We start from the raw sequence: 115,343 nt of genomic DNA on the forward strand, positions 1-115,343 counted from the left end.
GCGATCGCCTCCGTGGCCGTGGCCCGCTCGGTCACGGGCGGGGCGACCCGGATGGCCGACACGGCGGCGAGCACGATGACCACGCTCGGCGGCCAGGCCGCCGGAGCGTTCGGGCGGGCCGTCGAGGCCACCTCCACCACCGTCGACGCGGCGATCGGCGCGGCGGCCGACACGGCGAGCACGGTGGCGACGGCGACGAGCTCGGCCTTCGCCTCGGCGGCAGGGACGACCGCCGGCGCGTTCGGGGCGTTCGCGCGCCGGGCAACCGACGCGGCCGTCGACGGGGCGCGGATCGCCTCCGCCACGGCGCTCGAGCTCGGTGGTCTCGGGGCCAGGGCCGTCGGCGAGACGGTCGGGGCGACCGAGCGCACGATCCTCGGCACGCTCGGCGCCAGGTAGCACCGGACGGCCCGCCCGCCCGCGTCCACCGGAGACCGGCCGGAGCGGGTCCGCCCGGATCAGGCGGTGGTGAGCGCCAGCTCCAGGGAGTCGACCCGCTCCGCGACGACGACGCTCTCCCCCAGCGCGGACGCGACCGCGCCGGCCACGTGCTGCACCTGCTCGCGGGTGAGCCCCGGGACGACGCCCAGCACGACCTTGACCTCGGCCCGCGCGCCGGGCTCGACCGCGGCGTGCCGGACGCCCGGCACCGCCAGCACGGTGGAGCGGACGGCCTCGACCACACCGGCGTCCTCGACGGCCGGCACCCACTCCTCGCCGCGCGCGAGCGCCCAGACCGCCGGTCGGGGCACCAGGACGGGGGACGGCGAGCCGGCGTCGATCACGAGCACGCCGCCCGCCTCGTCGACGGCCGCCATCGCGGCCCGGACGGCCGTGTGCGGCGTGGGGCGGGCGTCCCGGCGCCACCGGCCCAGCGCGGCCACCGAGCTGAACACGGGCAGCGCCTCGCGACCGTCGGGCGTGCGGACCGTCACCATCGACGCGGAGGCCCGGCGCTCGCCGTCGTGGCAGCTCGCGGCCTCCTCCTGCGCGCCGGGAGCCGCTGCCTCCAGCGCCGTCGCGTCCCCGTCGGCCGAGCCGCCGGTGTCGTCCAGCACGACGAGACCGGCGGACCGGCGCCGCTCGCGATGACCGGTGAGCCGCTCGCGCACGTCGGCGTCGTGGTCGCTCTCCTCGTGCGCGACGACCGGCACGAGCACCCGCGCCGAGGCGAGGGCCGCGACGACGGCGCGCAGCCGCTCGGCGCCGGTCAGGGCCAAGGCGGCGGCGAGCTCGGCCGGGCAGGACCCGTCGTCGCCGGCGAACGGCGAGACCGGCGGCAGCTCCTTGCCGCGCTCCTGACCCGTCCGGGGCAGGAAGTCAGCGAGCGGCATCGTCGGCCCCCACGGGTCCCTCGGCGACCTCGATCGCCTCCTCGATCGTGAACGCCCCGGCGTACAGCGCCGTCCCGACGATCGCGCCCTCGACGCCGATCGGGACGAGCGTGCGGATCTGGCGCAGGTCCTCCAGCGTCGAGACGCCGCCGGAGGCGACGACCGGGGAGTCCGTGCGCTCGCAGACGTAGCGCAGGAGGTCGAGGTTCGGTCCGCGCAGCGTGCCGTCCTTCGTCACGTCGGTGACGACGTAGCGCGCGCACCCGGCGGCCTCGAGCTGGCCCAGCACGTCGTCCAGCTCCCCGCCCTCGCGGGTCCAGCCGCGCGCGGCGAGCCGCGTGCCGCGGACGTCGAGCCCGATGGCGATGCGGTCGCCGAACTCGCCGATGACGCGGGCGGTCCACTCCGGGTCCTCGAGCGCGGCCGTCCCGATGTTGACCCGGCGCACGCCCGTCCCGAGCGCCCGGCGCAGCGAGGCGTCGTCCCGGATGCCGCCCGAGAGCTCCACCTGGATGCGGTCGGAGAGCCGCTCGACGATCGTGGCGAGGAGCTCGTGGTTCGACCCGCGGCCGAAGGCGGCGTCGAGGTCGACGAGGTGCAGCCACGGCGCGCCGGCGTCGACCCAGCGCAGGGCGGCCTCGTACGGGTCGCCGTAGTCCCCCCCGCTGCCGGCGACGCCCTGGACGAGCTGGACGGCTCGCCCCTCGGTGACGTCGACGGCCGGGAGCAGCTCGAGAACCGGCGCTGGCGTGGTCATGCGGTGGACATCCTTCGTCGTCGTGGTCGTGGTGGTACTGCGTGGTCGGGGCGCGGTCGCGCTCCGGTCAGGGGAGGAGCCCCTCGACCCAGTTGCGCAGGAGGCGGGCCCCCGCGTCACCGGACTTCTCGGGGTGGAACTGCGTCGCGGCGAGCGGTCCGTTCTCGACCGCGGCGACGAACCGGCTGGAGCGTCCGGGAACGCCGTGCTCGGCCCAGGTGACCAGCGGGAGCCGCAGCGGCGACTCGCCCTGCGCGGCGAACGCGGCCGCGGGGTCGGTCTGCACGCCGTAGGAGTGCACGAAGTAGAACCGCTCGTCCTCGATCCCCCGGAACAGGCGCGAGTCCGGCGCGGCCTCGACGGTCGACCAGCCCATGTGCGGCACGATCGGCGCGTCGAGCAGCTCGACCACGCCCGGCCACTGCGCGAGGCCGTCGCTCTGCTCGCCGTGCTCGACCCCGGACACGAACATCACCTGCATGCCGACGCAGATCCCGAGGACCGGGCGGCCGCCGGCAAGCCGGCGCTCGATCATCCGCGGGCCGCCGACCGCGGCCAGCTGCTCCATGACGGCGGCGAACGCGCCGACCCCCGGCACGACGAGGCCGTCGGCCCGCGCGACGAGCTCGGGGTCCGCCGTCAGGGTGACGTCGGCGCCGGCGCGCTCCAGCGCGCGCACGGCCGAGTGCGTGTTGCCCGAGCCGTAGTCGAGAACGACGACGCCGGGGCGGGCGCGGCTCACGCCTCCTCCTCGCCGCGACGGCGCCGACCGAAGAACGAGCGGCCGGGGCGCGGGGAGCCGGACGAGCCGAGGTCGGTCGAGCTGATGTAGCCGGCGACCTCGGGCGCCTGGACCACCCCGATGAGGAGGCGCTCGGCCACCGCGTCGGCGCCGGCCAGCACGAGCCCCGGCGGGGGCTCCTGGACGATCTGGCCGCCGCGGTAGGCGCGGGCGCGGACCTGGCCGGTGATCTCGCCGTCGACGTCGTTGACGCGGGCCGCGAGCAGCACCGTCTCGGCGCGCGTCGCGACCGAGAGCGCGGCGCCCAGCGCCTCGGCCTCGACCGGGATGCCGCTGAGGGCCTCGGCCGGGCCGACGTCCGCCGCGTCCTGCTCGACGTAGCGCACGGCGATCGCTCCGCGGGTCGAGGGGACGACGGCGGCGTCGATCCCCGCGAGCGCCATGAGGCCGGCGAGCACCTTCGCCTGCTTGACGCGGGTGAGGACGACGGCGGTCGTCCGCACGACCGGCTCGGCGTCAGCGGCCGGGTCGGCCGGGTCGCCGTCCGCGGCGGCGGCCGCGCTCCCGGGTGCCGGGTCGACCGGGTCGGCGGTTGCGCTCCCGGGTGCCGGGTCGGGCGTACCGGTCGGTCGGGCGGCGTCGCCCCCGTCACCGTCGGTCTCGTCGGCGAACAGCGCGGAGAGGTCGTCCGGCACGACGATGTCGTCCGGCCACCCCGGGAGCTCCGGCAGGTCGCCGGAGCCCGTGGGGTCGTCGGGGGGTGATGCTGTCATGCGGGTCCTTGCCGGGTCGTCAGTCGCTGTCAGCGAGGGCGAGCAGCTCGCGGGCCACCGAGGCGATGCCGTCGTGGTCCCACTGCGCGGCGCGCTCCTGCGCGGCCAGCAGACCGGAGGTGTGCACGTCCTCGAAGTCGCCGTACGGGAAAGAGTAGGCGGCCTTCGTCTCCGGGTCCGCCCCGGGGTCGATCCCGAGGTGCCACCGGCCATAGGCAGCGTAGCCGTGCCGCTCGATGAAGGCATCAGCCGTCGCGGCGTCCGGGTTCACCGCGCGCCAGTCGTCACGGTCGCGGACGACGCGGCCCGCCTCGATGAGCCCGCGGGCGTGCTCGACGCCCGCCTCGTTCACTGTGATGTCGCTCATCCCGTCACCGTACGCCCGTCAGAGACGCCCCGCGGGGGCCGTGGCACGCGTCCCGCGCGCCGCCGGTCGCTACAGGGCGCCCTTGGTCGAGGGCACGCCGACGACGCGCTCGTCGGGCGCGACGGCGGCGCGCAGCGCGCGGGCGAGCGCCTTGAACTGGGCCTCGACGATGTGGTGGGGGTCGCGGCCGGCCAGCACCCGCACGTGGAGGCAGATGCCGGCGTGCAGGGCGAGCGACTCCAGGACGTGCCGCGTGAGCGAGCCCGTGAAGTGACCGCCGATGAGGTGGTACTCCTGCCCCTCCGGCTCGCCGGAGTGGACGCAGTAGGGCCGGCCCGAGATGTCGACGACGGCCTGGGCGAGCGCCTCGTCGAGCGGCACGAGCGCGTCGCCGAAGCGCGCGATGCCCTGCTTGTCACCGAGCGCGAGCCGCAGCGCGTCGCCGAGCACGATCGCGGTGTCCTCGACGGTGTGGTGGACGTCGATGTGCGTGTCGCCGCTCGCGCGCACGCGCAGGTCGAACCGCGCGTGCGTCCCGAGCGCCGTGAGCATGTGGTCCCAGAACCCGACCGTCGTCTCGATGTCGCACTGACCGGTGCCGTCGAGATCGAGCTCGACGAGCACGGTCGACTCGCGCGTCACCCGCTCCACCCGCGCGACGCGGTGCGCGCGACCGTCGACGACGGCCTCCCGCGCGACTCCGGCCTCGATGGCCTCGACGGCCCGTCCGTCCTGCTCGCTCATGCGCCCAGCACCTCCACCAGGGCCGCCTTGAAGGCGGCCGTCTCCTCGGGCGTCCCGACGGACACCCGTAGCCAGCCGTCCGGACCGCTCTGCCGGATGAGCACTCCCAGCTCCAGCAGCCGCGTCCACACGGCGTCCCTGTCCGCGAACCTACCGAACAGGACGAAGTTCGCGTCGCTCGGCACGGCGTCGAGGCCCTGCTCGGCGAACCAGTCGACGAGCGCGTCACGCTCCGCGCGGAGCCCCGCGACCTGGCCCATGAGCTCGTCGGTGTGCGCCAGCGCGGCCAGCGCGACGGCCTGCGTCACCGCGCTCAGGTGATAGGGCAGGCGCACGATCCGGAGGGCGTCGACGAGGGCCGGGGCCGCCGCGAGGTAGCCGAGCCGGGCGCCGGCCATCCCGAAGGCCTTCGACATCGTGCGCGTGACCGCCAGGTGCGGGTTGTCGGCCAGGAGCGTGAGCGCGCTCGGCGTGCCCTCCCGCCGGAACTCGGCGTACGCCTCGTCGATGACGACGACGGTGGACGTCGCCGGGAGGTCCGCGGCGTCGGTGGCACCGGCCGTCCCGTCGAGCGGGCCGGAGGTGCGCGCGACGTCGAGGATCCGCCGGACGGTCTCCAGCGGGAGCGCCGTTCCGGTCGGGTTGTTCGGGCTCGGCAGGAGGACGACGGAGGGGCGCACCCGCGCGATCAGCTCGCAGGCGTGGTCGGCGTCGAGCGTGAAGTCCTCCGCGCGCCGGCCGGCGACCCACGCCGTGCTCGTGTCGCGCGCGTACTCGGGGTACATCGAGTAGGTCGGCGCGAAGCTGAGCGCGGTGCGGCCGGGGCCGCCGAAGGCCTGGAGCAGGTGGAGCATCACCTCGTTGGAGCCGTTGGCCGCCCAGAGGTGGTCGGCGTCGAGGCCGGTGACGCCCGCCTCGCGCTCGAGGTAGACCGCGAGCGCCGAGCGCAGCGCCCGGAACTCGCGGTCGGGGTAGCGGTTGAGCCCCCGGGCCGCCTCGGTGACGGCGGCCGCGACCGAGGCGACGACGGCGTCGCTCGGCGGGTAGGGGTTCTCGTTGACGTTGAGCTGCACCGGGACGTCGAGCTGCGGGGCGCCGTAGGGCTCCTCGCCCACGATCTCGGGACGCAGCGGCAGGCTCGCGGCGGGGACGGTCTCGGGCTGCGTGCTCACGGTCGGACAGTCTAGGCGGGGACGATCCCCGGGCCGCGCGCTGTCCGCAGGGCGTCACGACGGCGCCCGACGGGGCGTCGTCCACGGCCCGGGCGACATCGGCGCCGTCGTGTCGGAGGTGCCCCGTACGGTCGTGTCATGACGAGAACGACGACGAACGCTGCGGCCCCCGGCCCGACCGACTCCACCGGCGGCGCGCGTCCCGACGCGGGCGTGGGAGACGACGGACTGCGCGAGCGGGCCGAGGCCGCGCTCCGGGCGCTGGTCGGACGCGACGACGCCCGCCTGCGGGAGGACCAGTGGCGCGCGATCGAGGCACTCGTGGCCGGGCACCGGCGTGCGCTCGTCGTCCAGCGCACCGGATGGGGCAAGTCGGCCGTCTACTTCGTGGCGACCGCCCTGCTGCGCCGGGCGGGGGCCGGTCCCACCGTCATCGTCTCCCCGCTGCTCGCGCTCATGCGGGACCAGGTCGCCGCCGCGTCGCGCGCCGGCATCCGCGCCGTCACGATCAACTCCGCCAACGTGACCGAGTGGGACGGGATCCACGACGCGATCGCCGCCGGCGAGGTCGACGTCCTGCTGTGCTCGCCCGAGCGGCTGAACAACCCGGCCTTCCGGACCGAGGTCCTCCCCCGGCTCGCCGCGGACGCCGGGCTGGTCGTGGTGGACGAGGCGCACTGCGTCTCCGACTGGGGGCACGACTTCCGTCCCGACTACCGGCGCATCCGCACGCTGCTCGCCCAGCTCCCGCAGGGGACGCCCGTGCTCGCGACGACGGCCACCGCCAACGAGCGCGTCAGCCACGACGTGGCGGAGCAGCTCGCGAGCGGGCTGGGCCCGGGCGCGACGGGCGAGGGGCCGGGTGGCCCAGGTGGCCCAGGTGGCCCGGTCGGCGGCACGGACGAGAACACGGCGGGCAGTCGGCGGGAGGCGGAGGTGCTGGTGCTGCGCGGCTCGCTCGACCGCGAGTCGCTGCGCCTGGGCGTCCTCCCGCGGGCCGACTCCGCCGTGCGCGTGGCGTGGCTGCGCTCCTACCTGGCGGCGACGCCCGGGTCGGGCATCGTGTACTGCCTCACGGTCGCGGCGGCCGAGGAGGTGGCGAGCCAGCTCCGGGCCGCCGGGCTCGAGGTCGCCGCCTACACCGGCCGGACGGACCCGGCCGAGCGGGAGCAGCTCGAGGCCGACCTGCTGCACAACCGGGTCAAGGCGCTCGTGGCGACGTCGGCGCTCGGGATGGGCTTCGACAAGGGCGACCTCGCGTTCGTCGTGCACCTCGGGGCGCCCTCCTCCCCCATCGCGTACTACCAGCAGATCGGCCGCGCCGGCCGCGCGGTCGAGCGGGCCGACGTCATCCTCGCCCCGGGTCCCGAGGACCGGGCGATCTGGGAGTACTTCGGCTCCCTCGCCTTCCCGCCGGAGGACACCGTGCGCGGTGTGCTCGCCGCACTGGATGCCGCGCCGGACCAGGTGGCCTCGACGGCCCGGCTGGAGACGGAGACCGATCTGCGTCGCACGCGCCTGGAGATGGTGCTCTCGGTGCTCGACGTCGACGACGCGGTGGAGAAGGTTCGCGGAGGCTGGCGCGCGACCGGTCGGCCGTGGGTCTACGACGCCGACCGGTACGCGCGGGTGGCCGCGGCCCGCGTGGCCGAGCAGCGGGCGATGCTGGCCTACGAGGCGCTCGGCTCGCGGGGCGGCGGTGACCGGAGCTCACCGGAGACCGCCGGAGGCCACGGCACGATCGAGGGGACGGGCACGAGCGGGAACGTGGCACCGGGCGGTGCCGCGCACTCGGGCGCGGACGCGTGCCGGCTAGCGTTCCTGCGCGCGCAGCTCGACGACCCCGATCTGACGCCCGGCTGGCGGTGCGGGCGCTGCGACCTGTGCGCCGGTCCCTGGTTCCCGGCGCCGCCGACGGGCGAGGAGGTCGAGGAGACGCGGGTCGCGATGGCCAGGGCCGGGGTCGAGCTGACGCCGCGGCGGCAGTGGCCGACCGGGATGTCGACGCTGGGGCTGGACCTCGCGGGCCGGATCGACGCGGACGAACGGGCCGAGACGGGGTGCGCGGTGGCCCGGCTCGACGGCCTCGGGCTCTCGGGGGCCGTGCGGGACGCCGTGGGACCAGCGGCCGGCGACGGTGACGTCCCGGCCGGGCTCCGGCCGGCGGTACGGGCGGTCGTCGAGGGGCTCGTCGCGCAGGGGGTCCGGATCGACGGCGTGGTGTCGGTCGCCTCGACGACGCGACCGCGGCTGGTCGAGCACCTGGCCAGGGGCGCCGCCGGGATCCTCGGGGTGCCCGTCGTCGGGCAGGTGGTCCCGCGGGAGGAGCTGCCGCCCGGCCGGCACGACGTGAACTCGGCGCAGCGACTCGCCTCGGTGGCGCGCCGGTTGGAGCTGGGTCTTGCGGACGCCGCGCTGCACGGGCTGCCGGGGCGGACCGTCCTGCTCGTCGACGACTACACGGACTCGGGGTGGACGCTCGCCGTCGCCGCCCGGCTGCTGCGCCGTGCCGGGGCCGCCGGCGTCGTCCCGTTCGTCCTCGGGGTGCGGTGACGCTCGAGCGCGGCGCCGTCGGCAGCGCGTGACCGCCGGCGACGGTCGGGCGCCGCCGGCGGCGTCAGGCCTCAGCGGTCCTGGGCGTACGGGACGTTCTGGACGCCCTCGGGGAGGTCGAGCGAGGACGGCGGCGTCGGCATGGGCGCCGGGGCCGCTGGCTGGGCCGGCGTGGGCTGGGCCGGCGTCGTCGGGTACTGGGGCGCCGCGGCCGTCCCCGTCGTGCCGACGCCGACGCTCGCCAGGAACGTCTGAGCGGGGATCGACCCGTCCTGGGCCGGGGTGAGGATCCACACGACCAGGTACACCGCAAGGGGCAGCCCGGCGAAGATCATGAGCGCGACGACGATGAGCCGCACCAGGTTCGCCTCGATGCCGAGGGTGCGGGCGATGCCCGCGCACACGCCGCCGAGGACGGGCTTGGGGCCGCGGCGGAAGCCGGTGGAACGAATGGCGTTGAAGATGCTGTCCATGGCTACGACGCTACGGCCAGCTCCGCCCCGCGGCCATCAGGTACTCCCCTGACTCGACCCTGATCTTCGGCCCCACACCGGATGATCCTGGTTCGCTGGGAGTCGGCGCCTGGAGCGTGCGCTGCCCACCGACCGCCCACCGTGGGCACCACGTCACCGGACGCGGCTCAGCGCGAGACGACGTACCGCCGCTCAATCCCCGTCGTGGCGCGACCCCACTCGCTCGCGGCGGCCCGGACGGTGTGCGCCTCGAACGCCTCGGCGTCGACGAACAGCTCCTCCACGAGCCAGACCAGCGGGTCGGCGGTCGCGCGGACCTCGAAGCTCACGCAACCCGGCTCGGCGCGGGTCAGCTCGAGGTGGTGAGGCAGCCCGTCCCGCACGGCAGCCGCCTCGACCTCGTCCCGGCACACGAGGCGGCCGCTCAGGAGCACGGCGGGCACGTGGTCAGGCCTCCCGGGGCAGGCGCGCCTGGGCCGCCTCGCCGTGGGCCGGCAGGTCCTCGGCGGCCGACAGCGCGACCAGCGGCGCGGTGACCTCGGCCAGCGCGTCGCGCGTGTACTCGATGACCTGGACCGACTTCATGAAGCTCATGACGCCGAGACCCGAGGAGAAGTGCGCGCACCCACCCGTCGGCAGGACGTGGTTCGACCCCGCGACGTAGTCGCCGAGCGACACCGGCGAGTAGGGGCCGACGAAGATCGCCCCGGCCGAGCGCACGCGCTCGGCGAGCGCCGCGGCATCGGCCGTCTGGATCTCCAGGTGCTCAGCCGCGTAGGCGTCGACGACGGCCAGGCCCTGCTCGACGTCGTCCACGAGCACGATCGCCGACTGCGGACCGCCGAGGGCGGCGCGCACCCGGTCGGAGTGCTTCGTCGCGGCCACGCGCTCGACGAGCCGCTCCTCCACCGCGGCCGCGAGCGCCTCGGAGTTGGTCACCAGCACGGACGCCGCGTTCGGGTCGTGCTCGGCCTGGGACACGAGGTCGGCGGCGACGTGGTCCGCGTCGGCGGTGGCGTCGGCGAGGATCGCGATCTCCGTGGGACCGGCCTCCGCGTCGATGCCGACGACCCCCCGGACGGCGCGCTTGGCCGCGGCGACGTAGACGTTGCCCGGGCCGGTGATGACGTCGACCGGTGCGCACAGCTCGCCGGCACCGTCCGCCGCGTCCTCACCGGCGACGCCGTACGCGAACATGGCGATCGCCTGGGCACCGCCGACCGCGTAGACCTCGTCCACGCCGAGCAGCGCGCACGCGGCCAGCACGGTCGGGTCGGGCAGGCCGTCGTTGTCCTTCTGCGGCGGGCTCGCGACGGCGAGGCCCTCGACGCCCGCGACCTGGGCCGCGACGACGTTCATGACGACGCTCGACGGGTACAGCGCGAGCCCGCCCGGGGCGTACAGCCCGACGCGGCGCACCGGCACCCAGCGCTGACGCACCTGCGCCCCCGGACCGAGGTCGACCGAGCGCTCCTGCGGGAGCTGCGCCGTGTGTCCGGCGCGCACGCGGGTGATCGCCAGCTCCAGCGCCGCGCGCAGCTCCGGGTCGAGGGACGCGAGCGCGTCGGCCAGCGCCTCGGGCGGCACGCGCAGGTGCTCGGGGCGGACGCCGTCGAACCGCTCGGCGAGGTCGCGCAGCTCCGCGGCACCGCGCTCGCGGACGGCGGCGATGATCGGCTCGACGGCGCCGGTGGCCGTCTCGACGTCCAGCTCCGCGCGCGGGACGGCCCGGCGCAGCTGCGCCGAGGTGAGCGTGCGGCCGCGAAGATCGATTCGGGAGATCACGGATCAGCAGTCTAGCGGCGGGGCCGCGCGCGGATCGGGTCGTCTCAGCCCCGCCCGGGGCCGTCCCGCGGCTTCGTCGGGCCGAGCCGGCCGGACCGCCAGAATGGAGCGATGAGAATCGTGGTCGCGGGCGGCTCGGGCGCGCTCGGCCGGGCGCTGTGCGGGGACCTCGCGGCGCGCGGTCACGACGTCGTCGTCCTCACCCGGAGCCCGTCGCGGGACCTGCCGCACCGGCAGGTGGTCTGGGACGGGCGCACGGTCGGCCCCTGGGCCGCGGAGCTCGAGGCCGAGCCCGCGGCCGGCGGCGACCCGGCGTCGGACGTCGCGGTCGTCAACCTCGCCGGGCGCCTCGTCGACGCCCGGCCGACCGCACGGAACATCGCCGACCTGCGCGGCTCGCGCGTCGACGCCACCCGCGCCCTCGTCGCGGCGAGCACCGGGGCCGGACGGCCGGTCGCCCGGTGGCTGCAGGCCAGCACGACCGCCATCTGGTCGGACGCCGGCGAGCGCCGGCTCGACGAGCGCTCACCCCTGCCGGAGCCCGGGCTGGCGCAGATGACCGGGGTCGCGCGCCCCTGGGAGGCGAGCGTCGAGGGCGCCGCGACCCAGCACCTGGTCGTCCTGCGCACGTCGATCGTCCTCGCCCCCGGGACACCCGCGCTCGACCGGCTCCTGCTCCTGAGCCGGCTCGGGCTCGGCGGCCCGGTCGGGTCGGGCCGGCAGTGGTTCTCCTGGATCCACCTGGACGACTGGCTCGCCGTCGCACGCTCGGCGCTCGGCCTCGGCCCGGTCGAGCTGCCGGACGGCGTCGTCGTCGCGGCGGCCCCGCACCCGGTGCGCAATGCCGAGCTCATGGCCGGCCTGCGTCGCGTCGTCGGTCGCCGGGTCGGCCTCCCGACGCCGTCGTGGCTGCTGCGGCTCGGCGCGCTCGCGCTGCGCACGGACCCCGAGCTCGCCCTGACGGGCCGCAGCTGCACGTCGGCGGTGCTGGCGGCGGCGGGATTCCGATTCCGGTTCGACCACCTCGACGAGGCCCTCGCGGACGTCGTCGGCCCGGCCGCCTGAGACACCGACCGCGCGCCGGAGGGGACGCGCCCCACCCCGCGTCGACGGACCCCGGCTCAGCCGAGCGGACGCAGCGACGCGAGCCACGCGTCGACCGCCCGCTGCCCGGACAGCCGCAGCCAGTGCGGGTCCGCCGCCCGCAGGGCCATCAGCTCCCGCTGGGCCGGGTGCTGCCGCCAGGCGAACAGCATGACGTTGTCGTCGGTGCTCCGGCTCAGCCACGTCGCCGGCCGCTCGCGGTTGCCGTGCCACAGCTCCTCGCGCGTGACCCCGCGCCGCAGCGTGCGAGCGACCACCCGCGCCATCGTCCGGACGCGCGAGTGGTCGAGCCAGACGACGAGGTCGGCTCCCCCGGGCGTCCCCGGATCGAGCAGCCCACCGAGCCGCGTGCTCCAGTTGCCGTCGGCCACCCAGCCCTCCGGGTGCGCGGCGGCGAACTCGGTCACCAGCCGTCGGGCGTCCGCCAGGTCGCGGAAGGTCCACTCCCGGTCCCAGAACGTCGCGTCGAGCTCGAGGTGGGCCACCCCGAGGCGGCGCGCCGCCTCGCGCGCGAGGGTCGTCTTGCCCGAGCCCGAGGCCCCGACGATCCGGATCCTCCGCGGCCGGTCGGGTGAGCCGCGACGCGCGTCACCCGCGTCGCCCGTCCCGTCGTCGACGCCCTCGTCCGTCCCAGCCACGCGTGCGAGCGTAGACGAGGAGGAGGCCTCGTCGCCGGGGCAACGCCCGGGGACTGGGAGAATGACCCCATGACGCAGGAGCACGCGACGACCACCGAGGTGCCGATCCGGGACGAGACCATCCGGCTCGGCCAGCTCCTCAAGCTCGCCGGCGTCGTCGACGACGGCACGGACGCCAAGTTCCTGCTCGCCGACGAGGCCGTCCGCGTCAACGGCGAGGTGGACGAGCGGCGCGGGCGCCAGGTCCGCCGCGGCGACACCGTCGAGGTGAGCCTGCCGCGCGGGGTCGTCGTCGTCCGCGTCACCGGGGGCTGAGGCCCGGCCCGCGGGCGTCACCGGCGCGCTGGCCGCGCGACCGGCGCGCTAGCCGACGGCGAGGCAGTTCGGCCCGAGCAGGGCCTTGAGGTCCCCGAACAGCGCCGACGACCGCTCGACCCGGAACGGGTCGAGCCGCATGACGGTCGTCCCCTGCGGCTGGGCGACGTGCAGCCGCACCTCGCTCGTGCCCGGGTGCGAGCGCAGCACCTCCTCGAGCTGGCGCAGCACCGGCTCGATGCACCGGGCGTGCGGGATGCGCAGCGCGACGGGCGCGCCGTCGACGGCCGTGAGGTCCGGGATCGACACCTCCGTCGCCATGAGCGACATCGAGTCGTCCCGCCGACGCACCTTGCCCTTGACGACGACGACGGCGTCCTCGCTCAGGGAGGGCGAGTACGCGAGGTAGGTCTCCCCGAAGAACATGATCTCGATCGAGCCCTCGAGGTCCTCGAGCGAGATGATCGACCACGGGTTGCCGTTCTTCGAGACCTTCGACGCCACCGACGTGATGAGGCCGGCCACCGTCACCGTCGAGTTGTCGGGGCGGTGCTCGTCCGCCAGCAGCGTCGCGATCGAGACGTCGGCGGCCTGGGTGAGGATCGGCTCGACGCCGGCGAGCGGGTGGTCGGAGACGTAGAGGCCGAGCATCTGACGCTCGAAGGCGAGCTTCTGCTTCTTGTCCCACTCCGGCAGGTCCGGGACGGCGACGGAGAACGCGGACGCGGCCGGGTTCTCCCCGGCGCCGTCGCCCCCGAAGAAGTCGGAGAAGAGGTCGAACTGACCCTTCGCCTCCTCGCGCTTGACGCCGATGACGGAGTCGACGGCCTGCTCGTGGACGAGCAGGAGCGCGCGGCGGCTGTGGCCGAGCGAGTCGAACGCGCCCGCCTTGATGAGCGACTCGATGGTCCGCTTGTTGCAGACGACGGCCGGCACCTTGTCGAGGAAGTCCGTGAAGGAGGTGAAGGCGCCCTTCTCCTCGCGGGCGGTCGCGATGGCGTCGACGACGTTCTGACCGACGTTGCGCACGGCGGCGAGGCCGAACCGGATGTCCTCGCCGACCGGGGTGAACGTGCCGGCCGAGGCGTTGACGTCCGGCGGGAGCACCGTGATCCCGAGGTGGCGGCACTCGTTGAGGTAGATCGCCGACTTGTCCTTGTCGTCCCGGGTGGACGTGAGGAGCGCCGCCATGTACTCGGTCGGGTAGTTCGCCTTGAGGTAGGCGGTCCAGTAGGAGACCAGCCCGTACGCAGCGGAGTGGGCCTTGTTGAAGGCGTAGTCGGAGAACGGGACGAGGATGTCCCAGAGCGTCTTGATGGCCCGGTCGGAGTAGCCGTTCCTCTTCATGCCGTTGGAGAACGGCACGTACTCCTTGTCGAGGATCTCCTTCTTCTTCTTGCCCATCGCGCGCCGCAGGAGGTCGGCCTCGCCGAGCGTGTAGCCGGCGAGCTTCTGCGCGATGGCCATCACCTGCTCCTGGTAGACGATGAGGCCGAAGGTGGGGCCGAGGATGTCCTCGAGCGGCTCGGCCAGCTCGGGGTGGATCGGCTCGATGTCCTGCATGCCGTTCTTGCGCAGGGCGTAGTTCGTGTGCGAGTTCGCGCCCATCGGGCCCGGGCGGTACAGGGCGCCGACGGCCGAGATGTCCTCGAAGTTGTCCGGGCGCATCTGGCGCAGCAGCGTCCGCATCCCGCCGCCGTCGAGCTGGAACACGCCGAGCGTGTCGCCGCGGCCGAGCAGGGCGTACGTCGGCGCGTCGTCGAGCGGCACCTCCTCGATGACGACCGGCTCCTTGCCGTTGACGCCGATGTTCTCCAGCGCGTCCTCGAGGATCGTGAGGTTGCGCAGGCCGAGGAAGTCCATCTTGACCAGGCCGAGGTCCTCCCCCGCGGGGAAGTCGATCTGGGTGATGATCGCGCCGTCGGACTCGCGCCGCATGATCGGGATGACGTCGAGCAGCGGGTCGGAGGAGATGATGATGCCGGCGGCGTGCACGCCCCACTGGCGCTTGAGCCCCTCGATGCCCTTCGCGGCGTCCGTCACCTTGCGGGCGTCCGGGTCGGCCTCGTAGAGCGCACGGAACTCGCCGGCCTCGGCGTAGCGCTTGTCCTTGGCGTCGAACATCCCGGTGAGCGAGATGTCCTTGCCCATGACGGCCGGCGGCATCGCCTTGGTCAGCCGGTCGCCCATCGCGAACGGGTAGCCGAGCACGCGGCCCGCGTCCTTGAGCGCCTGCTTCGCCTTGATCGTGCCGTAGGTGACGATCGACGCGACGTTCTCCTCGCCGTACTTCTCCGTCACGTACCGGATGACCTCGCCGCGACGACGCTCGTCGAAGTCGATGTCGAAGTCCGGGAGGCTCATCCGCTCCGGGTTGAGGAAGCGCTCGAAGATGAGACCGTTGGCGAGCGGGTCGAGCTCGGTGATGCCCATCGCGTAGGCCGCCATCGAGCCCGCGCCCGAGCCGCGGCCCGGCCCGACGCGGATGCCGTTGCGCTTGGCCCAGTTGATGAAGTCCGCGACGACGAGGTAGTACCCCGCGTACCCCTTCGACGTGATGACCTCGATCTCGTAGGCCGCCTGCGTCCGCACGTCGTCCGGGACGCTCTCGCCGAACCGGTGGACGAGCCCGCGCTCGACCTCCTTGACGAACAGGGAGATCTCGTCCTCGCCCGGCGGCACCGGGAAGTGGGGCATGTAGCGCCCGACCTGCTCGGTGAACTCGACGTTGCACCGCTCGGCGATCTCCAGCGTGTTGTCGCACGCCTGCGGCAGCTCCTTGAACAGCCGGCGCATCTCGGCGCTCGACCGGACGAAGTAGCCGTTGCCGGACAGCGCGAACCGGCTGCCACCCTGCTCGTAGGTCGGCTCCGACATGAGCGAGCCCGACTGGATGCACAGCAGCAGCTCGTGGGCCGCGTGATCGGCCTCGCGGACGAAGTGGAGGTCGTTCGTCGCCACGAGCGGGGCGCCGATGTGGTCGGCGAGCTCGAGGAGCTGGCTGGCCACGCGCGTCTCCAGCTCGAGCGAGTGGTCCATCAGCTCGATGTAGAAGTTCTCTCGGCCGAAGACGTCCTGCAGCTCGCCCGCCGCGCGCACCGCCTCGTCCCACTGGCCCAGCCGGAGTCGCGTCTGGATCTCCCCCGACGGGCAGCCGGAGAACGCGATGACGCCCGGCGCGTAGCGCTGGAGCAGCTCGCGGTCCATCCGGGGCTTGAAGTAGTAGCCCTCGAGGCTGGCCAGGGACCCCATCCGGAACAGGTTGTGCATCCCGGCCGTGGTCTCGCTCAGCAGGGTGAGGTGCGTGTACGCGCCACCGCCCGAGACGTCGTCGTCCTTCTGGTGCGGCTCGCCCCACCGCACGCGCGTGCGGTCCTGGCGGGCCGTGCCCGGCGTGACGTAGGCCTCCAGCCCTACGATCGGCTTGATGCCCTCGGCGCGCGCCCGCTTCCAGAAGTCGTAGGCGCCGAACAGGTAGCCGTGGTCGGTGATGGCGACGGCCTGCTGCTCCTGCGCCTTGACCTCGCTGATGAGGTCGGGGATGCGCGCGGCGCCGTCGAGCATCGAGTAGTCGGAGTGGACGTGGAGGTGGACGAAGTCTTTTCCTGGGGTGCCCACGCTGTCCGACATGCCCTCGATCCTACGTCGGCGCCGGGGTGCTGAGCCGGCTCGCCCGGGGTCCGGAAGGCCCCCGGGACGCGGCTGATAGGTTCGATGGAGGACGGCCGCCGGCGACCCGCCCGGCCCCACCGAGAGCGAGGTTCCGCGATGTCGACCGAGCCCGAGTCCCTCTTCCGGGACGGCAGCGGTTACTCCGACGGCCCGCGCGACTTCCAGCGGACCAAGACGTTCCGCCGCCGCGCCACGCCGGAGGAGGACAGCGCCGCGATCGCCCGGTCGTTCGCGCTCCTCGGCCGGCTCCAGCACGAGGTGCGGCCCGCGCTGAACGCCGAGGACGAGCCCGCGACCTCGCTGGAGGAGTCGATCGGCTGGAACGTCGACCCCGTGACGGGTCGGCCCCGGTCGGTCTGACGGCGGCCGCCCGGCGCCGTCCCCTCACGCGGAGCGCAGCAGCACGCGCCGCCAGACCGCGGCGTTCTCCTCGACGTACGCCGACACGCGGGCCCAGTGCTCGCCGTGCCCCTCGCGGTGCATCCTCGCCCACGGCTCCCAGCCCGACACGGCCGCTGCCGCGAGGTGGTCCCGCATCGCCGCCGGCCGACGTACCAGCGCCGTCGTCAGGGCGGCTCGCAGGGTCGGCCCCGGGTCGTAGCCGTCGACGAGCGCGGCGAGCCGCTCCGCCGACACGCCCGGCGCGAGGTCCGGGTCGTCGAGCGCGAACGTCTGCGCGGCGTAGGCCAGGTCCCAGGACCGCGTGCTCGGCCCGGCGCCGTCCCAGTCGATGAACACCCACCGTCGCCCGACGACGAGGTTCCACGGCGCGAGGTCGTGGTGGCACGGGAGTCGCGCCCCGTCGTCGTCATCGGGCGGCGGCAGGAGGACCGGCCACGGGTCGAGGTCGGCCTCCGGGTCGAGCGCGGCCGCCGCGTCGTGCAGTCGACGCACCAGCGCGCCCACCCGCCGCAGCCCGGCCGCTGTCAGGGGTGGGCCGCCCAGCGCGACCGGTCCGGGGACGTGCTCCAGCACCTGCCGGCCGCGCTCGTCGCGGCCGCGCGGTTCCGGGACGTCGAGACCAGCGTCCCGCAGCGCGGACAGCAGGGCGTGGACGCGGGGCGTCGTCGGCAGCCACGGCTTGCGGACCGTGTCCCCGACGCGCACGACGCCGACGGCGGCGTTCCCGCCCGTCAGGGGAGTCTCCTCGGTGCCGGTCATGCCATGACGTCGCCGTCTGGGTCAGGTCGCGCGGAGCACGTCGAGCGCGTGAGCGAGGTCCGCGGGGTACTCCGACTCCACGACGACGCGCTCACCCGTCACCGGGTGGTCGAACCCCAGCCGCACGGCGTGCAGCCACTGGCGCTCAAGGCCCACGCGTCGGGCCAGCGCCGGGTCGGCGCCGTAGGTGAGGTCGCCGACGCACGGGTGGCGCAGCGCCGAGGTGTGCACGCGGATCTGGTGCGTCCGCCCCGTCTCGAGGTGGATCTCGAGCAGCGACGCGGCCGGCATCGCCTCGATGGTCTCGTAGTGCGTCACCGACGGCTTGCCCGAGCCGACGACGGCGAACTTCCAGTCGTGCTTCGGGTGGCGCGCGATCGGCGCGTCGATCGTCCCGGCGGCGGGGTCCGGGTGGCCCTGGACCAGCGCGTGGTAGACCTTCTCGACCGTGCGCTCCTTGAACGCGCGCTTGAGCGCGGAGTACGCGACCTCGCTCTTCGCGACGACCATGAGCCCCGACGTGCCGACGTCCAGCCGGTGCACGATCCCCTGGCGCTCGCTGGCGCCCGACGTCGCGATCCGCACCGCGGCCGCCGCGAGACCGCCCGGGACGGTCGGCCCCGTCCAGCCAGGCGAGGGGTGCGCCGCGACGCCGACGGGCTTGTCGACCACGACGACGTCGTCGTCCTCGAACAGGATCCGCATGCCGTCGACGAGCACCGGCTCGGCCACGACCTGCGCCGGCGGCTCCGGACGGGTGACGACGAGCCAGCCGGCCCGCAGGCGGTCGGACTTCCCGAGCGTCACGCCGTCGAGCGCGGCGCCGCCCTCCTCGACGAGCTGGGCCGCGCGGGAGCGGGACAGGCCCATGAGCCGGGAGAGCGCCACGTCGACCCGCTCGCCGACCAGCCCGTCCGGCACGGGCAGCTCCAGATCGCTCACGGGGTGACGTCGTCCTCGGCGGTCTCGGCGACGGGCCTCTCTGCGGCGGCCCCAGCGGCGGCCGCGGCGTCGGGGTCGCTCTCCGCGGCGGCGGGTTCCGCCGCGAGCGGCTCCTCGCCGGCGTCCTCGGCGGTCTCGGCGACGGGCTCCGCCGCGGGCTCCTCGGCGGCCACCAGCGCGGGCGCGGCGCCGTCCCAGGTCGACCCGAACAGCGAGAGCAGGACCATGCCGATCGCGGCCCCGACGATCGCGATGTCGGCGACGTTCCCGATGAAGACGCCGTAGTCGATGAAGTCCACGACGTGCCCGATCCCGAACCCGGGGTCGCGCGCGAGGCGGTCGACGAGGTTGCCCATCGCTCCCCCGAGGATCGCGCCGAGCGCGACCGCCCACCAGGGCGAGGCGACGCGGCGTGCGAGCACGATCACCACGGAGCTGACGACGGCCATGACGACCGTGAACACCCACGTGACGCCCGTCCCGAACGAGAACGCGGCGCCGGGGTTGAAGATGAGCTGCCAGCCGAGGAGGTCGCCCAGCACGGGGACGCGGACGCCCGGCGTCAGGGTGAGCAGCGCGACGGCCTTGGTGAGCTGGTCCAGCAGCAGGACGACGATCGCGGTGACGGCGAGCCGCCCGACCTGGCTGCGGCGCGGGACCACCGCGGCGGGCCCGGACGGGACGGCGGGGGCGGCGACGGTGTCGGTCTCCGCGTCGGCGGCGGTGGCCGGGCTGGTCTCGGTGCTCATCGGGACCATTCTCGCCCATCGGGACCGGGCGCCAGCACCGGGCGTCGCGGGTCGGTCCCGGAGCGCGGGTCGGCCGTCATCGACGCGGGGCGGGGACGCCGACGGCCCGGGGCGCGCTGGGCGTCCCGGGCCGTCGGTGGTGGTTCAGTGCCGCGTCAGAGCTGCGGCGTGCCGCCGTCGAGGCCGACGACGCTCGCCTGCGCGTCGAGCTGCTCGACCAGGCTGCCGAGGTAGCCCTTGAGACGGAGGCGGTAGTCGCGCTCGAAGGCGCGCAGCTGGCTGATCTTCGACTCGAGCGTCGCCTGCTCGCTCTCGAGCTGCTTGAGCGTGCGCTGACGCTGGCCCTCGGCCTCGGTCACGAGCTTCTCGGCCTCGGCGCGGGCCTCGCCCACGATCCGGTCGCCCTCGACCTGGCCGTTGCGGACGTACTCGTCGTGCAGGCGCTGCGCGAGCTGGAGCATGCCCGTGGCGGACTCGGGCTCCGTGCCGCTCGGCGCCGCGTACGCGGGGGCCGGTGCCTGGGGCTGAGCCGGCGCCTCCTCGACGACCTCGGCGACCGCGGCCACCTCGGGCTCGGGGGCCTCCTCCTCGACGGGTGCGACGACGGCCGTGGTCTCGACCACGCCCTCGCCACCCTCGAGCTCGGCGACCTTCGTCTTGAGCTCGGCGTTCTCGGTCTGCAGGACCCGGAGGGTGTTGACGATCTCGTCGAGGAAGTCGTCCACCTCGTCCTGGTCGTAGCCCTCGCGGAACTTGGTCGTCTGGAAGGTCTTCTTCAGAACGTCGTCTGCGGTCAGCAGAGTCATGTCGTCACCCCAATAGGTTCGTGACGCACGCAGGCGCACATGCGTCGATCGCGGTCAACGGTAGCGGATCATCTGGTGCTGCACCTCGTCGAGACGCGGCGTGGCGCAGCAAGTGGTGCACGGGAACGTGCACGGAGCGATACGGCGAGCAGCAACCCCGGACCCCCTCATGCGGCGTTCGCCCCCAGGACCATCAGGAGGACCCAGGTGACGAGCATGACGATGAGGAAGGCGACGTCGAAGGCCATCGGACCCACGCGCAGCGGCGGGATCCTGCGGCGCAGCGCCAGCAGCGGCGGGTCCGTCACGGTGTAGACGGCCTCGGCGGCGACGAGCGCGATCCCGCGCGGGCGCCACGACCGGGCGGCCATCTGCACGACGTCGAAGACCACCCGGACGAGCAGCGAGACGAAGAACAGCAGCACCACGACGTAGGCGACGGTGGCGACGTAACTCACGACGTCACCGTACCTGCCGGACGCCCGTCGGCGCCCATCGGCCTCGTGCCGCCCACGCCTCGTCAGCTCTGGTTGAACAGCCCGGAGCCGCTCTGGGCGCCGGAGCTCAGGCCCTCGGCCTGGATCTCGATCGACGCGGGCGAGAGCAGGAACACCTTCGCCGTGACGCGCTCGATCGTGCCGTGCAGGCCGAACGCGAGACCGGCGGAGAAGTCGACCAGGCGCTTGGCCTCGGCGTCGGACATCTCGGTGAGGTTCATGATGACGGGCGTCCCGGAGCGGAACGACTCACCGATGACCTTGGCGTCGTTGTACGTGCGCGGGTGCACGGTCGCGATGCGACGCAGGTCGCCGGGCGCGGCGGAGCGCGCGGAGCTGATCGGCGTCACGGGAGCGCGGTGGCTCGACACCTCGCGGGCGAGGGGAAGGTCCTCGACGTCGGCCATCTCGTACGACTCCTCCGTGTCCGTCACGTAGTCGAGCTCGTGGTCGACGTCCGGCTCGGACAGGCCGAGGTACTCCATCGTCTTGCGCAGGGCTCCCATGGGTCACTCCTTCTTGCGGTCTCCCGCGCTGCGGCGCGAGCCCTTCGGTGTTCTTACGCGGGACGCTATCCGCCGCGCGCCGCCTTCCCGGGGACGCCGTCCGGCGTGTCGCGCGCGGGCCGGGGGTTCAGCCGTCGAGGAGGACGACGCCGCAGGCGCGCCCGCCGGGCTGCAGCCGGCGGTGGGAGAACAGCCAGGGCGTCTCCTGCGTGCACAGCCCGAGGTCGAGGGTGCGGACGTCGGCGGCGCGGAGCTGGGCCGTGACGCCGGCGGGCAGGTCGAGCGACGGGGTCCCCCGACGGGTGGTCGCCCACGTCTCGGGGACGACGGCCGACACCTCGGCGCGCATCGCCTCGGGCACCTCGTAGCAGCGTCCGCAGATCGCCGGGCCGACGACGGCGCTCACCCGCGCGGCGCCCAGCGCGCGAAGGGCCGCCACCGCGCGCGGGACGACCCCGAGCGCGACGCCCCGCCGGCCGCTGTGGACGGCGCCGACCGCGCGCGGGACGCCGGCGTCGTCGTGACCGGCGAGGAGCACGGGGACGCAGTCGGCGGCCAGCGCGGCGAGCGCGCGGCCGCCGGTCGTCGTGACGAGCGCGTCGAGCCGCGGGTCGCCGTCGAGGAGGTCGATGTCGGACGCGCCGTCAGCTCGCCCGTCGACCGCCGGCGGCACCGGCCGGACCTCGCCGGCGCCGTCGACGATGCCGACGGTGCTGCCGTGCACCGCGCGGATCCAGGTCACCGGGGCGTGGACCAGGTCGGCGACGGCGGCGCGGTTGGCCGCGACGGCCGCGGGGTCGTCACCGACGCCCGCACCGAGGTTCAGCCCGTCGCGCGGTGGCAGGCTGACGCCGCCGCGGCGCGTGGTGAACCATGCTCGGACACCGGGGCCGAGCCCCGGCGCCGGGAGCACCTCGAGCCCGGGCCGGCCCGGCTCGGCCGCCCGGGTCACCGCGATGTCCCTACTTGAGGAAGTCCGGCACGTCGAGCTCCTCGCTCGGGCGCGGGCGCTCGACCACGACCGGCGGGACCTCGACCGGCTCGTGCCGCTCGGCGGCGGCCGGCGGCACGTCGAGCCCGACGACGTCGTCCTCGGCTGGGTCCTCGACGGCCGCGGGGACGGCGACGGGCGCGGCGGGCGGCGGGGTGGTCGCGGGACGCGCGACGTCGCCCGGACGGCGACGCGGCTCGGCGGCGGCCGCCGGGGCGGGCGTCGCGTGACGCGCGAGCGGCGCACCGTCGAAGCCGGCGGCGATGACGGTGACGCGCACCTCGTCGCCCAGCGTGTCGTCGATGACGGTGCCGAAGATGATGTTGGCCTCGGGGTGCGCGGCCTCCTGGACGAGGCGCGCGGCCTCGGTGATCTCGAACATCCCGAGGTCGCTGCCGCCCTGGATCGACAGCAGGACGCCGTGGGCGCCGTCGATGCTGGCCTCGAGCAGCGGCGAGGAGATCGCGAGCTCGGCGGCCTGGAGGGCGCGGTCCTCGCCGACGGCCGAGCCGATGCCCATGAGCGCGCTGCCGGCGCCCTGCATGACGGACTTGACGTCGGCGAAGTCGAGGTTGATGAGGCCCGGCGTCGTGATGAGGTCCGTGATCCCCTGGACACCGGAGAGCAGCACCTGGTCGGCGCTCTTGAACGCGTCCAGCACCGAGACGTTCCGGTCGCTGATCGACAGCAGCCGGTCGTTCGGGATGACGATGAGCGTGTCGACCTCGGAGCGCAGCGCCTCGATGCCGGAGTCGGCCTGGGTGGAGCGGCGACGGCCCTCGAACGTGAACGGGCGCGTCACGACACCGATGGTGAGAGCGCCGAGCTGACGGGCGATCCGCGCGACGACGGGTGCGCCGCCGGTCCCCGTCCCGCCACCCTCGCCGGCCGTGACGAAGACCATGTCGGCCCCGCGCAGGACCTCCTCGATCTCCTCGGCGTGGTCCTCGGCCGCGCGCTTGCCGACCTCGGGGTCGGCCCCGGCGCCGAGCCCGCGCGTGAGCTCGCGGCCGACGTCGAGCTTGACGTCGGCGTCGCTCATGAGGAGCGCCTGGGCGTCGGTGTTGATCGCGATGAACTCGACCCCCTTGAGGCCGGCGTCGATCATGCGGTTGACGGCGTTGACACCGCCACCACCGATCCCCACGACCTTGATGACCGCGAGGTAGTTCTGCGGTGTCGTCACGTTCGACCCTCTTCTCCGCGCCCGTCCGGAACGCCCGATACGAACCCTCACCCTCTAGTTGAGGGTAAGACTTATGTCACTTTCTGACGTCGATGACGCTAGGTGGATCGACTGCCGCGGGCAACGACCGCGCCGGGTGTGTCGCCACCCGAAGATGCCGAGCCGTCTCGCGGGCGTGGGACGACACGTCAGGAGGTCGTCGGCGCCTCGGGCGCGCTCACGTCGTAGCGGGTGGCCGGCACCTGGAGCAGCGTGAGCAGGACGCGCGCCTTGAGGTCGCTCTCCGCGGCGCTCCCCCACCCGACGCTCGACCCCGAGTGCAGCCGCAGCTCGATCGCGTCGGGCGAGGTCGCCCCGGCGTCGCGGACCTGCTCCCGCAGCTCGGGCGGGAGCTGGTCGAGCACGGAGAGCACCGCGAGCACGGTGTCCTGCGCGCCGTCCTGCGTCATGTCGACCGTGAGGAGCGGCAGGTCGCCGGGGGCGGCGTCCGGCGCGACGGACGCGACGACGACCCCGTCGGGTCCGACGAGGTCGAGCAGCTCGGACTCGCCGCCGTCGGCGGCCGCGGCGACGGCGACCGGCTCGCGCGGGGTCAGCGTGGCCGTGACGCCGCCGGGCCAGTCGCGCGTGACGACGGCGTCCGCGACGTCCGGACGCTCCTCGAGCCGCGCCGCGATGCCGGCGGTGTCGAGACGGACGAGCGGGGTCCCCACGGCCTCCTCGACGACGGCGACCGCCGCGTCGCGGTCGAGGTAGGCCCCCTCCCCCGCGATGACGATCCGGTCGCTGCGCAGGGCGAGCAGCGAGCTGAAGCCGACCGCCCAGACGGCCCCGACCAGCAGGAGGAGCACGCCGACGCCGATGCCGATCCGCGTCCAGAGCACCCGGCTCCTGGCCCGCCGACGCTCCGCGAGCCGGTCGTCGAGCTGGCTGACGGGCGCGCGGCCGGGGAGCGCGGCACGCGGCGCGCGGTCCGGGCGCCCCGGTGCGACCTCGGGCTGCTCCCGCGGCGCGTCGTCGTCGGGCACCGGCTCGTCCCAGTCGGCGTGCAGGTCAGCGAGCTCGTCGGCGGGGATGACGAGGTCGGCGCCGCGCGGCGCGCGCGGGTCGGGCGGTCGTTGGGCACCGGTCCGCGTCGGGCCGGTCCGCGGGGCGCGCGGTGCGCTCGGCTGCCTCACTCCGCCCCGCCCGCCCGGGCCGCGAGGCGCTCGAGCACGACGGGCGCGAGCAGGGTCACGTCACCCGACCCGACGGTCATGACGAGATCCCCCGGTCCCGCGAGGTCGGCCGCGCGACGCGCCGCGTCCAGCCGGTCGGGCACGAGCAGGAAGGGCATCGCGCCGCGCTCCGCACGCTCCGCCGGCTCCGCGTCCGTGATGAGCGCGCTCGTGACACCGTCGATCGGTGCCTCGCGCGAGCCGAAGACGTCCGTGACGACGACGGCGTCGGCCCCGTCGAGCGCGTCGGCGAACTCCTCGGCGAAGTCCCGGGTCCGGGTGAACAGCGCGGGCTGGAACAGGACGACGAGGCGTCCGTCCCCCACGGCGAGCCGCCCGGCGCGCACCGCGTTCTCGACCTTGCGGGGGTTGTGCGCGTAGTCGTCGACGACGCGGACGCCGTCGGCCTCGCCCACCGTCTCGAACCGGCGACCGGCCCCCCGGAACGCGGTCAGGGCCTCGGCGACGGCCAGCGCCGAGGCCGGTGAGCCGTCCGTCGCCTCGAGCGCCGCGGCCCACGCGGCCGCCGCGTCGAGGATGGTGTGCAGGCCCGGCGCCGCGACGTCGATCCGGACGGGGTCGAGGACGGCGACCCCGTCCCGGTGCAGCGTGAGCGTGGCGCCGGCGGACGCGCCCGTGAGCGCGAGGTCCGTGAGCAGCACGTGCTCGGTGCCGGCGACCCCGAGGTCGGGCGCGGCCTCCTGGCCGTAGGTGCGCACGCGGACGCCCTCGCCGGCCGCCGTGCGGGCGACGCGCAGCGAGCCCTCGTCGCCGGCGAACGCCACGAGCAGCCCGCCCGGGACGATCCGACGGGTGAACTCCTCGAACGCGGCGAGGATCTGCGGGAGCCCCCCGGTGTAGTGCGCGAGATGGTCGGCCTCGACGTTCGTCACGATCGCGACGCTCGGCGCGTAGTTGAGGAAGGACTCGTCCGACTCGTCGGCCTCGGCGACGAACGGACCGGTCCCGACGCGCGAGCCGGAGCCCCAGCCGAGCACCGTGCCGCCGATGGCGGCGCCCGGGTCGGCTCCGGCACCGTCGTGGAGCGCGACGGCGAGCATCGCCGAGACGGTCGTCTTCCCGTGCGTTCCCGCGACGGCGTAGAACGACCGGCCGGCCGCGAGCCGCGCCATCGCCACCGATCGGTGGACGACCTCGATCCCGAGCTCGCGCGCCCGGACGACCTCGACGTTGGTCCCGGGGATCGCGGTCGAGACGACCACGACGTCGGCGCCGTCCACCTGCTCGGCCGCGTGACCGATGTCGACGCGGGCACCGCGCTCGCGCAGCCGCAGCGTCTCCTCGCCCTCGACCTGGTCGGAGCCGGTGACGCGGTGGCCCTGCTCGAGGGCGATCTCGGCGAGCACGCTCATGCCGTGGCCGCCGATCGCGACGAAGTGCCAGCGCTGCGCCGGGTCCTGCTGCGTTGGGCTCACGGCCGGTCCTCCACTCGTCATGCCGTTCGCCCCGCCACGCGCGTCACGAGGTCGGCGAGGCGGCTCGCCCCGTCGACGACGCCGACACCGCGGGCGGAGCTCGCCATCGCGGCGAGGCCCGCGGGGTCGAGCAGCAGCGGCAGCACGACGTCCCGCACGCGGTCGCCCGTGAGGTCGGCGTCGGCGACCACGCGGGCCCCGCCCGCCGCCTCGAGCCCGGCGACGTTGAGCCGCTGCTCCCCGTTGCCGAACGCGAGCGGCACGTACACGCCGGGCAGGCCGAGCGCGGCCTGCTCGCACACCGTCCCGGCGCCCGAGCGGCCGAGCACGAGGTCGGCGACGGCATACGCCGAGGCCATGTCGTCGAGGTACTCGACCAGGTGGTAGCCGGGGCCGGCGGCCGCGGCCGCGTCGGCGACGCCCGCCGCCTTGCCCCGGCCGGCCGAGTGGAGCACCTGGACGCCGGCGGCCGTGAGGTCGCTCGCGGCGTCGGCCATCGCCTCGTTGATCCGCTGGGCGCCGAGCGAGCCGCCGGTCACGAGGAGCACCGGCCGGTCCGGGTCGAGCCCGAGCCGCGTCGCCGCCTCGACGCGTCGGGCGGCGCGACCGGCCGCGTCGAGCGACGCGAGCTCGGCGATGTCCGGGCGCAGCGGCAGACCGGTGTGGACCGTGACCCCGCGGCGCGCCGCCAGCGCCGTCTCGGCGAACGTGAGCGCGACGGCCGCCGCGCGCCGGGCGCCCTGGCGGTTGGCCAGGCCGGGGCGGACGTTCTGCTCGTGGATGACGACGGGGACGCCGGCCGAGCGCGCCGCCCGGTAGGCGGGCGGTGAGACGTAGCCGCCGAAGCCGACGACGACGTCCGCGTCCAGCCGCGCCAGCTCCCGGCGGGCGAGCGCCGTGGCGCGCCGGTAGTCGCGCGGGAAGCGCAGCGCCGCCGCGTTCGGCCGGCGCGGGAACGGGACGCGCGGGATGACGGCGAGCTCGTAGCCGCGCTGCGGGACGAGCCGGGACTCCAACCCCTCCGCCGTGCCGAGCACGAGCACGTCGGCGCCGCCGGGACGCGCGGTCAGCTCGTCCGCGAGGGCGAGCAGCGGGTTGACGTGGCCCGCCGTCCCGCCACCGGCGAGGAGCACGCGCAGCCGGGGCGCGGCCGGGCCGGGGGCGGTCGTCATCGCCGGCCTCCGGTCAGTCCGGCCGCGAGCACGCCGAACGAGCGTCGCACGGCCCCGCGCCGGGCGCGCAGCGCCTCGGGCGCCCCCGGTTCGGTCCGCGCGAACGCCAGCACGATGCCGAGCGCGATGAGCGTCGCGATGAGCGAGGAGCCGCCGGCCGAGACGAGCGGGAGCGGCACCCCGATGACGGGGAAGACGGCCGTCACCACGCCGATGTTGACGACGGCCTGGGCCAGCAGCCACGCCGCGATGCCGCCCGTCGTGATCTTGACGAAGGGGTCGGGGTGTCGCAGGATCACGCGCGCCAGCCCGACCGCGAGCGCGGCGAACAGCGCGAGCACGAGCAGCGTCCCCATGAGACCGAGCTCCTCGCCGATGATGGCGAAGATGAAGTCGTTCTGCGCGGCCGGGAGGTAGAGCCACTTGGAGCGCGAGCCGCCGAGGCCGACCCCGCTGATCCCGCCCGTCCCGAGCGCCTGGAGCGAGTGACCGATCTGCCAGGCGAGCTGGTCGCTCAGCTCGCCGATCCCGAGCATCGCCTTGATCCGGGCCATCCGGGTCTCCCCCGTGGTGGCGAACATCGCCGCGACCGACGCCGCCCCGACCGCCAGCATGACGAAGACCCGCATCGGGACGCCGGCCACCCACAGCGCGCCGAACATGAGCGCGCCCATGATGAGGACCGTGCCGAGGTCGTACGTGACGTAGAGCTGTGCGCCGAGCAGGACGAACCCGCCGAGCAGCGGGAGCGCGAGCCGCTTGAGCTGCCCGAGGTCGCGCTGGCGCTGCGAGAGCACGAGGCCGAGCCAGAGCGCGAGCGCGAGCTTGACGAACTCGGCCGGCTGAATCCGGATACCCGCCGCGAGCGTGATCCAGCTCGTGTTGCCTCCGGAGCTCTCGCCCATGAGCTTGGTCGCCGCCGTCAGGCCGATGGCCGCGACGTAGGCGGGCCACGCGAACGCGCGGATCACCCGGACGGGCAGCCGGCTCATGAGCACGGCCAGCGGCAGTGCGATGAGCGCGAACTTGGCCTGGTCGAGGAACTGCTTGAGCGGGCTCACCCCGCCCGTCGCCTTGAGCGAGTAGACGGTCGAGCTGGACAGCACGAACACGAGGCCGAGCGCGAGCAGGACGAGCGTGACCGACGCGATGAGGTAGTAGGAGGCCACCGGGGACTCCCACGCGGTCCGGACGGCGGCGCGCGTGGCGCTCTCCCGGCGGGGTGCGCCCGAGCGGGCCGTGCGCGCGGGGGCCGGCTCCCGCGCGCCGACGGCGGTCACTGCTCCCCCGCGGCCCTCGGGGTCAGCTCACGAACGGCGCGGGCGAACGTGTCGCCCCGGTGGCCGTAGTTGCGGAACTGGTCCCAGGAGGCCCCGGCCGGTGCGAGCAGCACGGTGTCGCCCGGCTGGGCGAGCCTCCGGGCAGCGGTCACGGCAGCTGTCATCACCTGGTCAGTGTCCCCGTCGGGCACCCGGATCACGGGGAGGTGGCTCGCGTGTCGCTCCAACGGGTCGACCCAGGGGGCCGGGTCCTTCCCGATGAGGACGACGCCGCGCATGGCGCGCGCGTGGTCGCGGACGAGGTCGGCGAGGTCGGCGCCCTTGGCGTCGCCGCCCGCGATCCACACGGCCGTCCCGTCGGCGACGGCGCGCAGAGCGGCCGCGGCCGCGTGCGCGTTCGTCGCCTTCGAGTCGTTGACGTAGGTCACGCCGTCGACGACCCCCACGACCGCGCTGCGGTGCGCGTCGAGCCGGAACGAGCGCAGGCCGTCGGCCACGGCCTCCGCGTCGACGCCGGCCGAGCGCGCCAGGGCGGCCGCGGCCATCGCGTTGGTCACGAGGTGCGGCGCCAGGGTGACGCCGGCGGGACCGGGGGTCCCCAGGTGCTCGAGGTCGGAGCGCTCGAACAGGGCGACGCCCTCGGTGTGCCGCCGCACGTGGAACGCGCGGTCGACGACGGTGCCCTCGACGATGCCGATCTGCGCGACCGACGGCACGCCGACCGTGAGCCCGACGGCACGGGCGCCCTCGACGACGTCGGCCTCCTCGACCAGCTCGCGCGCGCCGTCCTCCCAGGTCGGGTAGACGCACGCGTCCCGGACGCCGCGGTAGACCCGCGCCTTGGCGGCGCGGTAGCGCTCCATCGTGCCGAAGTGGTCGAGGTGATCGTCCGCGACGTTGAGGCAGACGGAGGCCTGCGGACGCGGGGACGAGGTGTCGTTGAGCTGGAGGGCGGCGATCTCGATCGGCCACGCCTGCGGGGCGCGGAGCACGCCCGCCTCGTCGGCGATCCCGTCCAGCGCGACACCGGGCAGCGTCACGCCGAGGTTGCCCAGCGGCGGGGCGTGCAGCCCGCCGGCGCGCAGGAGCTCCGACGTCATCTGCGTCGTGGTCGTCTTCCCGTTCGTCCCGGTGACGAACAGCCACGGCGCGTCGTCGAGTCGGATCAGCCACGCCAGGTCGAACTCGGTCATGAGCCGAAGACCGAGCGCGAGCGGCGTGGCGACGAGCGGGGAGTGCAGCGGGATGCCCGGGGAGACGAGGACGAGCCGGGGGTCGGCGGCCAGCCCGCGCGCGACGAGGTCGGCCTCGCTCTCCCCGGCGCGCGGGACGAGGACCCGCACGCGCGGCAGGTCGCTCGCGGCCCGCTCGGCGACGGCGGGCCGGGAGTCGAGCGCGACGACGTCGGCGCCCAGCTCGGCGAGCACGCGCGCCGCGTCGGCGCCCGACAGACCGAGACCGACGACGAGGACGCGCGCACCGGCGAACCGGGCGCGTCGGGCGTCGACGTCGGCCGGCGACACGACGTCGGCGGTGAGGTCCTGCGTCATCCGATCGGCTCCGATGCGATCCACTGCGCGTAGAAGATCGCCAGACCGATCGCGGCGAACACCGCGGCGATGAGCCAGAACCGGATGACGATCGTGATCTCCTGCCACCCCGCGAGCTCGAAGTGGTGGTGCAGCGGCGCCATCCGGAACACGCGTTTGCCGCCCGAGATCTTGAAGAACCCGATCTGGATGACGCTCGAGGCGACGATGACGACGAACATGCCGCCGATGATGACGGCGAGCAGCTCGGTCCGGGTGAGGATCGACAGGCCGGCGAGCGCGCCACCGAGGGCGAGCGAGCCGGTGTCCCCCATGAAGATCTTCGCCGGGCTCGCGTTCCACCACAGGAAGCCGAGGCAGGCGCCGACGATGGCCGCGGTGATGATCGCGAGGTCGAGCGGGTCGCGCGTCGTGTAGCAGCGCGCGCTGCCCGCGAGGAGGTTGTGGCAGTCCTGGTTGAACTGCCACATCGTGATGAGGACGTAGGCGCCGAACGCGAAGATGCTGACGCCCGTGCAGAGGCCGTCGAGACCGTCGGTGAGGTTGACCGCGTTCGACCAGGCCGTGATGAGGAAGTTCGCCCAGACCATGAACAGCAGCACGCCGATCGCCGTGCCGAACAGGGCGAGGCTCAGGCCGGTGTCCCGCAGGAACGAGATGCCCATCGTGGCCGGCGTGATGCCGTCCTTGTTGGGGAACTGCAGGACGAGGAAGCTGAAGACGATGCCGACGCCGCCCTGGCCGATGATCTTCGCGATCGGTGAGAGCCCGAGCGAGCGCTGCCGGGAGATCTTCGTGAAGTCGTCGGCGAAGCCGACGAGGCCGAGGCCGACGATGAGGAAGAGCAGCAGCAGGCCGCTCACGCTCATCGGCGCGACGCCGTCGTTGCGCAGGAACGAGACCACGTTCGCCACGGCGTAGCCCAGCAGCGTCGCCACGATGATGACGACGCCGCCCATCGTGGGGGTGCCGCGCTTGACGTGGTGCGACGTCGGGCCGTCCTGCCGGATGAACTGGCCGTACTGCTTGCGCACGAGGAAGCGGATGAACAGCGGGGTGCCGAACAGCGAGACGGCCAGCGCCACCCCACCCGAGACCATGACGGGAATCACTGAGGCACCTCCGGCTCGTGGCCTGTCTTGCTGGTCGGCCCGCTGGCCGCCACGATGTCGTCGGCGAGCCGGTACAGCTCCGCGCCGTTGGACGACTTGACGAGCAGGACGTCCCCCGGCTGCCGGTTGGCCTCCCACCAGGCGAGCGCATCGTCCGGCGTCTCGACGAACGCCGCCTCCTCGCCGAACGAGCCCTCGAGGAGCGCGCCGGTGAACATGGCGCGCGCCGGGGTCCCGACGACGAGCAGGCGGTCGACGTCGAGCCGGACGGCGAGCCGGCCGACCGCGTCGTGGGCCAGGAGGGAGTCCGGGCCGAGCTCGCGCATCTCGCCGAGGATCGCGACCGTCCGCCGGCCCCGGCCGAGTGCGACGAGCGCCTTGAGGGCCGCGCGCATCGAGTCGGGGTTGGCGTTGTAGGAGTCGTCGATCAGGGTGACGCCGTCACCCAGCTCGCTGACGGCCATCCGGTGCGGGCTCGCGGCGCCGGCGGAGCTCAGGCCGGTGGCGACGTCGGCCAGGCCGAGACCGCTGGCCAGCGCGACCGCGGCCGCGGCGAGCGCGTTGGTGAGGTGGTGCTCCCCCACGAGACGCAGCGCCACGGGAGCGCGCTCGGCGCCGCTGACGAGCGTGAACGCGACGCGCGCCTGCGTCACCACGATGTCGTCGGCGCGCACGTCGGCATCCGCCGCGCGACCGAACGTGAGGATGCGCCGGCCGGGCGCGACGCCCTCGGCCATGGCGCGCACGCGCTGGTCGTCCGCGTTCAGGACGGCGGTGCCGCCCTCGGGAAGGGCCGCGAGGATGCTCGCCTTCTCCGCCGCGACGCCGTCGACGCCGCCCATCCCGGCGAGGTGGGCGTTGCCGACCACGAGGACGCACGCGACGTCCGGCGGCGCGATCCGAGTGAGGTAGTCGATGTTCCCGGGCGCGTCGGCGCCCATCTCGAGGACCAGGTCCGTCGTCGACTCGTCGCACCGCAGCACCGTGACGGGCAGGCCGACCTCGTTGTTGAACGAGCGCACCGGCGCCACGGTCGGCCCCTGCGCGGAGAACAGGTGGGCGAGCAGGTCCTTCGTCGTCGTCTTGCCGACCGAGCCGGTCACGGCGACGACGTGCGGTCGCGGCTCCCGCGCGGAGCGCGAGCGCAGCCGGGCGAGGACGCCCCGAGCCAGGTCGCCGAGGGCGGCCGTCGTGTCGGGCACGACGAGGAACGGGAGGGCCGCGTCGCCGCCGTCGCCCCCCGGCTCGTGGTCGGCGAGCACGAGCACGGCGCCCCGCTCGACCGCGCCCGCGGCGTGCGCGTGACCGTCGAGCCGCTCCCCGCGGATCGCGACGAAGAGGCTGCCCGGACCCGCCTCGCGGGAGTCGGTGACGACGGAGGTGACGACGGTGTCGGTCGAGGCCGACCCAGCGAGCCGACCCCCGACGAGCTGCGCGGCCTCGCCGGCCGTGAGCGCGATCACCGATCGCCCGCCACGGGCACACCCGCGGCGCGTGCCACCTCGCGGTACACGTCACGGTCGTTGTAACGGTGGAACACCCCTGCGATCTCCTGCGTCGGTTCGTGGCCCTTGCCGGTGACGATCACGGTATCGCCTTCGCCCGCCATCCCCACGGCCCGGCGCAGCGCGTCGGCGCGCGACGTCGTCACCTCGACGACGTCCGCGAGGTCCGGGCGCACCTGCCGCGCGCCCTCGAGGATCGCGGCGCGGATCGCGCCGGGCTCCTCCGAGCGCGGGTTCTCGTCCGTGACGACGACGACGTCGGCCAGCCGCGCGGCGATCTCGCCGAGCATGGGCCGCTTGCCCTGGTCGCGGTCACCGTCCGAGCCGAGCACGGCGACGAGCCGCCCCGGCGTGATCGGGCGGACGGCCTCGAGCGCGTAGACGAGCGCGTCGGGCGTGTGCGCGTAGTCGACGATGCACAGCGGAAGGCCGTGGCCGCGCTCGACGACGCGCTCCATCCGCCCGGGGATGGCCGAGGCGCTCGCGACGGCGTCGATCGCGACGTCGACGGCGACGCCGGAGGCGACCGCCGTCGCGATCGCGGTGGCCGCGTTGGTCACGTTGACGAGGCCGGGCAGCGGGCTGTGCGCCTCGTGCACCGCGCCGTCGGGACCGCGCAGCTGGAAGGTCGAGCCGACACCGTCGAGGCCGATGTCGGCCTGGAGCACGCGCCAGTCGGCCGCGACGGCCGCCTCCGAGGCGTCGCCGACGTGCGTCGAGACGGTCGTCACCGGGATGGGCGAGGTCCGGGCGAGCCGCGCGCCCCACTCGTCGTCGACCACGACGACGCCCCGCGCCGCCTGGGCGGGGTCGAAGATGCTCGCCTTCGCCGCGAAGTACTCCTCCATCGTGTGGTGGAAGTCGAGGTGGTCGCGCTGGAGGTTGGTGAAGACGACGACGTCGAACCGCACCCCCGACAGCCGGTGCAGCGCGATCCCCTGCGACGACGCCTCGGTCACGAGGGCGGCGACGCCGCCCTCGCGGGCCGCGGCGAGGACGCGGTGCAGCGCGGGCGCCTCCAGCGTGGTCCGCGGGCTCTCCAGGCTCACCTCGCCGAGCCGGATCTCGACGGTGCCGAGCAGCGCGACGGGGCCGAGCCCGGCCCGCAGGGCGGCGTCGACGAAGTAGGTCGTCGTCGTCTTGCCGTTGGTGCCGGTGACGGCGACGGTGACGAGGTCGTCCGAGGGGGCACCGTAGACGACGTCGGCCAGCAGGCCGGCAACGCGCCGCGGGTCCGCCGTCAGCAGGACCGGGACGTCGAGACCCCCGACGTGCTCGAGGCCGGCCTCGTCGGTGACGACGGCCACGGCCCCGGCCTCGACGGCCGCGGCGGCGAACCGCGCGCCGTGGGCCCGGAAGCCCGGGACGCCGACGAACAGGTCACCCGGCACGGCCTCGTCGGAGGCGACCGTGACGCCCGTGACGGTGACGTCACCGAGCGCCGCGGACGCTGCCGAGCCGTCGACGACTCCGGCCGCGGGGGCCGGCGCGAGACCCAGCTCGACGGCCAGGTGCGCCAGCGACACGGGCACGGTCGCGCTCGGCTGGAGCTGCTTCACGGGTGATGTCACGATGGGCCAATCTACCCGGGCCGGCTAGCCGACCGTGGGCGGCTCCTCGCCCGGGTAGGACGGGAAGAGCGTCGCCTTCTCGCCCGTCGGCGGGATGCCGAGGGTCTGGAGCGCGAACGACGCGACGTCGTGGAACACGGGGGCCGCGATGGTGCCGCCGAAGAAGCCGTGCTGCGGCTTGAACAGGATGACGCCGACCGCGATCCGGGGGGCGTCCGCCGGCACGACGCCGACGAACGACGCGGCCGTCGCGGTGACGCCGCCCTGCCCGTCGGCGACCTGCGCCGTCCCGGTCTTGCCGGCGACGCGGTAGCCGTCGATCGCGGCCCGGTTGCCCGTCGCGCCGTCCTCGCTCGTCACGGACTCGAGCATGCGGATCATGTCGCTCGCGGTCTCGGGCGAGACCACCCGCACCTCCTCGCCCGAGGCGGACGGGGTGAACCGCCCGTCGTCGTCGCTGGTCCCGTCGACCAGGTGGAGCGGGGTGCGCACGCCGCCGTTCGCGAGCGTCGCGATGACGTTGGTGTTCTGCAGGAGGTTCACCTGGACGTGCTGGCCGAACATGGTGGTGAAGCGCGAGCGGCCGTCCCACTTGGTCGGGTCGAGCGCGATCCCCGCGGTCTCGCCGGCGAGCTCGACGCCCGTCGGAGCCCCCCAGCCGAAGGAGTCCATGTAGTCGACGCGGGTCTGGTCGGACATGAGCTGCCCGATCTGGATGGTGCCGGTGTTGGAGGAGTCAGCGAGGATCCCCGTGACGGTCAGCCGCTCCGTCTCGTGCTCGGTGTGGTCCTTGAACGTCTGCGAGCTGTTCGGCGGGGTGTAGGTGTAGGGAACCTCGAACTCCGACGTCGGCGTGACGAGACCCTCCTCCATCGCGGCGGCGACAGTGAGGATCTTGCCGGTCGAGCCGGGCTCGTACGGGCTCTGCAGCGAGTTGAGCCGGCCGTAGCCGCTCGGGTCGTTGGGGTCCACCATGCCGGACTCGGCCCAGGACAGGATGCGGCCCGTCCCGACCTCGATGACGACGACGGCACCCCACTCCGACACGGTCTCGGCGACCTTGGCGTCGATGATCTCCTGGCTGCGCTGCTGCAGGTCCGAGTCGATCGTCAGGTGCACGGTGTCGCCGTTGTCGGCCGGCGTGACGGTCTGGCCGGCGCCGGGGATCATGACGCCGCCGACCCCGATCTCGCCCGTGCGCAGGCCGTCGGTGCCGCCGAGCAGGTCGTCGAACCGGTACTCGATGCCGGCGGCGCCCTCGCCGTCGCTCTTGACCCAGCCGACGAGGCTGCCGGCGGTGACGCCCGCCGGGTAGACGCGCATCTCCTCGAGGTTGCTCGTGAGCCCGTTGACGCCGAGGTCGAGGAGCTGGTTGCGGACCTCGGGCGTGACGTTGCGCGCGATGATGAGGCCGCCGTTCGACCCGGTGAGCTGGGCGCCCAGCTCGTGCGCGTCGACCCCGAGGAGCGGCGCCATGAGCTCGGCCGCGGCCGACGCACCCCGCCCGAGCACGGTCTTGCCGTCCTCCGCGTAGTAGACGAAGGCCGGGATCTGGTGCTGGTCGACCTGGATGTCGTAGGTCATGACCGAGGTGGCGAGGACCGCCCCGTCGGCGTCGACGATGTCGCCGCGCTGCGCGTGGATCGGGTACTCGCGCATCCGGCTGCTCGACGCCGCCTCCGCGAGCCCCGGCCCCTGGACGACCTGGACCTGGACGAGCCGCACGGCGAACAGGACGAGGGCGACCAGGACGACGCCGATCATGATCCGGGTGCGGCGCGAGGAGGGGCCGACGCGCCAGGCGCGGGGAGCGCTCCCGCCGGGGCCGCCTGAGCCGCCGGACCCCGAGCCCGCCGTGACGGCCGCGGCGCGGGGCGTCGGGGCCGCCGCGCGCGGGGCGGTCCGGGGGGTGCGGGTCCTGGCCCCGGCCTGGACGCGGGGGTCGCGGGCCTCCCGGGGCTGGCGGGTCTTCGCGTCCGCCTGGGTCCGCCCGCGCGTCGCCGTCATGGACGACGATGCTGCCCGCCGGGAGTCCCGCCGGGCCGCAGACACGCCGCGCGTGCGATCAGCGGGTGCCACGCCGAGCCCTCAGCTGCCGCCGATGAGCGTGCCGTCGGACAGGCGGATGTAGATGACGCCGTCGCTCGGGACGAGCCCGAGCTCCTGCGCCTTCGCCATCACCTGGGCCGGGGCGCTGGCCTGGTCGACCTGCGTCGAGAGGGCCTCGAGCTGCTGCTGCGCGTTGGTCAGCTCGACGGTGCGGTTGCGGATCGCGTAGGACGTCGCGGCCATCGACGTCTGCAGCGACAGCGCGCCGAGCATCGCGACGAGAAGGATCGCCACGAGCAGGCCGATGTACGGAACGCGGGAGGCCTCGGGACGGTGGAGCGCGACGACGCGCAGCTGTGGCCGGGCGGGTGCCGGGGCCGGACGCGGGGAGGGCCGCGGCGCGAGACGGGCGGGGGCTGCGCTCATGAGGTCCTCCAGGCGGCGTCGAGCATGTGGTCGGGGGTCGGTCGGGTTCGGGTGGCGGCCCGCAGGCGGACCGACGCGGCGCGCGGGTTGGTGGCCTGCTCCACGTCGTCGGCCTTCTCGGCGCCGCGGACGACGAGCTCGAGGTAGGGCCGGTGGGTCTCGGGCTCGATCGGCCACTCGCGCGGGGCGCTCGAGGTCGCGCCGCGGGCGAGGGCCCGCTTGACCAGTCGGTCCTCGAGCGAGTGGTAGCTCTCGACGACGATCCGGCCGCCGACCGCGAGCACCTCGATCGCGCGGGGCAGCGCGTCCGCGAGGATGTCGAGCTCGCCGTTGACGGCGATCCGCAGGGCCTGGAACGTGCGCTTCGCCGGGTGTCCCCCGGTCTTCTGCGACGCCCGCGGCACGCTGCGCTGGACCAGCTCGGCGAGCTGGGTCGAGGTCGCCAGCGGCGTCGTCGCGCGCTCGCGGACGATCGCGGACGCGATGCGGTGGGCGAACCGCTCCTCGCCGTACTCGCGCAGGATCCGGGCGAGCTCGCGCTCGTCGTCCTCGGCCAGCAGGTCGGCCGCGGTGGGGCCGGTGGAGGCGTCCATCCGCATGTCGAGCGGCGCGGGGCGGGAGTAGGAGAAGCCACGCTCGGCGTCGTCGAGCTGGAGCGAGCTGACGCCGAGGTCGAGCAGCACCCCCTGCACCGGGTGGCCGACGACGTCCGCCACGACCTCGTCGATCTCGTCGTACGTCGCGTGGACGGCGCGGAAGCGCTCCCCGAACCGCGCCAGTCGACGCGAGGCGAGGTCGATCGCCTGGAGGTCGCGGTCGATGCCGATGACGCTCGCGTTCGGGCAGGCCTCCAGGACCGCCTCGGAGTGGCCGCCCATGCCGAGCGTGCCGTCGACGAGGACCGAGCCGGGCTCCCGCAGCGCGGGGGCGAGAAGCTCGACGCATCGGTCGCGCAGGACGGGGACGTGGAGATCGGCCGCGTCTCGTCGGGGGGAGGTGCCCTGCTGCGGCGATGCGTTCGGCTCGGTCATGTCACCTCCTCGCGGCGATCGGGTCCGGGTGTGGCCGGGTGGACGGGTGGCGCGGGTGCGCCGGGCTGACTGGTGGGGCTGGTGCGGTGGATGGCGACCTGTCGGGCCAGGACTCCCCCCGAGGGCGCTTCTGGCGCCGGGGAAGTGCGTCAGAGGCGTCGGTGGGAGACCTCGCGCGACAGATACGGGTCAGAAGTCGGGCATCACCTCCGGCGCCGCGTCGTCGAACGCGGCGGAGGCGCCCTCGAGGTAGGCGTCCCAGGCCGTCGCGTCCCAGATCTCGACCTTGTTGCCGGTCCCGACCACGGCGAGCTCGCGCTCGAGCGAGGCCCAGGTCCGCAGGATCGGCGGGATCGTCACGCGGCCCTGCTTGTCCGGGATCTCGTCGTGCGCGCCAGAGAGCAGGACGCGGTTGAAGTCGCGCGACTGCTTCGAGGTGAGCGGGGCCGCCTTGAGCTGGGCCTGGAGCGTCGAGAACTCGGAGATCGGGAAGACGAAGAGGCACTTCTCGTGGCCGCGGGTCATGACGAGACCCGGCGCGAGCTCCTCGCGGAACTTGGCAGGAAGGATGAGCCGCCCCTTGTCGTCGAGCTTGGGCGTGAAGGTGCCGATGAGCACGCGTCTCACCTCCCGCCCTGTCCCGCCTGGTTCCTCCACATTACTCCACAACCCTCCACTTTGACCACGCCATCAGGGCGCGACGCGCCGCAAGAGGTGCGTTGTCGCAGGTCAGATGCCGTGGAGGAGAGTGGAGCGCGCGGCCCGCGACCGGGCGGAGAGGGGGCGCCGACGGCGGCTCACGGGTGCGGTTCAGGGCGCGGGCAGGCTCGCGCCGGCGCGAGGAAGCCCCGGAACGGTGCGGATCACGCGGGGACGGCCGCGGACGGGGAGCGGAGTGGAGGGCGTCCGGGGAGCGGAGTGGAGGACGCTCGCGGGAGCCGAGTGGAGAACGTCCGGGGAGCCGAGTGGAGGGCGTCCGGGGAGCGACGTGGCGGGCGCGGGCAGGCGCCGGGCTCGACGGCGCGGCTCAGCGAGGACGGGCCGGACGGGGAGGCCCTCCGGCGTCAGCCACCGGATCGCGAACGCGGGGGCAGCGCGCGGGAGGGCGAGAGAAGAGGGACGGGAGGAAGCAGACCGGCCGGCGGCGCGGGTGGTGACTCAGCGCTCGCCGCGCCGGCGGTCCCACCGCTCGTCGAGACGCGACATGAAGGGCGACGGGCCCTGGCTGCGCGGGCCGGCCGGCTTGGCGCCGCCGCTGCCGCCGGGCGGAACGCCCTCGGTGGCCTTGCCGCGCGACATCGACAGGAGGACGCCGCCGAACATGACGAGGAAGCCGATGATGCCGAGCCAGGACAGTCCCTGAGCCAGCCCGACCACGATGACGCCGAGGCCGAGGGCCGCGACGACGACACCCAGCAGCACCCGCGACGCGGCGCGGGGACCGACGGCCGGAGCCGAGCCGGTGAAGGTCTCGGCCAGCTTCGGGTCGTCGGAGCTGAGCTGCTGCTCCATCTGCGCCAGCACGCGCTGCTCGTACTCCGACAGGGGCATGGTGTCCTCCTCGAACGACCTCGACACTCCTAGGATAAGCGCCCATCGCCGTCCGCGACAGCCGCCGATCGACCGGGCACGACGGGCGGACGGACCCGGCGGTCCGACGTCGACGCCGGGGCGGCGTCCGCGGCCGGGTCGGCGGCCCGCGCGGGCAGGAGCGAGGCCGCCGTCGAGGCGCGCGAGCCGAACCGGCGGCCGACGTCGTCGAGCGCCGTCTCGATCGCCCGGTGCGCCCCGTCGTCCCCGCCGAGCAGGGGCTGGACGGGCGTCGACGCGGCGGGCGTGACGTCGTCGGCCCGCACGCCGATGAGCCGGACGCCGATCGGCGGCAGCTCGAGCGCCGCGAGCAGCCCGCGAGCCGACCGGTACAGCTCGGCCGCGACATCGGTCGGCACCTCGAGCCGGCGCGAGCGGGTCAGCGTCGTGAAGTCGGCGTGCCGGACCTTGATCGTGACGCCGCGCGCGAGCATCCCGCCGGCGCGCAGCCGCCGCGCGACGGCGTGGCTCTGCGCGAGGACGGTCCGCGCGAGCTCGTCCCGGTCGTGGACGTCGGTCGGGAAGGTGTGCTCGTGCGAGACCGACTTCTCGACGCGGGTCGGCGTCACGGGCCGGGCGTCACGGGCCCACGCCAGCTCGTGCAGGTGGTGGGCCGAGGCCGCGCCGACCTTCGCCGCGAGCGTGCGGAGCGGGATGGCGGCCAGCTCACCGACCGTGCGCACCCCGAGCTCGGCGAGCCGCTCCCCCGTCGCCTCACCGACCCCCCAGATGACGGAGACGGGCAGCGGGTGGAGGAACGCGGTCGACGCCTCGGGCGGCACGACGAGCATCCCGTCCGGCTTCGCCCGCTGGGAGGCGATCTTGGCGAGCGACATGGTCGCCGCGGCACCGACCGACGCCGGCAGTCCCAGCTCCTCCCGGATCCGGTTCCGGATCGCGGCGCCGATCGTGGCGGGCGAGCCGAGGAGCCGCCGGGCACCGGCCACGTCGAGGAACGCCTCGTCGACCGAGACCTGCTGCACCAGCGGCGTCACGTCCGCGAGGATCGCCATGACCCGGTGCGACACGACGCGGTAGCGCTCGTGGTCCGGCGGGACCACCACGACGGACGGCAGGCGCGCCAGGGCCGAGGCCATCGGCATGCCGGAGCGGATCCCGAACGCCCGCGCCTCGTAGGTCGCCGCGAGCACGACGCCGCGCTCCCGGCCGCCGACGACCAGCGGCTGCCCGCGCAGCCCCGGGCGCTCGGCCAGCTCGACCGAGGCGAAGAAGGCGTCCATGTCGACGTGCAGGATGCTGGCGCCGGTGTCGTCGCCGGGCAGCACGCGCGCGCCCTCGACGTCCTCCGGTCGCTCCATCCGTCCAGTATCGAACACATGTACGGGTGAGGCAAGCGGCGTACGATCGCTGCCATGCGTGGGGATCAGCGGCGCCGCGGTTCGGTCGGCGGCTCGACCCAGGATCTCCCGCTCTCGACCCTCGTCGCGATCGACACCGGGACGGTCGAGCTCGAGCCGGACCCCGACCGGCCGGGTGGGCTCATGGTCTACGTCAACGGCGTCGAGTCCTCCTACATCGATCTGGACGACCCGCACCACCTCGAGTTCGAGTACATGCAGCAGATGCGGCTCGCGCTCGGGGACCTCGCCGAGCCCGGCTCGACCGCGCGCGTCCTCCACCTCGGCGGCGCCGCGTGCGCCTTCGCCCGTGCGCTCGCCGAGGCGGCCCCTGGCAGTCGGCACGTCGTGGTGGAGCTCGACGGCCGGATGGCCGAGCTGGCGCGGGAGTGGTTCGCGCTCCCCCGGGCCCCGCGGCTGCGGGTCCGCGTCGGCGAGGCGCGCGCCAGCCTGGCGACGATGCGACCCGGCTCGTTCGACGCCGTGGTCCGGGACGCGTTCGCCGGCGCCCGCGTGCCGACCCACCTGACGACGGCGCAGTTCCTCACCGCCGCAGCCGACGTCCTGCGCCCGGGCGGCCTCTACCTCGGCAACCTGGTCGACACGCCCCCGCTGCCCGTCGCCCGGCGCGAGGTCGCCACCGCGCGAGCGGTCTTCCCGCACGTCGCGCTCGCCGTCGAGCCGCCGATCCTCAAGGGCCGACGGTTCGGCAACCTCGTCGTCCTCGCCGGCGACACGGAGCTCGACGCGGGGCTGGCCCGGCGGCTGCTCGGGCTGCCGGCGCCGGTCCGGCTGGTCACGGGGCGGGAGCTCGACGACTTCGTCGGAACGCACGCACCGCTGGACGACGCCGAGCTGGACGCGGACGACCCCTGGGTGCGCGCCTCGCGCGCCGCCGCCGCGAGCGCGAGCACGGACGAGGGGCCCGCCGCAGGCCCGAGCGTCGACGAGCCGACGCCCGCGGGTCACTGACCCGGCCCATTCCTGCGCGCCGCCCGCCGTCCGCCACCCGCCCGGGAACGTCGACCGGCATCTGGCCGGTCACCCGCCCCGCGGAACCTTCTCCCGACGCTGGGACTCGCGGGTCGGGACATTCCGGGAATGCCATCCGGAAACGACGAAGGCCGCCTCCCCGGAGGGAAGCGGCCTTCGCCAGAAGAAGGCGTCGCGTCAGATGGCGCGAACGTTGACGGCCTGCGGGCCCTTGTCGCCCTCGGTGATGTCGAACTCGACCTTCTGGTCGGCGTCGAGGGTGCGGAAGCCGTCACCCGTGATGGCCTTGTAGTGGACGAAGATGTCCGGGCCACCGGTCTCCGGGGCGATGAAGCCCCAGCCCTTGTCAGGGTTGAACCACTTCACGGTTCCCTGCGTCATGCGTTGTCCTTCCGGAGGAATCACGGCCGGCGACCTTGTGTCCCCGACCACGTGCAGCAGTGATCCCACGCCAGACGAAGATCATCGAACATGCGAGAAACCTGGTGCAACGGCCCTATTCTGCCAGAGCGAGGCGCCCGTGCGCCACCACATTCCGCCGATGGAGCTCAGGCCTCGTGGGGGCCGCCGAGCGAGCCGTCCCCGTCGTCGTCCGAGTCCTCCCCCGCCTGCGCGGCGAGGAACGCCTCGAACTGGGCGCCGATCTCGTCGGCGCTCGGGACGTGCGTCCCGGCGAGCAGGCTCTTCCCGGCCGCCTCGACGTAGGCGTCGTACTGCTGCTCCAGCGCGCTGACGAGCGACGCGACCTCGGGGGCCTCGGCCACCTGGCGGTCGATCTCGACGCGCATGGTGCCGGCGGCCCGGTCGAGGGCTCCGGTGTCGAGCGGGAGCTCCGTCACGCGGGCGAGGCGCCGCAGCAGCTCCGCGGCGGCCGCGGGGTACTCGGTCTGCGCGAGGTAGTGCGGGACGTGGACGGCGAAGCCCATGGCGTCGTGACCGTGCTCGCCCAGGCGCAGCTCGAGCAGGGACGCGGCCGTCCCCGGCACCTGCACGGTCCCGAACAGCTCCGGGGCCGGCTCGACGAGGTCCTCCCGGGTCGCGTGCTCGGTGACCGAGACGGGCCGCGTGTGCGGCACCCCCATCGGGATGCCCTGGAGCGCGACGGTCGTGCGCACGCCGAGCCGCTCGACGATCTCCCGCACCGCCGTGGAGAAGGTCTCCCAGCGCAGGTCCGGCTCGACGCCGTGCAGCAGGAGCATGCCGCCGTCGGCGGTCGCGACGTAGTCGAGCGCGAGCTGCGGCGTCGCGTAGTCGGTGTACGCCGTGCGGTCGAACGTGACGACGGGCCGGCGCGAGCGGTAGTCGAGCAGCTCCTCGACGTCGAACGTCGCCACGCGTCGCGTCGGATGGGCGGCCAGGAGGTGGCCGGCGACGAGCGCGCCGGCGTGGCCGGCGTCGATGGCTCCCCGCATCGCGTGCACGAGGACGGGCGCCTCGACCTCGTCGAGCGTCGTCGGGAGCGTGAGGCCGGCGTCCTCGGACTCCTCGTTCACGACGGCGGGGACGCCGTGGTGCGTCGGGAGCTGAGGGGTGCCCGCCGGGGTGCCGGCGGGCAGGTTCCAGGTGAACAGGGCGGACGGTTCCATGACGCCTCCCGGTGTCGTGGTCGGGTGCTGGGCACCCGCGTCCTCGCCGACGGGGTCGGTCGAGGGGCGGACGAGTTCTGTCGTGGTCAACGCATCGGGGGCACCCGCCATTCCCGCGTGCGCTCCCGCTCGCGCGGAGGGCCGCGGCCGTCCGCGTGAGCGCGGACGAGGGGTGTCCGGGTGCCATAATGGACGGCCGGTCCACCCGGCGGCGAGGAGGCGTGCGTGACCGATCCCGAGCACGATGACACCGCGCTGGGCGCACAGCTCGCCCTCGAGCAGGGTGTCGTCGACGAGGTGTACGGCCGGTTGGACGACCTGCGCGGCCAGGCCGCGTCGAGCCTCGCGCAGGTGCGCGCGACGCGGGCCGAGGGCACCCACCAGGCGCGGTCCGAGCGCGACTCGTTCGCCGCGATGTACGCGGACCGGCTCGCCACCTACGACGCCGTCGAGCACAAGCTCGTCTTCGGGCGCCTCGACCTGGCGCCCGGGTCGACGGACGCGGCGGACGGCGACGACGCGTCGCGCGGACCGCGTTACGTCGGCCGCGTCGGCCTCTCGGACACCGAGCACACGCCGATCCTCACGGACTGGCGTGCGCCGGCGGCCCGCCCGTTCTACCAGGCGACGGCCGCGCACCCGGCCGGCGTCGTGCGCCGGCGGCACCTGACCACGCGGGATCGCCGCGTCGTCGGGATCGAGGACGACGTGCTGGACGCCGAGGCGCTCGACCCGGAGCACCGCAGCTCGCTGGCGGGCGAGGGTGCGCTCATGGCGGCGCTGGGCGAGCACCGCACCGGCCGGATGCAGGACATCGTCGCGACGATCCAGGCCGAACAGGACGAGATCATCCGGTCCGACGTCGAGGGCGTCCTGGTGGTCCAGGGCGGGCCGGGGACGGGCAAGACCGCCGTCGCGCTGCACCGCGCCGCCTACCTGCTCTACGCGCACCGCGAGCGGATGTCGCGCTCCGGCGTGCTGCTCGTCGGACCGTCCGACGCGTTCCTGCGCTACATCGAGAAGGTCCTCCCCGCGCTCGGTGAGACCGGCGTGGTGTCGACGACGATGTCGACGCTCCTGCCCGGCATCACGGCCACGGGGACGGAGTCCGACGCCGTCGCCCGGATCAAGGGACGACGCGGGTGGGGCGCGATCATCGCGCGCGCCGTGGCGGCGCGGCAGCGCGTGCCGGCGGAGCCGGTGCGGTTCCGGCTCGGCTCGGTCGACCTCGAGATCCGGCCCGACGACGTGGCCGCCGCCCGGACGCGGGCCCGGCGAGCGCACCAGTCGCACAACGCGGCGCGCGTGGTGTTCGTCCGGACGATGCTCCAGACGCTCGCGAAGCAGTACGCGCAGGAGACGGGCGCCGACCTCGCGGCCGAGGACGTCGCGGAGGTGGTCGAGGACCTGCGCAGCCACCGGGACGTGCGCGTCGCGCTCAACCTCGCCTGGTTCCCGCTCAGCGCGCAGGGCCTCGTCCGCGACCTGCTGACCAAGCCGCACCGGCTCGCCGAGGCCGCGCCCGGCATGTCGGCGCGCGACCGGCACCTGCTCCAGCGCGACGCCGACCACCCGTGGACGGTCGCCGACGTGCCGCTGCTGGACGAGGCGTGGGAGCTGATCGGCGACCCGATCGACCCCGAGCGTCAGGCAGCCGAGGTCGCGGCGGCACAGCAGGCGCGGGAGGAGCTCGAGTACGCCCGCTCGACGCTCGCGTCCTACCAGCCGGGCGGCAGCGGTCTGCCCGAGGTCACGGCCGAGCAGCTCGCCTCGCGCATGGCGGAGTCCGGCCCGCTCATGACGACGGCCGAGCGCGCGGCCGCCGACCGGTCGTGGACCTACGGTCACGTCGTGGTCGACGAGGCGCAGGAGCTGTCGCCGATGGCGTGGCGCAGCCTGCTGCGCCGGTGCCCGAGCCGGTCGTTCACCGTGGTGGGCGACACGGGCCAGACGTCGAGCGGCGCCGGCGCGCGCCGGTGGGCCGACGTGTTCGACGACCTCGACCGGTCCTGGCGACTCGCCCAGCTCACCATCAACTACCGCACGCCGCGCACCGTGATGGACGCCGCGACGGACGTGCTCCACGAGAGCCTGCGGCGCGAGGGGCTGCACCCGGACGTGGCGCCCGTGACCTCCGCCCGCGACGTCCCGGGCTCGCTGCGGATCGGGCGCGACCTGCCGAGCGCGGTGCGCGAGTCGCTCGAGCTGGGTGGGACGACGTGCGTCATCGCGCCGATCGACCAGGTGGACCGACTGCGGGCCGAGCTCGACGCGCCCGGCGTCGACCTCACCCGGCAGCTCGTCGTGCTCGATCCCGTCGAGGCGAAGGGGCTGGAGTTCGACGCGGTCGTGGCGATCGACGTCGCGCACCTCGGCCCGGGCGACGCCTACGTCGCGATGACCCGCACGACGCGCCGGCTCACGCTGCTCGGCGCGCTGCCCGACGGGCTCGACGTGCGCGACCTGCCGCACGACTGAGCGCCGCGGCCGGGACCTCCAGGGCGCCCGGGATCTCGTCGTGAGACGGATTTGGGTGCCTCCGCGCGGGAGGGGAGAATGGCCGGGTGCCACGCGCCCTCCTTCTCGAGAACATCCACCCGCTCGCCACGGACATCCTGACCGAGGCCGGCTACGACGTCGAGAACCGCAGGGGTGCTCTCGACGAGGAGGAGCTGATCGAGGCGCTCGACGGCGTCTCGCTGCTCGGGATCCGGTCGAAGACGCAGGTGAGCTCCGAGGTGCTGGCGCGCTCCGAGCTCGACGCCGTCGGCGCCTTCTGCATCGGGACGAACCAGATCGACCTCGCGGCCGCCGCCGAGCGCGGCGTCGCGGCGTTCAACGCGCCGTTCTCGAACACGCGCTCCGTCGTGGAGCTCGTGCTCGCCGAGATCATCGCGCTCAGCCGCCGGCTCACGGTGCAGAACTCCTCGCTCCACAAGGGCGTCTGGAACAAGTCGGCCGACGGCGCGCACGAGGTCCGCGGACGCACGCTCGGGATCGTTGGCTACGGCAACATCGGCACGCAGCTCTCGGTGGTCGCCGAGGCGCTCGGCATGAGCGTGATCTTCTACGACACCGCGGAGAAGCTCGCCCTGGGCAACGCCAAGCGGGTCGGCTCGCTCGACGACCTGCTGGGGCAGGCGGACGTCGTGACGCTGCACGTCGACGGCCGCCCCGGCAACGCCGGGATGTTCGGCGCCGCGCAGTTCGCCGCGATGCGTCCGGGCGCGCTGTTCCTCAACCTGTCCCGCGGCTTCCTCGTCGACTACGACGCGCTGCGCGAGCGCATCCTCGACCGCTCGCTCTCGGGTGCGGCCGTCGACGTGTTCCCGACCGAGCCGAAGTCGAAGGGTGACTCCTTCGACAGCGCGCTGCGCGGGCTCGACAACGTCATCCTCACGCCGCACGTCGGCGGCTCGACCGAGGAGGCGCAGCACGACATCGGCATCTTCGTGGCGAACAAGCTGCGCGACTACCAGGCGACCGGGGCGACGAACCTCTCCGTCAACCTGCCCGGTCTCGTGCTCGAGGCCCCGCGGCCGGGGGCGCACCGCGTGACGCTGCTGCACCGCAACGTCCCCGGCGTCATGGCTCAGCTCAACGAGGACCTCTCGCGCAGCGGCGCGAACGTCGAGTACCAGGTGCTCGGGACGCGCGGCCAGTTCGGCTACGCCGTCACCGACGTCGGCGGGGGCCTGTCCGCCGACTTGCTGAGCGAGCTCGAGGCGCTCCCGACGACGATCCGCGCGCGCGTCATCGAGATCGGCTGAGGCTCGGAGTTCAGTCCGCTTGGGCTGGGCGTTCGGGCCGCTGGGTCTCGGCGCTCTGGGAGCTGAGCCTCGGCGCTCGGGCGACGGAGCCGAGACGTTCGGGCGGTTGCGGCTGGGAGCTCAGGCGACGGGGTCGACGACCGCGACCTCGTCCGCCGACTCACCGAGCCGGTCGGCGCGCAGGCCGCTGATGGCGGCCTCGAAGTCCTCGAGCGTCGTGAAGCTCTGGTAGACCGAGGCGAAGCGCAGGTAGGCGATCTCGTCCAGCTCGCGCAGCGGCCCGAGGATCGCGAGACCGACGTCGTGCGCGTCGATCTCGGCCGACCCGGTGGCCCGCACCGTCTCCTCCACGCGCTGGGCGAGCAGGGCGAGCGAGTCGTCCGAGACCGGGCGTCCCTGGCAGGCCTTGCGGACACCCGCGACGACCTTGTCCCGGGAGAACGGCTCGACCACGCCGGAGCGCTTCACGACCGAGAGGCTCGTGGTCTCCACGGTGGTGAACCGGCGGCCGCACTCCGGGCACTGGCGCCGACGCCGGATCGAGGAGCCGTCCTCGCTCGTGCGTGAGTCGACGACTCGGGAGTCGGTGTGTCGGCAGTACGGGCAGTGCACCGCGAGAGTCCCTCCGATGGCGACCCCGCCCGAGGGCCGAGCGGGATGACCATTCTTCCACGGAGGACCCGGCGCGTCGGCGCCGTCCGCGACGAGCTCGGTCTAGAGGCCGTCCGCGGGGACGAGCAGCTCCTGCCCGACCTGGAGCTGCGAGCTCGTGAGCCCGTTCAGCTCCTCGAGGGCGGCGACGACATCACGCACGTCCCGCTCCCCCGCGATCCCGCTGGCGATGCTCCACAAGCTCTCGCCGGGGGCGACGTACACGGTCTCGTACGAGACGGGATCCACGGTCGACGTCGCGACCGCGCGCTCGGCCGACAGGGCGATGCCGAAGCCGAGGAGCGCGGCAAGCGTCACGACCACGATGCGCCCGCGACGGGTCAGCCGCATCCGGACCGACCCGTTCGCCGGCTCCGACACGCGGCGCACGGTCCCGCGAGTCATCGCCGGACGGTTCATCACCATGGTGCTCATCTCGACACTCCTTCGAACTAGTGTGCGTCGTACGTCTGTTCGACACAGTAACCCATCGGCCCCGCGTTGTCGACACTCCGTTCGAACACGTGTCGCACGATCCGGTGTTCGATCGCCTACGCTTGACCTAGGCAGCAGCACACCATCGAGGTCTGACATCTATCCGTCGGGCGGTCGCCGGGGCAGCCGCCGCGGACGCTCGGACCGGACCGGGCGAGGAGGAGGAGACGGAACGATGGCACGAGACCCTCGGGTGCTCACCGTGCGGCAGCGCGCGGTGCTCGACGTGATCCGCCGCAGCATCACCGAGCGCGGTTACCCGCCGAGCATGCGCGAGATCGGCGAGGAGGTCGGGCTCGCCTCCCCCTCGAGCGTCAAGCACCAGCTCCAGCAGCTCGAGGACAAGGGGTACCTGCGTCGCGACCCGATGCGTCCGCGCGCCATGGAGGTCGTCGCCGAGGCGCCCATGGTGTCGGCGGTCCCCGGGCTCACGCCCCGCACCGACGCCGAGACCGCCGCCCAGGTCGCCCGCGCCGGGACGCCGCTGCGGCCGGCCGGGTTCACGCCCGACGCCGACGAGACCGGCGGCGACGTCGCCGCCGAGGCCGTCCGCCCCATCCTGCTGCCGGAGCCGCCGAACGCGGCGACCTCCTACGTCCCCCTCGTCGGCCGCATCGCTGCGGGCGGCCCGATCCTCGCGGAGCAGAGCGTCGAGGACGTGTTCGCGCTCCCGCGGCGGATCGTCGGCGACGGCGAGCTCTTCCTCCTCGAGGTCGTCGGTGAGTCGATGATCGAGGCTGCGATCTGCGACGGCGACTGGGTCGTCGTGCGTCAGCAGAACGTCGCCGAGAACGGCGAGATCGTCGCCGCGATGATCGACGGGGAGGCGACGGTCAAGACGTTCCGCCGCGGCCCCGACGGCGTGTGGCTCCTGCCCGCCAACTCCGCCTTCTCCCCCATCGACGGCACGCACGCCCAGATCCTCGGCCGCGTCGTCGCGGTCCTGCGTCGCGTCTAGCCGACCTGCTCCGGCCCGAGCCGGGCCGCGGGTGGTCGGCGCGGCTCCCGTGGCCATGTCCGGGCCGCATCGGCGCGGTCACCCGGCCGTGGCCACCACCGGACCGCTTCACCAACACCAGCCGGACCGAGCGTGGCCAGGGCGATCACCGTGGCTACGTCCGGGCCGTATCGGCGCGGTCACCCGGCTCACAGGTGGCCACGGTCCTGAACTTGTGGCGGCGGCAGCGATCCGGCCCTCCGGGGGGGGCATCGCGGTCGCGGTGGCCACCACCGGACCGCTTCACCAACACCAGCCGGACCAGCGGTGGTCAGCGCGGCCCCCGTGGCTACGTCCGGGCCGTATCGGCGGGGTCACCCGGTTCACAGGTGGCCACGGCCTAGCTCCAGTGGCGGCGGCAGCGGTTCGACCCTTCGGGGGGTCATGGCGGTCGCGGTGGCCACCACCGGACCGCCTCACCGACACCAGCCGGACCAGCGGTGGTCAGCGCGGCCCCCGTGGCCACGTCCGGGCCGCATCGACCCAGTCACCCGGTTCACGGGTGGCCACGGCCGCAGCAGTCGTCAGCAGGCGCATCCAGCGATCGCGGGTTCCAGTCGCGCGCCCGCCGGCCGGACCGCGCCGACCGACCGGATGCCAGCTAGAAGCCGAGGCTGCGGGCCGCCTCGCGCAGCGCGACCGCGCTCGCGTGGAGACGCTGCAGCTCGAACGAGCTCATCGGGATCCCGAGCCGCTCGACGGCCCCGCGCGCGTCGACGATCGTCGGCATCGACAGGCAGACGTCCCGGATGCCCAGGAGGTCGTCGTTGACGAGCGTCGAGACCGGCAGCACCCGGTGCTCGTTGCGCAGCACGGCCTCGATGATCCGCGTGACGGCGAGGCCGACGGCGTAGTTCGTCGCGCCCTTGCCCTCGATGATCTCGTAGGCGGCGTGGACGGTGTCGTACCCGATGCGCTCGCGCACGCTGTCCGTGAACAGCGGCCGACCGTCCGGCCCGAGCCACTCCAGCAGGGGCACGCCGCCGATGCTCGCGGAGCTCCAGATCGGGACCTCGCTGTCGCCGTGCTCGCCGAGCACGTACGCGTGCACGTTTTGCACCGCGACGCCGCACTCGCGCGAGATCTGGTAGCGCAGCCGGGAGGAGTCAAGGACGGTGCCGGAGCCGAAGATCTGGTGCGTCGGCAGGCCGGTGACCTTCTGGGCGGCGTACGTGACCACGTCGACCGGGTTGGTCACCATCATGTGGACGGCGTCCGGCGCGATGTCGACCAGCGTCGGCATCACCTTCTGCACGAGCCCGACCGTCTTGGCGGCCAGCTCCATCCGACTCTGGCCGGGATCCTGCTTCGCGCCGGCCGTGAAGACCACGATGTCCGCGTTGCGGCAGATCTCGATGTCGTCGCTGCCCTCGATCGTCGCCTGGTGCATGAACTCGGTGCCGTGGCCGATGTCGGCCGCCTCGGCGGTCACCTTGGCCCGGTTGACGTCGTAGAGGACGACGCGGCGCGCGGCGCCGCGGACGAGCGCGGCGTAGGCGAGAGTGGCGCCGACCGAGCCGGCTCCCACGATCGCGACGGTCTGGTACGGACGGGGCTCGATGCTCACTCCTCGATCCTAGAGGGCAGCACCGCCAGCCGCGCCAGAGCCGACCGCACGACGGTCGGGTCCGTGGTCGGCCACATCGGCGGGAGCGAGGCCCGCAGGAACGAGCCGTAGCGAGCCGTGGCGAGACGCGAGTCGAGCACCGCCACGACGCCGCGGTCCTGCGTCGAGCGCACGAGCCGCCCGACGCCCTGCGCCAGCAGCAGCGCCGCGTGCGGCACCGAGACGGACATGAACTCGTTGCGCCCGCGGCTGCGCGCCACGTCGCCGAGGGCCTGGATGACGGGGTCGTCCGGGCGCGGGAACGGGATGCGGTCGATGACGACGAGCCGGCTGGTCGCCCCCGGGACGTCGACGCCCTGCCAGAGCGAGAGCGTCCCGAACAGCGACACCTCGTGCCCCTCGCGGAAGGCGGCGACGAGCGCCGGAAGCGAGTCGTCGCCCTGGCACAGCACCGGTAGCCCGCTCGCCGCCCTGACCCACTCGGCGGCCACCTCGGCGGCGTGGCGCGAGGAGAACAGCCCGAGGACGCCGCCGCGCGAGGCGACGACGAGCTCGGTCAGCTCCGCGAGCATCTCCTCGCCGGGGGTGCGCCCCGGCGGCGGGAGGTGGGCGGCGACGTATCGGATCGCCTGGCTCGCGTAGTCGAACGGCGCGGGCACCTCCAGCGCGCGGTAGGTGTCGTCGCCGAACAGCCCCACCTCGCCGGCGGTCGTCGCGAACGACCCGCCGATCCGCAGCGTCGCCGACGTCAGGACGGCGGCGCGCTCGGCGAACAGGTTCTCGGCCAGCAGGCCGGCGACCTCCAGCGGCGCGATCCGCAGGCGTCGCGTGCCGTCGCGGTACTCCTCGCACCACAGCACGTCGCGCCGGTTCGCGACCGAGTCCGACAGCAGCCGGTCGGTGATCTCCAGGGCGATGGTGAGGGCGGAGCGCGCCATGACCAGACCGCCGTCGGGCGGCCCGCTCCCCTGGCCGGGCCCGGGCTTGGTGGCGGTGAGTCCCTCGCGGCAGGCCGCGCCGAGGAGCGTGACGATCTCCGCCAGCTCCGGGGTGAGCCCGTCGGGCAGCCGGCCAGGCGAGGTTCCGGTGAGGCCGACGGCCAGGCGCTCGATCGCCTCGTCGAGCTCCGGCAGGACGACGCCGCCGTGCCGGCGGACCAGCGACGCCGTGCGCAGGAGCGCCCCGACGGACAGCTCCGCCGTCGCGGCGGCTCGGGAGCGCGCGACGAGCTCGTGCGCTTCGTCGACGATGAGCGCGTCGTGCTCGGGCAGCACGCCGGGCGAGCCCGACGCGGCGATCCCGACCATCGCGTGGTTGGTCACGACGAGGTCGGCCTCGTGCGCCGCGACCTTCGCCCGCTCGGGGAAGCACTCGGCGAGCATGGGGCAGCGCGCTCCGAGGCAGTCCATCTTCGTCACCGACACCTGTCGCCACGCCCGGTCAGTCACGCCCGGCACGAGATCGTCGCGATCCCCGGTCGAGGTCTCCTCGGCCCAGGTCCGCAGCCGGACGACCTGGTCGCCGAGCGTCTCGTCGACGTCGCCGGCCGGGTGCTCGACCGGTGCCGGCAGGTCGAACAGCCCGCCGCCCGACTCCTCGGGGTAGCCGCCGGCAATCTTCTGCCGGCACAGGTAGTTGTGCCAGCCCTTGAGGACGGCGGCCTCGACGGGGCGCGGCAGCAGCGGCTCGAGCGCGTCGGCGACGAGCGGGAGGTCCTTGACGAGGATCTGCCGCTGCAGCGCGAGCGTCGCCGTCGAGACGACGACGCGCTCGCCGCGGGTCACCGCGCCCAGCACGGCGGGGACGAGGTAGGCGAACGACTTGCCCGTTCCGGTGCCGGCCTCGACGAGGAGTGGGACGCCGTCCTCCAGCGCGGTCGCCACCTCGCGCGCCATGGCGTGCTGTCCCTCGCGCCGCGCCCCGCCGAGGGCGGCGACGACGGCGTCCAGGGCCGCGTCGACCTGCCCCACGTCCGTCACCACCCGGTCAGCACCCGTCACGCGGTCAGTCGGCGCCGCGGACGTCGCCGTCGGCGGCCGACGCGTCGGCCTCCGCGGCGGCACCGGCGACGCCCGACACCCGCGCGACGGTCTGGATCGCGGCCGCCAGCGCGGCGTCGACCCGGGCGCGCAGGCGCGTGCCGTGCTCGAGGTGGTCGACGGCCAGCACCTCGCCCGTCGCGTGCGCCTGGCTGACGAGGTCGCCGCGCGTGTAGGGCACGACGACGTCGAGCTCGACCGCCGGTCGCGGCAGGAGCTCGGCGATGAGCTCGCGCAGCTCCTCGACGCCCTCACCGGTGAAGGCCGATACCGCGACGGTGTGCTCGGCGACGCCGGAGAGCCGGGCCAGGGCCTCGGGCGAGGCCAGGTCGGCCTTGTTGAGCACGAGCACCTCGGGGACCGAGCCGAGGTCGATGTCCGCGAGCACCTCGCGGACCGCGGCGATCTGGCTCTCGGGGTCGGGGTGCGCCGCATCGACGACGTGGAGCAGCAGGTGCGCGTCGTCGACCTCCTCGAGCGTCGAGCGGAACGCCTCGACGAGCTGGTGCGGCAGGGAGCGGACGAAGCCCACCGTGTCCGCGATCGTGTAGGTGCGCCCGTCCGGCGTCTCGGCTCGCCGGACCGTCGGGTCGAGCGTCGCGAACAGCGCGTTCTCGACGAGCACGCCAGCACCGGTGAGGCGGTTGAGCAGCGAGGACTTGCCGGCGTTGGTGTAGCCGGCGATCGCGACCTGCGGGATGGGTGAGGACAGGCGCTGGGCGCGCTTCGCCTCGCGGGCCGGGGTCATCGCCTTAAGCTCACGGCGCAGCTTCGCCATCCGGTTGCGGATGCGGCGACGGTCCAGCTCGATCTTCGTCTCACCGGGACCGCGCGAGCCCATGCCGGCGCCCGCGCCGCCCACCTGACCACCCGCCTGGCGGGACATCGACTCGCCCCAGCCGCGCAGGCGCGGCAGGAGGTACTCGAGCTGGGCGAGCTCGACCTGGGCCTTGCCCTCCCGGGACTTGGCGTGCTGGGCGAAGATGTCGAGGATGAGCGCGGTCCGGTCGACGACCTTGACCTTGACCACGTCCTCCAGCGCACGCCGCTGCGACGGAGCCAGCTCGCCGTCCACGACGACCGTGTCGGCGCCGGTGTCGGCCACGATGCCGGCGAGCTCCTGAGCTTTGCCCGTCCCGAGGTAGGTGCCGGGGTCGGGCAGCCGACGCCGCTGGAGCAGCCCGTCGAGCACCTGCGAGCCGGCCGTCTCGGCGAGCGCCGCCAGCTCGCGCAGCGAGATCTCCGCGCTCTCGGCGTCCGAGGCGTAGAGCCCGACGAGCACGACGCGCTCGAGGCGCAGCCGGCGGTACTCGACCTCGGTGACGTCGTCGAGCTCGGTGGACAGACCGGCGACGCGCCGCAGCGCCGAGCGCTCCTCGAGATCGAGCTGGTCCCCGTCGGCCTCGCTGTGCGACGCGTCCTCCATGAGGGCCGTCCCCGATCGAGCGAGGATGCGCTCGACGACGCGCCGGGCCTCCTGGGTCGCGCGCTCGTCGGCCTCCCGGGTCTCGGTCGGGCGGCCGGGGTCATCGGAGTACTGGGTCACGGTCCTCACTTCGTCGATCGGTGTGGGGCCGCGGATCGGGGACGTTCCCGGTGCCGCGGCGGTCCCACCATCGTCCCACGGGGGCCGGTCCGCTCCCAGGGAATTCTCGGTCAGCGAAGCCGGTTGGTGACGGCCGCGCATCTCACCCGACGGTGGACAGCTCTCGACGCCGACCCCGCAGTGGCGACGGGGTTCAGGCCGGCCGAGACGGGGTCTCCTTGCCGGCCCCGCCGATCCGGAGCATCCCGATCGCGAGCCCGATCCCCATGAAGACGATGCCGATCGTGTTGTGCTGGACGAGGGCGCGCCACGGGGCCGGCGTCGAGACGACGTCGAGCACCCGCTGGATGAACGCCGGGTCGAACGGACCGGTGTAGCGCCCGCCCGCGACCGTCCAGATGTCGCTGGCCATCGCCCCGACGAGCGCGAGCACCGCGGCCAGGAGCGAGATCACCACGAGGTAGAGCTTGGCGCCACCGCCCGGCTGACGCCGCGCGCCCCAGACGTAGAGCTGGAGCGCGATGGCGGGGATGAAGAAGGCGAGGAAGCCGACGACGACCCCCATCCGCCACACGAGCACCCAGGCCGCGACCGCGAGCGGGATGGTGAGGAGCGCCAGGAGGGCGCCGACGAGGGGACGGCCGCGGGGGGCGAGCGGCGCGTTCGAGCCGGGGGCCGTCACCCCGTACGGCGTCGCGCCGGGAATCGTGACACCGGGAACGGACGGGGGCGCGGGGACCGACACCCCGTAGCTCGGCTGCGACGGCGTCGTCGGCGCCCCGTACGAGGGGCCGGGCACCCCGTAGGAGGGACCGGGCGCGCCGTACGGCGCGGCGGGCGGCGCGGCCCCGTACGGAGCCGCCGGCCGGCCCGGCGCCGCCGGCGGGGCCGGGTACGGCGAGGGCTGCGCTCCGGGGGCTGGCGGCGGGGCCCCGGCCCCGCTCGGCGGAGTCCATCCCTGCGGCTGCTCGGTCACGTCGTCTCCCTGCTCTCGCGTGTGAGTGCCTAGGCTATCGGCGTGCACAGCGAACCCGAGCACTACTTCACCGCCCGGCCGGCCACACCCGAGGAGCTGCGCACCATCGACGTCCGGCTCGGCGGTCGCGATCTCGTCCTGCACACCGCCCCGGGCATCTTCTCCGCCGACCATCTCGACCACGCGACGAAGGTCCTCCTCGACACCGTCCCCACCCCGCCGCCGGACGGGACGTTCCTCGATCTCGGCTGCGGCTGGGGTCCGATCGCGCTGGCGCTCGGGCTGGCCTCGCCCGGAGCACGGGTCGTCGCGGTCGACGTCAACGAGCGCGCGCTCGCGCTCACGGCCGCCAACGCGGCGACCGCCGGCCTCACGAACGTCTCGGCGTCGCTGCCGGACGAGGTGGACGAGGACGAGCGGTTCGACCTCGTCTGGTCCAACCCGCCGATCCGGATCGGCAAGGAGGCGCTGCACCGGCTCCTGGCGCACTGGCTGCCACGGCTCACGCCGGACGGCGTCGCCTACCTCGTCGTGGGCAAGAACCTCGGCGCCGACTCGCTCGCCGCGTGGCTGTCGACCGAGCTGGGCGCACCGACCGACCGCCTGGCCAGCGTCAAGGGCTTCCGCGTCCTGGAGGTCCGTCGTCCGACCGCCGGCGACTGACCGGCGTCAGCCGAGCGTGACGGTTCCGACGAGCTCGGCCGGGCCGGTCAGCTCGACCTCGTCGTCCGCGGCGACGGCGACGCCGAGCGTCCCGCCCGGGACGTGGACGATCCAGCGGTCCGGTGCCCCCAGGCCCGCCCAGACGCGCGCCGCGACGGCGGCGGCGCAGGCGCCCGTCCCGCAGGACAGCGTCTCGCCGACGCCCCGCTCGTGCACCCGCATCCGCAGGACGCCGACCACCTCGCCGCCTGGACTCCCGTCACCGAGGCTCCCGTCGACGGCACCCTCGGCCGCGGCGGTCCCCGCGGGCGTCTCGCCGAGCACCTGGACGATCTCGACGTTCGTCCCCTCGTCCGGAACCGGCACGACCCGCGGGGCGCGCGTCAGGTCCGCGCCCGCGAGCTCCTCCGGCGTCGCGACCGCGATGACGACGTGCGGGTTCGGCATCGTGACGGACAGGCCCGGCCGCGCCCCGTCGAGGCCCGCGACCTCGACGACGGCGTCGCTGCCCCGGACGACCGCCTCGGCGCCGCCGGGCAGGCCGAACCGGCCCATCGCGACGGTGAGCCGGTCACCGTCGGCCAGCCGCACCCCGAGGACGCCGGCGCGGGTCCCCACCCGCAGCGTCTCCCCCGGCGCGAGCGTCGCGAGCCCCTCCGCGAGCAGGTACCGGACGAACACGCGCAGCCCGTTCCCGCACATCTGGGCGATCGAGCCGTCGGCGTTGCGGTAGTCCATGAACCACTCGGCGTCGCCATCGACCGTACCGCCGGAGGCGTCGGCCGCGAGCACCCGGTCCACGTCGGGATCGACGGCCCGCAGCGCCGCGGTCCGCACGGCCCGGACGACCCCGTCGGCCCCGATCCCGAACCGGCGATCGGCCACGGCGGCCACGGCGGAGGCGTCCAGCGCGAGCGCGGCGTCGGCGTCGGTGAGCAGCAGGAAGTCGTTGCCCGTGCCGTGACCCTTCGTCAGGGCCGGCCAGCCCGCCCACCGGGACGTCTCGCGTGCGTTCACGCGTCGAGGGTACGCGGCCGGGCCGATGGCGCCGGTGCGGTCAGCGCAGCCCAGGCCGCGAGCGCCTCCTCGACCTGGGTCTCCAGCCCGGCCTGGCCGTCGAGCCACACGATCCGGGGGTCGCGGCCGAACCAGCCGGTCTGCCGCCGCGCGACCTGGCGCGTCGCGATCGCCGTCGCCTCGATCGCCGCGGCGACGTCGAGCTCGCCGTCCAGGACCGCGAGCGCCTGCGCGTACCCGACGGCCCGGCTCGCCGTCACACCGGCCTCGAGCCCCGCCGCGCGCAGCCGCGCCGTCTCCTCGACGAGCCCCTCGGCGAACATCCGCGCGGCGCGGGCGGCGATCCGCTCGACCAGCACCTCCCGCGGAACACCGAGGGCGACCTGGAGCGCGGGGCGGGCGTAGGCGTACTGCGGCAGCGTCGCGGTGTACGGGCGGCCGGTCAGCTCGATCACCTCGAGCGCGCGGACGAGCCGCCGCGTGTTGCGCGAGCCGATCCGCTCGGCGGCCGCCGGGTCGAGCCGAACGAGTCGCTCGTGCAGCAGGCCGGGGCCCTCCTCGGCGCCGATCGCCTCCCAGCGCGCCCGCACGTCGGGGTCGGTGGCCGGGAAGTCGAGCACGTCGAGGACCGAGCGGAGGTAGAGGCCCGACCCGCCGGCGAGCACCGGGACGTTCCCGCGACGCCCGATCGCCGCCAGGGTCTCGGCGGCCGCGGTCTGGTACCAGGCGACCGAGGCGTCCTCGCGCACGTCGAGCACGTCGAGCAGGTGGTGCGGGACGCCGCCGCGCTCCTCGGGCGGGGTCTTGGCGGTCCCGATGTCCATCCCCCGGTAGACCTGCATGGCGTCGGCGTTGACGAGCTCGCCGCCGAGCCGCCGCGCGAGCTCGATCGCGAGCCGGCTCTTGCCGCTCGCCGTCGGCCCGACGACGGCGAGGACGGGCGGGGTGGTGGGCACGGTCCCCGAGCCTACCGAGGCTCCCCGGCCGGGTCGTCGCCCTGCGACCCGAGCGTCACGACGACGGGCAGGTGGTCCGAGAGCTGCCGCCCCCGGCGGCCGCGCAGGTCGCCGACGTCGGCGACCACCTCGACGTCGCGCACCGTCAGCCCGCGGACCAGGACGCCGTCGATCCGGGCGCGCGGCGTCCGGCCGGGACCGGCCGGGTAGGTCGGCGCGATCCCGACTTCGTCGAGGACGCCGGCCAGCGCCGCCCGGGCCGGGTCGCCGGGCCGGGCGTTGAGGTCGCCGGCCACGAGCCACCGCTGCTCGCCGTCGTGCCGGCCGAGGATCCGGGCGACGTTGCGCTCGCGCGCGGCCGCGTCGACGTCGAGATGGACGACGACGACGCGGGTGGTCAGGGGTCCGGGCTCCCCCGGCGCGCTCGTCGCGACGCGGGCGGACACCCACGCGCGCGGGTACGCCCACCACCAGCGGGAGCGACGACGCGGCTCGCGGTGGCTCTCGGCGTCGCCCGTCACCACGCCTGGCGCGACCAGCAGCGCGACGCCGGCCGCGCGACGCACGAGTCGAAGGCCGGCGGCCCGGGCGAGCCGTCGGGTGCGCCACCCGGCGAGCGGCCCGCGGGGGCACTCCTGCAGGCAGGCGACGTCGGGACGGGCGCGGCGCAGCTCCGCCGCGACGGCCGCCGTCCCGGCCCGCAGCCCCCAGACGTTCCACGTCACCACCCGCACTCCTCGAGTCTGCCCGACCTAGACTCGTGGGGTGGAGCGACCCTGGCAGCGATGGTGGCGAGGCGCTCGCGGCGCACGCCCCGGCGACCCGCCGCGCGACGCCCCACGCGAGCGCGCCGAGCCCGACGACGCGCCGGCGCCCGACGAGCGTCCGGCGGACCGCCCGCACCCGTCGCCCCAGGCGCGTCCGGCGCCGCAGCCACTCTCGGCGGAGGACGCCGACGCGACCGGTGACGCCGGCCAGCTCACCGATGCGACCCGCCCCCGCGCCGTGACGCACGAGCGTCTGGTCGCGGCCATGCGACGTCACGGCTACCACTACCTCGTCGACGAGCGCGGCGACCTGTGCGGGCTGTGGGGGTACCGGTTCTTCTCCTTCCACCTCGTTCGCGGCGCGATCCTCCAAGTGCGCGCCCGCTGGACGCGACAGGGCGACATCGAGCGGCTGTGGGAGCTGCTCGGGATCTGCGAGGGGTGGAACCGGCGCAACCCCTACCCCAAGTGCTACGTCCGCGTGCTCGACGACGGCCGCGTCCACGTCCTCACCGAGACCGCCGTGCCCGTCGCGGCCGGGCTCACCGACGCCCAGCTCGACCATCACCTCCAGGTGGGGCTGGCGGCCGGTACGGCGGTGTTCGACGACCTCGACCGGCGCTATCCCGACCCGGTCGCGTCGGGACCGGCGGCATGAGCACGCCGGACCAGCCCGGCGGCCGGCCGCGCGGCGGCAGCGGGACCAGCGGGAACGGCGGCGGGTCGCGCCGCGCCGGTCGCGGGTCCCGCGGGCCTGCCGGCCGGGGATCGGCGGTCGAGGACGTGACCCCGGAGCGCATCCGGGTGGCCGTCTCGACGCGCGGCGAGCTCGTGCGCGAGACCGAGGACGGTGCGACGGGTCGCAACGGCGGCTGGGCCTACGAGGCCTCGCTCGTCGGCACCGACGTCGTCGTGCGGCTCGCCTGGCCGCGGCTGCTGCCGCACGAGTCCCGGCGCGGGCTCCTGCAGCTGCTCAACGACTGGAACCGCGACCGCATCCTGCCGACCCTGCGGCTCTCGGAGCACACCGAGGGGCTGGGCGTCGTCGCGACGTTCACGGTCTCGGCCGTGCCCGGGATGACCCGGGAGCAGCTCGCCGAGGTGGTGGAGGTCGGCGTCGTGGCCGGCGCGGGGGCGCTCACCGCCCTCTCCTCGTCCGTCCCGCCCGCCACGCGGCCCGAGGACGACGCCGCCGACTGACGCGGCGACCGATCGACGCGTCCGCCGGACGTGAACGTGCCGCCGGACGCGGACGCTCAGCGCACGCGCAGCGTCGGCAGCCCGAGCGTGACCGGCCCGGCCGGCGCCGCGCTGCCCGCACCGCTCCCGTCACCGGCGCCGTGCGACGCGCCGCAGGAGTCCCCGCCCTCGCGGCGGGCCTGCCACGCGTCGCCGGAGCGGGTGCGCCGGACGGACGTCACCGCGCCGTCCGACATGAGGTGGTGCGGCGCCGCCCCGGTGATCCGGACCGTCACCATGTCGCCCGGGCGGGGGCGCTCGTCCTCGGGCAGGTCGCCGAGCCCGACGTGGACGAGCCGGTTGTCCGGCGCGCGACCCGAGATGCGCCCGGACGCGGCGTCCTTGCGGCCGTCGGTCTCGGCGACGAGGACCTCGAGCTCGCGGCCGACCTGCGCGGCGTTCTCCTCCGCGCTGATCCGCTCCTGGAGCGCGATGAGCCGCCCGTACCGCTCGGCGACGACCTCGGGCGGCACCTGGTCGGGCAGGTCGGACGCGGGCGTGCCCGGGCGCGGGGAGTACTGGAAGGTGAAGGCGGCGGAGAACCGGGACGCCTCGACCACGTCGAGCGTGTGCTGGAAGTCCTCCTCGGTCTCACCGGGGAAGCCGACGATGATGTCGGTCGTGATCGCGGCGTCGGGGATCGAGGCGCGGACGCGATCGAGGATGCCGAGGAACCGGGCGCTGCGGTAGCTGCGGCGCATCGAGCGCAGGACGGCGTCGGACCCCGACTGGAGCGGCATGTGGAGGCTCGGCATGACGGCTGGGGTCTCGGCCATCGCGGCGATGACGTCGTCGGTGAAGGCGGCCGGGTGCGGGCTGGTGAACCTGATCCGCTCGAGACCGTCGATCCGGCCGCACGCCCGCAGCAGGCGGGCGAACGCGTCACGCTCCCCGAACGAGACACCGTAGGAGTTGACGTTCTGGCCCAGGAGTGTCACCTCGATGGCGCCGTCGCGGACGACCTGCTCGACCTCGGCGAGGATCTCCCCCGGCCGCCGGTCCCGCTCCTTGCCCCGCAGGTGCGGGACGATGCAGAAGGTGCACGTGTTGTTGCAGCCGACCGAGATCGAGACCCAGGCGGCGTAGACGCTCTCCCGGCGTGTCGGCAGCGTCGAGGGGAAGACCTGGAGCGACTCGTGGATCTCGACCTGCGCCTCGGCGTTGTGCCGGGCACGCTCGAGCAGGACGGGCAGGGCGTCGATGTTGTGCGTGCCGAACACGACGTCGACCCACGGCGCGCGCTTGATGATGCCCTCGCGGTCCTGCTGCGCCATGCAGCCGCCGACGGCGATCTGCAGGCCGGGCCGCTCGCGCTTGACGCCGGCGAGCCGACCGAGGTTGCCGTAGAGGCGGGTGGCCGCGTTCTCGCGGACCGCGCACGTGTTGATGACGACGACGTCGGCGCTCTCGGCGTCGGCGGCGACGTCGCTGCCCGCGCCGTCGGGGAACGCCGGGACCATGCCGGCGGCCTCGAGGAGGCCGGCCATGCGCTCGGAGTCGTGCACGTTCATCTGGCACCCGAGGGTGCGGATGACGTACGTGCGGGGCTCGGCGGCAAGGGCGGTCACGGGCCCAGATTCTACGGGCGTTGCACATTCGTTACCTCCATGCCGTCGTGAGCCGCGCCCATCTCGGGTTACCGTGCCCGGATGACGACCGAGCAGCCGACACCCGTTGCCGCCACCACCGACGCCGCGGCTCCCGGCGGACGCGCCGCGACCGGGACGCCCCTCGTCCACCTCGCCGGGGTGAACAAGCACTTCGGGGCGCTCCACGTGCTCAACGACATCGACCTCGACGTCGCGCGCGGTGAGGTCGTCGTCGTCATCGGCCCCTCGGGCTCGGGCAAGTCGACGCTGTGCCGCGCCATCAACCGGCTCGAGACGATCGACTCGGGCGTCATCGAGCTCGACGGCGAGCCGCTGCCGGCCGAGGGCAAGGCGCTCGCGCGGCTGCGCTCCGACGTCGGGATGGTCTTCCAGTCCTTCAACCTGTTCGCGCACAAGACGATCCTCGAGAACGTGACGCTCGGCCCGATCAAGGTGCGCCGGGTGAAGCCGCAGCAGGCCAAGGAGGAGGCGATGGCGCTCCTGGAGCGCGTCGGCGTCGCCAACCAGGCCGAGAAGATGCCCGCGCAGCTCTCCGGCGGTCAGCAGCAGCGCGTCGCCATCGCGCGGGCGCTCGCGATGAAGCCGAAGGTCATCCTGTTCGACGAGCCGACCTCGGCCCTCGACCCGGAGATGGTCAACGAGGTGCTCGACGTCATGATCTCCCTCGCCCGGGAGGGGATGACGATGATCGTCGTGACCCACGAGATGGGGTTCGCCCGCAAGGCGGCGGACCGCGTGGTGTTCATGTCGGACGGGCAGATCGTCGAGCAGGCCGACCCGGAGACGTTCTTCACCAACCCGCAGTCCGCCCGCGCCCGCGACTTCCTCGGCAAGATCCTCTCCCACTGACCGCCGAAACCACGACGCAACCTCGACGCAACCCGCAGGGGAAAGGAGCCGACGCAGACTGACACCACGACCTCCGGGCCGGCCCACCGGCCCGGTCGGCGGGTCATCGACCCGCACCGGCTGCGGGAACTTCCGGCAGCCACGGGGCCTAGCCCCCACCTCGCACACGAAGGAGCACAACGATGCGCAAGACTCGCGTGACGATCGCCGCACTCATCGCCGCGGCCGCGCTGGCCCTCGGGGCCTGCGCCAGCGACGGGGACGGAGGCGGCGGACAGTCCTCGGACGAGGCAACGGAGAGCACCGACACGGGCGGAGGCGCCGAGGAGACCCCGACCGACGACGCGGCCGGCGGCGGGAGCGCCGACGTCCTGTGCTCGGACGGCGGGACGGTCAAGATCGGCATCAAGTTCGACCAGCCGGGCCTCGGGTTCCAGGAGGGCTCCGACTACACCGGGTTCGACGTCGACGTCGCCCGCTACATCGCCGACCAGCTCGGGTGCGGTGACATCGAGTTCATCTCCTCCCCGTCCGCCCAGCGCGAGAACATGCTGCAGACCGGACAGGTCGACATGATCGTCGCGACGTACTCGATCACGGACGCCCGCAAGGAGGTCGTGGACTTCGCCGGACCGTACTTCGTCGCGGGGCAGGACCTGCTAGTCGCCGCCGACGACGACTCGATCAACGGCCCCGACGACCTCACCGGCAAGAACCTCTGCTCGGTGACCGGCTCGACGTCGGCCGAGCGGGTCAAGTCGGACTTCAACACCGAGGTCAACCTCGTCGAGCAGCCCGGCTACGCCGACTGCCTCACCTTCCTCGGCGGCAACGTCGACGCCGTGACGACGGACGACATCATCCTCGCCGGGCTCGCGGCCACGCCCGCGAACAAGGGCAAGTTCCGCGTCGTCGGCAACCCGTTCTCGGAGGAGAACTACGGGGTCGGCCTCCCCAAGGGCTCCACGGCCACGTGCGAGGCGATCAACGAGGCCATCACGTCGATGATCGACTCGGGCGAGTGGGAGAAGGCGGTGTCCTCGAACACCGACGGCACGGGCTACACGCCCAACGCCGACCTCAACCCGCCGACGCCCGCGGCCTGCAGCTGACCGACGCTCGTCCCGACCCCGGGTCGGCTCGCCCCGCGTGAGCCGGCTCGGGGTCCGTCAGCGACGACCGCGGTCGCGGCCGTCCCGTCCGACGGCGAGAGGAGCTTCCTGCCGTGAACCTGTTCGAACAGGCGTGGTACCTCATCACCACGTACAACGTGCCGGGGTCGTTCTGGGTCAACATCCAGCTCACGTTCTGGGCCGGCCTCGGCGCGCTGGTCATCGGGACCGTCATGGGCCTGATGCGCGTGGCACCGGTGTCGTCGCTCCAGTGGCTCGGCACCTCCTACGTCACGGTGTTCCGGAACATGCCGCTCACCGTCATCATGCTGCTGGGCATCCAGGCGATCTGGGGGCAGCTCAAGATCACGCTCGCGAGCGACTTCTACCTGAACTTCTTCGTCTACGCCGCCCTGGGGCTCGCGCTCTACCACGCGGCCTTCGTGTGCGAGGCGGTGCGCTCGGGGATCAACACCGTGCCGCTCGGGCAGGCGGAGGCGGCACGGGCGATCGGCCTGTCGTTCCTCCCCGCCGCCCGGATCGTGCTGCTGCCGCAGGCGTTCCGCGGGGCGATCGCCCCGCTCGGCAACGTCCTCATCGCCCTCATCAAGAACTCGACCGTCGCGGCCGCCGCGTCGGTGGCGACGGAGACCTCCAGCGTCATGAAGACGATGATCGACCAGAACGGGAACTCGGTGGTCCTCATCTTCCTGCTGTTCGCCATCGGCTACGTCATCCTGGTCGTCCCCGTCGGCGTCGTCACGACGGCCCTGTCCAGGCGTCTGGCGGTGGCCCGATGAGCGCGTCCGTCCTGTTCGACTCCCCCGGGCCGCGGGGGCGTCGCACCATCGCGATCCTCAACGGGGTCGGCGTCCTCCTCGCCCTCGTCGTCGTGGGCCTCGCGCTGTGGAAGTTCGGCCAGGAGGGCCAGCTCGAGGCGTCGCGGTGGACGTCGCTGCTCACCTCCAACGCGTGGACCAACTACTTCCTGCCCGGGCTGCGCTCCACGCTCCTCGCCGCGCTCTTCGCCGTCGTGCTCGCGCTCGCCTTCGGGCTGGCGTTCGGGCTCGGACGTCTCGCGCCGTACCGGGTGGTCCGGATGTTCGCGGGGGCGGTCGTGGAGTTCTTCCGCGCCGTGCCGGTCCTCATCATGATGATCGCGCTGTGGCTGGGCCTCGGGTACGCCAAGGTGTCGTTCATCCCGTCCACGCGGGTGCCGCTGGTCGCCGTCGTCGTCGCGCTCATGCTCTACAACGGGTCGATCATCGCGGAGCTGGTCCGCTCGGGCGTGCACGGGCTGCCGCGAGGACAGCGCGAGGCCGCGGCCTCGATCGGGATGACGCACAACCAGTCGCTCGCATACGTGCAGCTCCCGCAGGCGCTGCTGGCGATGCTGCCGTCGCTCGTGTCCCAGTTCGTCATCATCCTCAAGGACTCGGCGCTCGGGTACATCATCACGTTCAACGAGTTCCTGCAGCTCTCGCGGCAGTTCGGCGCGGCGAACGGCAACATGCTCCAGGCGCTCGTGCTGTGCGCCGTGGTGTTCATCGTCATCAACTGGCTGCTGACGAAGCTCGCCGACTGGGTGGCGCGACGCCTGTCGAGCCACACCTCGGGGCGGACGGCGCCCAGGACACCGCTGCCGGTCCAGCGGGCCGCCGACGAGGCCGCCGGCCCCTGAGCCCGGTGGCGACGGCTCCGACATCGGGGTGGATCGAGTCGCGATTGGCGATCCGGTCCACCCCACTGTCGGAGGGCGCACGAGTGGGCGGACTCGCCGTCGGCCACCGAGCCCAGCCGGCGCCGGGCTACTCCTCCTCGCCGAGGATCTCCGTCACGATCCGGTAGGCGGCTCCCGGCGCATGGCCCTTGCGGGCGAGCATCCCGACGAGCCGACGCACCCGGACCTCGTGCGGCAGGTGCGCGGACGACGGGGCTCGACGGCGGACGAGGTCGCGCGCGGCGGCGTCCTCGTCGTCCCGGTCGATCTCCTCCAGCGCCCGTTCGGCGACCTCGCGGTCGATGCCCCGGCGCGCCAGCTCCTGCGCGAGCGCCCGACGGGCCAGCCCGCGCTCCGTGTGCCGGGTGCGCACGAGCATCGCCGCGTACTCGGCGTCGTCGACCAGCCCGACCTCCTGGTACCGGTCGAGCACGCGCTCGGCGACGTCCTCGGGGACGCCCTTGCGGGCCATCGCCTCGGCGAGCTGGTGGCGCGAGCGCGGCGAGGAGGTGAGCAGTCGCAGCGCGATGGTACGGGCGACCTGCTCGGGATCGGGCTCGGCGTCGACCGCCGCGGCCCCCGTCTCGGGGGGCTCCTGGACCCAGCCGGGGGCTCGCCGCGGCCTGCGCGCGCGGCGAGCTCCCCGGTCCGTGGTCCGACCCGTGCGGTCCCCGGGGCTCGCGGGCTCCTCCCCCGCCATCGTCAGAAGTCGACGGGGGTGTCCTCGAGCTCGGACGCGTCGTCCGGAACCTTGACCCCGATGCCGAGCTTCGTCTTGATCTTCGTCTCGATCTCGTTCGCGAGCTCGGGGTTGTCGATGAGGAACTTGCGGGCGTTCTCCTTGCCCTGTCCGAGCTGGTCGCCCTCGTAGGTGTACCAGGCGCCGGACTTGCGGACGATGCCCTCCTCGACCCCGAGGTCGATGAGGCCGCCCTCGCGGGAGATGCCGTGGCCGTAGAGGATGTCGAACTCCGCCTGCTTGAAGGGCGGCGCCATCTTGTTCTTGACGACCTTGACGCGGGTGCGGTTCCCGACGGGCTCGCTGCCCTCCTTGAGGGTCTCGATCCGGCGCACGTCCAGACGCACCGAGGCGTAGAACTTGAGCGCCTTGCCGCCCGTGGTGGTCTCGGGCGAGCCGAAGAAGACGCCGATCTTCTCGCGGAGCTGGTTGATGAAGATCGCGGTGGTGCCGGACGCGGACAGCGCGCCCGTCAGCTTGCGCAGCGCCTGCGACATGAGTCGTGCCTGGAGGCCGACGTGGCTGTCCCCCATCTCGCCCTCGATCTCGGCCTTCGGCACGAGCGCCGCGACGGAGTCGATGACGATGATGTCGAGCGCGCCGGAGCGGATGAGGGAGTCGGCGATCTCGAGCGCCTGCTCACCCGTGTCCGGCTGGGACACGTACAGCACGTCCGTGTCGACGCCGAGCTTGCGGGCGTACTCCGGGTCGAGCGCGTGCTCGGCGTCGATGAACGCCGCGATCCCGCCCAGCTTCTGCGCGTTGGCGACGGCGTGGAGCGCCACCGTGGTCTTGCCGGAGCTCTCCGGGCCGTAGACCTCGATGATCCGGCCGCGCGGGAGACCGCCGATGCCGAGTGCGACGTCGAGCGCGATCGAGCTGGTCGGGATGACCGCGACGGGCGGGCGGGTGTCCTCGCCGAGACGCATGACGGAGCCCTTGCCGAAGCTCCGCTCGATCTGGCCGAGCGCCGCCTCGAGCGCCTTGAGCTTGTCGGGCTGGCCGCCCTTGCCGACGGCCGGACGGCCCTGACCTGCGGCCTGACGGCCCTGCTGAACTGCCATTCGTCTCTCCTGACGCTCGGGCCCTCGACGGGCCGTGACTCTCCTGGCCTCGGCCAGTGCCTCCCTCACCGGGAGGCCTGGAGGTGACGTTATGCCCGGCCACTGACATCGAGCGGCGGCGTTCCCCGATCCGTGGGGAGCGCGACCTCTCGGTCACCCGTGGACAACTCTAGGTCGTACGGGTGTTCGATCACAACGAGGCGCGCACGGCGTGTCGCGGTGCGTGTCGAGCGCGTCTCCACGCGACGGGCCGGCCGTCCGGCGCGAGGACCGGCGCACCACCCGGCGCGCGCCAACCGGCGTGCCCCACGCCCCCGCCGCGCACCACGATCCTGGGCGCACCGGCTGGGCGCACCGGCCGGGACCGCAGCCGGCGTCAGCGCCGCCGACCCGGCTTGGCCGCGCGGTGCAGCCACCGGACGGCGTCCGGCTGGTCGGTCGCGTCGCACAGCGCCTCCCACACCTCGCGCGGCGGGACGCCGGCGTCGAGCGCCTGCTGTGCCGTCCGCCCGTCGAGCGCGGACACGACGAGGTCGCCCGCCAGGCTGCGGGCGTAGCCCGGACCGAACACCTCGTCCATCACGGACCAGAACTCCGAGAGTCGCACGCCCCGACGCTACCGGGCACGGCGGACGCCCGGACCCACGCCGTGGGTCCGGGCGTCCGCTGCCGCTGCCGTCCAGCCCGGGACGGGCCGAGACGAGCCGGGAACGGCCACAGGCGCTCCGGGACCGCTCCGGCCGCGTCGCCCCCCGGCCGCTCCGGCCGCCGAAGCGGCCCCGAGCCGACCCCGGACCGCCTCGCCTCAGCCCTTGACCGCGCCCGCCGACATCCCGCGCACCAGGAACCGCTGGAGCCCGATGAACACCAGGATCGGGACGGTCATCGTGATGAACGCGCCGGCCGTGAGCAGCTCGGCGCCCTGCCCCTGGGTCCCGAGCAGCTGCTGGAGCTGGACGATCACCGTGGAGTTCGACGGGAGCAGGAACAGCTTCGCGATGAGCAGGTCGTTCCACACCCAGAGGAACTGCAGCGTCGCGAACGCCGCGATCGCCGGCATCGACATCGGGGCGACCAGCCGCCAGAACGTCTGGAAGTGGCTCGCCCCGTCGATCTTCGCGGACTCGACGATCGAGCCCGGAAGCGTCGCCATGTAGGTGCGCAGCGTGCTGATGCACAGCGGCATGGCGAAACCGGCATGCAGCAGCCACACCGCGACGAACTGCCCGGAGATGCCGAGCCCGTACGGACCGAACACGTTGAGCAGCGGCTGGAGCGCCACCTGGTTCGGCACGACCATGAGCGCGACGATGATGACGAACAGCGTCTCCTTCAGCGGGAAGTACGTGAAGGTGAAGGCGTACGCGGCGAAGGCGGCGAACATGACGGGCAGCACCGTCGCCGGGATCGACACCGCGAGGGTGTTGATGAAGCCCATCCCCATGTTCGAGCCAGAGATGACGCCGGAGTAGTTGTCCAGCGTCCAGCCCTGGTGGATCGGATCGGTGAAGACCGTCCACCACCCCGACGACGTCACGGCGTCCCGGCTGCGGAACGAGCTGATGAGCAGCGCGATCGTCGGCAGCGTCCACAGGAGCGCCAGCACGACCATGACGACGATCGACACCCAGCTCCGGCGCCGCCCGTCGCGCATGAAGCCCTTCTGCTTGTTGACCCTGACCTGCGGCGCAGTGACCGCGGCCGGCTTGGCGAGCGCGGTCATCGGGCCGCCTCCTTCCGGTAGGCGCGAACTTGGTACACGAGGATCGGGGTGACCAGGAGCAGGAGCACGACGACGATCGCCGACGCCCGCCCGGCCCGGCCCGCCGTGAACAGCTCGTCGAAGAACATGACCGCGATCACGTTCGTGTTGTTCTGGCCGTTGGTGAGCACGTAGATGATGTCGAACACCTTCATCACGAGGATGACCACCGTGATGAAGACGGTCAGGACGGTCCCCTTGATCTGCGGCACGATGACGCGGAAGAAGATCGCCCGCTCGTTCGCCCCGTCCAGCCGGGCAGCCTCGAGCGTCTCGTCCGGGACGTTCTTGATGGCCGAGGAGAGCAGGACCATCGCGAAACCCGTCTGCATCCAGATGAGGATGATCATCATGAGGAACGAGTTGAGCCGGCCCCCGCTCATGCGGATCCAGTCGTTCTCGGTCCCGAGGATCGCGTTGAGCACGCCGATGTTGGGGTTTGCGTCGTAGATCAGCTTTCCCCAGATCGTCGAGGCGGCGACGAACGAGATGGCCATCGGCAGGAAGATGAGGCTCTTGGAGTACTTCTCCCCGCCCGCCGACAGCCGGTCGGCGAACAGCGCGACGACGAGCCCGACCGCCACCGTGACGGCCGGCACGACGAGCAGCCACAGTGCGTTGTTCGTCAGCGCCGTCCAGAACGCCGGGTCGGCGAAGATGGCGCGGTAGTTGTCGAGGCCGACGTACGCGGTGCTCTTGTTGTTCGCGAAGCTGTAGTTGATCGTCTGCACGGTCGGGTACAGCAGCATCAGCCCGATCAGCGCGAACGCCGGCAGGAGGAACGCGTACGGGATGAGGCCCTGGGACGCCCGCTGCGGCAGCGACTCGATGAAGACGTTGATGCAGTAGAACAGCAGCGCCGAGCCGCCGATGCCCAGCACGATGCCGACCAGCGCCATGAGGATGCGGTTGTGGCCATACCACTCGGGGTGGTAGGCGAGCGACAGGAACCCGTTCCCGAGCACCCACCCCACCAGCACGACGCCGACCAGTCCCCACAGCGCGCGCAGCGGCCGGGCCGGCGACCCGCCCCGCCGCACGACCGGACGGTCGGGAGCCGCGACGGCCGTCATGACCCGTCTCCCTCGTCCTTCGCGCTGTCGTCGACGGGCCAGCTGTTCTGGATGTCCGTCGTCACCTGTTCCGCGGTCTTCGTGCCCTGGAGCCACTCGATCATGCCGTCCCAGAACGACCCGGCACCGACCGCATTGGGCATGAGGTCGGAGCCGTCGTACCGGAACACGTCGGCGCTCGCCGCGAACTCCGCCGTGGTGCGCGTGATCTCGTCCGGGTAGAGCGAGACGTCGAAGGTCGAGTGCGGGGACAGCCAGCCGCCCGCGGAGGCCCACGGCCCGCCGAACCGGTCCGAGGTGAGGAACCGCATGACCTCGATCGCGTCGGGGTCGTTCCCGTTCATGAGCGCGGCGAGGTCACCGCCGCCGAGCATCGGCTGACCCGTGTACTCGCCCTCGGCCGCCGGCGGGTAGATGAACAGGCCGACCTCCTCGTCGAGGTTCGCCTGGACGTCCTCCGGCAGGAACCCGGTGACGAAGTTCCCCTGGCGCTCGAGGTAGCACCCGGGCGGGTCGGCGAACGCCGGGAGCATCGCGTCGCCGAACGCCGTCGAGAGGATGCCGGAGCGTCCGCCCCGCACGTTGTTCGGGGCGTCGATCATCTCCCCGAGCGCGTCGAACGCGGCGACGACCCGCTCGTCGTTGAACGGGATGCGGTTGGTGACCCAGTCGTCGTAGACGTCGGGGCCCCACATCCGCAGCATGAGCTCCTCGATCCAGTCCGTCCCCGGCCACCCGGTGCCCTGACCGGACTCCCAGCCCATGCACCAGGCCGGCGTGCCGGTGGCGGAGATCTCCGCCGCGACCTCGGCCAGCTCGTCGAGGTTCGCCGGCGCCGTGTTCCAGCCACCGGCCTCGTAGGCAGCCTTCGGGTACCAGACGATGGACTTGACGGCCATCCGCATCGGCGCGCCGTAGACGCGGCCGTTGAGCCGGGCCGACTCGAGGAACCCCGGCAGCAGCGTGCGGTCGAGCTCGTCGTAGTCCAGGTAGGTGTCGATCGGCTCGACGTACCCCTGCTCCGCCAGCTCCAGCAGCCCGCCGGGCTGCGGGAAGATCGCGATGTCGGGCTGCTGGCCCGACGACGTGCGCAGTCGGATGAGGTTCGTGAAGTCCGAGTCCGGGTTGTACTCGATCCGGATGCCGGTCTCCGCCTCGAACTCCGCGAGCGACTCGCGGAAGGCGTCAGCCTCGGCGCCGCCGAACGCGCCCATGACCGTCACGACCTTGTCGCCGTCGGTCTCGGCGTTGTCCACGACGCTGCCGCCGCCCGCGGCTCCTCCTCCCCCGACCGCGTTGGGGTTCTGCAGACATCCCGCGAGCATCGTCGCCGCGATCGCGAACCCGCATCCCAGTGCGAGCCCCCGCCGTCTCGTTGTCGTCACCACTCGTCGACCTCCCTCTCCGGACGGGGCCCCGGGCGTCACTGCCCGGGACCGTGGTCGTGCGTCGCGCCGACCGCACGGTGGCGGAGGCCGCCGGGGCGGCTCGTCGACGACGTCGTCGACAAAGCGGACCACCGGTTGTGTCCTCCGTCGACCACGCTAGATCACGACGCCACCCGCGCCCAAACCCCCGGCGTGGATGTCGGTGGGTCGGCGCACAATGAACCCATGACCGCAGCGGCCACCGACGCCTCCCCCGCCACCGGGGCTCTCGCGCGCTTCAGCCGGCCGACCGCCCGCTGGTTCACGGAGTCGTTCGAGGCGCCGACGGCGGCCCAGGAGGGGGCGTGGGAGGCGATCGCCGACGGCGACCACGCGCTCGTCGTCGCGCCGACCGGCTCGGGCAAGACGCTCGCGGCCTTCCTCTGGTCGCTGGACCGGATCATCGCGCGGGGCGCCGCGGACGGCGTCGACGCGCGGGACGTCGCGTCCAGCGGGACGGGCGACGCGGCGGACACCGGCGCGGTCGACGTCGCACGCACGCGCGTCCTGTACGTCTCGCCGCTCAAGGCGCTCGCGGTCGACGTCGAGCGCAACCTGCGCTCCCCGCTCGTCGGGATCCGGCGCACGGCGCAGCTGCTCGGTCTCGACGTGCCCGACGTGCGCGTCGGCCTGCGCACGGGCGACACGCCGCCGGCCGAGCGACGCCGGCTCCTGACGAACCCGCCGGACATCCTCATCACGACGCCGGAGTCGCTCTTCCTGCTGCTGACGTCGCAGGGCCGCTCGGCACTCACCGGCATCGACACGGTCATCCTCGACGAGGTGCACGTCCTGGCGGACTCCAAGCGCGGTGCCCACCTCGCCCTCAGCCTCGAGCGGCTCGACGCTCTCCTGCCGGCGCCGGCCCAGCGGATCGGCCTCTCGGCGACGGTGCGGCCGGTCGAGACGGTGATGGAGTTCCTCTCCGGGGCGCGGCCGACCACGCGCGGCGGTCGCCCGACCCGGCTCGTCCAGCCGCCATCGCAGAAGGTGCTCCGGATCGACGTGGAGACGCCCGTCGCCGACCTCACGGAGCTGGCCGTGCCGCCGGCGAACCAGCCGGAGACGCTGCCCTCGCCGCAGCCGACCCGTCCCTCGGTCCTCCACCTCCCGGGGCCGTCGGACGAGGACCTGTCGGGGGTCGCGGCCGGCGCGACGGACAAGAGCCCCGACGTGCCGTCGGTCTGGCCGCACGTCGTCGACCAGCTCCTCGACCTCATCCTCACGCGCCGCACCACGCTCGTCTTCGCCAACTCGCGCCGGTCGGCCGAGCGGCTCACGGCTCGGCTCAACGAGGAGTGGCAGCGCCGCCGCGGCGAGGAGGAGCTGCCGGACACCGGGACGGTCTGGGCGGCACACCTGCCCGGCCAGTCGGGCACCTCGCTCGGGGCGAGCGAGGTCATCGCGCGCTCCCACCACGGCTCGATGAGCAAGGAGGAGCGGGCGCGCGTCGAGGATGAGCTCAAGCAGGGACTGCTGCCGGCCGTCGTCGCCACCAGCTCGCTGGAGCTCGGGATCGACATGGGCTCGATCGACCTCGTCGTGCAGATCGGGGCGCCGCCGTCGGTCGCGAGCGCGCTGCAGCGGATCGGCCGCGCCGGGCACCAGGTGGGCGTCCCGTCGCACGGCATCGTCGTCCCGACCCACCGCGCGGACCTGCTGCCGGCGGCCGTCGCGGCGATCCGGGCGCGGGCCGGCAAGATCGAGCACCTGCGCCCGCCCCGGGCGCCGCTCGACGTGCTCGCGCAGCAGATCGTCGCCATGCTCGCGGTGGAGGACTGGGACCGGGACGAGCTCGCCGACCTGGTCCGGCTCGCCACCCCGTTCCGCGACCTGGGTGACGCCGCCCTGGACGGCGTGCTGGACATGCTGGCCGGCAAGTACCCGGCCGAGGACTTCGCCTCGCTGCGCGCGCGGATCGTCTGGGACCGGGAGACCGGGGCGCTCACGGGGCGCCCGGGCGTGCAGCGGCTCGCCGTGACCTCGGGCGGGACCATCCCCGACCGCGGCCTGTTCGGCGTGTTCCTCGTGACGGGGGCCGAGGACGTCACGAGCCGCGGGGGTGGCAAGCGGGTCGGTGAGCTGGACGAGGAGATGGTGTTCGAGTCGCGCGCCGGCGACACGTTCACGCTGGGCACGAGCACGTGGCGGATCGAGCGGATCACCCCGGACCGGGTCCTCGTCTCCCCCGCGCCCGGTCAGCCGGGCCGGCTCCCGTTCTGGAAGGGGGACGCGCCGCCGCGCCCCGTCGAGCTGGGCGCCGAGCTCGGCCGGATGGTGCGCGAGATCTCGACCGACCCCGCCGGCCTGGACGCCGCGCTCGACTCGTGGGACCTCGCGGAGGACACGCGCGCGAACCTCGTCGCCTACCTGTCGGAGCAGCAGGACGCGACGGGGGCGCTGCCGACCGACCGCACCATCGTCGTGGAGCGGTTCCGGGACGACATCGGCGACTGGCGGATGGTCGTCCACTCCCCGTTCGGCTCGGGCATCCACGCGCCGTGGGCGCTGCTGCTCGGGGCCCGCCTGCGCGAACGGCTCGGCTCCGACGTCGGCGTCATGCACGCCGACGACGGCATCGTGCTGCGCCTGCCCGACGTCTCGGACGCAGGCGAGCAGTGGGGTCCGCCCGGGAGCCTCGCGGCGGCGCTCGGGCGGGGACAGGGCTCGTTCGGGGACGGCGCGAGCGCGGCCGGGGCCATCGCGGCGCGCGACCTCGTCGTCGACGCCGAGGACGTCCAGGGCGAGGTCGTCGCCGCGCTGGGCGGCTCCGCCCACTTCGCCGCGCGCTTCCGCGAGGCCGCGGCCCGCTCGCTCCTGCTCCCCCGGGCCAACCCGACCAAGCGCCAGCCGCTCTGGCAGCAGCGCCAGCGCGCGAGCCAGCTCCTGGCCGTCGCCTCGCGCTACCCGGACTTCCCGATCGTCCTCGAGGCGGTCCGCGAGTGCCTCCAGGACGACTTCGACACCCCGGGGCTCGAGGAGCTCATGCGGGCGATCGCGCGCCGGGAGGTGCGCGTCGTCGAGGTGACGACGCCGAGCCCCTCGCCGATGGCGCGCTCGCTGCTGTTCTCCTACGTCGGCCAGTTCCTCTACGACGGGGACGCCCCGCTGGCCGAGCGCCGCGCGGCGGCCCTCACCCTCGACCCGACGCTCCTCGCGGAGCTGCTCGGACAGAGCTCGACCGACCTCGCGGACCTGCTCGACCCCGCGGCCGTGCTCGCGGTCGAGGCCGAGGTGACCCGCCGACACGAGCGCTACCGGGTCAGGGACGTCGAACGGCTGGCTGATCTGCTCGCCACGCTCGGCCCGCTCCCGCTCACCGGGATCGTCGACCGCAGCTCGGTCGACGTCGTCCCGCTGCTGACCGAGCTGGTACGCGCGCGTCGCGCCATCGAGGTCCGGGTCGCCGGGGTCGCGCAGTGGGCGGCGGTCGAGGACGCCGGCCGGCTCCGCGACGCGCTGGGCGTCGCGCTCCCGACCGGCATCCCGGACACGTTCCTCGACCCGGTCGACGACCCGCTCGGCGACCTGCTGCGGCGACATGCCCGCACGCACGGTCCGTTCACCGCGGCCGAGGCGGCCACGCGGTTCGGGCTCGGCGTCGGTGCCGTCCGGCCCGTGCTCGAGGGGCTCGTGGCGGACGGCGTGCTGACGTCCGGACGGCTGCGCCCGCCGGACGCTCGGGTCACGGGTACCGGCGTCGGTCCCGCGACGGTCGCCGGTCGCGAGGCGACCGGCGACGTGACGAGGGTCGACGAGGGGGCCGAGATCGGCGCCCCGTCCGACCGGACCGGCGACGCGTCCGGCGAGAGCGTCGCGGCCGGCACCGGCGGGACGACGGACCTCGACGCCGCGACCCGCGGGGCGGGCGGCGGGATCGCGCCAGCGACCGATGACCACGTGGCGGACGTGGCGGACGTGGCGGACGTGGCGGACGTGGCCACGGTGCTCGCGACCGCGGCCGGCGTGGTCGAGTACTGCGACGTCGAGGTGCTGCGGCGCATGCGACGCCGGTCGCTGTCCGCCGCGCGCGCCGACGTCGAGGCCGTCTCCCCGGCCGTCCTCGGCACCTTCGCCCCGCGCTGGCACCAGGTCGGGCAGCTACGCGGGGTCGACGGGGTGGTGAGCGTCGTCGAGCAGCTCGCCGGCTACGGGATGGACCTCGCCGACCTGGAGACGTCGATCCTCCCGGCGCGCGTGCTCGACTACGCGCCGGCCATGCTCGACGAGCTGACGTCGGCCGGCGAGGTCATGTGGGTCGGACGCGACGCGCCGGGGTCCGGATCGGGCGGCGAGATCGTCCTCCTGCCGGCGGACACGGCGCAGCTCCTCGTGCCCGAGCCGCGGCCGACCGCGCACCAGCTCGCCCCCGCCGTCCTCGCCGCGCTCGGCGAGGGTGGGCGGTTCTTCCGCGACATCGTGGCGCGGGTCCGCGAGACCGAGGCGGCCGACGGCCGCCCCCAGCCGTCGGCCTCCGACGTCGAGGAGGCGCTCTGGGACGCCGTGTGGGCCGGGCTGGTCACGAACGACACGCTCGCCCCGGTCCGCGCGCTCGCCGGCTCGAGCCGTGCCCGGGCGCCGCGGACGACCGCGGCCGGGCGACCGCGCCGCCTGTCCCGCACCGCGCTGCTCAGCCCGTCGCTCACCGCCGGGACCGGCGCGGCGGGTCACGCGGCGCAGCAGCGGGTCGCGACACCGCCGACCGCGGCCGGTCGGTGGAGCCTCGTCCCGCCGCCCCACGGCGACGAGGCCGTCCGCCGGGCCGCGACGGTCGCCACGCTGCTCGAGCGCCACGGCGTCGTCCTGCGGACCATCGCGACGGCCGAGGGGCTCCCCGGCGGCTTCTCCGGCATCTACCCGACGCTCGCGGCGCTGGAGGACCGCGGCGTCGTGCGGCGGGGCTACCTCGTCGAGGGGCAGGGCGCCGCGCAGTTCGCGCTCGCCGACGTCGTGGACCGCCTCCGGGCCGATGCGCGGATGACCTCCGGCGCGCTCGTGCTCGCCGCCTGCGACCCGGCGAACCCCTATGGCGGGCTGCTCCCCTGGCCGACGGCCGACCGGTCCGCGGTGACGCCAGCGGAACCGGTGAGCGGCTCCCCGGCAGGAGCGGTCGCGGCACCGCCCGCGGGGGCCGCGGCGGAGCGCGGCCGGCCGCGCCGGGTCCCGGGCGCCGACGTCGTGCTCGTGGACGGCGAGCTGGTCGCCTTCCTCGAGCGCGGGGCGGGGAGCGTCCTCACGTTCTCCGGCGACGACGCGCGGCTCGCGGCGGCGGCCACCGCGCTCGCCGCCGCGGCCCCGACGCGGCACGGGGGCATGGCGGTACGCCGGGTCGATGGCGAGAACGCGCTCACGACCCAGGCCCCGATGCGTCGGCACCTCGTCGAGGCCGGCTTCGTCGCGTCGCCCGGCGGCCTCAAGATCGGGCGTCGGCGTGCCTGAGGGGGACGCCGTCGCGCGGACCGCCGCGCGCCTCACCCGCGCCCTGGCGGACGGACCGCTCGTCCGGGCGGAGCTGCGCTGGGGCGGCCTTGGCGACGTGGACCTGCTCGGTCGGCGCAGCCTCGGCACGGTCAGCTACGGCAAGCACCTGCTCACGCGGTTCGACGACGGCCAGACGCTCCGCAGCCACCTGCGGATGGACGGGATGTGGTACGTCGATCCCACGTCCCGGGCGGCCTCGCGCGACGGCGGTCCGGACACCCGGGCGGTCCTCGCGACGCGGGTCTGGACCTGCCGGGGTCGCCTGCTCGGCATGCTGGACCTCGTCCGCACGCGCGACGAGCCGCGCCTGCTCGCCCACCTCGGACCCGACCTCATGGCCGAGGACGCCGAGACCACGCTCGAGCCGGCCGTCCAGCGGATGGCCGCGGACCCCCGCGGCATCGGCGAGGTCCTGCTGGACCAGACCGTCGCCGCCGGCATCGGGACGATCTGGACCTCCGAGACGCTCTTCCGGCACGAGGTGTCACCGTGGCGACCGGCGGACCGGGTGGACGGGGCGGCGATCCTCATGACGGCCAGCCGGCTCATGCGCGCGTCGGCCGCGGCGCCGGCCGCTCCGGGAACACCGGGGTCGGTCCCGGCCGGCGTCTACGGGCGCGAGCACGCGCCGTGTCCACGCTGCGGGACCCCGGTCGCGCGTGGCATGGTCGGCCGGGCTCCCACCGCCCGGCGGGTGTTCTACTGCCCGACCTGCCAGCGCGTCTGATCGAGCGCGCCACAGGATCGCCGGCCGAGCACGTCGCAGGCGGGACCGACCGGCGCGCCGTTCATGTGTCCGTCCCTGCGCACCGCGGGAACGTCCGTCCGAGCGCGCCGTTCATGCGTCCGTCCCCCCGCACCGCGGGAACGCCCGTCCGCCTGCGCCGTTCATGTGTCCGTCCCTGCGCACCGCGGGAACGTCCGTCCGCCCGCGCCGCCGACACATCCGTCTCGGCGCGCCAGCTCCGGCACCGGCCGGGGACGACGATGCCCCCGGCCCCGCCTGGTGGCGGGACCGGGGGCATCGAGCGTCTGTCGTGCCGGTGGGGTCAGGCGACCCCGACGAGCGAGGCCGGCGTTCGCACCGACTCCTCGAGCTCGACCGGCACCGTGTCGGGGATGACCGCGCCCTCGGCGAGCGCGATCCGGTCGGAGACCTCCCGCAGGAGGGACCACAGCGGGATCGAGAGCGCGTCGCACACGGAGCTCAGCAGCTCCGAGGACGCCTCCTTCTGCCCGCGCTCGATCTCCGAGAGGTACCCGAGCGACACCCGGGCCTGTGCGGAGACCTCACGAAGCGTCTTGCCCTGAGCAAGGCGCACGTCACGAAGGACGTCGCCGAGCTCGCGCCGCAGGAGCACCATGCCTCGACCCTCCTTCGTCTCAGTCGTCGTCACACCGGGGCTCACCCGTCCGGGAACGGCCGGATGCCCCTCCGGTGCCTTACCGTACCGCGCACGTGTGGCGGCAGTGCGTCCGGGATGTGTCGAAGTCCGGGTTCCGGACGGTCGCTGTACCCGAGCGCCATACCGACCGCGCGGCTGCGTCATTGTTGTCATCACTGTGTGCAACGCGCGGAGGCCCCCGCGTGTTCCCCGGACGGCGTGACGGCCAGGCCGAGCGCGATCGCGAGCCCCGCGCTCGCCTCCCGCACGCTCCGGCGGCCGCCAGCGAGTCGCCAGGTGCGCGTCGCCGCGCCCGCGGGCGAGACCGCGGCGAGGCAGACCGTCCCGGCGTCGGCCCCGTCCGCCGACCCGGGCCCGGCGACGCCGGTGGTCGCCAGCGCGACGTCCACCCGGAGCAGCTCCCGCGCCCCCGTCGCCATCGCGAGGGCGACCTCCTCGCTCACGACACCGCGGTCCGCGACCAGGTCGGCCCCGACGCCGAGCAGCTCCTCCTTGAGGTCGACCGCGTAGGCGACGACGCCCCCGCGCAGGACACGGGAGGCACCCGGCACGTCGGCGACCCGCGCGGAGACGAGGCCGGCGGTCAGCGACTCGGCCGTGCCGAGGGTCCAGCCCCACCGGTCGAGGGCCGCGAGCAGCAGCGACGCGGCACCGGGTGACGGCGCGAGCGCGCGTCGCGCCGCGCCGTCGCGCGGCTCACCGGTCGTCATGGTTCCGCACGGTCCGGCGTCGAGCTCGTGCCCGGCGCGGTTGGCTCGGCCGGCGCGGTTGGCTCGTCCGCCGTGCCCGCCGTGCCCGGCTCAGCCGGTGCGGCCGAGGCGACCGCCTCGGACGGGTGCGAGAGCCGCCAGCCGCGCACGCAGTAGTCGACGCCGGTCCCGACGGTGACGGCGAGCGCGGCCCACAGCAGCACCCACGCGACCGTCAGCGGCACGGCCGGCGAGGCGAGGAACGAGGCCCACGGCACGAGGAACGCGACGATCGCCGCCATCTGCAGCACCGTCTTGACCTTCCCGCCCATCGACGCGGGGATGATCGACCGTCGCGCGAGGACCGCCCGGAGCACCGTGACGCCGAGCTCACGGACCGCGATGACGATGGTCACCCACCACGGGACCGGCCCGAGCACGGACAGCATGACGAAGGCGCCGAGCGTCAGCGCCTTGTCGGCGATCGGGTCGGCGAGCGTGCCGAACGGCGTCACCTGGTTGCGGGAGCGCGCGAGATGCCCGTCGAGCTGGTCGGTGAGGGCGGCGAGCAGGAACACCAGCAGCGCCGACCAGCGGCTCGCCACCCCACCCTGCACGAGCAGGACGACGAAGACGGGCACGAGGGCGAGCCTGGCCATCGTGAGAACATTGGGAAGGTTCCACACGCCCCAGGTCCGCGACGACCCAGCCCGGCTCCCTGACACGGACACAGCCTATAAGGACGCCCATGACTTCCCCCGCCGGCGACGCACCACGCTCCCGTCGGCGCGGGCCGAGGATCCTCGCGGCGGCCGCGACGCTGGTCGCCGCCGTCGTCGTCGGGCTCGGCGGGGCCGCGGCGGTCGACCTCGCCGCGGGCAGCGAGGCCGACCCGACTGGGAGCGGCACGGGAACCGGCACGACGGAGCCGACACCGAGCCCGGACGAGGCGACGTCGCCGACCACCGAGCCGACCCCGACGGACACGTCCCCGACGCCCACCATCCCGCCCGTCGAGCCCTCGACGTTCACCCTCGTGGCCGCCGGGGACGTCCTGCCGCACCCGACCGTGCTCCGGTTCGCCGCCGAGGCCGCGGCCGCCGAGGGGCGCAGCGGCTGGGACTTCTCCCCGCTGTGGGCCGCGATGGACCCGTGGGTCTCGGGCGCCGACCTCGCCCTGTGCCACCTCGAGGTCCCGCTCGTGCCGGACGGCGTCGAGCCCTCCGGTTACCCGCTGTTCGGCAGCCCGACGTCGCTCGCGACGGACCTCGCCGAGGCGGGTTGGGACGGCTGCTCGACGGCCTCCAACCACGCGGTCGACCGCGGCTGGACCGGAGTCGAGACGACGCTCGACGCGCTGGACGCCGCCGGTCTCGGCCACGCCGGCACGGCCAGGAGCGCCGAGGAGGCCGCCCAGCCACAGCTCTACGTGCTCGACCGGGGCGGCCGCACCGTCACGGTCGCGCAGATCGCCGCGACCTACGGGACCAACGGGATGCCCATCCCCGAGGACGCGCCGTGGAGCGTCCAGCTCATCGACGGCGCGGACCTCGTCGCGCGGGCGAGCGCCGCCCGCGAGGCCGGCGCCGATCTCGTCGTGGCGTCGATCCACTGGGGCACCGAGTACGCCGACGTCCCGGACGCGTCGCAGACCGCGCTGGCCGCGCAGCTCGCGGCCTCCGGCGTCGTCGACCTCGTCATCGGCAACCACCCGCACGTCCCGCAGCGGATCGAGCTGCTCGACGGCGGGCCCGACGGGGCGGGCATGTGGGTCGCCTACTCGCTCGGCAACTACATCTCGAACCAGGACGCGAAGTGCTGCCGCCCGCAGACCGGCACCGGGCTCCTGCTCTCGGCGCAGGTCGACGTGCCGGCCGCGGGCCCGGCGCACGTGTCGTCGGTCGAGTGGACCGCCGTGCCGGGCGACCGGGTCGGCGGCCAGCGGATCTACGCGCTCCCCGACCTCGAGGCGGGCCGGATCGACACGCCGCTGCTCACGCTGTCGAGCGACGAGCTGGCGCGGCGACGGCAGATGGTGCTCGACGTGGTGGGCGACCCCCCCGAGCGCACCGACCCGCCGCAGCCGACGGGCGAGCCGCCGACGGTCGTGCCGCGCAGCTAGGCCGTGCCTCCCGCCGTCGCCCGACCGCCTCGGCTGGTCGACGGACGGACGACGGCGCGTAGCCTGCCCCTGTGACGACCTCCGGTGCTCCGCTGCCCCAGCCGGCGGATGCCCGTCCGCTCCCGGCCGAGGAGCTCGCGCGCTGGTACGGCCCGTGGCAGCCGCTGACGCCGCGGACGATCGCCGCCTTCCTCGACGGGTTCGACCGCCCCTGGTGGATCGTCGGCGGCTGGGCGCTGGAGAAGGCGACGGGCTTCTCCCGGCCGCACGAGGACATGGACGTCTCGATCGCGCACGAGGACGCCGAGGCGCTGCGGCTGTTCCTCGCCGAGCGCGGCTGGACCACCTGGAACGCCGACAGCGGGTGGCTGCGCCCGTTCGACCACCGCTTCCCCGAGATCCGGCCCGACAGCGGGATCTGGGTCCGCGCGGACGCGCTCTCGCCGTGGGTGCTCGACGTGCCGCTGACCCCGGCCGGCTCGGGTCGCTGGGTGAACAAGCGCCTGCGGGAGCAGGAGCTGGACCTCGCCGAGATCACCTGGGTCGCCGACGACGGCCTGCGCTACCTGAACCCCGAGGCCGTGCTGCTCATGAAGCTGGCGCAGGTCCGGGGGAAGGACGTCGTCGACGCCGAGGCGACGATCCCGCTGCTCACCGCCGACCAGCGCGCGTGGCTCGCCGAGACCGTCACCCGGATCGACCCCGCCCATCCCTGGGCGGCGCTCGAGGGCTAGGACCGGTCTCCGGGCGGTCTCACGCCGGCCTCACCGCCCGGTGAGCGACCAGGCGTCCTCGCTGTCGGCGTCGTCGTCCCACGGGGCCGACTCCTCATACCCGGCGAGGTCGTCCGCGACGAGGTCGCGCGGGCGCGCGCCACCGTCGGCGACGGCCCCGGACACGGTCGGTCCGACACCGGGCACGTCCTCGCCGCGCAGCATCGCGAGCGCGCTCGGCAGCTCCTCGGGCGTCACGAGCACGTCGCGCGCCTTCGACCCCTCCGACGGCCCGACGATCTCGCGCGACTCCAGCAGGTCCATCAGGCGCCCGGCCTTGGCGAACCCGACGCGCAGCTTGCGCTGCAGCATCGAGGTCGACCCGAACTGGGTGGTGACGACGAGCTCGGCCGCCTGGAGCAGCAGCTCGAGGTCGTCGCCGATGTCCTCGTCCACCTGCTTCTTGGGCGCCACGACCGCGACGTCCTCGCGGTAGACGGGCTGGAGCTGGGACTTCACGTGCTCGACCACCGCGTGCACCTCGGACTCGTTGACCCACGCGCCCTGGACGCGCATCGGCTTGGCCGCGCCCATCGGCAGGAACAGCGCGTCACCCTGGCCGATCAGCTTCTCGGCGCCGGGCTGGTCGAGGACGACGCGCGAGTCGGCGAGCGAGGAGGTCGCGAACGCCAGCCGCGAGGGGACGTTCGCCTTGATGAGACCCGTGACGACATCGACGGACGGACGCTGCGTCGCGAGCACGAGGTGGATCCCGGCGGCGCGGGCGAGCTGGGTGATCCGCTGGATCGACGCCTCGACGTCGCGCGGCGCCACCATCATGAGGTCAGCGAGCTCGTCGACGACGACGAGGAGGTAGGGGTAGGGCGTGATGACCCGCTGGCTGCCCTCGGGCGGCTTGACCTTGCCGGCACGCACCGCCTTGTTGAAGTCGTTGATGTGCTTGAACCCGAACGCCGCGAGGTCGTCGTAGCGCGCGTCCATCTCCCGGACCACCCAGTCGAGCGCCTCGGCTGCCTTCTTGGGGCTCGTGATGATGGGCGTGATGAGGTGCGGGATGCCCTCGTACATGGTGAGCTCGACCCGCTTGGGGTCCACGAGGATCATCCGCACCTCCTCCGGGGTGGCGCGCATCATGATCGACGTGATCATCGAGTTGACGAAGCTCGACTTGCCGGCCCCGGTTGCTCCGGCGACGAGCAGGTGCGGCATCCGCGCGAGGTTCGCGACGACGTAGCCGCCCTCGACGTCCTTGCCGACGCCCATGATCATCGGGTGCTCGTCGCGCAGCGCGACGGAGGAGCGCAGCACGTCGCCGAGCGCGACCGTCTCGCGATCGGTGTTCGGGATCTCGATGCCGATCGCCGACTTGCCGGGGATCGGGCTGAGGATGCGCACGTCGGCGCTGGCGACCGCGTAGGCGATGTTCTTGCTCAGCGCCGTGACGCGCTCGACCTTCGTCCCGGGCGCGAGCTCCAGCTCGTACCGGGTGACGGTCGGACCGCGGCTGAACCCCGTCACCGTCGCGTCGACGCCGAACTGGTCGAGGACGTCCGTGAGCGCCTCGACGACGCGGTCGTTGGCGGCCGAGCGCTTCTTGTGCGGCGGTCCCTCGATGAGCAGGTGCGGGTCGGGCAGCGTGTAGGTGAGCGACGGGTCGAGGGTGAGCTGCTCGGCGCGCGGCGGCAGCGGCTTGGTCGGCGGTGCCTGGAGCTCGAGCGGCTCCGTGATCGCGTCCGGTTCCGGCATCGCCCGCGTCGGGGACGGCACGACGTCCGTCGCGTCCGGGTCGATCGCGGGATCGGCGACGGCAGCCGCCGGGGCGGCGGCCGCGCGGCCGGCGCGGGTCCCCCGGGGGCGCGGCACCACGGGCTGCGTCCCCTCCGGGTCCTCCCGCAGGTCGGGACGGTCGAACGGCTTGGTCGCGTCGGACTCATCGGCCGCCGCGACCTCGTCGGTCTCCTCGGCGCCACCGCGGCCGAACAGGCCGCGTCGACCGCGACGCTGTCGGGCGACCGCGGAGCGGGCCAGGTCGGCGTCGGGATCGTCGTCGCCCCGGAGAGCGTCGTCGCCGGCGCCCTCGTCGAGGTCGTCGATCCGCGGGCCGGCGATGCGATCGCCCAGCTCCGCCAGGCGCTCGGGGATCGCGCGCACGGGCGTCGCCGTCACGATGAGGAGGCCGAAGAACGCGAGCAGCACGAGGAACGGGATCGCGACGGCGACCGAGAGCGCGTCGCTCAGCGGGTTGGCCGCCAGCCAGCCGACGAGGCCGCCGGCGCGGCGCAGGCCGGCCCACGGGTCGGCGTCGCCGAAGCCGGGCAGCCCCTGGGAGATGGCGACCAGCCCGCTCACGGCGAACGTGATGACGGCGGTGCCGATGGTGATCCGGCCGGTCGCCGGACCGAGGTCCGGGCGGCGCATGAGGCGCACGGCGAGGAGGACGAGCGCGACGGGGACGAGGACGGCGAGGCGGCCGAGCAGGCCGGCGACGCCCATGTGCAGGTACTCCGCGACGGAACCGGTGACGCCGAACCACTCGCGGGCCGCCACCGCGATCCCGAGCGCGAGGAGGAGCAGCGCCAGGCCGTCGCGACGCAGGGCCGGGTCGATGTCCTTGGCACCGGAGCCGACCGCGCGGGCCGTGCCGCCGACGCCGCGAGCGATGCCCAGCCACGTGCCGCGGACCATCCGGACCGGCAGCGGCGGACGGGTCGGGGCCGCGGGCTGACGTCCCCGCGAGGAGGTCGACGCGCCGCGGGTGGCGTTCGAGCGGCCGGGGCTGGCCTTGGTCGCCGGCTTGGCCGGCTTCGTCGCCGTGCCGGTGGCGCGGGACGTCGTCGCGACGCGGTCCTTCGAGCCCGCGCGCTGCTGGGCGCGCGCGGCCGAGGCGGTGCGACCGGGGGACGGACGCTTCTCGGCCATGGGACCTCCTGCGGGTTGGGGACGACACGCGTTGCCCGTCAACTCAACCACGCGCGCGGCCCGAAACCCTACAGCGACACTCGAGGGTTCCGGGCGCGCGCGGTCATGCCCCTGCGCCGATGGTCGCCATGCCCCTCCGCCGGAAAGCGGGCTACCGGGTCATGCCTCCACCACCACGGGGATGATGATCGGACGACGCTTCAGCCGCGTCCCCGCCCAGCGCCCGACCACGCGGCGCATCACCTGCTGGAGCTGGTGGTTGTCGACGTTGCCCTCGCGCGCCGCCTCGGTCAACGCCTTGCGCACCTGCGGGACGATCTCCTCGAGCACGTCGCCGGACTCGGCCAGCCCGCGCGCATGGATCTGCGGCCCGGCGATGACGCTGCCGTCCTGCGCCGACACCACGGCGAACACCGAGATGAACCCCTCCTCCGAGAGGATCCGCCGGTCCTTGAGGTCGGCCTCGCCGATCTCCCCGACGCTCGACCCGTCGACGTACACGTACCCGCACGGGACGGCGCCGACGATGCGGGCGCGACCGTCGATGAGGTCGACCACCACGCCGTCCTCGGCCAGGATGACCCGCTCGGGGTCGACCCCCGTCCGGACGGCGAGCGCGCCGTTCGCCACGAGGTGGCGGATCTCGCCGTGCACCGGCATGACGTTGCGCGGGCGCAGGATGTTGTAGCAGTACAGCAGCTCGCCGGCGCTGGCGTGCCCCGAGACGTGGACGCGCGCGTTGCCCTGGTGGACGACCTTCGCGCCGAGCCGGGTGAGACCGTTGATGACCCGGTACACCGAGTTCTCGTTGCCGGGGATGAGCGAGGACGCGAACACGACCGTGTCCCCCGGACCGACCTCGACGCGGTGGTCGTGGTTCGCGATCCGGGACAGCGCCGCCATCGGCTCACCCTGCGAGCCGGTGCACATGAGCACCACCTCGTCGGGCGGGTAGTCGTCGACGCGCTTGATGTCGATGAGGATGCCCGGGTCCGGCAGCGTCAGGTAGCCGAGCTCGACGGCGATCGTCATGTTCCGCACCATCGAGCGGCCCACGAGCGCGACCTTGCGGTCGTTCGCCCAGGCGGCGTCGATGACCTGCTGGACGCGGTGGACGTGCGAGGAGAAGCTCGCGACGACGATCTTGCCGGTCGCGCCGGCGAACACCTGGTCGAGGACGGGGCCGATCTCGGCCTCCGCCGTCGTGAACCCGGGGACCTCGGCGTTCGTGGAGTCGGGCATGAACAGGTCGACGCCCCGCTCCCCCAGCCGCGCGAACGCCCGCAGGTCGGTGATCCGGCCGTCCAGCGGGAGCTGGTCCATCTTGAAGTCGCCGGTGTGGAGCACCGTGCCGGCACCCGTCGTCACGGCCACGGCCAGCGCGTCCGGGATCGAGTGGTTGACGGCGACGAACTCCAGGGCGAACGGGCCGACCTCGACCTCGTCGCCCTCCTTGACCTCCCGCAGCACCGGCGTGATCCGGTGCTCCTTGAGCTTGGCGGCGACGAACGCGAGCGTGAGCCGCGAGCCGATCAGCGGGATGTCGGGACGCAGCCGCAGCAGGTACGGCACGGCACCGATGTGGTCCTCGTGACCGTGCGTGAGGACGACCGCGTCCACCTGGTCCAGCCGGTCGGCGATGGCCGAGAAGTCGGGCAGGATCAGGTCGACGCCGGGCTGGTGGTCCTCGGGGAAGAGGACGCCGCAGTCGATGATGAGCAGACGGCCGTCGTACTCGAGCACGGCCATGTTGCGGCCGACCTCGCCGAGGCCGCCCAGCGCGACGACGCGGAGCGCGCCGACGGGAAGCGGCCCGGGCAGGGGCAGCTCGGGGTGGGGGTGGGACATGGGGTTCCTTCCGGAGCGAGCACCCGCGACGAGCGCGTCCCCGCGGCGGGCCGGAGCCCGCGCGAGGGCGCGTCAGCTGTCAGGGTGCGGGAAACAGGCCGGCGACGCGAAGCCGCTCGGCGAGGTCGGCGAGCTCGTCCTCGGTCGCCGCGACGAGCGGCGAGCGGACGGCACGGGAGGGGATGACGCCGAGCAGGTCGAGCGCGGCCTTCGCATAGACGGCACCCTGGCCGGCGCCCATGAGCGCGTCGCACACTCCGACGAGCTCGACGGCGAGGTCCTGGGCCCGGCGCAGGTCGCCGCGGCTGATGCAGCCGACCATCTCGGCGATCGGGCCGGCAACGACGTGACCGATGACGCTGACGACACCGACGGCGCCGTGCGTCAGCCAGGCGAGGTTGAGCGCGTCGTCGCCCGAGTAGAAGGCGAGACCGGTGCGGCGCATCCGGGCGAAGCCGGCCGGCACGTCACCCGTCGCGTCCTTGACCGCGAGGACGCGCGGGTGCTCGGCGAGCCGGTCGAGCGCCTCGTCGCCGATGGCGACGCCGGTGCGCCCGGGGATGTCGTAGAGCATGACGGGCAGGTCGGCGGCGTCGGCGACGGCGCGGATGTGCCGGTAGACGCCCTCCTGGGACGGCCGGTTGTAGTACGGCGCGTTGATGAGCAGCCCGTGCGCGCCCGTGCGCTCGGCGCTGGCGGCGATCCGGACGGCGTGCTTGGTGTCGTTCGACCCGGCGCCGGCGACGATCCGCACCCGGTCGCCGACCGCGTCGACGACGGCGCGGACGAGGGCGTCCTTCTCGGGCTGGTGCGTGGTCGGCGACTCGCCGGTCGTGCCGTTGAGGACGATCCCGCTGACGCCGTCGGCGACGAGCTTCTCCGCCAGGACGACGGCGGCGTCGATGTCGAGGTCCCCGTCGGCATCCATCGGGGTGACCATGGCCACCAGCACGGAGCCGAAGCTCTCCAGCGCAGCTGCGTTACGGGTCATGACTCGAACCTACCGGGTCTCAGTAGCCGGAGGTCACGCCGAGGTACTCCTCGAGCGTGAGCCCCTGGTCGACCAGGTCGCCCGCGACCTCGACCCCGACGTAGCGCAGGTGCCAGGGCTCGTAGGAGTAGCCGGTCACCGACTCCTTGCCCTCCGGGTAGCGCACGACGAACCCGAACTCGTGGCCGTGCTGCGCGACCCACTGCGCGGCCGCGGTCCCGGCGAAGTCGCTGGAGACGTCGTTGACGTCGATCGCGAGGCCGCTCTGGTGCTCGGAGTGCCCCGGCCGGGCGGAGAACGTGTCGGCGGCCTCGGCGCCGACACGGGCGGCGTAGCGGTCGTAGATGACGGTCTGGTCGGCGTAGGACCGGTAGCCGGACGCGATCCACAGCGAGATGCCGTCGGCCCGGGCCGCGGCGACCATCGCGTCGAACGCGGCCACGAGGTCGGGCGAGAGACCGGGGTCGTAGTCGGCCGGGAGCGGGATCGTCTTGTTGGCGACGAGGACGCCGTCGATGTAGGTGACGCCGTCAACCGTCTCGACGGACGGCAGCGCGTCGAGCGCGGCGGCCAGGGAGGCGAGCCGGTCGGCGACGGCACCGGCGGTCGGCACGGTCTCCAGCAGCGAGACGGGTGCGCCGGTGAGCTGCACCAGCTCGGGGACGCGGACGGACTCGGGGGTCCACCGCGACAGGACGGCCTCGGCGGCCTCGACCTCGGCGCTCAGGCCGGCCGTCGCGAGCGGGTCGAGGAGGATCGGCGTGAGCGCGTCGATACGCTCCTGCGCGCGTGTCACGGCGTCGACGAGGTCGGCGCGGTCCAGCGACGTCGCGGTCGCGGCGCGTGCGTCGGCGGCCCTCTCGATGGCGGGGGCGTCGGTGGCGGCCGTGTCGGTCCTCGGCGAGGCGGTCGGCGGCGAGGCGGTGGCCGACGGCGCAGCCGGCGTCGGCACGTCGCTCGCGGGCTGGTCGTCCGCCGGCGCCTCGGTGCGGTCGGCATCGGGCTCGGCCGTCGCCTCCTCGGCCACGACCTCGTCGGCGACATCGGGGGCCGCGTCGGCCGGGGTGGGGACGTCGGAGGCGGCCTCGTCGTCCTCGCGCGCGGCCCGGGAGGACTGCTCGCGGGCTGCGCTCACCGGCTCGTCGGCGCCGTCGGGCGCCGGTGAGGGGACGGGGGCCGGCGACGGCTCGGGGGTCGGGGCGACGACGACCTCGCCGGCCACGGCACCGTCGATCCCGGTCCGCGGACCGTCGACGTCGAGAACGGCGGCGGACGGCGACGGGGCGGCCTCGGCCGCGAGCGTCGAGTCGGGCGCGGCCGGCACGAGCGCGGCGGCCCCGGCACCGCCGAGCAGCACACCGGCGAGGAGCACGCCGAGCGCCCCGGTCGCGGGCAGCCGACGACGACGCGCGCGAGCCCGGCTCCGGGAGGAGGGGCTGCGGCGGTGCTGGAGGTCGGCCTCGGGGCCGCGGCGGAGCGCACGCATGACCCCACCACGATAACCGAGACGACCGGAAAGGTCACGAAATGGTCACGGCGATCACACCGGCCGGCGCGGGCGACAATGGGAGCGTGACCACCGCCGACGTCTCCGTCCGCCCCGCGCTGCCATCGGACCTCCCGGCCATCGCCCGCATCCAGCTCGCCGCGTGGGCCGATCTCCTGGGCCCCGACGTCGCCGACGGCCTCGACGCGATCGAGCTGGAGCGGCAGTGGGCGGCTGCGCTGAGCGACCCCGACCCCCGCCGCCGCGTCCTCGTCGCGCTGGCGGGCCCGCGGGTCGTCGGCTTCGCGGCCGCGAGCCCGACGCAGCGCTCGGCGTCCGACGACGACGGCTGGACCGGCGAGCTCGTCGCGCTGGAGGTCGAGCCGACGAGCCGGCGCGCGGGCCACGGGTCGCGGCTGCTCGCCGCGGCGGTCGACCTCGCCCGTGACGCCGGTGCCCACCACCTCGGGGCGTGGACCATGACGCACGATCCCGACCGTCGGGCGTTCCTCGAGGGGGCCGGGTTCGCGGAGGCGGGGCTGCGCCGCACGCTCGAGCTGCCGGGGCCTCGGGAGGTCGAGGAGATCCTCCTCACCGCGGTCCTGTCCCCCGCCTGACCGGAGCGCGCCCCGGCCGCGTCGACGGTCAGCGACGCGCGCCGCGCTCCAGCCGCACCGCGTGCCGCAGGGACTCGCGCGCCCGCGACCGGTCGCCGGCGGCCTCGTAGGCCCAGCCGAGCCGGTACCAGCCGCGCCAGTCCCCCGGCTCGGCCTCGACCCGGGCGCGCGCGGCGTCGAACCGGTCCGCAGCGACCGAGCGGTCGATCCGCCCGGCGGGGCTGCGCGGCAGGTCGTCGACGTCGAGCCCGCCCTCGCGGGCGAGGAGGTCCGTGAGCCGGTCGACGGCGCGGGCCTGGGTGACCTCGCGACCGAGGAACCACAGGGTGAGCACGGGGACGGCGAGGATGGCGATGCCGATGGCCACCCCGACGGCGGAGCCGGAGCCGATGAGCGCGACGGCGCGCTGGCCCACCAGCAGGACGTAGAGCAGGAGGACGGCGAGCACGGCGACGGCACTGAGCATCGAGCGCGTCCGGCGGGTGCGATCGACCGCCTGCGCCCCGGCCGGGCCACCGCCCTCGGTGGTCGCGCGGTCCTCGGCCGACCCGGGATCGTCGCTCACAGGTCGACGAAGCTGTCGAGCCCCACGCTCACGCCGGGGTGCGACCCGACCTGGCGCACGGCGAGCAGGACGCCGGGCATGTAGCTCGACCGGTCGAAGGTGTCGGTGCGGATCGTGAGGAGCTCGCCGGGGTTGGTGAGGAAGATCTGCTCGTGGGCCACGAGGCCCTCCAGCCGCAGCGCGTGGACCCGGACACCGTCGTAGTCGGCGCCGCGGGCGCCGCGCGGGTCGGTCTGGGTGGCGTCCTTCATCGCGCCGACGCCGGCGTCCGCGCGCGCCTGCGCGATGCCGCGGGCGGTGTGGATCGCGGTCCCCGACGGGGCGTCCACCTTGTGGGGGTGGTGCATCTCGACCACCTCGACGGAGGCGAACAGCGGCGCGGCCACGGCGGCGAACCGCATGGCCAGGACGGCGGAGAGGGCGAAGTTCGGGGCGATGAGCACCCCGACGCCCGGCGTCCGGGCGGCGTGCTCGCGCACGCGGTCGATCGCGTGGTCGTCCCAGCCCGTGGTGCCGACGACGGCGTGGACGCCGGCATCCAGCAGAGCGTGGACGTTCGCCTCGGTCGCATCGGGCAGCGTGAAGTCGACCGCGACGTCGGCCTGTCCCGCGAGGGCCGCGACGTCGTCACCCGCGTCGAGCCGAGCGACGAGGTCGAGGTCGGGGGCCGCCTCGATCGCCTCGCACGTCGTGGCACCCATCCGTCCCGCCGCGCCCAGCACGGCCACCCTGATCGTCACTCCCCCACCCTAGGTCGATCGGCCGACCTCCGATGTCGGGGTGGGTTCGATCGCGAATCACGACCCGATCCACCCCGATGTCGGAGAAAGGGCGGGTGGGCGGGTGGCTCGATGGGTGGGCGGCTCGACGGGCGGGTGGGTGGCTCGACAGGCGGGCAGGTGGGCCGGCGTCGGTGCTAGACGAGCTCGCTCAGCAGCTCGCCCGCGAGGTCGCCCCGCTCGGGACCGACGACGACGAGCGAGCGCGGCTGGGCGAGCAGCTCGCCCGCGAGCCGCTGGACCGCGTCGGCCGTGACGGCACGCAGCGCGTCGAGCGAGTCGTCAACGCTCCACAGCTCGCCGAAGACCAGCTCGGCGCGGGTGAGCCGGGACGAGCGGGCGCCGACGTCGTCGAGGCCGAGCACGAGCGAGCCGGAGAGCTGGCCGACGGCGCGGGTCAGCTCGCGCTCGGTGATCCCGTCCTGCGCGATGGTCGTCCACTCGGCCGCCATGAGCCCGGCGACCTGGCGGACGTGCTCGGGGGCGCAGCCGGCGGCGAGGCCGAACAGCCCGGCGTCGGTGTGGCCGACGGCGAACGAGTACACGGAGTACGCGAGGCCGCGCTTCTCGCGGACCTCTTGGAACAGGCGCGAGGACATCCCACCGCCGAGGACCGCGTTGAGGACGGCGAGCGTGAACCGGTCGGGGTCGCACGCCTCGAGGCCGCGGCCGCCGAGGATGAGCGTCGACTGCTCGGTCGGGCGCTCCAGCGTCACGGCGGTGCCCGGCGTGGTGGCGAGCGGGTCGCCCGAGCGCCGCGGGGCCGGACGGGCGTCGTCGGCCAGGGGCCAGCCGCCCTCGGTCACGGCGCGGGTGACGAGCTCGCACAGCTCGTCGTGATCGACCGCCCCGGCGGCCGTGACGACCAGCTCGGCCGGTCGGTAGGCGCCGCGGTAGTGCTCCCAGATCGCGTCGCGCGGGACGGCGCGGATCGTGTCGGGCGTGCCCCCGATGGGCCGGCCGAGGTCGGTCGCCCCGAGGACCGCCGACGCGAACGCCTCGTCCGCGACGTCGCCCGGGTCGTCGTCCGCCATCGCGAGCTCCTCGAGGATGACCCCTCGCTCGAGCTCGACGTCCTCGGGCAGGACGACGGCGGAGGTCACCATGTCGAGCAGCACCTCGCTCGCCATCGGCAGGTCGCCACCGAGCACGCGGGCGTAGTAGGTGGTCGACTCCTTGCCCGTCGCGGCGTTCGCCTCGCCACCGACCTCGTCGAACGCCGAGGCGATGTCGAGGGCGCTGCGCCGACGCGTCCCCTTGAACAGCAGGTGCTCGAGGAAGTGGGTCGAGCCGTGGTGGCCGTCGTGCTCGTCACGCGAGCCGACGCCGACGGTCGCGGCGACCGAGACGGACCTCGTCGCCGGGACCTGCTCGGTCAGGACCCGTAAACCGCCCGGGAGGACGGTACGGCGCACGCGCGTACCGTCCTCCCGGACCAGCTCCAGACCTTCGTCGCCGAAGGTGTCGGGCATGCTCAGTCCTCGGCCCCGGCCTCGGCGGGCGCGTCGGACGTCTCGGCCCCGCCCTCGTCGATCACGGCGTGCAGCGAGAGCTTGCCGCGCGAGTCGATCTCGGCCAGCTCGACCTGGACCTTCTGACCGACGGAGAGGACGTCCTCGACGTTCTCCACGCGCTTGCCGCCGACGAGACGCCGGATCTGGCTGATGTGGAGGAGACCGTCCTTGCCCGGGGAGAGCGACACGAAGGCGCCGAACGTCGTGGTCTTGACGACCGTCCCGACGAACCGCTCACCGACCTCGGGCATGTGCGGGTTGGCGATCGCGTTGATCGCGGCCCGCGCGGCCTCGGCGGACGGACCGTCCACCGCGCCGATGAACACGGTGCCGTCGTCCTCGATGGAGATGTCGGCGCCCGTGTCGTCCTGGATCTGGTTGATCATCTTGCCCTTCGGGCCGATGACCTCGCCGATCTTGTCGACCGGGACCTGGACCGTGATGACGCGGGGCGCCGTCGCGGCCATCTCGTCCGGCGCGTCGATCGCCTCGGCCATGACGCCGAGGATCGTCAGGCGGGCCTCGCGGGCCTGGCCGAGCGCGCCGGCGAGCACCGAGGCGGGGATGCCGTCGAGCTTGGTGTCGAGCTGGATGGCCGTGACGAACTGGCTCGTGCCGGCGACCTTGAAGTCCATGTCGCCGAACGCGTCCTCGGCACCGAGGATGTCGGTGAGCGCCGCGTAGCGCATCTCCCCGTCGACCTCGTCCGAGACCAGGCCCATCGCGATGCCCGCGACCGGAGCCTTGAGCGGCACACCGGCGTTGAGCAGCGAGAGCGTCGAGGCGCACACGGAGCCCATCGACGTCGAGCCGTTGGAGCCGAGCGCCTCGGACACCTGGCGGATCGCGTAGGGGAACTCCTCGCGGCCCGGGAGCACCGGGACGATCGCGCGCTCGGCGAGCGCGCCGTGACCGATCTCGCGGCGCTTCGGGGAGCCGACGCGGCCCGTCTCGCCCGTGGAGTAGGGCGGGAAGTTGTAGTTGTGCATGTAGCGCTTCTTGGTGACGGGCGACAGCGTGTCGAGCTGCTGCTCCATCTTGAGCATGTTGAGCGTCGTGACCCCGAGGATCTGGGTCTCGCCGCGCTCGAACAGCGCGGAGCCGTGGACGCGCGGGAGCACGTCGACCTCGGCGCCGAGCGTGCGGATGTCGCGCAGGCCGCGGCCGTCGATGCGGAAGCCGTCCGTGAGGATCCGGCGGCGGATGATCGACTTGGTGAGCGAGCGGAACGCGGCGGACACCTCCTTGGCGTCCAGGTCACCCTCCGTGGCGAGCGCACCGACGCAGGCGTCGCGGGCGACGTCGAGGGCCGACTCGCGCTCCTGCTTGTCGGCGATGGTGAGGGCGGACTCCAGCGCGGCGCTCGAGTGCGCCGAGACGGCCGCGAAGACCTCGTCCGTGTAGTCGGGGAACAGCGGGAACTCGCGCACCTCCTTCGCGGCGGCGGCGGCCAGCTCCTGCTGCGCGATGCACAGCGCGCGGATGAACGGCTTCGCGGCCTCGAGGCCGCCGGCGACGACGTCCTCGGTCGGGGCCTGCTGGCCCTCGGCGAGGAGCTGGAAGACGTTCTCGGACGCCTCGGCCTCGATCATGGCGATCGCGACGTCGTCACCGACGATGCGGCCGGCCACGACCATCTCGAAGACCGCGCGGGCCGACTCGGAGTAGCGCGGGAACGCGACCCACTGGCCCTCGATGAGCGAGACGCGCACGGCGCCGACCGGGCCGGAGAACGGCAGACCGGAGATCTGCGTCGAGGCGGACGCGGCGTTGATCGCGAGGACGTCGTAGGCGTCGTCCGGGTGGATCGCGAGGATCGTCTCGACGATCTGGACCTCGTTGCGCAGGCCCTTGACGAACAGCGGGCGCAGCGGGCGGTCGATGAGGCGGCACGCGAGGATGGCCTCGGTCGAGGGGCGGCCCTCGCGGCGGAAGAACGAGCCGGGGATCTTGCCGGCGGCGTACTGGCGCTCCTCGACGTCCACCGTCAGCGGGAAGAAGTCGAAGCCCTCGCGGGGGTGCTTGCCGGCGGTGGTCGTCGAGAGGAGGGTCGTCTCCTCGTCGAGCGTCGCCAGGACGGCGCCGGCGGCCTGCTTGGCGAGGCGGCCGGTCTCGAAACGGATGGTGCGGGTGCCGAAACGACCGTTGTCGATCGTCGCCTCGGCGTAGGTGATCTCGGGAGCCTCCACGGCGTCCCCTCCTTCGTCGGGAGTCATCGGCCTCGGCGGAGGTCTTCGATCGAGGCCCACGCCCTGGTGCGCGACCGAGGTCGACGTCCAGGCCCGGGAGCCACTACCGAGGACCGACGACGCGGCTCGATGGCGGTGAGCTGGATATTCAGTTGTGCGTGCGCTCGCGCGGGTGCGCGACGGCACGGATGCACCTCCGGCCCGGACCCACGAGGGGTCCGGGCCGGAGCGCGCGGGTCAGCGGCGAAGACCGAGGCGGTCGCGCAGGACGCGGTAGCGCTCGATGTCGATCTTCTGCATGTAGCCGATGAGGCGGCGACGCTGACCGACGAGGAGCATGAGACCACGACGGCTGTGGTGGTCGTGCTTGTGCTCCTTCAGGTGCTCGGTCAGGTCCTTGATGCGCTGGGTGAGGAGCGCGATCTGCACCTCGGGCGAACCGGTGTCGCCCTCGTGCGTCGCGTACTCGGTGATGATGGACTGCTTCACGGCGGCGTCGAGGGCCACGGTTCTCCTTCGTAGTGATTCGTTGCGCGGCGCTCCCGGGCATGTTCACCGGGGCAGACGGTCCGCGGCCGTTCGTACGGCCCGTCTACCCTAACAGACCTAGCACCTCCAGGGCCTCCGCGCAGTCGGCGTGCATCTGCGCGACCAGCTCCTCGACGCCGGAGAACCGCAGCGTCGGCCGCAGCAGCCGGACGAACTCGACGACGACCTCCTCGCCGTACAGGTCGAGGTCGTCGCGCCCGATGACGTGCGCCTCGACCTGGCGCACCTCGCCGTCGAACGTCGGGTTGGTCCCGATCGAGATCGCGGCCGGGAGCCGGGTCCCGTCGGCCCGGACGAGCCAGCCGGCGTAGACCCCGTCCGCTGGCACCGCGCCCGACGAGGCCGGGTCGAGGTTCGCCGTCGGGAAGCCGAGCTCCCGGCCGCGCGCCTCGCCGTGCACCACCGCGCCGCGCATGAAGTGCGAGCGGCCGAGCACGCCGGCGAGCGCCGTCACGTCACCGGCCTCCAGGAGGTCGCGCGCCCAGGTCGAGGACCAGCGTCGCTCGGTCCGCGGCGCCAGGATGTCGTCGAGGACGACGACGCCGAAGCCGTACCGCTCGCCGAGCTCCGCCATGAGGGAGCGATCGCCGGCGTTGTCTGCGCCGAACCGCACGTCCTCGCCGACGACGACCTCGACGGGGCGCAGGGCCTCCGCGAGGTAGCGACGCACGAACTGCTCGGGGCTCTGCGCGGCGAAGTCGTGGGTGTAGGCGACGACGAGCACGGCGTCGAGGCCGGTCGCCGCCATGAGCTCGAGCTTGTCCGCGAGCCCCGTGAGCTGGGCCGGGGCCTCCTGCGGCCGGTGCAGCAGCGCGGGGTGCGGGTCGAACGTCATGGCGACCGACGTCGCCCCCAGCGCTCGCGCCCGCTCGACCACGTGGTCGAGGAGCTCGCGGTGCCCGGCGTGGACCCCGTCGAAGTTGCCGATCGTCACGACGGTCTTCCCGAGGTCAGTCGGAACACGCCCCAGGCCCTGCCACACCTTCACCGGGACAGTCTCCCATCCCGGCGGGGTCGTCCAGGCGACCGGCATGCGACCACGGTGCGACCGGTGGTCCCGGGTGGGACTACGTTGTTACCGGCCGTCCGGTACGGAACGCGATCGACGGCGCGTCATCGCCGACACCCACGACGCCGAACAGGAGGCAGCATGGCCACCCGAGCCGACGTCGCGGCGCTCGCGGGCGTCTCCGAGAGCACCGTGTCCTACGTCCTGTCCGGCAAGCGACGGATCTCCGCCCCGACGCGGGAGCGGGTCGAGCAGGCGATGGCGACGCTCGGCTACACGAAGAACCCCGTGGCCAGCAGCCTCGCCGGTGGCCGCTCCAACGTCATCGCGTGGCACTACCCGATCGGGGAGCACGGCCTCAGCCTCACGGCGTTCGAGTACCTCTCGGCGGCGTCGGCGGCCGCCGCCGAGCGGCACCACCACCTGCTGCTGTGGACCGGTCCGCTCGAGGACTCCGACGCGCTCAGCCGGCTCGTCGCCACCCAGCTGGTCGACGGGGTCATCCTCACGGAGGTCGTCATGGACGACCCGCGAGTGGCGGCGCTGCGGGCGGGCGGCCTTCCGCTCACGCTCGTCGGGCGGCCGCGGGAGAGCGAGGACCTGGCGTTCGTCGACGCCGACTTCGAGCGGATGGCGAGCCTCGCCCTCGACCACCTGGCCGGGCTGGGTCACGAGCGGCTCGTCTTCCTCGACGCCGACATCGAGCTGCCGCGGATCGGCTACGGGCCGGTGGTACGGATCACCGACGCGCTCACCCGACTCGCCGCCGAGCGCGGGCTGCACCTGGACGTGCTCTCGGCCGGCACGACGGCGGACGACGGTCGCGAGCTCGTCCGCGCCGAGCGGCTCCCGCCTGCGACGGCCGTGCTCGGGTTCAACCCCCTGACCCTCGCGGGCGTCATGGACGGGGTCGCGGCGCAGGGCCGGTCGGTTCCCGACGACCTGTCCGTCCTCGCGCTCGGCGTCACGCCGGCGACGGCGGCGCTCACCAGTCCCCCGCTGGCGACGATCTGCGTCCCGAGCGCCGTCATGGGACAGCGGGCGGTGGCCGTGCTCGGCGACGAGATCGACGGACGCGGCACGCGTCAGGAGCTCGTCGCCCCGACGCTGCACCCCGGGGCCAGCACCGGCCCGGCGCCGCGCGGGTGACCCGGGCAAACGGACACCAGGTCAACCGGGATTCGAGTCGGGGCACCGGCCGCGTCAGCCGCCCGAGCCGACGCTGGCGGCGATCTCCTCGTTCTCGATGACGGCCACGGCCCAGTCGCCCGCACCGCTCACCTGAATGGTGATCTGGTTCACCGGATCGGCGGGGTCGAGGTAGACCCGCTGCCGGTTCGTGACTCCGTCGCAGACCGGTGTGAACGCGTCCTCCGGGCCGTCGGCGGCGTAGACGACGTCGACCACGACGTCGTCCCCGAGACACCGGGCGTGGACGGCGAAGTAAGCGCCGATGCCCGCGATGTCGATCGTCGTCTCGACGGAGCCCCGCCCGCTGACGTCACCCCAGAGGGAGTCGCCTGGATCGAGCTGCCAGTCCTGGTCGTCGAAGATGCCCGGGCTCTCGCCGGTCTCGTCGCCCTGCACGGCGGCACGGTCCGGCCCTGATCCGGTCGGTTGCGGCTCGACTCCCGCGTCACAGGAGGCCGTGGTCAGCGCCAGCAGCGCGAGACCGACCCCGAGCCGCGGCACCGCAGGCCAACGTGCCATCATGGAAACCCTTCGAGCGGGGCCGATACGAGCACATCCATGCCAAACCTATCAGGGATCCTTCGCCGAACGAGAGACGTCACGCGAGACCCTCGGACTGGGCCCAGGCGAGGAAGGCGTCGAGCTCCTCGCGATGCTCGGTGAGGAACTGGCTCTCCAGCTCCCACAGCCCGCGCGTGCTCGCGTCGGCCAGTCCGACCTCCTGCTGGCAGCTCACGTCCGCGGTCGCGGTCTCCCGCTCCCTGGTCTGGAGCGCCTCGTAGGCGGCGCGGTCCGGAAGGCTCGAACCGCCCTCGTCATAGCTGATGACGTTCTCGGCGTCGATCGTGACCCACTCCCGCGGAGTGACGTCCTCCAGCACCTCGACCAGTCCGTCCTGGATGCTGTCGAAGGCGTCGTTCGGCGTCTCGAAGGAGTACCCCAGGTCGGACATGCAGGACGACCACCGCGCCAGCCCCTCCCGCCACTCCGTCGTCTCCACGATGTGGTCCGGGAGCCGCGCCACGAGCGCCAGGACGTCCTGGTGCTCCGGCGGGACGGAGACCTCGAGCTCCGAGGGTGCCGTCGCCCACGCCTCGTGCTCCGCGGCGCCCTCGCAACCGGCTCGGCGCCAGTCGTAGTCGTAGTCGTGATCCTCCGCGACGGCGTCTGCGATCTCTTCCCACATGTCGCCGGAGAGCGCCTTGAAGTACTCCGCCTGGGCCTCCTCCGACAGGGTCGAGAGGTAGAGATCCTGAGGGGTGAGCTCCTCTGCGAGCGTCATGTCGAGCGTGGAGTAGTCGCCGACGATGCCATATCCCCGCCGCTCCGCGAGCGCGAGCTGGTCCGCTGGGTCGAGCGACAGGTCGTCCACCGCGTCGGAGTCCAGGTGGTACTCGAACCCCTGCTCCTTCATGCAGGCGGCGATGGCCTCCTGGACGACGTCCGGTCCCGGTTCGTCGATCGCGCCACCTCCGCCAGCGAGGTCAAGACGGTAGGCCGCGAGCGGGCTCTCACCCGGCCGCTCGCCGCCGGAGTCGCTCGGGCTCTCGGAAGGACCGCTCGGCGAGCACGCGGCGAGCGCTCCCGCAAGGACGAGAGCGCTCGCCGCGACGTCGGGCCGTCGGCTCACGAGCTCGCCTCGGTCTCCTCGTTCGAGACGATTCCGACGGCCCAGTCGCCGACGCCGGCCACGACGACTCGCACCTCGTCGAGCGGGAGTGCGGGATCCACGTGTACCTGTTCTCGCTTCACGGTCCCGTCGCACACGGGCGTGAACACCTCGGAGGCGGCGTCATCGCCGTAGATCACATCCACGACCACATCGTCACCGACGCACTGCGCCCACACGACGACGTCCGAACCGATCTCCGACACGTCGATGGTCACGTCATCGGCACCGCCGCCGGTGACACTCTGAACGAGGGTGTCTCCGGACTCCAGGACCCATGTGGTGATGTCGATCCTGCTCGAGTCGTCATCCGTCGGCTGGACGTCCAGGTCGCGGTCGAGGACAGCGAATGCCCAGTCACCCTCCCCTCGCACGACGAACCGGAGGCTCTCGACCGGGGTCGCGGGATCCAGGAAGACCTGGCGGCGGTTCAGGATCCCATCGCAGTCGGGGCTGAACGGGCCACCGACGACGCCATCACCCTGGTACTCGACGTCGAAGGTCATCTCTCCGTAGCACTGCACGTAGAGGGAGAACGCGTCCTCGAGACCGGGCGTCTCGACCACCTGTTCATGCGACCCGTGTCCGTTCCCGCCCTCGCGCAAGGTCTCGCCCGGCTGGAACCGCCAGTCCGAGTAGTCGAACAGGATCGACGGCTCGGTGGCTGGCGAGGGTGAGGAGTCGGGGGCCGAGGGATGCGGTTCCCGCGCAGGAGAACACGCACTCACCGCGACAACGCCCAGGACGCCCATGGCCACGACCCAGCCACGTCGCGGGACCACGCCTCGGCTCACAGCGTGTAGGTCTTCCACCGCGTCATCGACGGCGCGAACCCGGTCCAGCCGGAGGTCTTGCGAACGGTGGGACGCCAATCCTTGTAGTCGACGGTCGTGATCCTGTTCCCCGCGAACCTCTGCGTGACCACTCCCCGTTCGCAGACCACGGTCCTCCCCCTCGGTACATCGAAGGTCGTGCTCGTCGAGTAGCCGGTTGCCTTCGACCACGAGATACCTCCCGTCACACTCGCCGAGATCTTCGCGAAGATCCACGCCTTGGCCTCGACACCCAGGGTCAGGCTCAACGAGTACGTGACAGTCGAGGAGGTCGTCGCAGTGCACGACGCCGTCATCTTGTTGACCCCTGTGTTCTCGAACGAGTCCCGATACCCGACGACCCATCCCTGAGTGGTCTTGTACGGCGTCGACGAGCACACGGTCTCGCTCCGGTCCGAGTACTGGCGACCGTCGCACGACCCGGCCTGAGCCTGCCCGCTCCCGACGACGCCGAGCACCAGCAACAGCAACGTCGCCAGCACCACGGCGTGGATCCGGCGAGTCTGAATGGCGAACACTATGACCTCCCTGTCGGCCCCCTGCTACGTAAAGATAGCAGCGATTCGACTTTCTCGTCGCCGGGTCGGCCCGGTGTCGACGGGTCGGAGGCGGAACGGGACGGTCGGGGCAGGTGCTCGCGGGTCCGGCTCGGTCGGGCGCGTCAGGCGCCGCGCGGTCGGAGGAAGCGCTCCACGGCCGCGGCCAGCTCGGGCGCCGCGTCCCACGGGACCATGTGACCGACGCCGGCGACGCGCAGGAGCCTGGCGTCCGGCAGCGCGGACACGATGAGGTCGGTGTGCTCGGGCCGGATGACGTCGCGCTCACCCACCACGACGAGGACGGGCTGCGTCACCCGCCGCAGCGCGCCCGCATCGATCTCCGGGTCCCTCGTCATGAGCCCGAGCCGCTCGCTGAGCGAGCCGAGCGGCGCGACCCGCGGCAGGAACCGGGCGCCGACCCGCGAGACGGCGTGCGCGGCCTCGGTCCACAGCAGCGAGAACGGCGCGAGGCCGCCGGGATCGAGGTTCGCCCCGACGATCACGAGCCGGCCGGCCACCCCCGGGTGCCGCAGGGCGAGCTCCAGCGCGATGTTGCCGCCGTCGCTGAAGCCGACGACGGGCGCCCCGGCGAGGCCCAGCCGCGTCAGGACGTCCGCGACGTCGTCGGCCATCCGGACGATCCGCAGCTCGCCGTCCCCGCGCGGCGAGCGCCCGTGTCCGCGCGAGTCGATCCCGACGAGCGTGAAGCGGGGCGCGAGCAGCGGGACGAGGCGGTCGAACACGCGGTGCGACTCGGAGTTCCCGTGCAGCAGGACGAGCGGTGGCCCGTACCCGGCCACGACGACCCACAGGGGCCCGACGAGGTCACCGGGGTGCCGCAGCCGGTCGAGGTCCATGACCCCAGTGTCACCCCGCGCGGGACCGCGTGCGCGAGCCGGCGCACCGGCCGCCGGACCGCGCCGGTCTCACACCGTCTCGATCGTGACCTCGTGCCGCACCGGGACGGCGATCGAGCGCGCGATGAAGCAGTACTCCCCCACGCGGTGGTGCAGCTCCTCGGCGAGGACGGCGTCGGAGGCCGGGTCGATCCGCACGCGGGGACGGAGCGTCACGCTCTCGAACTGACCCGCGCCGCTCGGCTCCTCGACCATGACCCCGGTCGGCCGGTCGACGTACTCGAGGACGACGACACCGGCCGCGGCGGCGAGGCCGAGGTACCAGAGCATGTGGCACTGCGCGATCGAGGCCACGAAGAGCTGCTCCGGGTTCCACCGGGCCGGGTCGCCGCGGAACGCCGGGTCGGAGGAGCCGGCGATCGGGGCCGGCCCGGCGGCCGTCACGGTGTGGTCGCGGGAGTAGGCGCGCGGCGACGTCGTCCCGGATCCGCCCGAGCCCGTCCACTCGATCGTGAGCTCGTACCGGTGCCGTCCCATCGGCCCTCCCTTCCGTCCGCCTCCCGGCGGATCGAGCCTTCGTCGCGTCGCCGCCGTCGGCTATGCGACGCCGTGCACGACCACGGGGCGGGCGAGCAGCTCCCCGCGCCGGGTCTGGTCCTCCAGCACGGCCAGCAGCCGCCCGTCGGGCGCGATCGCCGCGTGCGGGCCGGCCGCACCGGTCGGCGCGAGCCAGCGGCCGTGCCCGAGGTCGACGGCCTCGTCCTCGGTCACGCGGCGCACGGGCATCGCGGCCGCGGCGGCCAGCGCCGGGGTCAGCAGCTCGGGTCGCGCGACGACGGCGCCGTCGGGTCCGAGGCAGGAGGCGAGGTCGATCGCCGCGTCGAGCGTGTAGCCGGCCACCCGGGTGCGGCGCAGCGCCGTGAGGTGGCCGCCCGTGCCGAGGTCCGCGCCGAGGTCGCGCGCGAGCGCGCGGACGTAGGTGCCGGAGGAGCACGTCACGGACACGTCGACGTCGAGGACGGGGGTCGCGTCGTCCGCCGTCGCCGACCGGGTCGCGAGGATCGTGAAGTCCGTGACGCTGACGGGACGCGCGGACAGGGCGACGTCCTCCCCGGCGCGCACGCGCGCGTAGGAGCGTCGGCCGCCGACCTTGATGGCGCTGACGGCGCTCGGCACCTGCTCGATGTCGCCGGTCAGGCGCGCGACCCCCGCCTCGAGCGCCGATCGCTCGACGCCGGACGCGCCGCGCGTCGCCGTGACCTCGCCCTCGGCGTCGTCGGTCACGGTGTCCTGTCCCAACCGGATCGTCGCGAGATACGTCTTGTCCGCCCCGACGACGTAGGTGAGCAGCCGCGTCGAGCGGCCGACCCCGAGCACGAGCACGCCCGTGGCCATCGGGTCGAGCGTCCCCGCGTGGCCGACCTTCTTCGTCCCGAGGATGCGCCGGGCGCGGGCGACGACGTCGTGCGACGTCCAGCCGGCCGGCTTGTCGACGACGAGAAGCCCGTCGGGCGAGGGGGCTCCCCCACCCGACGGGCTTCTCGTCGTGCGTGACTCGTCCAGCGTCAGACCAGCTCGTCGTCCGCGTCGTCGTCCGACGCGTCGTCGGACTCCTCGTCGGCCGCCACGCGATACGGGTCGGCCTCGCCCGCGGGCTGCTTGCCCTCGGCGAGCGCCCGGATCTCGGCGTCGCGCGCCGCAGCGACGCGCAGCGCCTCGGCGATGTCGGCCGCGGTCTGCGGCGTGTGGTCGAGCTGGAAGGTGAGCGTCGGGGTGAACTTGACGCCCGTCTGCTTGCCGACCTCGCTGCGCAGGAGACCCTTGGCGGACTCCAGCGCCGCCGCGGACGCGGTGGCCTGCGCCTCGTCGCCGAGCACCGTGTAGAACACGGTCGCGTGCTGGAGGTCGCCGGTCACCTTGACGCCCGTCACGGTGACGAAGCCGAGCCGCGGATCCTTGATCCGCGTGTCGAGCATCGTCGCGACGATCTCCTTGATCGCCTCACCGAGCCGGATCGCCCGCGAGTTGTCGCTCATGCGGTCCGCTCCTTCTCGCGCATCTCGAACGTCTCGATGACGTCACCCTCGCGGATGTCGTTGAACGAGCCGAGGCCGATACCGCACTCGAAGCCCTCGCGGACCTCGGTGACGTCGTCCTTCTCGCGACGCAGCGACTCGATCTTGAGGTTGTCCCCGACCACGACCCCGTCGCGCAGGACGCGCGCGGCGGCGTTGCGGCGGATGAGACCCGACCGCACGATCGATCCGGCGATGTTCCCGAACTTGGAGCTGCGGAAGATCTGACGGATCTCCGCGGTCCCGAGCTGGACCTCCTCGTAGATCGGCTTGAGCATGCCCTTGAGCGAGTTCTCCACGTCCTCGATCGCCTGGTAGATGATCGAGTAGTAGCGGATGTCGACGCCCTCGCGGTCGGCGAGCTCCGCCACCCGGACGTCCGGGCGCACGTTGAAGCCGATGATGACCGCGTTGTCGACGGTCGCGAGGTTGACGTCGTTCTGCGTGATCGCACCGACACCGCGGTGGATGATCCGCAGCTCGACCTCGTCGCCGACGTCGATCTTGAGCAGCGCGTCCTCGAGGGCCTCGACGGCACCGGATACGTCGCCCTTGAGGACGAGGTTGAGCGTGTCGACCTTGCCCCTCTCGAGCGCCTCGGTGAAGTCCTCGAGGCTCATCCGCTTGCGGCGGCGGGCCAGGAGGGCGGCCCGCTCGGCGGCGTCGCGCTTGTCGGCGATCTGCCGCGCGGTCCGGTCGTCCGGAGCCACGAGGAAGGTGTCGCCGGCGCGCGGCACCGAGGTCAGACCGAGCACCTGCACGGGGCAGGACGGGCCGGCCTGCGCCAGCGCCTCACCGCGGTCGTCGAACATCGCGCGGACGCGGCCGTAGGCCGTTCCCGCGACGATCGCGTCGCCGACGTTGAGCGTCCCGGACTGGACCAGGACGGTCGCGACGGAGCCGCGGCCCTTGTCGAGGTTCGCCTCGATGGCGACGCCGCGCGCGTCCTTGTCCGGGTTCGCCCGCAGGTCGAGGGACGCGTCCGCCGTGAGGAGGACGGCCTCGAGCAGCTCGTCGATACCGGTGCGCTTGAGCGCCGAGATCGGGACGAACATCGTGTCGCCGCCGTAGGCCTCGGCCACCAGGTTGTACTCGGTGAGCTGCTGCATCACCTTGTCCGGGTTGGCCGACTCCTTGTCGATCTTGTTGACGGCCACGACGATCGGCACACCGGCCGCCTGCGCGTGGTTGAGCGCCTCGATCGTCTGGGGCATCACGCCGTCGTCCGCCGCGACCACGAGGATCGCGATGTCCGTGACGTCGGCACCGCGTGCACGCATGGCGGTGAACGCCTCATGACCCGGGGTGTCGATGAACGTGATGGCGCGGTCGGCACCCTCGTGCTCGACGGTGACCTGGTAGGCCCCGATGTGCTGGGTGATGCCGCCGGCCTCGCCCGCGACGACGTCCGAGGAGCGGATCGCGTCGAGGAGCTTGGTCTTTCCGTGGTCGACGTGACCCATGACCGTGACCACCGGGGGCCGCGGCTGCAGGTCCTCGTCGCCCTCGGCCTCGAGCTCCGCGTCCAGGTCGATGTCGAACGACTCGAGCAGCTCGCGGTCCTCGTCCTCCGGGGAGACGATCTCGACCACGTAGCCGAGCTCGCCGCCGAGCGCCTCGAGCGTTCCCTCGTCGAGGGCCTGGGTCACGGTCGCCATCTCACCGAGGTGGAACAGGACGGTGACGAGGCTCGCGGGGTTCGCGTCGATCCGGTCGGCGAAGTCGTTCAGGCTCGCGCCGCGACGGATGCGGACGACCGTCGTGCCGTCTCCGCGGGGAACGGACACGCCGCCGATCGTCGGCGCGGACATCTGCTCGAACTCCTGCCGCTTCGCGCGACGCGACTTGCGAGCGCGGACCGGCTTGCCGCCAGCGCGACCGAAGGCACCCTGGGTGCCGCCGCGACCGCGGCCGCCACCACCGGGACGGCCACCGCCGCCGGTGAAGCCGCCGCCACCGCCGGGAGCGCCACCGCCACCGCCGGGACGGCCGCCGAAGCCACCGCCGCCACCGGGACGACCACGGCCGCCGGGACCGCCCTGGGCGCCGCCGGGGCCGCCCTGACCGCCACGCGCCGGAGCGCCGGGGCGCCCGACGGAGCTGCGTCCGGGCATCGCCGCGGGCGAGGGACGAGGACCGCCGGGACGGGGACCTGCGGCGCCACCGGCGCCACGCGGGCTGCCGGACGCGCCGGGGCCGCCCGTCCCACCCGGGCGGGGACCGCCCGAGCCGCCGGGACGCGGCATGCCCTGCGAGGGCGCGTACGGGTTGTTGCCGGGACGGGCCGAGCTGCCCGGGCGGGGACCGCCCGAGCCGCCGGGACGCGGCATGCCCTGCGAGGGCGCGTACGGGTTGTTGCCGGGACGGGCGTCGCGGTCACCGCGACCGTCACGACCGTCGCGTCCGGAGCTCGGACGGGCGGCCGGGCCGGGACGCGGGCCGGGGGTCGGACCGCCGGGCGTCGCGGAGGCCGCGGACGTCCGGGCGGCGGGTGCCGCCGGCTCCTCGGGGGCTCCGGCGGCCGGGGAGGCCTCGGCCGGCCGGGCGGCGGGAGCCGGTGCCTCGGCCGGAGCCGGGGCGGACGGCTCGGCGTCCGGCGTCGGGGAAGCCGCGGGCGCGCCGGGCTTCGGACCGCCGGACCGGCGGCCGGCGGACGTCGTGGGCTGCGCGGCCGATGGCCTGGCAGCGTCGGGGGTCGGGGCGGGGGACGCCGAGGCGTACTTCTCCCGCAGGCGCCGTTCGACCGGCGCCTCGATGGTCGAGGACGCCGACTTGACGTACTCCCCCATCGTGTTCAGCTCTTCGAGCAGGTTCTTGCTGCTCGTGCCGAGCTCCCGTGCTAGTTCGTGCACGCGGGTCTTGGCCACAACTCTCCTTCTCCGGGTCCACCCGGGGAAGGGGGGACCACGATCAGTGGTTCGAGCTCATTGCTGAGTACTCATCGGGTGCCCATCGGCATGTCATCCCGCTCTCGTTGCTCGTCCTCGCTCGTCCTCCCGGGCGGGAGCCCGAGCGGTGCGTCCTCATCTCTCGCTGCCCGCCGGTCGGTGCTGCGCACCCACCAGCTCGGCCATCCGGCTCACCACGGCGGAGGTGTCGACGGGCGGCTGCAGTCGCAGCGCTCGTGCCACCGCCCCCCGGCGCAGTGCCAGCTCGAGACAGGTCTGCCGCGGATGAAGCCATCCGCCGCGTCCCGGTGCGCTGCGCCTCTCGTCGACCACCACGGTGGCCGGTCCGATCGCCACGAGACGTACCAGGTCGGACCGCGAGTCACGTTCCCGGCAGCCGAGGCAGGTCCGCACCGGCTCGCGACCCGAGCGGGCCGCGCTCCCCCGCGCTCCGGTACGACCGGTGGGTGCGGGGGCTGTGGTGGGACGTGACAGGGGTGCGCCGGGAGATGGGCTCACAGGTCCGGTCATGATCCTACCCCTCGACGGTCCGTGGGTTCGCCGACGACGCCGGCGTTGCGCGCTCCGGGCTCACGCCTCGGCGGGCTCGTCGGCGGGCGCGTCCGAGCGGATGTCGATCTTCCAGCCGGTCAGGCGCGCCGCGAGGCGGGCGTTCTGCCCCTCCTTGCCGATCGCGAGCGAGAGCTGGTAGTCGGGCACGACGACGCGTGCGGCACGCGCCTCCGGGTCCACCACCGTGACGCTGCTCACCCGGGCGGGCGAGAGCGCGGCGCCGACGAAGCGGGCCGGGTCGTCGTGGTAGTCGACGATGTCGATCTTCTCGCCGCGCAGCTCGGCCATGACGGCGCGCACGCGCTGGCCCATCGGGCCGATGCAGGCGCCCTTGGCCCCGACGCCCGGCGTCCGCGAGGCGACGGCCACCTTCGTCCGGTGGCCCTCCTCGCGCGCGATCGCCACGATCTCGACGCTGCCGTCGGCGACCTCGGGCACCTCGTGCTCGAACAGCCGGCGGACGAAGTTCGGGTGGGTCCGCGAGAGCGTGATCTGCGCGCCGCGGGGACCCCGGCCCACCTCCGTCACGTAGGCCTTGACGCGCTCGCCGTGGCTGAAGCTCTCGCCCGGGACCTGCTCGTGCGGCGGCAGGACCGCCTCGACGCCGCCGAGGTCGACGAGCACGTTGCCGCCCTTGCCGCCCTGCTGCACGACGCCCGAGACGAGCTGGAACTTGCTGGAGCTGAACGCCCCGAGCACCTGCTCGTCCTCGGCCTCGCGCAGCCGCTGGACGATGACGCTGCGGACCGTCGCGGCTGCGACCCGCCCGAAGCCCTCGGGCGCCTCCTGGGTGTAGGTGTGCGCGACGGCGTCCTCCCCCTCGCCCGTGTGCTCGGTCACGACGATGCTCACGTGGCCCGTGCGCCGGTCGATCTCGACGCGGGCGTCGCGCTGCGCCTCGGGCGTCGACTCGTAGGCCTTGAGCAGGGCCTGCTCGATGGCGCCGACGAGGGTCTCGAGCGGGATCTCGCGCTCGCTCTCGACGAGTCGCAGGGCGGTCATGTCGATGTCCATGGGGTACTCCTCTCCGCCGACCGGGATCGGCACGTCTCTCGGGACCCGGGCTCCTGGGGCCCGGGTCGGCGGCGCTCAGCGCAGCTCGACCTCGACCACGGCACGGTCGATGGCGTCGAACGGGATGCGGCGGGTGTCGGTGTCGGCGCCGTCCGACCGGACGGTCACGGCCTCCTCGTCGGCCCCGACGACCCGGGCGACCAGCCGCTCGGGGGCGCCACCGGCGGGCGCGTCCGGCGTCGCGTCGGCGGTCAGCACGAACGCGACGAGCCGGCCCTCGGCACGCCGGAAGTGGCGCGGGGTGGTGAGCTCGCGCGCGGCGCCGGGGGTGCCGATCTCGAGCGTGTAGGCGCCGTCGACGACGTCGATGACGTCCATGAGCTTCGAGATCTCGCGCGACACGTCTCCGAGGCGGTCGAGGTCGAGCGACCCCGGTCCGTCGGCCAGGTCGAGGGTGATCTCGACGGCGGTCTCCCGACCGCGCCGACGCAGGCGCACGTCCTCGAGTGCGAGCCCGTGCTCGGCCACCAGGGCCGCGACCGCGGATCGGATCTGGGTCTCGGGTGAGGCGGGGGGCATCGGATCTCCAGTTGTGCGAGCTGTGGGGCGGCGCCGCACCGTGCGTGACCGACGGGCGGCGACCTCCGGTGGGGCCGACCGATTCTACCGCCCGGTTGACCCGCGACGCCCGGCGCCCGGGGACTGCGCCCAGGATCGGTCGGCGCCCCGCCCGGGTCGACGTCGGGCCTCCTCGCGGCCGCGTGACGTCTCGCCGCGGCCGAGTGACCCGCGGCGGAGACCGAGGGACCGGTCCCGCTCGCGCCGCGCGCCGGCCGGCTGCCCGGTCCGGGCGAGGCACCTCGGCTACGCTCGCCATCGTGCCCCCCACTCGCCGTCGCGCCGCGCTGGTCGCCGCACTCGTGCTCGCCGCGGGCTGGACGACGACGTCGTGCGGGATCCATCTCGCCGAGGCGCCGCCGGCGGTCCCGACACCGGACGCGGCCGAGATCGCCCGGTCGGGCGCCGTCGAGGCGGCCGAGCGGATCGGGGCGGTGGCGCGGGCGGCGTCCTCCTCGGTGACCGATCCGGGCCTGTCGAGCGTCCTGGACCAGATCGCCGCCGGGTCCGCCACCCAGGCCGAGACCCTCGGCGGCACCTGGACACCGCCGCCCCGCCCCACCCCGTCGAGCACGGACCCGTCGGACCCGGCCTCGTCGTCCTCCGCGCCGACGGCGGCGACGCTCGAGGACGTGCTCGTCGCGCTCAGCGAGGGCGCCACCACCGCGCGGGACGGCTCCACGACGTCGGACCCGACGCTCGGCCGGCTCCTGCTCTCGGTCGCGCTGTGGCGCGACCTGGCCGCGTTCGAGCTGACCAGGGCGGCCGACGCCGCCGGCGAGGGCGAGGCGGTCCAGGCCGTGACGCTCTCCCGCGGCGGGATCGACGACGCGGCGCTCCAGGTCTCGACGCTCGGCTCGAGCCCGGAGCTCGTCCGCGGCCTCGACGGGACGGCCTTCACCTACGAGGCCCTCGCGGCCCGCACCTCTGACGAGACGTCGCGCGCGACGTGGGTCGCGCGGGCCGCGGCGCTGCGGCGGGCCGGGGACACCGTCGCCGTGGCGAGCGGCGTCGCCGGCACCTCGAACGACCCGCGGCAGGGGTTCTACGACGTGGCGTCGGTCCTGGCGCTGGACGAGACGGCCGCCGTCGCCACGCTCGAGGCCTCGCTCGCGGAGCTCTGGGTCAACGCCGACGCACCGGGCGCCCTGCGTCCGACGGTCGCCGACGCGGCCCTCGAGAGCTACCTCCTGGCCCTCCAGACCGGCGCGACGCTCGCACCGCTCGACTCCTCGGCGGTCGTGCTCCCGGGGCTGGTCACGCCGTCCTGAGCCGACCGTCCCGAACCGCGCGCAGCCGGGCCGACGGAGGCGGCGGACCCGACGGTCCAGGTCCGGACGGTCTCAGCGCGTGCGCCGCTGCCCGGTGATCGGGTCGATCTGCCAGCCCACCGACTCCTCGAACAGCCCGCCCGGCATCTCCGAGCCGGGCAGCGCCGGCGCATCGCGCACCGGGTCGGCGACCGCGTCCCGCACGACGTCCCGCGGCACCGCGGCCGCGCCGCCGCCCTGCAACCGCGCCCAGACCTGCGGCGGGATGGTGGCGATCACCTGGAGACACGACCCGAGCGCCTCCTCGAGCTGCTGCGGCGTGTGCTGTCCGTCCGCGACGGTGACGAGGCTGTCGCCGACGAACCGCCACGACCGGTGCAGGCGGGCGAGCAGCAGCCGCTTCATCGGCAGCGTCAGGATCTCGGCCGTGAACTCCGGCGAGTTGGTCCGGATGCGCACGGCGTCGTCGAACACCGTGTCGCCGACGAGGTGGTCGGTGCCGAAGATCCCCTGGAAGAACCGGTCCAGCGCGCCCTGGCGCGAGATCTCCAGCTCGGGCACGACGACGCCGAGGTGCACGACGACGACCGAGACCGGGACCGCCCGGTGTCCGTTCTGGCCGTCGCTGACGTAGCGGGTGTGGTCGAACGCGACGAAGGCGCGCCCGTCGGCCGTGCCCTCCACGACGTTGGTCGCGTTCGGCGTGCCCTCGAGGCCGACGCGGTGCGCGAGGCCGGAGCGGTACGCCTCGTAGCGCCAGCCGCGACCGCGGGCGTAGGCCCCGAGCGACGCCGTGCGCTCGCGGCCCCGGCGCTGCGCCGTCGTGATCGCGAGGACGACGGCGACGATGGCCCCCGCGACGACGAGGACGAGGAAGAGGACGACGACGAGCCCGAAGATCCCGATCATGCCGGCCTCAGCGGGAGGTCCGCTTGCCGGTGATGGGGTCGATGCTCCAGCCGACCGACTCCTCCAGCAGGCTCGAGCGGCTGTCGGTCGACGGCGGTGCCGGGACCACGCCCGGCGTCGGCGCCTGCGGGCCGAGCGGTTGCGGCGGCACGGCGTCGGTCACCGGCGCGACGGGCGCATCGGCGACGGGGGCGTCGACGACGGGTGCCGCCGGCGCGTCCAGCCCCGCGGCCCCGGCCTGCAGCCTTGCCCAGACGCCTGGTGGGATCGACGCGACCATCTGGAGGCACGTGGCCAGCACGCTCTCGAGCTGCTCCGGGGTGTGCTTGCCGTCGGCGACCGTGAGGAGGTTGTCCCCCGAGAAGCGCCACGACCGGTCCAGGCGGGACAGCAGCAGCGTCTTCATCGGCTGCGTCAGCACCTCGGCCGTGAACCCGGGCGAGTTCGTGCGGATGCGCACCGCGTCGTCGAACACCTTGTCCCCGACGAGGTGGTCCGTCCCGAACAGGTCGGTGAAGAACCGGCTGAACGCCCCCTGCCGCGTGATCTCGAGCTGCGGGACGGCCACGCCGAGGTTGACGGCGACCACGGAGACCGGGACGGAGCGCTGGCCGTTGTCGCCGTCGCTCTCGTACCGGACGTGGTCGAACGCGACGAACGGGTGGCCGTCGAGGACACCCTCGATGACGTTGTCGCCGTAGCTCGGCCGGGCCAGCCCGACGCGGCGCGCCAGCTCCGGTCGCCGCTGCTCGTAGCTCCAGCCGCGCGCGGCGGCGTACGCCGCCATCGACTCCTGGCGCTTGACGTTACTGCGGTGCGCGCCGACCGCGACCAGCACGATGACCGCAACGATCAGGACGATGAAGACCGGGAACACGCCGGACACGATGGCCTCCTAGGGGTGGTCAGGCGAACCGTGCAGTCTGCCACACGTCAGCGCAGCGACGCCACCGTCTCGACGACGACGTCGGCCGCGTCCGCCACGGGCACCTGCTCCGTCACGCCGCTCGCGCGTCGTCGCACCTCGACCGTGCCCTCGGCCAGCCCGCGGCCGACGACGACCGTGACGGGGAGGCCGATGAGCTCGGCGTCGGCGAACTTCACGCCCGGGGAGACCTTGCGGCGGTCGTCGTAGAGGACGTCGAGGCCGGCGGCGTCGAGGGCGACGGCGAGGGCGTCCGCGGCGGCGAACACCTCCTCGTCGCGGCCCGTGGCGACGATGTGCACCTGGGCCGGCGCGACGGCGACGGGCCAGGCGAGGCCCTTGTCGTCGTGGTACGCCTCCGCGATCGCGGCGACGGCCCGCGAGACGCCGATGCCGTAGGAGCCCATGTGCACGACGCGCGACTTGCCGTTCTGGTCGAGCACGGTGAGCCCGAGCGCCTCGGAGTACTTGGTCCCGAGGTCGAACACGTGGCCCATCTCGATGCCGCGCGCGAGCTCGAGCGCGCCGGAGCCGTCGGGCGCCGGGTCGCCGGCGCGCACCTCGGCGGCCTCGATCGTGCCGTCGGCGGTGAAGTCCCGCCCGGCCACGAGGTCGAACACGTGCCGCCCCTCCTCGTTCGCCCCCGTGACCCAGCGGGTCCCGGCGACGACGCGCGGGTCGAGCAGGTAGCGGACCGCCCCGGAGCGCACGCGCCCCCGTGCCGCACCGTCCGCACCCGCGTGGGCGTCGTCGTCGACCTCGCGCTCCCCGCCCGCGTTCGGGCCGAGGACGGCGGGGCCGATGTAGCCCTTGACCAGCTCCGGGTGGGCGGCGAAGTCGGCGTCGCCGGCCTGCTCCACCTCGGCCGGGGCGAAGGCGGCCTCGAGCCGCTTCGGGTCGACCTCGCGGTCACCGGGCACGCCGATGACGACGACCTCGCGCTCGCCGTCGGGGTGGGCGACCGCGACCACGACGTTCTTCAGCGTGTCGGCCGCCGTCCACGGCCGGTCGGCCCGCGGGTGGAGCGCGTTCGCCGCGTCGACGAGCGTGGCGATCGTCGTGGAGTCGGGTGTGTCCTCGACGTGGGCGGCCGGGAGGTCGTCGTACGCGCGCGCGTCGGGGACCGGGGTCGTCACGGCCTCGACGTTCGCCGCGTACCCGCCGGCCGAGCGCACGTAGGTGTCCTCACCGACCGGCGACGGGACGAGGAACTCCTCCGAGCGGGAGCCGCCCATCGCGCCGGAGGTCGCGGCGACGATGACGTAGGGCAGGCCGAGCCGGTCGAAGATCCGCTCGTACGCGTCGCGCTGGGCGGCGTAGGAGGCGGCGTGGCTCTCGGCGTCGACGTCGAAGCTGTAGGCGTCCTTCATGACGAACTCGCGGCCGCGCAGCAGCCCGGCGCGGGGGCGCGCCTCGTCGCGGTACTTCGTCTGGATCTGGTACAGCGTGAGGGCCAGGTCCTTGTAGCTGGAGTACAGGTCCTTGACGACGAGCGTGAACATCTCCTCGTGCGTCGGCGCGAGGAGGTAGTCGTTCTCGCGGCGGTCCTTGAGCCGGAACAGGTTGGGGCCGTACTCGGTCCACCGGTTCGTCGCCTCGTACGGCTCGCGGGGCAGCAGCGCCGGGAAGTGGATCTCCTGGGCTCCGGCGGCCGCCATCTCCTCGCGCACGATGCGCTCGACGTTGCCGAGCACGCGCAGCCCGAGCGGCAGCCACGTGTAGATCCCGGGCGCGGCGCGGCGGATGTACCCCGCGCGGACGAGGAGCTTGTGGGAGTCGACCTCGGCGTCGGCCGGGTCGTCGCGCAGTGTGCGCAGGAACAGGGTGGAGGACCGCATCAGCACGTCCGCCAGCCTACTGGGCCTCCCGCGGGGCGCCGCCGTCACACGACGATCGTCGTGTACTCCCCGACCTCGGTGAACCCGACGCGGCGGTAGGTGCGGCGGGCGCGGGAGTTGTAGTCGTTGACGTAGAGCGAGACGGTCTCGGCACCGAGCGCGAACGCGTGCTCGACGACGGCGGCGGTGCCCGCCGCGCCGATCCCCTCCCCGCGTCGGCTCGGGTCGACCCAGACGCCCTGGAGCTGGGCGACGCCGAGCGCGAACGCCCCGATCTCCGCCTTGAACACGATCCGGGGGACGCCGCCCTCGTGCTCGACGAGGACGAACGACCGCCCGCTCTCCACGAGCTGCCGCACGCGCCGCTGGTACCCGGCGCCGGAGCCGAGCGGGGAGTAGCCGTACTCCTCGGTGAACATCGCGACGGAGGCGGGCAGGAGGATGTCGAGCTCGTCCTCCCGGGCCGGACGCACCAGCGGGTGCGGCGCGGTCGCCGGCGGACCGGTGAGGGTGAGCGAGGGCTGGCGTCGCACCTGGCGCGGCTCCGGCATCGCCTGCGCGAGGTGGCTCCAGACGACGTGGACCGCCGCCGAGTCACCGACGACGGAGGAGAAGCGGCGCGTGCGCTGGATCACCTGCCCGGCGAGGGCGGCGAGCCCCCGACCGGACGGGCTGACCGGGACGAGGTTGGAGCCGAGCCACAGGAGCGAGACCAGCTCCTCGCCCTCGAACGCGCCCCACGCCCCGACGCCGAGCACGGGGCTGACGCCGCCCTCCTCGATCCGCGCGGCCGCGAGCACGGCGGCGACGGGGTCGCGCGCGCACAGGTCGAGCGCGCTCGCCTCCTCCCCCGGCGTGAGGGCGCGCACGGACACGGCTAGCCGCCCGTCAGCGTGATGGGGGCCACGAGGTCCGCCACCGTGAGCACGACGAACATGACGAGGAACGCCCCGATCACCACGTACGTGAGCGGGAGGGCGCGCGCGGTGTCCACGGGCCCCGGGTCGGGCCGCCCCCGCCAGCGCGCGACGCGGCGGCGGACCGCCTCCCACAGGGCCCCGGCGACGTGGCCGCCGTCGAGCGGCAGCAGCGGGATGAGGTTGAACGCGAAGAGCGCGAGGTTGAGCGAGCCGAGCAGCTGCAGGAGCAGCAGCACCGAGCCGGTCACGCCGAAGACGTTGTCGGTGCCCGTCGCCTCGCCGGCGATCCGTCCGACGCCGACGATGCCGATGACGCCGGCGTCCCGCTCGCCGCCCGTGACGAGCGCGACGACGAGGTCGAAGAGCTGCACGGGGAGCGTCACGATGAGACCGAAGGTCTGCGCGACCGTGTCGCCGAAGATCCCGAGGAACTCCCCCGGCGAGACCGGCGCCAGCTCCCGCACCGGCGTGATGCCGACGACCGGGACCGGGTCGGTCCCCTCGGCCGCGGGGACGAGCGTCGGCGAGATCGGCAGGTCCAGCCGCGTCCCGGCGCGCTCCACGGTGACGACGGCGGGCGCGGCCTCCCCCGTGACGATGCGCTCCTGCAGGTCCGGCCAGTCGGCGATCGGCGTCCCGTCCCATGCGACGACGACGTCGCCCGGCTCGATGCCGGCGGCGGCGGCGGGCGACGGGTCGTCGGCATCGGTGCACGCGGCGCCGCCCGCGGCGACGCAGGGCGAGACGGCGGCGATCGTCGTCGTGGTCGACGGCAGGCCGATGCCGCAGAAGGCGATGGCGAGCAGGACGAAGCCGAGGACGAGGTTGGCGAACGGCCCACCCAGCATGACGACGATCCGCCGCCGGACCGGCAGCGCCGAGAACGTGCGGGACTCCTGGCCGGCGGCGATCTCCGACGCGGAGAACTCGCGCGCCTCCGCCGCGATCTCGCGGGACCAGCGACGCAGCCCGCGCCGGTCGCCGACCACCCGGCGCGACGCCGTCGCGGCCGGGAGCTGGGCGTCGGTCGGGTACATGCCGACCATCCGGATGTACCCGCCGAGCGGGATCGCCTTGACGCCGTACTCGGTGCCGCCGCGCACCCGCGACCACAGGGTCGGCCCGAAGCCGACCATGTACTGC

General features: G+C 74.0%; 105 protein-coding genes (2 of these 105 only partly in view). 23 read left to right on the plus strand and 82 right to left on the minus strand.

Annotated features, from left to right (window positions below):
• Positions 1-399 carry the 3' portion of a hypothetical protein gene (locus EDD28_RS16005; RefSeq protein ID WP_123740709.1) on the plus strand. 387 nt of this gene lie to the left of the window's left edge, so only the last 399 of its 786 coding nucleotides appear in the window; its start codon lies beyond the left edge, outside the window; the stop codon is at positions 397-399.
• A gap of 59 nt (positions 400-458) precedes the next feature.
• Here the strand turns inward: EDD28_RS16005 and EDD28_RS16010 are convergent, their stop codons facing one another.
• The 7 genes from EDD28_RS16010 to EDD28_RS16040 form a co-directional block, all read right to left on the minus strand.
• Positions 459-1,334 carry an SseB family protein gene (locus tag EDD28_RS16010; protein ID WP_123740710.1) on the minus strand — a complete coding sequence of 292 codons (876 nt, stop codon included), beginning with the start codon at positions 1,332-1,334 and terminating at the stop codon, positions 459-461.
• The gene (priA, locus tag EDD28_RS16015) at positions 1,321-2,091 is read right to left on the minus strand and encodes a bifunctional 1-(5-phosphoribosyl)-5-((5-phosphoribosylamino)methylideneamino)imidazole-4-carboxamide isomerase/phosphoribosylanthranilate isomerase PriA (protein WP_123740711.1); all 771 of its coding nucleotides are present in this window, start codon (positions 2,089-2,091) and stop codon (positions 1,321-1,323) included. Before priA ends, EDD28_RS16010 begins: the two co-directional genes overlap by 14 nt.
• A 67-nt stretch (positions 2,092-2,158) precedes the next feature.
• On the minus strand, positions 2,159-2,833 hold the full coding sequence (gene hisH, locus EDD28_RS16020) for an imidazole glycerol phosphate synthase subunit HisH (RefSeq protein WP_123740712.1): 675 nt from the start codon (positions 2,831-2,833) through the stop codon (positions 2,159-2,161).
• Positions 2,830-3,606 (minus strand): hypothetical protein, encoded by a 777-nt coding sequence (locus EDD28_RS16025; RefSeq protein WP_123740713.1) that lies wholly within the window; start codon positions 3,604-3,606, stop codon positions 2,830-2,832. The genes hisH and EDD28_RS16025 overlap by 4 nt, the downstream gene beginning before the upstream one ends.
• 19 nt (positions 3,607-3,625) lie before the next feature.
• Positions 3,626-3,973 (minus strand): hypothetical protein, encoded by a 348-nt coding sequence (locus EDD28_RS16030; protein ID WP_123740714.1) that lies wholly within the window; start codon positions 3,971-3,973, stop codon positions 3,626-3,628.
• Between the two features lie 69 nt (positions 3,974-4,042).
• Positions 4,043-4,717, minus strand: coding sequence for an imidazoleglycerol-phosphate dehydratase HisB (hisB, locus tag EDD28_RS16035; protein ID WP_123740715.1), 675 nt, complete (start codon positions 4,715-4,717; stop codon positions 4,043-4,045).
• Positions 4,714-5,889 (minus strand): histidinol-phosphate transaminase, encoded by a 1,176-nt coding sequence (locus tag EDD28_RS16040; RefSeq protein WP_123740716.1) that lies wholly within the window; start codon positions 5,887-5,889, stop codon positions 4,714-4,716. Before EDD28_RS16040 ends, hisB begins: the two co-directional genes overlap by 4 nt.
• A gap of 138 nt (positions 5,890-6,027) precedes the next feature.
• On the opposite strand from EDD28_RS16040, the gene EDD28_RS16045 reads away from it, so the two are divergent.
• The gene (locus EDD28_RS16045) at positions 6,028-8,442 is read left to right on the plus strand and encodes a RecQ family ATP-dependent DNA helicase (protein WP_123740717.1); all 2,415 of its coding nucleotides are present in this window, start codon (positions 6,028-6,030) and stop codon (positions 8,440-8,442) included.
• Positions 8,443-8,513: 71 nt separating this feature from the next.
• On the opposite strand, the gene EDD28_RS16050 is transcribed toward EDD28_RS16045, so the two are convergent.
• The 3 genes from EDD28_RS16050 to hisD all read right to left on the minus strand — a co-directional run bounded on the left by EDD28_RS16050 (position 8,514) and on the right by hisD (position 10,700).
• Positions 8,514-8,915: a PspC domain-containing protein gene (locus EDD28_RS16050; protein ID WP_123740718.1), complete on the minus strand. Its 402-nt coding sequence runs from the start codon at positions 8,913-8,915 to the stop codon at positions 8,514-8,516.
• A gap of 167 nt (positions 8,916-9,082) precedes the next feature.
• Entirely contained in the window at positions 9,083-9,358 is a 276-nt protein-coding gene (locus tag EDD28_RS16055; protein ID WP_123740719.1) for a putative quinol monooxygenase, read from the minus strand.
• A gap of 4 nt (positions 9,359-9,362) precedes the next feature.
• Positions 9,363-10,700, minus strand: coding sequence for a histidinol dehydrogenase (hisD, locus tag EDD28_RS16060; protein ID WP_123740720.1), 1,338 nt, complete (start codon positions 10,698-10,700; stop codon positions 9,363-9,365).
• 111 nt (positions 10,701-10,811) lie between these two features.
• Here hisD and EDD28_RS16065 point away from each other — a divergent pair, with 111 nt between their 5' ends.
• On the plus strand, positions 10,812-11,765 hold the full coding sequence (locus EDD28_RS16065) for a DUF1731 domain-containing protein (protein WP_123740721.1): 954 nt from the start codon (positions 10,812-10,814) through the stop codon (positions 11,763-11,765).
• Between the two features lie 56 nt (positions 11,766-11,821).
• Here EDD28_RS16065 and EDD28_RS16070 read toward each other — a convergent pair whose 3' ends face one another.
• Entirely contained in the window at positions 11,822-12,442 is a 621-nt protein-coding gene (locus tag EDD28_RS16070; RefSeq protein WP_245968126.1) for a P-loop NTPase family protein, read from the minus strand.
• Between the two features lie 69 nt (positions 12,443-12,511).
• On the opposite strand from EDD28_RS16070, the gene EDD28_RS16075 reads away from it, so the two are divergent.
• A complete protein-coding gene (locus tag EDD28_RS16075; protein ID WP_123740722.1) occupies positions 12,512-12,757 on the plus strand; it encodes an RNA-binding S4 domain-containing protein in 246 nt (81 codons plus the stop codon).
• Between the two features lie 48 nt (positions 12,758-12,805).
• Here the strand turns inward: EDD28_RS16075 and dnaE are convergent, their stop codons facing one another.
• Positions 12,806-16,387: a DNA polymerase III subunit alpha gene (gene dnaE / locus EDD28_RS16080; RefSeq protein ID WP_123740723.1), complete on the minus strand. Its 3,582-nt coding sequence runs from the start codon at positions 16,385-16,387 to the stop codon at positions 12,806-12,808.
• A gap of 138 nt (positions 16,388-16,525) precedes the next feature.
• Here dnaE and EDD28_RS16085 point away from each other — a divergent pair, with 138 nt between their 5' ends.
• A complete protein-coding gene (locus tag EDD28_RS16085) occupies positions 16,526-16,789 on the plus strand; it encodes a hypothetical protein (protein ID WP_123740724.1) in 264 nt (87 codons plus the stop codon).
• 24 nt (positions 16,790-16,813) lie between these two features.
• On the opposite strand, the gene EDD28_RS16090 is transcribed toward EDD28_RS16085, so the two are convergent.
• From EDD28_RS16090 to dinB, 22 genes are all read right to left on the minus strand, one after another.
• Positions 16,814-17,590, minus strand: a complete 777-nt coding sequence (locus tag EDD28_RS16090; protein WP_123740725.1) for a phosphotransferase — start codon at positions 17,588-17,590, stop codon at positions 16,814-16,816.
• Positions 17,591-17,611: 21 nt separating this feature from the next.
• Entirely contained in the window at positions 17,612-18,532 is a 921-nt protein-coding gene (locus EDD28_RS16095; RefSeq protein ID WP_123740726.1) for an RluA family pseudouridine synthase, read from the minus strand.
• The gene (locus EDD28_RS16100; protein ID WP_123740984.1) at positions 18,529-19,281 is read right to left on the minus strand and encodes a signal peptidase II; all 753 of its coding nucleotides are present in this window, start codon (positions 19,279-19,281) and stop codon (positions 18,529-18,531) included. The genes EDD28_RS16095 and EDD28_RS16100 overlap by 4 nt, the downstream gene beginning before the upstream one ends.
• Positions 19,282-19,436: 155 nt before the next feature.
• Positions 19,437-20,087, minus strand: coding sequence for a DivIVA domain-containing protein (locus EDD28_RS16105; protein WP_123740727.1), 651 nt, complete (start codon positions 20,085-20,087; stop codon positions 19,437-19,439).
• A 167-nt stretch (positions 20,088-20,254) separates the two neighbouring features.
• A complete protein-coding gene (locus EDD28_RS16110; RefSeq protein WP_123740728.1) occupies positions 20,255-20,545 on the minus strand; it encodes a YggT family protein in 291 nt (96 codons plus the stop codon).
• Positions 20,546-20,607: 62 nt separating this feature from the next.
• The gene (locus tag EDD28_RS16115; protein WP_123740729.1) at positions 20,608-21,090 is read right to left on the minus strand and encodes a cell division protein SepF; all 483 of its coding nucleotides are present in this window, start codon (positions 21,088-21,090) and stop codon (positions 20,608-20,610) included.
• A gap of 127 nt (positions 21,091-21,217) precedes the next feature.
• A complete protein-coding gene (locus tag EDD28_RS16120; RefSeq protein WP_211339252.1) occupies positions 21,218-22,042 on the minus strand; it encodes a laccase domain-containing protein in 825 nt (274 codons plus the stop codon).
• 10 nt (positions 22,043-22,052) lie between these two features.
• Positions 22,053-23,267 (minus strand): cell division protein FtsZ, encoded by a 1,215-nt coding sequence (gene ftsZ, locus EDD28_RS16125; protein WP_123740730.1) that lies wholly within the window; start codon positions 23,265-23,267, stop codon positions 22,053-22,055.
• Positions 23,268-23,455: 188 nt separating this feature from the next.
• Positions 23,456-24,445, minus strand: coding sequence for a cell division protein FtsQ/DivIB (locus EDD28_RS16130; protein WP_123740731.1), 990 nt, complete (start codon positions 24,443-24,445; stop codon positions 23,456-23,458).
• On the minus strand, positions 24,442-25,920 hold the full coding sequence (gene murC / locus EDD28_RS16135; RefSeq protein WP_245968127.1) for a UDP-N-acetylmuramate--L-alanine ligase: 1,479 nt from the start codon (positions 25,918-25,920) through the stop codon (positions 24,442-24,444). Before murC ends, EDD28_RS16130 begins: the two co-directional genes overlap by 4 nt.
• A gap of 17 nt (positions 25,921-25,937) precedes the next feature.
• The gene (murG, locus tag EDD28_RS16140; protein ID WP_123740733.1) at positions 25,938-27,092 is read right to left on the minus strand and encodes an undecaprenyldiphospho-muramoylpentapeptide beta-N-acetylglucosaminyltransferase; all 1,155 of its coding nucleotides are present in this window, start codon (positions 27,090-27,092) and stop codon (positions 25,938-25,940) included.
• Positions 27,089-28,372 (minus strand): FtsW/RodA/SpoVE family cell cycle protein, encoded by a 1,284-nt coding sequence (locus EDD28_RS16145; RefSeq protein ID WP_123740734.1) that lies wholly within the window; start codon positions 28,370-28,372, stop codon positions 27,089-27,091. The genes murG and EDD28_RS16145 overlap by 4 nt, the downstream gene beginning before the upstream one ends.
• On the minus strand, positions 28,369-29,922 hold the full coding sequence (gene murD, locus EDD28_RS16150) for a UDP-N-acetylmuramoyl-L-alanine--D-glutamate ligase (protein ID WP_123740735.1): 1,554 nt from the start codon (positions 29,920-29,922) through the stop codon (positions 28,369-28,371). Before murD ends, EDD28_RS16145 begins: the two co-directional genes overlap by 4 nt.
• Positions 29,919-31,034: a phospho-N-acetylmuramoyl-pentapeptide-transferase gene (gene mraY, locus EDD28_RS16155; RefSeq protein ID WP_123740736.1), complete on the minus strand. Its 1,116-nt coding sequence runs from the start codon at positions 31,032-31,034 to the stop codon at positions 29,919-29,921. The genes murD and mraY overlap by 4 nt, the downstream gene beginning before the upstream one ends.
• Positions 31,031-32,497, minus strand: a complete 1,467-nt coding sequence (locus tag EDD28_RS16160; protein ID WP_123740737.1) for a UDP-N-acetylmuramoyl-tripeptide--D-alanyl-D-alanine ligase — start codon at positions 32,495-32,497, stop codon at positions 31,031-31,033. Before EDD28_RS16160 ends, mraY begins: the two co-directional genes overlap by 4 nt.
• The gene (locus EDD28_RS16165; RefSeq protein WP_211339253.1) at positions 32,494-34,110 is read right to left on the minus strand and encodes a UDP-N-acetylmuramoyl-L-alanyl-D-glutamate--2,6-diaminopimelate ligase; all 1,617 of its coding nucleotides are present in this window, start codon (positions 34,108-34,110) and stop codon (positions 32,494-32,496) included. Before EDD28_RS16165 ends, EDD28_RS16160 begins: the two co-directional genes overlap by 4 nt.
• A gap of 24 nt (positions 34,111-34,134) precedes the next feature.
• Positions 34,135-36,117, minus strand: coding sequence for a peptidoglycan D,D-transpeptidase FtsI family protein (locus tag EDD28_RS16170; RefSeq protein ID WP_123740739.1), 1,983 nt, complete (start codon positions 36,115-36,117; stop codon positions 34,135-34,137).
• An 81-nt stretch (positions 36,118-36,198) separates the two neighbouring features.
• Positions 36,199-36,585 (minus strand): cell division protein FtsL, encoded by a 387-nt coding sequence (gene ftsL / locus EDD28_RS16175; protein ID WP_123740740.1) that lies wholly within the window; start codon positions 36,583-36,585, stop codon positions 36,199-36,201.
• Positions 36,582-37,616 carry a 16S rRNA (cytosine(1402)-N(4))-methyltransferase RsmH gene (gene rsmH, locus EDD28_RS16180; protein WP_123740741.1) on the minus strand — a complete coding sequence of 345 codons (1,035 nt, stop codon included), beginning with the start codon at positions 37,614-37,616 and terminating at the stop codon, positions 36,582-36,584. The genes ftsL and rsmH overlap by 4 nt, the downstream gene beginning before the upstream one ends.
• 189 nt (positions 37,617-37,805) lie before the next feature.
• Positions 37,806-38,234 (minus strand): division/cell wall cluster transcriptional repressor MraZ, encoded by a 429-nt coding sequence (gene mraZ, locus EDD28_RS16185; protein ID WP_123740742.1) that lies wholly within the window; start codon positions 38,232-38,234, stop codon positions 37,806-37,808.
• Positions 38,235-38,774: 540 nt separating this feature from the next.
• The gene (locus tag EDD28_RS16190; protein ID WP_123740986.1) at positions 38,775-39,167 is read right to left on the minus strand and encodes a DUF3040 domain-containing protein; all 393 of its coding nucleotides are present in this window, start codon (positions 39,165-39,167) and stop codon (positions 38,775-38,777) included.
• A 29-nt stretch (positions 39,168-39,196) separates the two neighbouring features.
• The gene (gene dinB, locus EDD28_RS16195; protein WP_123740743.1) at positions 39,197-40,525 is read right to left on the minus strand and encodes a DNA polymerase IV; all 1,329 of its coding nucleotides are present in this window, start codon (positions 40,523-40,525) and stop codon (positions 39,197-39,199) included.
• A gap of 54 nt (positions 40,526-40,579) precedes the next feature.
• Here dinB and EDD28_RS16200 point away from each other — a divergent pair, with 54 nt between their 5' ends.
• Positions 40,580-41,536, plus strand: a complete 957-nt coding sequence (locus EDD28_RS16200) for a spermidine synthase (RefSeq protein WP_123740744.1) — start codon at positions 40,580-40,582, stop codon at positions 41,534-41,536.
• 198 nt (positions 41,537-41,734) lie between these two features.
• Here EDD28_RS16200 and EDD28_RS16205 read toward each other — a convergent pair whose 3' ends face one another.
• Complete coding sequence (locus EDD28_RS16205) at positions 41,735-41,938, minus strand: cold-shock protein (protein WP_123740745.1); 204 nt, start codon at positions 41,936-41,938, stop codon at positions 41,735-41,737.
• A 167-nt stretch (positions 41,939-42,105) separates the two neighbouring features.
• Entirely contained in the window at positions 42,106-43,143 is a 1,038-nt protein-coding gene (locus tag EDD28_RS16210) for a proteasome assembly chaperone family protein (RefSeq protein ID WP_123740746.1), read from the minus strand.
• A 225-nt stretch (positions 43,144-43,368) separates the two neighbouring features.
• Between EDD28_RS16210 and EDD28_RS16215 the strand changes: the two genes are divergently transcribed.
• Both EDD28_RS16215 and serA read left to right on the plus strand, forming a co-directional pair.
• A complete protein-coding gene (locus tag EDD28_RS16215) occupies positions 43,369-45,621 on the plus strand; it encodes a HelD family protein (protein ID WP_245968128.1) in 2,253 nt (750 codons plus the stop codon).
• Between the two features lie 86 nt (positions 45,622-45,707).
• Entirely contained in the window at positions 45,708-46,913 is a 1,206-nt protein-coding gene (gene serA, locus EDD28_RS16220; RefSeq protein ID WP_123740747.1) for a phosphoglycerate dehydrogenase, read from the plus strand.
• Positions 46,914-47,033: 120 nt separating this feature from the next.
• Here serA and nrdR read toward each other — a convergent pair whose 3' ends face one another.
• Together nrdR and EDD28_RS16230 are read right to left on the minus strand one after the other, a co-directional pair.
• Entirely contained in the window at positions 47,034-47,525 is a 492-nt protein-coding gene (gene nrdR / locus EDD28_RS16225) for a transcriptional regulator NrdR (RefSeq protein ID WP_123740748.1), read from the minus strand.
• 102 nt (positions 47,526-47,627) lie between these two features.
• Positions 47,628-47,999 (minus strand): LysM peptidoglycan-binding domain-containing protein, encoded by a 372-nt coding sequence (locus tag EDD28_RS16230; protein WP_245968129.1) that lies wholly within the window; start codon positions 47,997-47,999, stop codon positions 47,628-47,630.
• 235 nt (positions 48,000-48,234) lie between these two features.
• Here EDD28_RS16230 and lexA point away from each other — a divergent pair, with 235 nt between their 5' ends.
• Positions 48,235-49,017 carry a transcriptional repressor LexA gene (gene lexA / locus EDD28_RS16235; protein ID WP_123740749.1) on the plus strand — a complete coding sequence of 261 codons (783 nt, stop codon included), beginning with the start codon at positions 48,235-48,237 and terminating at the stop codon, positions 49,015-49,017.
• 640 nt (positions 49,018-49,657) lie between these two features.
• On the opposite strand, the gene EDD28_RS16240 is transcribed toward lexA, so the two are convergent.
• The 4 genes from EDD28_RS16240 to EDD28_RS16255 all read right to left on the minus strand — a co-directional run bounded on the left by EDD28_RS16240 (position 49,658) and on the right by EDD28_RS16255 (position 55,184).
• Entirely contained in the window at positions 49,658-50,623 is a 966-nt protein-coding gene (locus EDD28_RS16240; protein ID WP_211339254.1) for an L-lactate dehydrogenase, read from the minus strand.
• A complete protein-coding gene (locus EDD28_RS16245; RefSeq protein WP_281272583.1) occupies positions 50,620-52,623 on the minus strand; it encodes an ATP-dependent DNA helicase in 2,004 nt (667 codons plus the stop codon). Before EDD28_RS16245 ends, EDD28_RS16240 begins: the two co-directional genes overlap by 4 nt.
• A 4-nt stretch (positions 52,624-52,627) precedes the next feature.
• Positions 52,628-54,217, minus strand: coding sequence for a GTPase HflX (gene hflX, locus EDD28_RS16250; RefSeq protein ID WP_425469987.1), 1,590 nt, complete (start codon positions 54,215-54,217; stop codon positions 52,628-52,630).
• Between the two features lie 184 nt (positions 54,218-54,401).
• Positions 54,402-55,184: a hypothetical protein gene (locus EDD28_RS16255; RefSeq protein WP_123740751.1), complete on the minus strand. Its 783-nt coding sequence runs from the start codon at positions 55,182-55,184 to the stop codon at positions 54,402-54,404.
• 42 nt (positions 55,185-55,226) lie between these two features.
• Here EDD28_RS16255 and EDD28_RS16260 point away from each other — a divergent pair, with 42 nt between their 5' ends.
• Positions 55,227-55,847, plus strand: coding sequence for a class I SAM-dependent methyltransferase (locus EDD28_RS16260; protein WP_123740752.1), 621 nt, complete (start codon positions 55,227-55,229; stop codon positions 55,845-55,847).
• 6 nt (positions 55,848-55,853) lie between these two features.
• On the opposite strand, the gene EDD28_RS16265 is transcribed toward EDD28_RS16260, so the two are convergent.
• The 3 genes from EDD28_RS16265 to EDD28_RS16275 are packed head-to-tail and all read right to left on the minus strand — an operon-like array spanning position 55,854 to position 58,545.
• Positions 55,854-56,864 carry a diaminopimelate epimerase gene (locus EDD28_RS16265; RefSeq protein ID WP_123740753.1) on the minus strand — a complete coding sequence of 337 codons (1,011 nt, stop codon included), beginning with the start codon at positions 56,862-56,864 and terminating at the stop codon, positions 55,854-55,856.
• Positions 56,861-57,820 (minus strand): tRNA (adenosine(37)-N6)-dimethylallyltransferase MiaA, encoded by a 960-nt coding sequence (miaA, locus tag EDD28_RS16270; protein WP_123740754.1) that lies wholly within the window; start codon positions 57,818-57,820, stop codon positions 56,861-56,863. Before miaA ends, EDD28_RS16265 begins: the two co-directional genes overlap by 4 nt.
• An 11-nt stretch (positions 57,821-57,831) precedes the next feature.
• Entirely contained in the window at positions 57,832-58,545 is a 714-nt protein-coding gene (locus EDD28_RS16275; RefSeq protein ID WP_170169528.1) for an endonuclease/exonuclease/phosphatase family protein, read from the minus strand.
• Between the two features lie 40 nt (positions 58,546-58,585).
• Between EDD28_RS16275 and EDD28_RS16280 the strand changes: the two genes are divergently transcribed.
• Positions 58,586-59,245, plus strand: a complete 660-nt coding sequence (locus EDD28_RS16280; protein ID WP_123740756.1) for a YbjN domain-containing protein — start codon at positions 58,586-58,588, stop codon at positions 59,243-59,245.
• The gene (locus EDD28_RS16285) at positions 59,242-59,787 is read left to right on the plus strand and encodes a YbjN domain-containing protein (RefSeq protein ID WP_123740757.1); all 546 of its coding nucleotides are present in this window, start codon (positions 59,242-59,244) and stop codon (positions 59,785-59,787) included. Before EDD28_RS16280 ends, EDD28_RS16285 begins: the two co-directional genes overlap by 4 nt.
• A 56-nt stretch (positions 59,788-59,843) precedes the next feature.
• On the opposite strand, the gene miaB is transcribed toward EDD28_RS16285, so the two are convergent.
• Entirely contained in the window at positions 59,844-61,337 is a 1,494-nt protein-coding gene (gene miaB, locus EDD28_RS16290; RefSeq protein WP_123740991.1) for a tRNA (N6-isopentenyl adenosine(37)-C2)-methylthiotransferase MiaB, read from the minus strand.
• 138 nt (positions 61,338-61,475) lie between these two features.
• On the opposite strand from miaB, the gene EDD28_RS16295 reads away from it, so the two are divergent.
• The 4 genes from EDD28_RS16295 (at position 61,476) to EDD28_RS16310 (ending at position 65,078) form a co-directional block, all read left to right on the plus strand.
• On the plus strand, positions 61,476-62,285 hold the full coding sequence (locus tag EDD28_RS16295; RefSeq protein ID WP_123740758.1) for an amino acid ABC transporter ATP-binding protein: 810 nt from the start codon (positions 61,476-61,478) through the stop codon (positions 62,283-62,285).
• A 182-nt stretch (positions 62,286-62,467) separates the two neighbouring features.
• Positions 62,468-63,397, plus strand: coding sequence for a glutamate ABC transporter substrate-binding protein (locus EDD28_RS16300; RefSeq protein ID WP_123740759.1), 930 nt, complete (start codon positions 62,468-62,470; stop codon positions 63,395-63,397).
• 113 nt (positions 63,398-63,510) lie between these two features.
• On the plus strand, positions 63,511-64,197 hold the full coding sequence (locus EDD28_RS16305; RefSeq protein ID WP_245968130.1) for an ABC transporter permease subunit: 687 nt from the start codon (positions 63,511-63,513) through the stop codon (positions 64,195-64,197).
• A complete protein-coding gene (locus tag EDD28_RS16310) occupies positions 64,194-65,078 on the plus strand; it encodes an amino acid ABC transporter permease (RefSeq protein WP_123740760.1) in 885 nt (294 codons plus the stop codon). The genes EDD28_RS16305 and EDD28_RS16310 overlap by 4 nt, the downstream gene beginning before the upstream one ends.
• Positions 65,079-65,205: 127 nt before the next feature.
• Here EDD28_RS16310 and EDD28_RS16315 read toward each other — a convergent pair whose 3' ends face one another.
• The 6 genes from EDD28_RS16315 to EDD28_RS16340 all read right to left on the minus strand — a co-directional run bounded on the left by EDD28_RS16315 (position 65,206) and on the right by EDD28_RS16340 (position 71,140).
• A complete protein-coding gene (locus tag EDD28_RS16315) occupies positions 65,206-65,817 on the minus strand; it encodes a regulatory protein RecX (RefSeq protein ID WP_123740761.1) in 612 nt (203 codons plus the stop codon).
• Positions 65,818-65,819: 2 nt separating this feature from the next.
• A complete protein-coding gene (gene recA / locus EDD28_RS16320; protein ID WP_211339280.1) occupies positions 65,820-66,815 on the minus strand; it encodes a recombinase RecA in 996 nt (331 codons plus the stop codon).
• A gap of 481 nt (positions 66,816-67,296) precedes the next feature.
• Entirely contained in the window at positions 67,297-67,527 is a 231-nt protein-coding gene (locus tag EDD28_RS16325; protein ID WP_123740763.1) for a DUF3046 domain-containing protein, read from the minus strand.
• Between the two features lie 198 nt (positions 67,528-67,725).
• Positions 67,726-68,643, minus strand: coding sequence for a carbohydrate ABC transporter permease (locus EDD28_RS16330; RefSeq protein ID WP_245968131.1), 918 nt, complete (start codon positions 68,641-68,643; stop codon positions 67,726-67,728).
• A complete protein-coding gene (locus tag EDD28_RS16335) occupies positions 68,640-69,755 on the minus strand; it encodes a carbohydrate ABC transporter permease (RefSeq protein ID WP_123740764.1) in 1,116 nt (371 codons plus the stop codon). The genes EDD28_RS16330 and EDD28_RS16335 overlap by 4 nt, the downstream gene beginning before the upstream one ends.
• Positions 69,752-71,140 (minus strand): ABC transporter substrate-binding protein, encoded by a 1,389-nt coding sequence (locus EDD28_RS16340; RefSeq protein WP_245968132.1) that lies wholly within the window; start codon positions 71,138-71,140, stop codon positions 69,752-69,754. Before EDD28_RS16340 ends, EDD28_RS16335 begins: the two co-directional genes overlap by 4 nt.
• Positions 71,141-71,368: 228 nt before the next feature.
• On the opposite strand from EDD28_RS16340, the gene EDD28_RS16345 reads away from it, so the two are divergent.
• Both EDD28_RS16345 and EDD28_RS16350 read left to right on the plus strand, forming a co-directional pair.
• Positions 71,369-76,621, plus strand: coding sequence for a DEAD/DEAH box helicase (locus tag EDD28_RS16345; protein WP_211339255.1), 5,253 nt, complete (start codon positions 71,369-71,371; stop codon positions 76,619-76,621).
• Positions 76,614-77,390 (plus strand): DNA-formamidopyrimidine glycosylase family protein, encoded by a 777-nt coding sequence (locus EDD28_RS16350; RefSeq protein ID WP_123740765.1) that lies wholly within the window; start codon positions 76,614-76,616, stop codon positions 77,388-77,390. The genes EDD28_RS16345 and EDD28_RS16350 overlap by 8 nt, the downstream gene beginning before the upstream one ends.
• 322 nt (positions 77,391-77,712) lie before the next feature.
• Here EDD28_RS16350 and EDD28_RS16355 read toward each other — a convergent pair whose 3' ends face one another.
• The 3 genes from EDD28_RS16355 to pgsA all read right to left on the minus strand — a co-directional run bounded on the left by EDD28_RS16355 (position 77,713) and on the right by pgsA (position 79,489).
• Positions 77,713-78,027, minus strand: coding sequence for a helix-turn-helix domain-containing protein (locus EDD28_RS16355; RefSeq protein WP_123740766.1), 315 nt, complete (start codon positions 78,025-78,027; stop codon positions 77,713-77,715).
• 194 nt (positions 78,028-78,221) lie between these two features.
• On the minus strand, positions 78,222-78,779 hold the full coding sequence (locus EDD28_RS16360) for a CinA family protein (protein ID WP_123740767.1): 558 nt from the start codon (positions 78,777-78,779) through the stop codon (positions 78,222-78,224).
• A complete protein-coding gene (gene pgsA, locus EDD28_RS16365; protein ID WP_211339256.1) occupies positions 78,776-79,489 on the minus strand; it encodes a CDP-diacylglycerol--glycerol-3-phosphate 3-phosphatidyltransferase in 714 nt (237 codons plus the stop codon). The genes EDD28_RS16360 and pgsA overlap by 4 nt, the downstream gene beginning before the upstream one ends.
• 17 nt (positions 79,490-79,506) lie before the next feature.
• Here pgsA and EDD28_RS16370 point away from each other — a divergent pair, with 17 nt between their 5' ends.
• Both EDD28_RS16370 and EDD28_RS16375 read left to right on the plus strand, forming a co-directional pair.
• Positions 79,507-80,880, plus strand: a complete 1,374-nt coding sequence (locus EDD28_RS16370) for a CapA family protein (protein WP_211339257.1) — start codon at positions 79,507-79,509, stop codon at positions 80,878-80,880.
• Positions 80,881-80,951: 71 nt separating this feature from the next.
• Entirely contained in the window at positions 80,952-81,614 is a 663-nt protein-coding gene (locus EDD28_RS16375) for a nucleotidyltransferase domain-containing protein (RefSeq protein WP_123740768.1), read from the plus strand.
• A 30-nt stretch (positions 81,615-81,644) separates the two neighbouring features.
• Here the strand turns inward: EDD28_RS16375 and EDD28_RS16380 are convergent, their stop codons facing one another.
• The 4 genes from EDD28_RS16380 to EDD28_RS16395 form a co-directional block, all read right to left on the minus strand.
• Complete coding sequence (locus EDD28_RS16380) at positions 81,645-84,533, minus strand: FtsK/SpoIIIE family DNA translocase (protein WP_123740769.1); 2,889 nt, start codon at positions 84,531-84,533, stop codon at positions 81,645-81,647.
• A gap of 159 nt (positions 84,534-84,692) precedes the next feature.
• A complete protein-coding gene (locus EDD28_RS16385; protein ID WP_123740770.1) occupies positions 84,693-86,381 on the minus strand; it encodes a ribonuclease J in 1,689 nt (562 codons plus the stop codon).
• Positions 86,382-86,460: 79 nt separating this feature from the next.
• Positions 86,461-87,372, minus strand: a complete 912-nt coding sequence (gene dapA, locus EDD28_RS16390) for a 4-hydroxy-tetrahydrodipicolinate synthase (RefSeq protein WP_123740771.1) — start codon at positions 87,370-87,372, stop codon at positions 86,461-86,463.
• 19 nt (positions 87,373-87,391) lie between these two features.
• Entirely contained in the window at positions 87,392-88,858 is a 1,467-nt protein-coding gene (locus EDD28_RS16395) for a M15 family metallopeptidase (protein WP_123740772.1), read from the minus strand.
• An 86-nt stretch (positions 88,859-88,944) separates the two neighbouring features.
• Between EDD28_RS16395 and EDD28_RS16400 the strand changes: the two genes are divergently transcribed.
• Positions 88,945-89,475: a GNAT family N-acetyltransferase gene (locus EDD28_RS16400; RefSeq protein ID WP_245968134.1), complete on the plus strand. Its 531-nt coding sequence runs from the start codon at positions 88,945-88,947 to the stop codon at positions 89,473-89,475.
• Positions 89,476-89,503: 28 nt separating this feature from the next.
• Here the strand turns inward: EDD28_RS16400 and EDD28_RS16405 are convergent, their stop codons facing one another.
• From EDD28_RS16405 to EDD28_RS16430, 6 genes are all read right to left on the minus strand, one after another.
• Positions 89,504-90,040 (minus strand): tetratricopeptide repeat protein, encoded by a 537-nt coding sequence (locus tag EDD28_RS16405; RefSeq protein WP_245968135.1) that lies wholly within the window; start codon positions 90,038-90,040, stop codon positions 89,504-89,506.
• Complete coding sequence (dapB, locus tag EDD28_RS16410; RefSeq protein ID WP_123740774.1) at positions 90,037-90,780, minus strand: 4-hydroxy-tetrahydrodipicolinate reductase; 744 nt, start codon at positions 90,778-90,780, stop codon at positions 90,037-90,039. Before dapB ends, EDD28_RS16405 begins: the two co-directional genes overlap by 4 nt.
• 176 nt (positions 90,781-90,956) lie before the next feature.
• Complete coding sequence (locus tag EDD28_RS16415; RefSeq protein WP_123740775.1) at positions 90,957-92,291, minus strand: M16 family metallopeptidase; 1,335 nt, start codon at positions 92,289-92,291, stop codon at positions 90,957-90,959.
• 2 nt (positions 92,292-92,293) lie between these two features.
• Positions 92,294-94,522, minus strand: coding sequence for a polyribonucleotide nucleotidyltransferase (locus tag EDD28_RS16420; protein ID WP_123740776.1), 2,229 nt, complete (start codon positions 94,520-94,522; stop codon positions 92,294-92,296).
• A 237-nt stretch (positions 94,523-94,759) separates the two neighbouring features.
• Entirely contained in the window at positions 94,760-95,029 is a 270-nt protein-coding gene (gene rpsO, locus EDD28_RS16425; RefSeq protein ID WP_123740777.1) for a 30S ribosomal protein S15, read from the minus strand.
• Positions 95,030-95,114: 85 nt separating this feature from the next.
• The gene (locus EDD28_RS16430) at positions 95,115-96,059 is read right to left on the minus strand and encodes a bifunctional riboflavin kinase/FAD synthetase (RefSeq protein ID WP_123740778.1); all 945 of its coding nucleotides are present in this window, start codon (positions 96,057-96,059) and stop codon (positions 95,115-95,117) included.
• Positions 96,060-96,221: 162 nt separating this feature from the next.
• On the opposite strand from EDD28_RS16430, the gene EDD28_RS16435 reads away from it, so the two are divergent.
• The gene (locus EDD28_RS16435) at positions 96,222-97,229 is read left to right on the plus strand and encodes a LacI family DNA-binding transcriptional regulator (RefSeq protein ID WP_123740779.1); all 1,008 of its coding nucleotides are present in this window, start codon (positions 96,222-96,224) and stop codon (positions 97,227-97,229) included.
• 54 nt (positions 97,230-97,283) lie between these two features.
• Here the strand turns inward: EDD28_RS16435 and EDD28_RS16440 are convergent, their stop codons facing one another.
• The 12 genes from EDD28_RS16440 to EDD28_RS16495 form a co-directional block, all read right to left on the minus strand.
• Complete coding sequence (locus tag EDD28_RS16440) at positions 97,284-97,667, minus strand: hypothetical protein (protein WP_148059650.1); 384 nt, start codon at positions 97,665-97,667, stop codon at positions 97,284-97,286.
• A 202-nt stretch (positions 97,668-97,869) separates the two neighbouring features.
• The gene (locus EDD28_RS16445; RefSeq protein ID WP_123740781.1) at positions 97,870-98,901 is read right to left on the minus strand and encodes a hypothetical protein; all 1,032 of its coding nucleotides are present in this window, start codon (positions 98,899-98,901) and stop codon (positions 97,870-97,872) included.
• Positions 98,898-99,506 carry a hypothetical protein gene (locus EDD28_RS16450; protein ID WP_170169530.1) on the minus strand — a complete coding sequence of 203 codons (609 nt, stop codon included), beginning with the start codon at positions 99,504-99,506 and terminating at the stop codon, positions 98,898-98,900. The genes EDD28_RS16445 and EDD28_RS16450 overlap by 4 nt, the downstream gene beginning before the upstream one ends.
• A 224-nt stretch (positions 99,507-99,730) precedes the next feature.
• Complete coding sequence (locus tag EDD28_RS16455) at positions 99,731-100,291, minus strand: hypothetical protein (RefSeq protein WP_123740783.1); 561 nt, start codon at positions 100,289-100,291, stop codon at positions 99,731-99,733.
• 143 nt (positions 100,292-100,434) lie between these two features.
• The gene (locus tag EDD28_RS16460; RefSeq protein WP_123740784.1) at positions 100,435-101,169 is read right to left on the minus strand and encodes an alpha/beta fold hydrolase; all 735 of its coding nucleotides are present in this window, start codon (positions 101,167-101,169) and stop codon (positions 100,435-100,437) included.
• 69 nt (positions 101,170-101,238) lie between these two features.
• Entirely contained in the window at positions 101,239-101,706 is a 468-nt protein-coding gene (locus EDD28_RS16465; RefSeq protein ID WP_123740785.1) for an OsmC family protein, read from the minus strand.
• Between the two features lie 60 nt (positions 101,707-101,766).
• Positions 101,767-102,738, minus strand: coding sequence for a tRNA pseudouridine(55) synthase TruB (gene truB / locus EDD28_RS16470; RefSeq protein ID WP_425469990.1), 972 nt, complete (start codon positions 102,736-102,738; stop codon positions 101,767-101,769).
• Complete coding sequence (gene rbfA, locus EDD28_RS16475) at positions 102,735-103,205, minus strand: 30S ribosome-binding factor RbfA (protein ID WP_123740787.1); 471 nt, start codon at positions 103,203-103,205, stop codon at positions 102,735-102,737. The genes truB and rbfA overlap by 4 nt, the downstream gene beginning before the upstream one ends.
• Complete coding sequence (infB, locus tag EDD28_RS16480) at positions 103,202-106,111, minus strand: translation initiation factor IF-2 (protein WP_123740788.1); 2,910 nt, start codon at positions 106,109-106,111, stop codon at positions 103,202-103,204. The genes rbfA and infB overlap by 4 nt, the downstream gene beginning before the upstream one ends.
• Before the next feature lie 156 nt (positions 106,112-106,267).
• Positions 106,268-106,663, minus strand: a complete 396-nt coding sequence (locus tag EDD28_RS16485; protein ID WP_123740789.1) for a YlxR family protein — start codon at positions 106,661-106,663, stop codon at positions 106,268-106,270.
• Positions 106,664-106,723: 60 nt separating this feature from the next.
• A complete protein-coding gene (gene nusA / locus EDD28_RS16490; RefSeq protein ID WP_123740790.1) occupies positions 106,724-107,719 on the minus strand; it encodes a transcription termination factor NusA in 996 nt (331 codons plus the stop codon).
• Between the two features lie 75 nt (positions 107,720-107,794).
• Entirely contained in the window at positions 107,795-108,298 is a 504-nt protein-coding gene (locus tag EDD28_RS16495) for a ribosome maturation factor RimP (protein ID WP_123740791.1), read from the minus strand.
• A gap of 299 nt (positions 108,299-108,597) precedes the next feature.
• Between EDD28_RS16495 and EDD28_RS16500 the strand changes: the two genes are divergently transcribed.
• Entirely contained in the window at positions 108,598-109,608 is a 1,011-nt protein-coding gene (locus tag EDD28_RS16500; RefSeq protein ID WP_148059652.1) for a hypothetical protein, read from the plus strand.
• A 72-nt stretch (positions 109,609-109,680) separates the two neighbouring features.
• Here the strand turns inward: EDD28_RS16500 and EDD28_RS16505 are convergent, their stop codons facing one another.
• The 5 genes in view from EDD28_RS16505 to EDD28_RS16525 are tightly spaced (at most 47 nt apart) and all read right to left on the minus strand, a layout consistent with a single transcriptional unit that may run on beyond the window.
• Positions 109,681-110,517: a hypothetical protein gene (locus tag EDD28_RS16505; RefSeq protein WP_123740793.1), complete on the minus strand. Its 837-nt coding sequence runs from the start codon at positions 110,515-110,517 to the stop codon at positions 109,681-109,683.
• A gap of 7 nt (positions 110,518-110,524) precedes the next feature.
• Complete coding sequence (locus EDD28_RS16510; protein WP_123740794.1) at positions 110,525-111,403, minus strand: hypothetical protein; 879 nt, start codon at positions 111,401-111,403, stop codon at positions 110,525-110,527.
• A 47-nt stretch (positions 111,404-111,450) separates the two neighbouring features.
• A complete protein-coding gene (locus EDD28_RS16515; protein WP_123740795.1) occupies positions 111,451-113,286 on the minus strand; it encodes a proline--tRNA ligase in 1,836 nt (611 codons plus the stop codon).
• Between the two features lie 38 nt (positions 113,287-113,324).
• Positions 113,325-114,149, minus strand: coding sequence for a GNAT family N-acetyltransferase (locus EDD28_RS16520; RefSeq protein ID WP_245968136.1), 825 nt, complete (start codon positions 114,147-114,149; stop codon positions 113,325-113,327).
• An 8-nt stretch (positions 114,150-114,157) separates the two neighbouring features.
• Positions 114,158-115,343 carry the 3' portion of a M50 family metallopeptidase gene (locus EDD28_RS16525; protein WP_123740797.1) on the minus strand. 107 nt of this gene lie beyond the right edge of the window, so 1,186 of the gene's 1,293 nt are visible here — the last part of the coding sequence; the start codon falls outside the window, past its right edge; the stop codon is at positions 114,158-114,160.

The organism is Salana multivorans, assembly GCF_003751805.1.
GTDB lineage: Bacteria > Actinomycetota > Actinomycetes > Actinomycetales > Beutenbergiaceae > Salana > Salana multivorans.

Coding starts and splice junctions, on each gene's coding strand:
- EDD28_RS16045 (WP_123740717.1), top strand. CDS start 6,028: ATGACGAGAACGACGACGAACGCTGCGGCCCCCGGCCCGACCGACTCC.
- EDD28_RS16370 (WP_211339257.1), top strand. CDS start 79,507: ATGACTTCCCCCGCCGGCGACGCACCACGCTCCCGTCGGCGCGGGCCG.
- murG (WP_123740733.1), bottom strand. CDS start 27,092: ATGACGACCGCCCCCGGCCCGGCCGCGCCCCGGCTGCGCGTGCTCCTC.
- EDD28_RS16210 (WP_123740746.1), bottom strand. CDS start 43,143: ATGGAACCGTCCGCCCTGTTCACCTGGAACCTGCCCGCCGGCACCCCG.
- EDD28_RS16115 (WP_123740729.1), bottom strand. CDS start 21,090: ATGGGAGCCCTGCGCAAGACGATGGAGTACCTCGGCCTGTCCGAGCCG.
- EDD28_RS16170 (WP_123740739.1), bottom strand. CDS start 36,117: ATGACGGCGACGCGCGGGCGGACCCAGGCGGACGCGAAGACCCGCCAG.
- EDD28_RS16355 (WP_123740766.1), bottom strand. CDS start 78,027: ATGGTGCTCCTGCGGCGCGAGCTCGGCGACGTCCTTCGTGACGTGCGC.
- hisB (WP_123740715.1), bottom strand. CDS start 4,717: ATGAGCGAGCAGGACGGACGGGCCGTCGAGGCCATCGAGGCCGGAGTC.
- EDD28_RS16090 (WP_123740725.1), bottom strand. CDS start 17,590: ATGACCGGCACCGAGGAGACTCCCCTGACGGGCGGGAACGCCGCCGTC.
- EDD28_RS16485 (WP_123740789.1), bottom strand. CDS start 106,663: ATGACCGGACCTGTGAGCCCATCTCCCGGCGCACCCCTGTCACGTCCC.
- EDD28_RS16395 (WP_123740772.1), bottom strand. CDS start 88,858: ATGCGTGCGCTCCGCCGCGGCCCCGAGGCCGACCTCCAGCACCGCCGC.
- EDD28_RS16025 (WP_123740713.1), bottom strand. CDS start 3,606: ATGACAGCATCACCCCCCGACGACCCCACGGGCTCCGGCGACCTGCCG.
- EDD28_RS16205 (WP_123740745.1), bottom strand. CDS start 41,938: ATGACGCAGGGAACCGTGAAGTGGTTCAACCCTGACAAGGGCTGGGGC.
- EDD28_RS16385 (WP_123740770.1), bottom strand. CDS start 86,381: ATGTCCCACCCCCACCCCGAGCTGCCCCTGCCCGGGCCGCTTCCCGTC.
- EDD28_RS16415 (WP_123740775.1), bottom strand. CDS start 92,291: ATGCCCGACACCTTCGGCGACGAAGGTCTGGAGCTGGTCCGGGAGGAC.
- EDD28_RS16460 (WP_123740784.1), bottom strand. CDS start 101,169: ATGGACCTCGACCGGCTGCGGCACCCCGGTGACCTCGTCGGGCCCCTG.
- EDD28_RS16345 (WP_211339255.1), top strand. CDS start 71,369: ATGACCGCAGCGGCCACCGACGCCTCCCCCGCCACCGGGGCTCTCGCG.
- murD (WP_123740735.1), bottom strand. CDS start 29,922: ATGACGCAGGACCTCACCGCCGACGTCGTGTCGCCGGCCGACGTCGAC.
- EDD28_RS16200 (WP_123740744.1), top strand. CDS start 40,580: ATGCGTGGGGATCAGCGGCGCCGCGGTTCGGTCGGCGGCTCGACCCAG.
- EDD28_RS16030 (WP_123740714.1), bottom strand. CDS start 3,973: ATGAGCGACATCACAGTGAACGAGGCGGGCGTCGAGCACGCCCGCGGG.
- EDD28_RS16360 (WP_123740767.1), bottom strand. CDS start 78,779: ATGACGACCGGTGAGCCGCGCGACGGCGCGGCGCGACGCGCGCTCGCG.
- nusA (WP_123740790.1), bottom strand. CDS start 107,719: ATGGACATCGACATGACCGCCCTGCGACTCGTCGAGAGCGAGCGCGAG.
- EDD28_RS16285 (WP_123740757.1), top strand. CDS start 59,242: ATGAGCACGCCGGACCAGCCCGGCGGCCGGCCGCGCGGCGGCAGCGGG.
- priA (WP_123740711.1), bottom strand. CDS start 2,091: ATGACCACGCCAGCGCCGGTTCTCGAGCTGCTCCCGGCCGTCGACGTC.
- rbfA (WP_123740787.1), bottom strand. CDS start 103,205: ATGAGCGACAACTCGCGGGCGATCCGGCTCGGTGAGGCGATCAAGGAG.
- EDD28_RS16075 (WP_123740722.1), top strand. CDS start 12,512: ATGACGCAGGAGCACGCGACGACCACCGAGGTGCCGATCCGGGACGAG.
- dnaE (WP_123740723.1), bottom strand. CDS start 16,387: ATGTCGGACAGCGTGGGCACCCCAGGAAAAGACTTCGTCCACCTCCAC.
- EDD28_RS16065 (WP_123740721.1), top strand. CDS start 10,812: ATGAGAATCGTGGTCGCGGGCGGCTCGGGCGCGCTCGGCCGGGCGCTG.
- EDD28_RS16435 (WP_123740779.1), top strand. CDS start 96,222: ATGGCCACCCGAGCCGACGTCGCGGCGCTCGCGGGCGTCTCCGAGAGC.
- EDD28_RS16230 (WP_245968129.1), bottom strand. CDS start 47,999: ATGAGCACCATGGTGATGAACCGTCCGGCGATGACTCGCGGGACCGTG.
- EDD28_RS16380 (WP_123740769.1), bottom strand. CDS start 84,533: ATGGCCGAGAAGCGTCCGTCCCCCGGTCGCACCGCCTCGGCCGCGCGC.
- EDD28_RS16105 (WP_123740727.1), bottom strand. CDS start 20,087: ATGACTCTGCTGACCGCAGACGACGTTCTGAAGAAGACCTTCCAGACG.
- EDD28_RS16085 (WP_123740724.1), top strand. CDS start 16,526: ATGTCGACCGAGCCCGAGTCCCTCTTCCGGGACGGCAGCGGTTACTCC.
- EDD28_RS16330 (WP_245968131.1), bottom strand. CDS start 68,643: ATGACCGCGCTCGCCAAGCCGGCCGCGGTCACTGCGCCGCAGGTCAGG.
- dapA (WP_123740771.1), bottom strand. CDS start 87,372: ATGACCCGTAACGCAGCTGCGCTGGAGAGCTTCGGCTCCGTGCTGGTG.
- ftsL (WP_123740740.1), bottom strand. CDS start 36,585: ATGAGCGCAGCCCCCGCCCGTCTCGCGCCGCGGCCCTCCCCGCGTCCG.
- EDD28_RS16335 (WP_123740764.1), bottom strand. CDS start 69,755: ATGACGGCCGTCGCGGCTCCCGACCGTCCGGTCGTGCGGCGGGGCGGG.
- EDD28_RS16465 (WP_123740785.1), bottom strand. CDS start 101,706: ATGGGACGGCACCGGTACGAGCTCACGATCGAGTGGACGGGCTCGGGC.
- EDD28_RS16050 (WP_123740718.1), bottom strand. CDS start 8,915: ATGGACAGCATCTTCAACGCCATTCGTTCCACCGGCTTCCGCCGCGGC.
- EDD28_RS16190 (WP_123740986.1), bottom strand. CDS start 39,167: ATGCCCCTGTCGGAGTACGAGCAGCGCGTGCTGGCGCAGATGGAGCAG.
- dinB (WP_123740743.1), bottom strand. CDS start 40,525: ATGGAGCGACCGGAGGACGTCGAGGGCGCGCGCGTGCTGCCCGGCGAC.
- EDD28_RS16505 (WP_123740793.1), bottom strand. CDS start 110,517: ATGATCGGGATCTTCGGGCTCGTCGTCGTCCTCTTCCTCGTCCTCGTC.
- rsmH (WP_123740741.1), bottom strand. CDS start 37,616: ATGACCGAGCCGAACGCATCGCCGCAGCAGGGCACCTCCCCCCGACGA.
- EDD28_RS16295 (WP_123740758.1), top strand. CDS start 61,476: ATGACGACCGAGCAGCCGACACCCGTTGCCGCCACCACCGACGCCGCG.
- lexA (WP_123740749.1), top strand. CDS start 48,235: ATGGCACGAGACCCTCGGGTGCTCACCGTGCGGCAGCGCGCGGTGCTC.
- EDD28_RS16010 (WP_123740710.1), bottom strand. CDS start 1,334: ATGCCGCTCGCTGACTTCCTGCCCCGGACGGGTCAGGAGCGCGGCAAG.
- EDD28_RS16100 (WP_123740984.1), bottom strand. CDS start 19,281: ATGAGCACCGAGACCAGCCCGGCCACCGCCGCCGACGCGGAGACCGAC.
- EDD28_RS16315 (WP_123740761.1), bottom strand. CDS start 65,817: ATGGCGGGGGAGGAGCCCGCGAGCCCCGGGGACCGCACGGGTCGGACC.
- EDD28_RS16300 (WP_123740759.1), top strand. CDS start 62,468: ATGCGCAAGACTCGCGTGACGATCGCCGCACTCATCGCCGCGGCCGCG.
- EDD28_RS16495 (WP_123740791.1), bottom strand. CDS start 108,298: ATGCCCCCCGCCTCACCCGAGACCCAGATCCGATCCGCGGTCGCGGCC.
- EDD28_RS16310 (WP_123740760.1), top strand. CDS start 64,194: ATGAGCGCGTCCGTCCTGTTCGACTCCCCCGGGCCGCGGGGGCGTCGC.
- miaB (WP_123740991.1), bottom strand. CDS start 61,337: ATGAACGTGCACGACTCCGAGCGCATGGCCGGCCTCCTCGAGGCCGCC.